Consider the following 115343-nt stretch of genomic DNA (forward strand, 5'->3'; position numbering starts at 1 on the left):
ACGGGGAACTGCCGAAGGCCTTCACCGCGGTCGTCGTCGCGAATGCCGCACTGACGGCAAATCAGGCTGCTGCCGTGGCCGCAGCCCAAGCCGCGGCCGAAGCCGCCGCCGCTGAAGCCGCGCGGGTCGCGGCAGCGACCAGCGCCCGGAATTCCGGTACTTCCCGGAGTTCCGGGTCGAGCGGAACCGGCAGTACCGGCGGCACGACGTCCGGCTCCCCTGGCATTCAGTTCCTGCCCCACCCCACCTTCCTGGACCCGCCCGTTGTCCACAACAACGCCAACTACCAATCCATGTGCCAGGGCGAGGCTTTCGACGACATCATGGTCGAGGGTGGCAGCTCGTACACCTTCGATTACGACTTCGCGTACTCATACATCGTCCAGATTGCCTTTGAGACGAGACAGTGGGACCTGACCGTCTTCGCCTGCCTCTGACACTGGCCGAAACGAGCCCGGAGTTACGCGGCCGCGAGTTCGCAACCGAAGAATTTGCAGGTGCCATGCCCACGCGTCAGGGGTGCAGCAGTGCGGCGAACTCGTGCTCGAGGAGCGCGCGGAGGGCGTCCAGGTCTGGGCAGGTGTCCGGGTCTGCCGCGAGGGTGACCTCGAGGCTGCCGGCGTAGGAGAGCACGGCGAACGACACCGTCACGTTTCCGGTGGGGCCGGTCAGGGGCACGAGGCCGGTGACCGGGCACCCGAAGATCGAGAGGGGCTCCGCCGGCCCGCGCAGGTTGGTCACGAAGGTGTGGATGGTCCGCTGCCGGCTGATGAACCGCTGGAACAGTCCGAGCCGCGCGAGCAGCCGGAAGAACGGCCCGAGCAACGCCGTCGACGCGCCCGCGGGCGCGAGTTTCGCCGCCCTCGTGGCAGTGGCGACAGCATCCAGCCGAGTGAACGGATGCCCGACCCCGGGCACACGAATCGGAATCACCCCGCTCTGGTTCCCCAGTTCGCCCGCGACAGCCTGGCGCCGACCCGAGAACGGCACCGACAACACGAAGGTCTCCTGCCGCTCGCCGCGCTGCTCGAGCAGCCGGTGCAGCGCGCCGCCGATCGCCGTGAGCACGAGGTCGTTGACCGTGGCGTGGTGCGCGTGGCCGACCGCGAGCACACGCCCCAGGTCGAGCCGGATCGACACGAAGCGCCGCCGCGGCCCGGTCGGCACGTTGAGCGAGGTGCGGGCCAGGCGCGGGGCGCCGATCGATCCGCGCAAGGCGAGGAGGCCGCCGACCGCACGCGCCAGGGAGGCCGGCAGCTGCGGCACCGCGCGAACCCTGCCCGCCCACGCGTCACGCGCGAGCGCCGAGACAGAGGGCATCCCCCCAGAACCCTTTCGCGAAAGCGGGTGAATCGTCGTTATGGGCACCCCAGACCGACGATTCACCCGGTTTCGCGGCAGGGGATCCGCGGGGCGGTCGACGAGGCTCGCCATCACGGCGAGGCCGCCCATCCCGTCGGCGAGCACGTGGTGGAACACGATGATGAGCGCGGCTCGGTCGTCCGGTGAGGCCGGCGCACCCGCACCGACCCCGGTCACGAGCACCGCGACCCAGAGCGGCCGGGAACGCGACAGCCGGGTGCCGAGCAGCCCCGCGGCGATGTCGAGGACCGCCGCCTCTCCCCCGGGCGCCGGGCACACTCGCGAGGACAGATGCCGCGACACGTCGAAGTCGGGGTCGTCGACCCAGGCCGGCCGGCCGCATCCGATGGGCACGTCGATCAGACTTTGCCGCAGCCGCGGCACCCGGCGGATGCGGTCGGCGAGCACGCCGAGGGCCACCTCTGTGTCGAGGCCCGCACGAGTATCGAGAAACAGCACCGCTCCGACCTGCATGGGCGAGGATCCTCGTTCGGTGGCGAGCGACATCAGATCGTCCGCACTGACCCGATCGATGGGTGGCAGGGTGGGCATAGCGCCACGCTATACCCGCGGGGTCCGCAGCCCGAGCCGGATCAACGCGATTCCCGTCCAGACGGACCAGGCCCACATCAGCACGCCGAGGATGTCGGGCACTATCCAGTGGAGCGATGGCGGCCCTGACAATACGGGCGCGGGCGAGGCGTTCCCGAACCGCCCGTAGGCTGGCGGGATGGCCGACTCCAGCTCCAGCCCAGCGCACAACGCAGGCCCACCGGCGCCGGCGGCACCACAGGCATCCGGTTTCGTCGCCGTATTCGGCCGGCGCCTGGAACGCCTCGATCGTTGGGCGGATGCGATCGGCATCGGTCGCAAGCGGCTGATCCTCCGCGCGGTGTGCCTGCTCATCACCCTGGCCGGGCTGGCCATGCTGCTCGGCAAGGACCTCACCCCGCCCGACACCCTCGACGAGTACCTGCACCCGGCCAAGACCTCCGCAGACGAGTTCCTGATCCGCAACCTCTCCGTCGACTACACGCTCGACGCAGACGCGCAGGGCCACTCGCGGGCGAGCGTGCTTGAGACCGTCGACGGAATCTTCGGCTCCGACTCCACGGCTACCGGCATCACCCGCTACCTGGTCGCCGAGAGCCGCGGCCATACCGTACACACCACGGTGACCTCGGTGACGGATGCCGGGGGCACCGCCGTTCCGTTCACGGTCACCCGCAGCGGCGACACCTGGAAGATCTCCACCGACACCGGCGCACGACTCGTCGGCGACCACCGATTCCTGATCCGTTACGTGCAGACCGAGCTGACCGATCATGTCCAGGACGCCCAGAACACCGCGTTCGAAGACAGCCTGAACTGGAGCGTGACGGGCGAACGCTGGTTGCAGGGAATAGGCGGCGTCGACGTGACCGTGCGCATGGACACAGCGCTCGCGGCGCACTTGGCCGGAGAACCGAGCTGGGGCGTCGCCTGGGCCATCCTGGGCAGCACCGCCTCATTCGACCGGGTCGCCGACGACGATCCCCTCGCCCAGCCCGGGCAGGCGGTCTTCCACAACCGGGTGTTGTCCACGCTGCCGCCGTTCGGCACGGTCTGGGTGGAATTCCACTTCGCCGACGGCACTTTCATGCCCTCCGACCGCTCGCTACTCGAGTGGATGCGCCTGCTCGCGCCGTTCCTGCCGATCCTGGTGGGCGTCGGGCTGCTCCTGCTCGGGCTCCTCGCCCGGGCCACGGTGTGGCGGAATGCCTCCGGTCGCGGCATCGTCATCGCCGAGAGCACGCCCCAGGCGGGCGTCGACCTCATGCTCGCCTCTCACATCCTGGGCCGGAGCCGCCGGTCGATCGTGGCTTCCCTGCTCGACCTCGCCGTGCGCGGCAACGTGCGACTGCTCCGGGTGAGCCCCGTGACCGACGGCAGGGTCGACGGCGGCAACGACGGCGCAAACTCCCCCGCCGGCCGGCACTGGTACGAGTTCGAATACGTGAATGAGGCGACCCTGACCGACGCCGACAAGGACCTGCTCAACGCCGTCTTCGGCGACGCCCGCATCATCAGCACGAAGAGACGTCCCGCCAAACGCTCGATGCGACCCGTTCGCCTCGACGTGCGCGGCGGCCTGCTGCGACCGGCATTCCGGCAACTGAGCCTGCGCGGCTGGCGCCGGTCCCTCGCGGAGGGCTACCGGCGGGTGCCGAACGGTTTCGTCAGGGACCTGCTGACCTGGGGCGTCATCGCGACGACCGCCCTGCAATGGGGTCTCTCCCGCCAGCTCGCCTACGACGGCATCGAATCGCAGGCCTGGTTGCTGTTCTGGGTGAGCGCGGCGAGCGCCGCCGTCACCTTCAGCGCCTTCACGCTCGCCGTGACCCGCTACCCTCTGACCCGGAAGGGCGCCCTCGCCCGGGAGCACCTGCTCGGCCTGCGGGAGTACATCCGGGTCGCCGAGCAGCTCCGGATCAACTTCCTGCAGAGCCCGTCCGGCGCGCTGTACACGCAACGCAAGGCCACGGTCGAGGTCGCCGAGCTCAACGATCCGCTGCTCGCCTACGCCGTGCTGTTCGGCCTGGAGCGTGGCTGGCGACGCGAGCTCGACCTCGCGTCGGCCGGAGCGCTGCCCCGTGGCTGGTGGCTCCCGCGGGACCTTGACCGCACCCCCTGAACAGAGAGGCTCAGGGAATTCTGGCCGATCGGCGTGACAATTCCGCCGAAGAACCGTCTTACAGGTGACGGATGTCGCACGACGGTGACCGCCGAGCCTGCGGGGCGCTAGGCTTCCCGCACAGAACCCGGAGGACACCCCATGACAAACACAGAGCTGACGGATCCCGACGCGACCGGAAACGGAACCGCCCCGGACGCCCGGACCCGCCTGGCCGCGGTCGTCTACAACCCGATCAAGGTCGACCTCCCCGCGCTCAAGGCCTCCGTCGCGACCGAAGAGTCCGCCGCGGGCTGGCCGGAGACGCTCTGGTTCGAGACCTCGGAAGACGACCCGGGACAGGGCGCGGCCCGGCAGGCGATCGAGGCGGGCGCATCCGTCATCATCGTGGCGGGCGGCGACGGCACCGTGCGCGCGGTCGCCGAGGTCGTGCACGGCACCGATCGCGCGCTCGTCCTGGTGCCCTCTGGCACCGGGAACCTGCTCGCCCGCAACCTCAAACTCGCCCTCGACGATGCCGCAGGGTCGATCCGCTCGGCGTTCACCGGGACCGACCGCCCCATCGACGTGGGCATGATCGACATCCGGCGCGCCGACGGCACGGTCGACCGGCACGCCTACCTGGTCATGGCCGGTCTCGGCCTCGATGCCAAGATGCTCGCCAACACCGACGACGACCTCAAGGCGAAGGTCGGCTGGCTGGCCTACGTGAAGGCCCTCGTCGCCGTGGGGCAGGACCGGAACGACCTGCACTTCCGGTACAGCCTTGACAAACAGCCCGCGCAGTCCATGCGGGCCCACACGATCATGGTCGGCAATTGCGGCTTGCTTCCTGCCGAGATCGTGTTGCTGCCCGACGCGGTCGTCGACGACGGGCACTTCGACATCGTCGTGCTCAAGCCGAAGGGAGTGCTCGGCTGGGTGCAGATCGTCTCCAAGGTGATCTGGGAGAACGGGGTGCTCAGCCGCACCCCACTCGGGCGCCGGTTGAGGACGAAGGACGTCGACGCCCTCAACTACGCGACCGGAACCGAGCTCGTCCTGCGCCTGCACCGGCCGGAAGAGATCGAGCTCGACGGCGACGAATTCGGGTCGGCCATCGCGTTCAAGACCTGGATCTCCCCGGGCGGCCTCACCGTGCGCGTGCCCGCCCCGGCTGCGTAGCCATTACGGCCGGGATCCGGCCTGCACCGGGTTCGCGGCCGCTGCGACGGAGACCGGAGCGCCGGTGAAGCGCACCCGCACGGCGTCGCCGGGAGCGGGGTGCACGCGCACGCCGTGCTGCACCGAGACCTCGGCGCCGTCGGCGAACCGCACCCGGGTGCGGCGAAGCGACCCGTGGAAGCTGGAAGCGGTGACGACGCCCTCCACCCCGTCCGCGGCGAGCTCGAGGTCTTCCGGCCGCACCGCGACGAGTACGGTCCCGTCCGCCTGTGACGGGTCGAGAAGGGGCAACCGGGTTCCGTACAGCTCCGCGAATCCGTTGCGCACCATTCCCGTCAGCTGGTTGCTCAGGCCGACGAAATCGGCGATGAACGGCGAGACCGGCCGGGAGTAGAGGTCTTCGGGGGTACCGACCTGCTCGATCCGGCCGTCGCGCATGACTGCGACCCGGTCGGCGATCGCGAGCGCCTCATCCTGATCGTGCGTCACGAACAGGGTCGTGATGCCCAGCTCGGTCTGGATCCGCCGGATCTCCTCGCGCAGGGTCACCCGCACCTTGGCGTCGAGAGCGGAGAGCGGCTCGTCGAGCAGGAGCACCCGTGGTTCGGTGACCAGGGCGCGGGCCAGTGCGACCCGCTGCTGCTGACCGCCGGACAGCTGGTGGGCGAACCTGTCGTAGTGGTCCGCAAGGCCGACGAGGGCGAGGGCGTCCCCGGCTCGACGCCGGCGAGCCGCGGCGGCGACCCCGCGCATCCGCAGCCCGAATTCGACGTTCTCGCCCGCGCTCAGATGCGGGAACAGGGAGTAGGCCTGAAAGACCATGCCCATGTCGCGCCGGCTCGTCGGGAGGGTGGACACGTCGACTCCGTCGACCAGGATGATGCCGGCATCCGTCGATTCGAGACCGGCGAGCGCCCGGAGTGCCGTGGTCTTGCCGCTTCCGCTCGGGCCGAGAAGCGCCACGAACTCGCCGGCGTGCAGGGTGAGGTCGAATCCGGCGAGGGCTCGGTGTCCCCCGAAATCCTTGGTGACGCCCGAGAATTCGACGACGGCTCCGTGGCGGTGCGTGGCTGCGCTCGACGACACCTCCGTCTGAGCAGCCTGACCGGAGGGAGCCGGCGCGGTGCTCCCGGTCGGCGTGTCCAGCGGGGTGTTGCTCGTGTTGCGGGTCATTGCCTGCCTCCGATGGGGCGGTGTCGTGGCGAGCGGGTGCGTTCGGCGCCCAGGCGGCCGATGAGAAGGAGCAGCAGGAACGCGAGGATCAGCGAAAGCAGGGACAGGATCACGGCCGTGTACGGGTCGGCCTTGCTGACCACGACGAGCGCGGTCTGCAGGTTCACCCGGCTCAGCAGCGACGCGATGGTGAATTCGCCGAGGACCACGGCGACCGCGATGAATGCGCCGGCCAGCAGGCCACGGCGCAGGTTGGGCAGAAGCACGCGGAACAGCACGCTCCCCCAGCCTGCTCCCAGGGTGCGGGCCGCCTCGCTCAGCGTGCGCACGTCAACGGCATCGAGGTTGGCCTGGATCGCCCGGTAGGCGTACGGCAGCACGATGATGCCGTATGCCAGGGACAGCGTCCAGACTCCGCTGCCGGCGAGCCGGGAGAGCACCGAGTAGACCGGCGCCAGTCCGACGACGAGGACGATCGCCGGGATGCTGATCGGCAGGATGCAGACGAATTCCAGCAGGCGTCGCAGCCGGGGAAAACGGATGTGCACCAGCAGCATCGTAGGCACGAGCAGCAGGAGCACGATCAGCACCGTTCCGACGGCCAGGCCGACCGAATTGCCGACGGCAACGAGCACCTGGCGGTACGGCCCGGTGAGACCGCCCTGGAACAGCGCGCTCCAGCGGGAGAAATCGTGGCCACCGGCCAGTCCCTTGCGGAGGGTGAACTCGACCATGGCCACGAACGGAATGACGAAGAGGAAACCGATCACACCCAGGATCAGGGCGCGCACGGCGCGCGAAGGAGCGTGCGCTACGCCCTCCCGCACGATCGGGCCGGTCACCGCTGCCACCGTGCGGCCCTCGATTGCAGGGCCGAATAGCCGGCCATGACGACCACCATCACCACGACCATCCCGAGGGCGAGCGCACCGGCCAGGTTCTCCCGGCCGAGCACCGTCTCGCTGGTCAGCGCCGACCGGATCTGCAGCGGCACGATCTGGGAGCCCTGGCTCGTGAGCGCCGCAGCGGTCGCATACGACGAGAACGCGTTCGCGAACAGCAAGAGGAGGCTGCCGAGGAAGGAGGGCGCGAGAACCGGGCCGGCGATCCTCAGCCAGTAGGAGGCGGTGCTCCCGCCCAGGGTGGCGTTGGCCTCGGCCCAGGTCGGTTTGAGGGCCTGGAGAGCGGGCATGAACGTGATGATCATCAGCGGCACCTGGAAGTAGAGGTAGGGCAGCACCAGCCCGGGCAATTCATAGAGCCAGACACCGCCCGCGAAGATGTCCAGGCCGAAGGTGTCGCGCAGGATGAGCGTGACCATGCCCTGGATGCCGATGGTGGCGACGAACGCGAAGGCCAGCATCACGCCGCCGAATTGGGCGAGGACTCCGCTGAGCGAATCGACCACCGTGCGGAGGGCCCCGTCCGGACGTGCGCCGAGCAGCCCGTAACACGCGATCGCGCCGACCAACGCGCCAAGCACCGCGGTGAGGGCGGACAACCACAGGGAATTGGCGAACGCGTTGAGCACCACGGGGTTACCGAGTGCCGCGACCGTCGCCAGGGTGAACGAGCCGGACTTGTCGAAGAATCCGGTACCGACGGCGATCAGCGTCGGCAGGGCGAGAAAGAGGAGCACGTAGACCGCGAACGGCAGCAGCCCGAAGGCTGCTGCCGTTGTGCGGGTGCTACTGGACAGCGGCGGCCCAGGTCGCGCCGAGCAGGGTAGCCGCGGCTGCGCTCTGCTCTTTGGTCGGGACCACGGTCTCCGTGGGGGCCGTCGGAAGGGCGCCCAACAGTGCCGCGTCGATGGTGCCCGCGGCCGTCATCGCTTCGGCACGCGCAGGGCGTGCACCACCGGCGAGCCAGAGGTTCTGGCCTTCGTCGCTGTAGAGGAACTCCTGCCACAGCCGGGCTGCGGCGGGGTGCGGGGCGTCCTTGCTCACGGCCTGGTTGTAGTACCCGGCGTAGCCGGTGCCCGGGAACACGACGACCTTCCAGTTGCGCTGACCGGCGAGCTTGGTGCCGTAGCCGACATTGAGGTAGTCCCAGTCGAAGACGACAGGGGTCTCGCCGGAAGCGATCGTGGCCGGGGTCGGGTCGATCTTGACGAAGTTGCCCGCGGCGTTGAGCTTGGCGAAGAAGTCGATTCCGGGCTGGAAGTTGTCGACGGTGCCACCGTTCTGCACGGTCGCCATCCCGACGGCGGCGAACGCGGCCCCGGCCTGGGTCGGGTCGCCGTTGATGGCGACCTTGCCCTTGTAGGCTGCGCCGAGCAGGTCGCTCAGCTGCGTCGGCGCCGGGACGGCGTCGGGGTCATAGCCGACGGCCAGGTATCCGCCGTAGTCGCCGGTGTAGAGCCCGGTGGCTTCCTTGAGGGCGTCGGGGATATCGGCCCAGGTGGCCACCTTGTACGGGGCGAACCGGTCGGTACTGGACAGGGCTACGGCCAGGCCCAGGTCGAAGACGTCTGGCGCGGTGTCCTGCCCCTTCAGAGTGTCCGCCGCCTGGATTTCCTCGGCGCTCGAGCCGTCCGGGGAGGCTTCGTTGATCGTGATCTCGGGGTACTTCTTCGAGAACGCGTCGAGCACGGCGCCGTAGTTCGCCCAGTCACGAGGGAGGGCGATGACGTTGAGATTGCCTTCCGCCTTGGCTGCGTTCTCGAGGGCCGGCAGGTCGCCGAATGCGCTCAGGCTGGTGGCTGTTGCGGCATCGGTGGTGGCGGTTCCGCTCGCGGCCGTGCCGGAGCATCCGGTGAGGCCGATCGCAAGCACGGCCGTGGCAGCCAGGGATGTGATCAGGGTGCGTGGGGTGATCAATTTTCCTCCGTCTGACCAGCAGCGAGAGGCCGCACACGCATCGGCGAGCGCAGTTCGTTGCCGCGGTGCTGGTCACCGAGAGACTAAAAGTCGTTCTTGACGGGACGGCGAAACGTTCCTGAACAGCTCATGAATGCTCGGCGCCACGTTTCCCTCCGCACGGAACGACTCCCGCGCTCACCGCCGCGAGCGCGCGAACACGGTACGCAGCGAGACCCGCTTGGTGTATTCGACCGAGCCGTAGCGGAACAGCTGCACCGCGAGCCGGAGCACGATTCCGCCGAGCAGGAAGAGTTCCGCGATGACGATGCCGGACTCCAGGGGGCTCAGCGAGCCCAGTCCGTTCCGGAGCATCGCCGTCACCGGCGCGGAATACGGGAAGAACGTGAAGAGCTGCACGATCAGCGCGTGCGGATCGGACACCACGAGCGACACCGCGTAGAGGGGCACGAAAACGAGCGCCATCACGATGCCGAAGACCTGGCTGGCCTCCTTGGCGGTGGGCATGATCGCCCCGGCTGCGACGAGGGTGCCCATGAACAGGGTGAACCCACCGATCAGGAGCAGGGCGCCGACGACCATCTGGCCGGGGTTGACGATGAGCTGGGAGAGGTCGACGTCGGGCAGGCTCAGCGAGGTGCGGAAGAACAGGTAGCCGACCAGCACCGGCAGGATGAACACGAGCATCTGCACGATCCCGATGATGAACAGGGAGATGATCTTGCCCATGATCAGGGTCGTCGGGTTGAGGGTGGTCAGGATCATCTCGGTGACCCGGTTCTCCTTCTCCTCGAGGGTGCTCGTGAGCATCTGGTTGCCCAGCATCACGATCACGACGTAGAAGATCAGCAGGAAGAGCAGGGGGGCGACGGCACCGAGGATTCCGCCGGAGACCGCGCCGTCCTTATAGGTGATCGCATCGACCTGGAAGGAGCCCCGCGCCAGCCCGGTCAACGTCTGGTCGCCGATCTTCGCCTGGGCGCTGGCGACCATCAACTGGGTCGCCACCGAGGAGTACTTGCCGTTGTCGAAGATGCCGACGTCGGCGCCGTAGACCGTGGTGGCCTCCTTCGTCGGTTCGGCCGGGTAGGAGAAGTAGGCCGCCGATGCGCCCGACTTCACGTCCGCGATCGCCTGGTCGGGGTCGGCGGCGAGGGTGCCCCCGAACGCGGTGGCGATGGCCGGGTCGATGTAACCGGATGCGTCGCTGTAGGTGAACCGGAGGGTCGCGTCCTTCTGCGAGTCGACCTTGCTCTCCGTGGAGGTGTTGGACAGCACGATGAGCGCGATCACGATGCCGATCACCACTGGCACGAGCAGGGTCGTGAGCCAGAACTGCTTCTTCTTGAGCGTGCGGGTCACTTCGAAGGAGACGACGGTGCCGAGATTGTGCCGAGCCATGGTCTACTCCCCCGCCGTTCCGTTACGTTCACCGGCAGTAGCGCCGGCGTTCTGGTCGCCGGGGTTCTGATCACCGGTGTTCTGGTCACCATAGACGGCGACGAAAATGTCGTCGAGGGAAGGACGACCGGCGGTGAACTCGCGAACGGTCACCCCCGCATCCATCAGTTCGCGCAGGATGACGGCCTCGTCGATCGGGCCGGTCACGGTCAGTTCGGCGTAGCTGCTCTCGCGCCGGGTGACCGTGTAGTGCGGAGAGTCGGGGATCTCGCCGGAGTAGCGGACCCGGACCACGGTTCCGCCGTACTGGTCCTGCACGTCTTCGACGGTGCCGTATGCCTCGGCCTCACCGTTCTTCAGGAGCACGATCCGGTCGCAGAGGCGCTCGACCTCTTCCATCTGGTGGGTGACCATCAGCACGGTGGCGCCGGCGCGTTTCTGGTCTTCGATGATGTCCATCAGAAGTTTGCGGTTGACCGGGTCGAAGCCCTTGGTCGGCTCGTCGAGGATGAGCAGCTCCGGGTCGTTCATGATCGTGACGCCGAGCTGCACCTTCTGCTGCTGGCCGCCCGACAGTTTGTCGAGCCGCACCTTCGCCTTATCGGCCAGCGCGACCCGTTCGAGATACTGCAGCGACCAGGAGTGCGCGTTCGATCGGCTGAGTCCCTTGAGGCGCCCGAAATAGGTCATCACGTCGATGACGGATTCCTTCTTGTACAGGCCGCGTTCCTCGGGCAGGTAGCCGAGGGTGGCGCCGTCCTCGGGGCTGAACGGCTTCCCGTTGATGTGCAGCAGACCGGCGGTGGGCTGGTAGATCCCGAGCAGCGCGCGGATGGTGGTGGTCTTGCCGGATCCGTTGGACCCGAGGAACCCGAAGGTCTCGCCCCGGTTGATGTCGAAGGACAGGTCGCGGATCACGGTGGTGCGGCCGAAGTCCATCCGGAAGTTGCTGATGTGCACGAGCGGCTCAGTTTCCGACCGCGAGTCCTTCCGCGGAACAGCCTGCTGATCGGGCTTATCAAGTGAAGAAAGAAGTGAAGACGCCATGCCGAAGATCCCCCCAGTTTCGTTACCACGACGTTACACCGGAGGGGCCTGCGCGCGTCAGTGGCCGTGCGCTCCGGCCGGTGCGTCGGCATCCGCGCCCTCGACCGCCGGCGTGCGGCGGATGAAGAACGCCGCCGGGATCGCGAACAGCGAGATCACGGCGCCGCAGAGGAAGGCCGCGTGGATCCCTGCGCTCGTTGCGGTCACTGCGGTCACACCGGTGGCCAGCTGCGACGCGGCGACGGAGGCCATCACCGTCACGAACAGGGCGGTGCCGAACGCGCCGGCGAGTTGCTGAATTGTGCCAACCATGGCGCTGCCGTGCGAGTAGAGCTCGGGGCGCACAGCCGCCAGCCCCGCGGTGAACAGCGGAGTGAAGAGCAGGGCGAGGCCGAGACTCAGGGTCACGTGCGCAGCGACGACCATCCAGGGCGCGCTGTGCTCGTTCAGCAGGGTCATCCCCCAGAACACCGCGCTCACGATCACCGAGCCAGTGACGAGGAGCCGGGTGGGGCCCGACCGGTCGTAGAGCCGTCCCACGAGCGGCGCGAGCAGGCCCATCACGAGCCCCCCGGGCAGCAGCACCAGCCCGGTGGTGAGCGTGTCGAGGCCGAGCACGGTCTGAATGTAGATCGGCAGCAGGATGATGGTGCCGAACAGGGCCATCATGCTGATCGCCATCATCACGATCGCGAACGTGAAGGTGCGCGAGCGGAAGGTGCGCAGGTCGAGCAGGGCGCGGTTGCGCTTCTGCAGGGACAGCTGACGCAGGATGAACGCCGTGAGGCCGAGCGCGCCGACCGCGAGCGGCAACCAGCCGGACACCGAACCGATGCCGCCGCCCGCAGCGCCCAGGTTGCTCAGCCCGTAGACGAGCCCACCGAAGCCGAGCGCGGAGAGGATCACCGAGAGCACGTCGATCGGGGTCTTGGTCGGCGTCGTGACGTTCTTCATCAGGATGCCGCCGACGACGAGCGCGGTCAGCGCGATGGGCAGCACGAGGATGAACATCCAGCGCCAGTCGAGCACGCTCAGGATCGCCCCGGAAATCGTCGGGCCGATCGCCGGTGCGACCGAGATCACGATGGAGATGTTGCCCATCATCCGGCCGAGGTGCGCCGCCGGAACGAGCGTCATCACGGTCGTGAGCAGCAGCGGGAACATGATCGCCGTTCCGGTCGCCTGCACCACCCGGGCGACGAGCAGCACGGTGAACCCGGGTGCGAGCGCTGCGATGAGCGTTCCGGTGCTGAACAGGGTCATCGCCGCGATGAACACCGGCCGCGTGTTGTAGCGCTGCAGCAGGAACCCCGTGATCGGGATGACCACGGCCATCGTGAGCATGAACGCGCTCGTGAGCCACTGGGCTGCGCTCGCAGAGATGCTGAGGTCTTCCATCAGTCGCGGCAGCGCCACGCCCATGATCGTCTCGTTCAGGATCACGACGAAGGTGGAGATGAGGAGCAGGGTGATGACGAGGCGGTTGCGCACGCCGAGGGCAGCCTCGGCCGCGGATGCCGCGGCATCCGCCCCCGGTGAACCGTGGTTCGTGTTCTCGTGTGTGGTGGTGGCGGTGGCGATTTCAGCCATGTGAAGGTCCCGTCGAGAAGTGCGGTCAAGATGGTGGGGCGGTGCAGCTATTCAAACTCAAACCACTGACACCGCCCGATTGTTCCGGTGAAGCGAAACTCCGTGGGACGGAATTCCGCTTCACCGGTCACCGATAGGGCGTGGTCATCCGGTAGCGCAGCAGGTCCGCATGCTGGCGCTCGAGAGCCCGCTCGCGTTCCTCGCGGACGAGGCGGACGGCCTCCCAGTCGACGGCGGCGACCGGGCGCTGCACGCGCGGCCGACGTCCCCACCGGATCAGGGCGACGCCGAGGTGCAGCGCCAGGCGATCGATGCGGCCGAGGGGACGCAGGTTGCGGTCAGCGGATGCGCGTTCGGATCCGGAGTGCGGGTCCGGTTCGGGCTGCGGGTGCAGCGGGTGGTCGTGGCGACCGGCAGTGGTCGACAGCGTTGTGGTCATGAGAGTGAGCCTCACTGTGGCGGTGCCCAGAACGGATGCGGAGGCATCCGTCGAGTGCACCGGCGGGGCCGCCGAGGCGGCGCAAAAAGGGACGTCGCCAGGAGTGCGACGTCAGGGAACGGGAGTGATCCCGGGGCGCGGAAAACGCTGGCTGCGTGCGGACATCGAGGGCGTCGCCACCGCAGAACCGGTGACGGAAACTCGCGCCGGTCAGGCGGTGAAGACGCCGACGAGGCCGACGGCGAGGCAGTTCACTGCGGAAATCTTGGACTGAATCATGGGACGGCTCCTCTCGTCGGGTGGCGTAGCTGCCACGGTACCCGTCGCCCCCACGATCGCGCAAGGGAATCGAGCAAGGTGCCCTGAAACAGCGGCTCCGACCTCGGCGGATTCGCCCGTTGGCCCCTCCCTCACAGGGGCACCGCCTCGGCGACGGCACGATCACGGATGCTGCCCTCGGCCCGGTCGCTCATGACGTCCACCCGCACGCCGAGAAGGTGTTCAAGATCGAGGACCAGGCCCGCCGCATCGAGGATTGAGGCCTCGGGCGCGAATGCGACGAGGAGGTCGATGTCGCTGCCGACGGCATCCGTGCCCCGGGCAATGCTCCCGAAGACCCGCACATTGCCGGCGCGGCGGCGTGCGGCCAGCTCGATCACGCGCTCGCGCCCCCGCTGCAGCACGACCGATGGTCGCTCGGCGGTCGCGGCCATGATGCGGGCGAGGGTTTCGGGGCGCGGCTGCACCCGACCGGACTCATAGGCGGAGAGATTCGGCTGCGGCACGTCGGCGCGCACGGCGAGCTGGCTCTGCGAGAGCCCTTCGCGCGTGCGTGCCTCGAGGATGCTCTCCGCTGTGTTCATGCACGGAGTATAGCTCGCAGCTATAGGACCTCCGCGGGCCCGCTCCCGTCACCGTCACTCACGCCCGCGCCCCTTTCGGCAGCCCGCGCCCCCTTGCCCTCACGCCCGCGCCGGTTTCGGCACACCGCGCCCGCCGTTTCGGGCGCGGCCTGCGCAAACCAGCGCGGGCGCCACCACGATGGCCGGACTAGTCGAGCTTCAGGTCTGCGAGTAGGTCCTCGAGGACCGACTCCTCTTCGACGCGCAAGCGCAACTCCTCCATCGCGCCGGAGAGAGCACTGTCCCAGGGAGTGTCGCCGACGCTTCCGGTGAACGCCGAGGTCGCGAGGCTCGACTCGCACGCGGCGCGGTAGTCGGCTTCGCCGTATCGCCACGGAGTCCACGGCACGCTGCGAGCGACCGTGCGCGCGATCGTGACGCCGCCCGCATCGAAGTCACCGTGGTACCGGAGCCGCGAACCGCCTTCGACGAGTTGCGTGAGTAACCGCAGCACCGCAGCCCCCGGTTGCCCGTTCACACACACGATCGGTACGAAACCGCCACCAGCACCAGCACCAGCACCAGCACCAGCACCGTACCGGTCGGCCGCGGCCGCGATCACCGCAGGGTTCTCGCACACCGAGACCAGCGCCGGGGCCCGGCCGATGTCATCCACGGCAAGCTGCCGGTACGTCAATACGACGGGCTGGCCGGACTCGGCGAGCGCCGCTAGGGCGCGGGCCGTCGGAGATATCACGCCGCCGGGAAGCCCGAGCGCGAGCACGGTCGAGGACAGCTCGTCCACGACAACACCCGACTGCTGCCACGCGTCCCGCCGCCACCGTGATCCGTTCCCGGCGGGTTGCCCGGACGCGGCCGCCGCGAGCCCGACCGCGATCGGCCCGAGTGGACTCTTCGGGTCGAGCGCATGCGCGTCCCCGAACAGGCGCGCCGCGAGCACGCCGAGAGCCTCCCCCTCCGCAGGCAGGGCGCGGGCGAGCACACCGAGCTGGAGGGTCATCATGTGGGCGGCCGAAGCGGATGCCGTCACTCGCCGCAGCGCGCCCGATCGGTTCACGCCGTCCACCCAGCCCGCGAGTTCGGGCCGTTCGACGGCGATCACGCGCAGGGTGTCGGCGACCTGTTGCCAGCTCGCCCGTTCCGCGCGCCGGACCTCGGGGCCAACGATCGGCCCGACGAGTTCGGTGACCGCCGAGGCCAGCCCCGCGGGCCACGCGTCCCTCCGCAGCAGGGTGTCGAGCTGGTCGAGCGACACCGAAGCCGACGACCCCGAGCGCACGGGCCGACCGACGAGCCGGGCCGCCGCCATCCGCTCGGTCGCGCTCGCGTTCTGCTTCGTGACGACGCCCACGAGCGTGCCGGTCTGCTCGAGTCGGGAGCGCATGCGCGTCAGCAGCCACGCCGTCTCTGGAGTGCCGAGCAGACGATGGATGCGTGCAACGGCCTCCGCGCTGACCTCGCCTCCGGAGTCGACCCCGGTCCCGCCGCCATCCACATATTCGCTCACCAGAGCCCTCCCGCCTCAGCCTCAGCGGCGGCGACACCGACGTCGACGACGACGGTGCGCCGTTTCCCGTCCCACTGCCAGCGCTGCACGTGCACGGCGTCGGTGCCTTCGAAACGGGTCAGCTGCGAGATGCCGAGCCCGGGAACTTCCGCGTAGCAGCCCCACTCGCGTTCGCTCGTCATCACGACGTCGAGGTCGAACTCGGCGAGCAGACCGAGGCAGCTCGCGCGCGAGTTGTCGTCGACGCCGGCGAAGGCCTCGTCGAGCATGATCATCCGCGGGGCGTGTGGGTTGGTCGCGGTGCGATAGTGCGAGGACGCCGCCGCGAACAGCGGGATGCTCGCGGCGAGCACCCGCTCGCCGCCCGACGCCGGGCCGGTCGCCGACTTCCAGGCGCCGCCCTGCTGCCGCTCGACCGTGAAGCGGTGCCAGCGGCGGTAGTCGAGCGCCTCGCCGAGGTGGTCGTACCAGTTGCCGGCCTCGTCGGCGTCACGCACTTCCGCGATCCGGGCCTGCAGGAAGCCTCCGAGCGCGGCCCGATCGGATTCGTCCCAGACATCCGCCGTCGTCGCGAGCAGGCGCCGGGCCTCGGTCAGCCCGGCCGGCCCGTCCGGGCGCGGTTTCCAGAGCACCCGCAGGATCATGCCCGTCGTGGTGGGCCTGGCACGAAGTTCCTCGTTGAGCTGAACGATCTGCCGGTCGGCGTCTCCGATCAGCTCGGACAGTTGCGCGCCGACCTCGGTCACGAGGTGTGACTGGATGATCTCGCGCTCCTTCGCGCTCAACAGCCGCAGGTGCTGCTCGATCTGCTCTCCGAGCTGCTCGCCGAGTTCCACGAGCAGCATCTCCCGTCCGCGGAAGGTCACGACCACGCGCACCCCGTCGTCGTTCGGATAGTAGGCTGCCTCGTGCCCGTGCCGGCCGAGCGAGCGTTGCAGGTCGGCGAACTCGGTGAACACCTGCGACTGCAGCCGGCTGTACTTCTCGTCGGAGGCGTCGACCTCGGGCAGCGCAGCCTCGATCGCGCGGGCGAGCTGCACCCCGCGGGTCACGGTCCAGTCGGTGTCTCCCCCGGCATCCGGTTCGACGACGGCCAGCGCGGCGAGGTCGGCCACTTGCACAAGGCCGAGCGCGGTCGTGCGCTGCAGTGCGGCGACGGCGGCGACCCGGTTCGCGGCCACGCGGTCCTGGTCCGCACGGATGCCGCGGAGCCGCTCCCCGAGACCGGCCTTCTTCTCGCCGTCCCGGCGAGCGCTCTCGCCCAGGCGGCGCAGCTCGGCACTGATCGACTTCAGCTCGGCGACCACGGCGGCGACCCGGTCCCGGTAACCCTGCACGTCGGCGCCGAGCTGCCCGCGCAGGGTCTCAAGGTAGCTGCGGCTGCGGGTACGTTCGCCGGCGGCGGACTCGACCTCGGCCAGGGTCCGGTCGTGGTCGTCGCTGGCGGCGGCGAGCAGGTCTTCGGCTCGCCCGATCCGACGCCCGGCGGATGCCCAGCGCTCGGCCGCGTGCCAGAGGCTCACGACCCTTCCTTCATAGTTCGACAGGGCGGAGCCGAGACCGCGGATCGCCTCCGGCTGGGTGGGGAGGTGCAGCGTGGCGGCATCCGCGGCGAGGTCAGCCTCCGCCTCGGCGAGCTCGCGGCGGGCCACGGCCGAGCGAAAGCGGGCCTCCTCGCGTTCGCTCGTGCGCTGGGCGACGTGGTCGGCGGCACGCTCCGAGGCCCGATCGGCTGTCTCGAGCGCGGTCGGATGCGGCACCGCCGCCTGCTCGTGTTCGATGACGGTGGACCGGGCGGCGATCCCGTCGAGGGCGGCGGCCAGGCCCTGGTGCTCCGCGGAGATCGTGTCGAGTTCGACTCGCGCCTCGCGCAGCCGGTGGGCGCGGGCCGCTTCGCGTGCACTCTCTCCGATGAACCGGGCCGTGTCGACGGACCAGGCGCCGAACGCCGAACCCAGGCGGTACCGGCCGGTGAGGCTCACCCATACCGCGGGCGAGTCGTCGCCGAAGCCGATCGCCGAGGAAGAAGTGCCGTCGGAGTGGGAGTCAGAATCGGCTCCGTTGTCGAAGTCGGGATCAGCGCCGCCGTCGGTTGTGTCCCCGCCGAGGCTGATGCCTCGCAACACCGCCTCGATCGTCTCCGCGGTCACGGCCGACCCCGCGGGCGGCTCAGCGACGAGTACCGACGCAAGCGTTCCGACGGATGCCGTTGCACGCGCCCCGCGCAACAGTAACTGCCCATTGCCGGGCAGGCGCAGGTCCCCGTCAGGCAGCACGAGCGAAGTGAGCAGCCCGCTGCCCTCAAGAGCGGCCTCGAGCCCGGCCCGCTGCTCCGCGCTGACCTCGTCTGTGAAGCTCACCGCGCGCCAGAGCGGAAGGGACCCCTCGGGCGCGGCGGTGCGGGTGTGCGGCAGGGTCGGCTCGACCGAGTCGCCCTGCTCGAGCCCGGAAATCTCGGTGCGGAGAGCCTCGCGCCTGATCGCGAGGTCGCCGAGCCGGTGCCGGAGGTCAGCGCGCTGCCGTTCCAGCTCGGCCTGCAGCCGCTGGGCGTCCCTGCGCAGCGCAGTGCTCGCGGGGTTCTCGCCCGTGCGCAGTCGCACCCAATCGGCGAAGGCGCCGAACGCGTCATCTGGAACGGCGAGCTCAGTGAGTCCGGCCAGCACGATCTCGACCTCGGAGACGTAAGCATCGACGGCGGCCTCGACCGCGGCATCCGCCACGGTGCGTTCGTCGGTCGCCTCCGCCAGCCGGGTCTCGGTCTCGGCTTCGCGCAGGTCCGCCGCGCCGAGGTGCCCTTCGGCCTGCTCCAGCACTGTGATCAGCGCAGAGACCCGGTCTAGGGATTCACGTAGTCGGGACACGCGGGCAGCGGTCGCGGTACGCTCGCGCTGGAGGGCCGCCTCGAAGCCGTCGAAGCCGCCGGATGCGTCGGCACGCCGTCCACCGCGCGCGACCGGCCAGCCGGACTCGTCCGGTACGAGCCCGAGCCCCGCCGAGTCGTGCTCGATCCCGGCACCCACGGCCGCAGCGACCGCCAAAACGCTGGCCTCACGGAAGCCGGTCGCGCCCGCCACGAATTCGGACCGGGCGTCCGTCGCCTCCGCATCGGCGCGAGTGAAGGCGGCATCCGCGCGCTGGAGGCCAGCCTCCGCAAGTGCCGCACGTTCCCCGGCTGCGGTCGCCGCGGCATCCGCCAGCTTGAGCAGTCGCTCGCTCTTGGCATGCACGCTGTCGCGCAGCGCTTCCTGCTCGGCCTCGCGAGTCCCCTGCTTGGTGCGCCGCTCCGTGGTGGCCGCGGCGTTGGCGTCGAGGGACTCCCGGAGCCGGTCGAGCTCCGCGGTCACCTCGAGGACCGCCCGCCCGTACTTGTCGAAGTCGGACTGCTCGCGGCGGGGGCCGACAGCCTGCCGCTTGAGCATCACCTGCGCATAGGCTCGGTAGTGCTGCAGGAACCCGTGCACCGCCTTCTGGGCGGCGGCAAGTTGCTGCACCTCGTCGCGTTCCTCGTCGAGTGAGCGCATTCCGTCGGCGACGGACTTGATCACGTCGTCGCTGACCGGGGTCAGCGCGCGGGTCAGCGCCTCGGACAGGGCGGCCTCGCTCGGTTTCTTGGAGAGCTGCGGCGCGCGAATCTGCAGCAGCAGCTCGATCAGTTCGGCGTAGCGCCGCTCGCCGAGGCCGAAGAGCTTCGCGTCGACAGCCTGCCGGTACTCGCCCTTGGTGTCGTAAACCCGCCCGCGGTCGCCGAGGGCCTCGGCGAGGCGGTCACGCCCGAGCGCGAGCCGGCTCGCGTCGATGAGGTCGAGGGTTTCCCCCACGCGTTGCTCGGTCACGAAGAACCAATGCCGGGTGATACCGCGGCCGCGCGCCGCCTTGAGTCCCGCGCCGATCGTCACGTACTGCGCCCGGCCCGCCTCGTCGATGCGGCCGAACTCGAGCCAGCTGTAACCGAGGCGTTCACCGTTCGGGTGCTCGTCGCCGAGCAGCAGATTCCACTCCATGCGCTTCTGCCGGTCGCCGTCGGGTTCGACCCTCTGGGGCGAGAGGTCGCCGTCGAGAAGGAACGGCAGGGTCAGTGCGAGCACCTTGGACTTGCCCGCGCCGTTGTTGCCGCGCAGCAGCAGCCGGCCGTCGACGAACGGGAACTCCTCGTTGTCGTAGTAGAAGAGGTCGACGAGACCCAGTCGCTGCGGCTGCCAGCGCACGCTCGTCGGCACTGGCCGCGGGTCGGAACGGAATGGTGCAACTGTGTCCAGGGTCACGACTGTCGAGCTCCCATGATTGTCGGTGCAGCGAGGGCGTATCGGGCCAGGGCGGGCAGTACACGGATGCTTTCCCCGTCCCGGGCGACGAGCCGAAGGGCCAGGAGGCGGCCGAGAGCGGTCTCGACGAGGTCGGCCGCGTCGTCCGCCGCGCCCTTCCGCCAGAACTTGGCATAGTCGGGGGCGAGGGCGCGCACGTGCACGACGAGGTCGTCGACCAGGAGATCGGATTCCCCGCAGCGAGCCAGGAACTCGGCCAGGAGCAGGGTGACGTGTCCTTCGGTGCCCTTTTCGGGCATCCGCACGTCGCTGAGGTCGTCGTCAAAGTCGACCATGGCGATGCCCTCGAGTCGGATCTCGGCGACGAGCCCCGTGAACTCGGTGATGCGCCGGCAGATCGCGGCGCGCTGGCCGCGCAAGTAGGCGGTCTCGTCGTCGTCGAGCTCGTCGAGGTAGAGCACGGGGTCGTCGAGCAGGCGACGGGTGAGGCTGTGCCGCAGGCGTAGGTTGCGGAGGTCGGCGGTCGGAGCAGTGCCGCGGTCGCGCATGGCCGAGGTCCGCTCGGCGAGCGTGGTGGCGCCGATCGTCGACGGGCCGCGCCGGGTGACGAGGAGCTGGGAGAGCACCCGGCGGGATACGTCGTAGAGCGCGTCGCCGGTGTTCTGGACGAAGTCCGCCTCGTCGCCGGCGACCCGGGCGAGTACGCCCCATTCGAGCAGCAGCTGCACGGCCGCGACGAGGTCGCTCCGTTCCTCGCGGCTGCCGAGTTCGAAGACGAAGCCGGCCGCGACGAGTTCGGGCGCCGTCGCAACCACGAGAACCTGCTCGGCGAGGCGGCCGAGTGCGATCTGGCTGTCGCTGCGCTCGAGCACCGACAGGCTGAGCATCAGTAGCACGTAGCGGCGGCGCGAGAACGGCACCCCGCCGCGGCGGGCGGCGAACGGATGCGTCGCATCCGTCACCGACGCCGGTTCCCGGTCGAGCCGCACCACCTCGCTGTCGACGTGTAGCGTCCAGCCGGCATGGACGTCGAACCACTCCGCGAGGTCACCCGCGTGCCGCCGCACGAGCCGGTAGCGCTCCTCTTCAGTCGAGCGGATCAGGGGCGTGCGCAGCAGCATTCGGGCCGCCCGCTGCCGGTCGTCGACCGCCGAGACGCTCATGACACCTCCACAAACACGTCGACGTCTGCATCAGCATCCGAGTCGGCATCGGCGCGCGAGTGCGACGCGTGCGCCGGAGACCCAGCCTGAACGTCGCCGGCTTCCTCCGCGTCGGCGCGCCCGTGAGTTGAGCTTTCGGCCTCGGCATCGGCGGCATCAGCGGCGTGTGCGCCGGCCGGCCGGTCCTCGTCTTCCTCCATCAGGTCGGTGATACGCACGAGGTGGTCGGGACCCCAGAGCGTGCCGCGCTCGGTCTCGAGGGCGACGAAACCGGCATCCGGCAGCTCGGTCAGCTCGATGCTCATGGTGCCGTCGGTCGAGGCGGTGCGGATCGGCCCGCCCTCGGGCGGACGCGCGACGAGCGCGTCGCCGAGCAGGGTGAGGAAGAGGCCGAAGGCGGTGCTGTCGAGCCCGGCGAGCGCGCTCAGTTCGACCGTGCCATCGGTCGCGAGACGCTTTCGCGCCGCGGCGATCTGCTCGGCTTGTTCGCGCACCTGCAGCGCGATCAGCGCCCGGGACGCCGAGCGGTCGATGACCTGGTTCGGCCGACCCTTGCGCTCGTAACTGCCCGTCCGGCGCAATTGCGGAGAGATTTCGATCGCGGGGGCATCCGCCCAGGGCGCTCCGACGAGCGCGGCGTTGTCGCTCCAGTGCGCCCAGGTCGCGGAGTCGACCGTGAGGTGCCGGGCCGAGTAGAGGCCGAAGGCGGCCCGGGCGAGCCGGTGACGGTCGTCGTCGTCGGGCGCCTCCTGGAACCACTGGGCGAGGCGCAGGTAGTCGGTGGACCGGTCGGAGCGGCCCGAGCGCCTCGCGTTGACGGCGCGCACGGCGTCGAGCAGGGCCGGGATCGCGGCGAGCGCGGCCATCCGCAGCAGTTTCGCCTGGCTGTCCCTGCCGTGGCTCGAGAGGAACCAAGACCGCAGCCCTTCCCAGCGGTTCGCCCAGACAGCGTAGTGACGCGCCGACTCGGCGAGGGCATCGGGCCCGACGGGATGCTCGGCATCTCCGGGATCGGGGACCTGCACGAGGGCGTCGCTTGCCTCTCGTTCGGCGAGCGCGCGGAGGGCGCGGTCGACCGCCGCGCTGTCGGCGCGGGCGAGCAGGGTCGCGATCTGCGGGCCGCGAACGGTGAGGTCCTGGATGAAGCGTTCGAGATAGTCGACGAGTCGCGACTTGTAGGCGACGAAGGCCGCCTCGTCGGTGTCGGTGAGGTCGATCGTGCGCTGGAGCGAGGCCATGAACGCGCTCGCGTTGTCGGCGAGTTCGGTGAAGCGCAGGGTGAGCGCGGCGAGGGTCTGGTGCAGCTTGCCGAGGTCCGGGGTTTCGGCGCCGATCAGCGTCACGAATTCGTGCAGGGTGACCGCGATGTCCTCGAGGGCAACGCTCTGCAGGGCGCCGCGGCGGCCGAGGGTCTCTTCGAACCGTTCGAGGGCGCGTTCGGCGGCCTCGCCCGCCTGGCTCAGCTGGAACAGATGGCGCTTGCGGTAGAAGTCCTCGACCTGCACGACGCGGCCGGTGTCGGGCGACGCGAGGAGGTTGCCCCAGCCGACGAGTGAGTCGAGGGCCGCGGTGACGGCCTCGATCGACAGGTCTTCTGGCACAGGGACGGTCGCACTGGTCGCACCCGCGGCCGGATTGGCGGCTGCGCCCGGGGTCGGTTCCGCGGCATCCACTGCAGCATCGCGACGCAGCTGGCCGAGCACGTCGTCGGGGCGCAGATGCACCTGGAACCGCTCCTTGGCCGTCACGAAGGTGCCGAGCACGCGGCGGTAGATCTCGCTGTTCTGCGCGTTGAGGTGGCTGAACACGCTGAACGACTCGGAAAACTGGACCTCGGCAGAAACGATGCTCACCTCCCCTGGACTCGACACGGTTCAGAACGACTCGACACGCCGCGCGGTGCGCACGACGGACCCCCATTCATCATGCAGCATTCCACCGACTTCAACAGTCGCGCCGCCGCCCCGGGCGAGACAAGTCGGCGATTTCACCTCACGAGAGTCGGTTGACAGAGATGACACCGAAGCTAGGCTTGGTTGACAGAGATGACAGCCGACGACTCACCGGGAGGGCTCACGATGACACCCGACGCCGAAGCGCAGACACCCCCCGGGGAGCGCCACTCCCGCACGCTGATGCTCACCGACTACCAGGCCGAGCTTCTGACCGAGATTGCGAAACGTCTTCCCGACCGTCTCGAAGCATCCGTCGCCGGTAACGCTCGCACCGTGGCGGAACGCATGGTCGCCACGATCCCCGGGACAAGCATCTGGCAGGAGAAGATCGGTCCCTTCTATGAGGCCTCGGCGATCGCTAAGTGGAAGGGCGTCAGCCGCCAGCACGTCCACAAGCTGAGGAACCAGGGCGTGCTGCTCGCAGTACAGACGGCGGATGCGAAGTCGCTCCTGTTCCCGGCATGGCAGTTCGGCCCCGGCGGTGAACCCCTTCCCCACCTGAGGCCAGTGATCGACGCATTGCTCCCCGCCGCACGTGACGAATGGTCGCAGGCGCTCTGGCTCAACGTGAAGACACCCCGATTCGGCGGTCGCTCTGCGGCGGACCTGTTGAAGTCGAACGAGCTGGGACCGGTTCTCGACGCCGCGCGAAACGATGCCGCTCGGCTTGCGCCGTGAGCCGGGAGGCGACTTTTCAGGCCAATCCCCTTCCGGGCCGCGACTTCACCGGCTTCCCGGCAGTACATACTCGGGGAGCCGAACGGAAATACCGCTCCCACCCGATCGGGCGTGGAGCCTGGTTCTTCGCGTCGGCGCCCGGCGGCCCGGGCGGGGGTCGCTTCGATCTGGCCCCACCACTCGGCACCTGTTATCTCGCCGACACCGTGGCCGTTGCTGTCCGCGAGCGTTTGGGACCCAGCTACGCTGCATCCGGCATGGTGCCCCGCTGGGCCGCCGAGGAATTCCAGGTCACTGAGCTCGACCTCAGCGCGGGCAAGAAGTGTGCCGACGTGGCCGCGGCGGACGCCGCCACGTTCGGTGTCACCCGTGAGTTGAGCACGATGGACAGCTACGGCGTTCCGCAACAGTGGGCGGCCCTGTTCGAGTCGCTCGGCTTCGACGGCATACGGTACCCCGCACGATTCAGCACCGGCTACTCGCCTGATGCCTGGGCCGTGTTCGGAGCTGCCGGGCCACGATCGTGGCCAACTTATGCAGTCGTCGACGGGGTCGCCGCCTCTGAATCGAGCGGCTTCTCCGTCTACTCGCCGCCCGCATCCGCCGCAGGTTTGAGCGTGAGCCTTCCGCCCGGCGTGACCTAGAGTGCCGCGGCGCACCGTCGGAGATTCTCGCGACACGCCGCGTATCCGGGCAGCGGATGCCGCGAGTCGCGAAAATCTCCGACATAACGTTCCGCGAGACCCGGTTCAGTCCTGCGGGTCCGCGCCCTTCCGCTTTCGGAACGCGATCATGTTCATCCGGCTGCCGCAGCGCGCACTGCAGAAACGCTTGGACCCGTTACGCGAGAGGTCGAGGATCAGGCCGGCGCAGTCATCCGCTTCGCAGATGCGCAGCCGCCGCATCTCGTCCATCCGGATCACGTCCATCAGGGCGAGCGAAGCCTCCACGCGCAGGCGTTCGCCGAGCGGCGCATCGGGCGTGGTCGCGTGCAGGTGCCAGTCGGATGCGTCGTGCCGGGCGAGGTACGGCAGGGCCCTGGCCTCGGCGAGCATGGCATTGACCTGGAGCGCCGCGGTGTCGCGGTCGCGGGTCCAGACGAGCCGCACCTCGTCACGGGCGCGCAGCACGTCGAGCCGCTCGCCCTCGTCGCCGTCGATACGGCCGGAGAAGGGATACCCGGCGAGGAAGTCCGCGAGCTGTTCGAGGGTGGCGAGCTCATCCGTGCCGCTGCGGGAGGCCGCGGGATCGGTGTTGCCGAGGTCAACCGCGAACTCGAGCGACTCCACGGTGTCATGGGCAAACTGCATGTTGACTCCTAACCCGACCATCGCCTAACGTTATGGTCATACCGAATAGTAGACCGTAACGCTGCGCGCGCAGCAGAGCGCGCGACAGAAGCCGGAAGCAGAGCCGGCAGCAGAAGGAGCCCCATGAAGATCTCGTCGCCCTCCGCGGGTCTCGTCGTGGCGGTCATCGGCTCGCTCTCCTTCGGCACCTCCGGCGCGTTCATCAAGCCCTTGCTCGAGGCCGGCTGGTCCCCGGGCGCCGCCGTCACCGCACGCGTGCTCGTCGGCGGGCTCGTGCTGCTGCCACTCGCCCTGGTCTCCCTGCGCGGATCCTGGCCCGCCCTGTGGCGGGCACGGTGGCGCGTGCTCGCGATGGCCCTCGCCGGCGTCTCGGCCACCCAGTTCTTCTACTTCGCCGCGATCCAGACCATTCCGGTCGCCACGGCCGCGCTCATCGAACTCCTCGCGCCGCTGCTCCTGGTCGGCGTCGTGTGGGTGATGACCCGGCGCATCCCGCACGCCCTGGTTCTGGTCGGGTCGCTGTTCGCCGTCGGCGGGCTTGTGCTCGTGGTCGGCCCCGGCGCGATTCGCGCGGTCGACCCGCTCGGCCTCGCCTTCGCCGCCTGTGCCATGGTCGGCTGCGCGATCTACTTCGTGATCGCCGCCCGCCCGAGCGACGGGTTGCCTCCGGTGGGGTTCGCGGCCGCGGGGCTCGTGCTCGGCGGCCTCGTGCTCGGCGGGTTGGGCGTCACCGGCGTTCTCCCCCTCTCCGCGACGTTCGGCCCGGTGCCGCTCGCGGGCACCGCCCTGCCGTGGTGGGTGCCGCTCGTCATCGTCGCGGTCGTCAGCACCGCGCTCGCCTACGTCGCCGGCATCACCTCGGCCGAAGCCCTCGGGTCGCGGCTCGCCTCCTTCGTCTCACTGCTCGAGGTCGTCTTCGCGGCCCTGTTCGCTTGGTTGCTGCTCGGCGAACAGCTCACGCCCCTCCAGCTCCTCGGCGGCGCGCTCATCCTCGGCGGCATCGCGGCCGTGCGTGCGGCCGGCTCCGAAACCGCCGTTCCCGCCACGCTCGAACCGCTCATCCCGGTACCCCTCATGGCCGACGCCGGGGTCGTGGAGCCGGCGACGGCCCGCGAATACCAAGGCTGACGAGCACCTGCCAGCGGATGCCGCCCGTCGCCGCACGTATCCGGCTCACCTGCCGCGCCGCATCCGTTCACCCCACGCCCGCACCCCGTTCACCCCACACCCGCGCCGGTTTCGGCAGCCCGCGCCCGCCTGACCCCGCACCCGCGCCGGTTTCGGCAAACCGCGCCCGCCGTTTCGGGCGCGCCGTGCCGAAACGGGCGCGGCGCGATCGGATGCCGCCCGTCGCCGCACGTATCCGGCTCACCGGTCGCGCCGCATCCGTTCACCCCACGCCCGCGCCGGTTTCGGCAGCCCGCGCCCGCCGTTTCGGGCGCGGGCTGCCGAAAGGGGCGCAGGCACCGCCCGGCAGGCCTAGAGTTCCTGCCGCCGGAAGGCGGCGACCGCGAGCGCGACCAGGGCGGCGGCCAGCAGCAGCGCCGTGCACACCGGCCAGAACGTTTCGACCGACTTGCCGAGCGCGAGCGACGTCGGCACGCCCGTCAGCGCCGCCGGTGAATAGGTGCCGAGGGGCGTCCACAGTGCGGCGATCGACACGAGCGCATACGCGCCCAGCCCGGCACCGGCGGCCCCGGCCGTGGGGCTGATCACCACGGAGAGCAGCGTCATCAGGGCGACGAACAGGATGCCGAACACCAGCCAGGCGAGCGACGCCGACCAGAGCGCCCCGCCGGGCGCCTCCCCGAACACGATCGCCGTCCCGCCCCAGGTGACGAGCGTGCCCGCGACTACGAGCATCGCGAGGAACGCCGAATGCACGGTCGCCTTGGCGAGGATGAACGCGCCGCGCGACACCGGTTTGGTGAGCACGAGCACCGCGGTGCCGCTGCGTCGCTCCGAGGAGACGATGCCGCCGTAGACGATGATCAGCGCGAACAGCACGATCTGGGACAGGTTCTTGATCCAGCCCGTGTAGGCGTCGGCATACGTCGGGTCCGGGAGCGTGAACTGCCCGAGCTGGTCGCCCGCGACCGCTCGCAGGATCTCCGGCGTGAACCGGGCCATCACCGGGCCGGTCAGCGCGAAGAACAGCACGATGCCCGGGAGCACCCAGAGTCGCCAGGTCCGCACGATCTCGAGGACCTCCTTGCGCGCGAACGCTGCGAATCCCCTCATCGGGTCCCCCCTCCGACCAGGCTGACGAAGACGTCCTCGAGGCCGAGCTCACCGGCATCCATGCGGCACAAGCCGACGTGCCGGCCGGCGACGAGCACCGGGATGGCCCGGCGGGCGGCGTCCATGTCGGTGACGGTGATTTCGAGGGCGCCGGTGGGCCCCACGGCAACGGATGTCGCCCACGGCTCGCGGGAGATGTCTTCCGCGAGGCCGCCCGCGGCATCCGTGACCTCGAGGATCACCTTGCGTTCGGCGTACCGGGAGGTGAGCTCCTGGATCGGCCCGTGCGCGACCACGCGACCGTGGTCGAGAATGGCGACGGTGTCGCAGACCCGCTCGACGTCGGCGAGGATATGCGTCGAGAAGAATACGGTGGTCCGCCCGCGCAGCGAGCTGAGCATCTCGAGCACGTCGCGGCGTCCCATCGGGTCGAGGGCGCTCGTCGGCTCGTCGAGGAGGAGCAGCTGGGGCGCGTTGATCAGCGCCTGGGCGACCCCGAGCCGTTGCTTCATGCCGCGGGAGTACCCGCCGATCGCGGTGGTCACGTCGGTCAGTCCGGCGAGTCCGAGAAGCATGCCGACACGTTCATCCAGGGTGCGCCGGTCGATCGCGAAGAGCCGGCCGACGAACCGGAGGAATTCCTCGGCGGTCATCCAGTCGTAGAAGCCGGGCACGTCGGGCAGGAAGCCGATCCGAGCGCGGATCGAGTCGTCGACCGCCGTGACGTCGCGGCCGAGGATCTGCACGCCGCCGCTCGTCGGCCGGGCGAGGCCGGTCAGCATCCGGAGCAGCGTCGTCTTGCCGGCTCCGTTCGGGCCGAGGAACCCGAAGATCGAGCCTTCCTCGACCTCGAGGTCGACGTTGTCGAGCGCGCGGTGCTCGCCGTAGGTCTTGGTCAGGCCGCTGGTGCGGATCGCGAGACTCATCGCGGGCCGGCTTCACTCCGTGGCTCGGTGCCCGGCTGCCCGGCGGCGTCGTTGCGTGACCCGTACAAGGAGTCGGCAACCGCGTCGGGGCTGATCGAGGGCGGCCGGGGCGCCGACGCTGCCGCGTCCAGCACGGCGGGCTTCCGGCCCACGACCAGGTAGAGGATGGCGCCGAGCAGGTTGGCGAGCAGGATCACGGCCAGCCACACCCACTTGTTGCCGGTGAGAACCCGCTCGGCAGGCCGCCGGTACAGGTCGACGAGCGCGATGACGTCGAGGGTGACCTGCACGACCCCCATCACCGCGATGACGATCCACACCCACCCGGGGAGTGACGACAAAGGCATATTCATGACACGGAACCCTTCTTCGAGGCCGACGCGAAGTCGCGGCGCTGTTCGGCGGCGCGACCACTCCGGGAAACACCCACGAGCAACCCCAACGGCAGCACGAGCACGAGGAACAGCCCGACCCAGGTCGGCCACATTCCGGCGCCGCCCTGCACCGCGAAGATGGTCTGCACGAGGCAGACGAGCGCGACGAGCGCAAGCGCAAGACTCCCGGCGGATGCGGCGACCCGACTCCACGCCCCACGCCGGGCCAGGTGCACCCAGGCCGCGGCGAGCAGCGGCAGCAGCACGAACCCGCTCAGGAGCAGAAGGTTGGCGGTGCGGCTCGAGTAGCCGTCCGGCTCGCCGGTGAGTCCCCAGTGCGAGGGGACGGTTTCGGGCAGACCGGCCCAGGTCGCGGCCGCGAGGGCGGCGAACGCGACCCCGGCGAGGATCGGTGCAGCGAGCGTCGCCGTGACCACCCACGCGGGCGCCTCGGCGAACGGCTCGTCCTCGTCGTCCGGCCGGATCAGGTGCGCCCGCACGGCGAGCGCGGCGAAGTTGACCGTCCAGCCGATGCCGAGCGCCTTCGGCACGAGGATGTTCGGGTCAGTCGGGTCCCACGACCGGCTCGCGAAGCGCTCCGACGTGGGCTGCCGGGTGTCGTAGGGGACGCCGAGGAACCGGCCCGCCCGGTGGGTGCGCGGCAGTCCCCCGGTGGTGAGGTCCCGGGGGTCGCGAGCGGCGGCATCCGTGCCCCCGTCGTGGTCGATGCCGGAGTCGACACCATGGTCGGTGTCGAAGTTTGAATCGGAGTCGGAGTCGGGATCGTCGGCCGCATAGGCGCCCGCGAGCTCCTCGGGCTCGCCCAGCTCGGCGAGCACCCGGCGCACCGCGTCGTCGCTGCGATCGGTCCCGTCGAGGCGATGCTCGACGTGGGCTAGCAGCTCGGCGAGGGAGTCCGCGTCGATGTCGATGCGCAGTCGCGCCGCGGCGGCGCCCAGGTGGTCGAAGTAGGCGTCGACCAGCGCGGTTGCCCCGGCGGGCGGGAGCCCGTCGCCGGGCAGCGCTTCGGAGTGGTCACGCATGGGTCGCGTCCTTTCCCAGGAGGTCGGTCATGTCGGCGCTCATCGCGGTCCAGACCTTCGTCATCGCGACGAAGGCCCGCTCGCCCGCGGGCGACAGCCGGTAGTACTTGCGCGGCGGGCCGACGGGCGATTCCTGCCACTCCGAGGTGATCAGGCCGGTCTTCTTCAGCCGATTCAGCAGCGGGTACGCGGTGCCGGCGCTGATGGCGAGGCCCGGGTACTGGACGAGCCGGTCGACGATCTCGGCGCCGTAGGCCTCGCCCCGGTGCAGCAGGGCGAGCACGGCGAGCTCGACCACGCCCTTGCGCAGTTGAGACGGAATCGCCTCGCCCTCGATCGCCATGGTCCCGCCTCGCGTCCTGTACCGTGTCACACCCGGTTGCTTGTTATGCCAACTACAAGGTAACACACGTTACCGCCGCGAGCGGATGCCGGCCGACAGCTGGGTCTCGACGCCCGGCGGATGCGACCACTCCCGCCGGCCTCGCCCTGCGCCCCTAGCTCTCCGGGTCGTACCCGAACGCGCGGAGCTCCTGCGCGCACCGGCAGGCCACCGCGATCCTCCGCGCCCACTCGACCGCGTCCTCCCGGGTCGGCAGCTCCAGCACGGTGAACCCGCCCGTGAGGTCGGAGCCCGGATAGAGCTCAGCGCTCACCGACCCATCGGCGGCAACGAGCACCGGAGCGACGCCCTCGTCGATCCCCCCGCCGAAGACCCAGACGCCGGCCGCCTTCGCCTCAGCGACCACGGCATGGGAGTCGACGACAGCGACCGGGAACTCCTCGTCGGTGACCACCATCGCGCTGCTCGGGAACGAGATGAGGTACTTGGTCATGAATCGGCCACCTCATCGGCGTCGTCCAGCCGGAAGCCGACCTTGAGCGTCACCTGGAAGTGGTGGATCACGCCGTCCTCCACATGCCCGCGGGTGCCCACCACCTCGAACCAGTCCACGTTGCGCAGCGTACGGGTCGCGCGCTCGAGTCCGCTGCGGATGGCCGCATCCGTTCCGTCCGGCGACGTCCCGACAATCTCCGTGACGCGGTACGTGTGATTCGTCATCGCTTGTTCCCTCCACCTTCGTGCCGAACCCGCGGCGTCCTCGCCTCGGGTTCTCCGACCATAGCCCGCGAGCAACGAGCCTTCAACGGCGTGGCCACGGGCATCCCCCGACGCCACCGCGAACGCACCCGACCCACACCACGCACGCCCGGCAAGTCCACGAGCGCCGCGTCGTGCGGAGCATCGGCCCGGGTGTTCAGATACTCGACACTCTCCGCGACCGGCTGTTCGTGCGCTCTAGCATCGGTCTCGATAGTTCGGACCGAGGCGTGACGGGTTGTTCTGGCGCCCAGACCGCAGCGGATCCACCGAGTGAGGCATCGAGAGAGGCAACGACCATGCGCGAAGAAATCTACTGGCTAGTGACCTGCGACGTGAAGCCGGGCAAGTTCCAGGACTTCACCGAAGCAATCGAGCCGCTCGTGGCAGCGACGAAGGCCGAAGAGGGCTCGCTCATCTACGACTACAGCGTCAACGACGACGAGACCCTGGTGCACATTCTTGAAATGTATCGAGACTCAGCGGCTGTCGTCAGCCACGTCACGACGGTCTTCCCCCAGTTCGCCGAGCGCTTCCTCGACGGCGTCGACATCACGGGCTTCGTCGTGTTCGGCACACCGGATGCCGCGGCGAAGGAAATCCTCGACGGCTTCGGCTCGACCTACATGCGACCCTTCTCGGGTTTCACGCGCAAGGAGTCGCTCGTCAGCTAGCCACGGGTCATGGCCTTCGCCAGTGACTCCCGGCACAATGGAGGTGAGATGAGCGGCTCCCACGCCGACTCTTACCGCGTCCTCACCTCCGGCGCCTACGGGCACCGCGCCAGCGAGTCCACCGGAGAGAGCCCGGCCTAGGCGCGGGCCAGGGTCTTCACGAATCCGAGAATGGCCGCCGCGGTGATGTCCGGCTGCTGGGCCTGAGGGTAGTGGCCGGCCTCGGCGACCATCACGACCGAGCCGTGGAGGGCATCCGCTACGAAACGGGCCTCAGTGGCGGGGTCCTTGAAGTCGGGGTCCTTGTCGCCCATGATGACGAGCGTGGGGGCGGTCACCGCGCTGAGCTTCGCCTCGGCGGGGTCGTGGGTGGTCTGCTGGGTGGTGAGTGAGAAGGCCTTGCCGTACGGCTTGCGCGTCAGGCTGGCGATGACCGCCGTGCGATACTCCACGAAATCGTCGGGCTTCCGGCCGGCGTAGAGGGTGGGCATATAGCTCTTCCACATGGGCGCGATCCAGAGCGGGGCCATCATCACGCGGAACAGCCCGCGAGTGAACACGTTCGTCGGCGGGTTCCGCACGAAGGGGCCGACCAGGACCAGACCGTCGACCTGGGCGGGATGCTCCGCGGCGACGATCACGGCGGCCCCGGCGGCCAGGGAGTTACCGACGATCACCGCCGGCCGGCCGAGCTGTGCGATCAGGGCCTGGATGTCGCTCGCGGTTTCGATGTCTCCGTAGCCGGAGAAGGTGGTGTCGCTGTCGCCGTGCCCACGGAGGTCGGTGGTGACCACCGTGTAGCCGGCGCCGACGAGCGCCGGGGTCAGGAAGCGATAGGAGGACCGCAACTCACCCATGCCGGGCACGAGTACGAGAAGTGGTCCGGCGCCCTGGAGGTCATAGGCGATGCGCCCCTCGGGGCGGGCGAGGTACTGAGTCGACGAGGCAGAAGCTGCAGTGGAGGAGGTCATGCAGCTACTATGCATCCCCTTTTGGCTAGTGTCAATAGCCAGATTAGAAAAGTGGATGCTTCACCCAGGCCGATCAGGACCACGTCGCCAGCACGCGGGGTTGGCTATTGACACTAGCCAGAAAGAAAGTCATCCTTAGCCCCATGGAAACAGCATCCGCTTTCGCTCGACGACGCCTCAGCGCCAGGACTGGAGCACGTACCCGTGCCTAGGGTCGGGCTCACCCGCGACCGGGTTGCGGAAGAGGCGGCCGTGATGGCCGATGAAGTCGGTCTCAACTCGCTCACCCTCGCCGCACTGGCCACCCGTCTCGGCGTTCGGCAGCCGTCGCTCTACAAGCACATCGATTCGATGGCCGGCCTCCACCGCGACATCGCCGTGCACGCCAAACGCGACATGGGCGAGGTGCTCGCGCGGGCATCCGTCGGTCGCTCCGGTCCCGACGCCATTTCCGCCATGTCCCGGGCGTATCGCCAGTGGGCGCTGCAGCACCCCGCCCGGTATGAGGCCGCCAACCGGATGCCCGCCCCGGGCGACCTCGATGACGAAGCCGTGTCGCTCGCGGTCATTCAGCTGATCACCGATGTACTCACCGCGTACCACCTCGAGGGCGACGACGCCATCGACGCGATCCGCGCCTTCCGCTCCACCCTGCACGGGTTCATCTCCTTCGAAACCGCGGGGTCCTTCGCCATGAGCGCAGACATCAACCGGAGCTTCGAACGCCTGATCCACGGCTTCATCGTCGCCCTCACCCAGTGGACCGACACCACCACTCCGCAGCCCGACCGGTAAACCGTTCATATAACCGCCGCTCACTCCCTGCAAACGCACTGATTCGGCGTCATTCGACCACGCAGACAGCATCCTTAAAGCGTTCCAATTGAACGTAAAACTGCACGGCATTCCGTTTCCCTGCAAGCTCCTCCGCGGCAGCTTCGTTTAGCCCCTTCACCTGCAGCAGACCGCCAACTTCTGGCGAGAGTGAAGCAATGTTGTTGAGAAGGGTAACGAGGGATTCGTCGTCGGGCGGCTTCCCTGCGGTGGACAGGTCAATCGCCGTCTGGCACGACACGGCAAGGGCGTTGTCTCGAGCGTTACTCGGTTCCTTCACCCACTCAGCCCAACTCCGCAACAGATCATCGCTGGATACCGCAGCGGTCGAACGCGCCTTGGCGAGTTGCTCTACCTCTGGCGCAGAGCGTCCCAGGCCGCTTGCGACGTACTCGAGTAATTGGCTACCCGTTCGCGCAGTGCCACCGCTACATCCAGTGAGGGACGCCAAAAGGATGAGGGCAGTTCCTCCCCCAATTGTTCCCCGGACGATTCGGCGTCGTCCCCGCCCCGCTATGTCAAGACTCGAGTGTGTCTTCATCGAGATTGCCTTCCATCCAGTGGTGAAGAACTTCCTTGCTCTGGCGCCGCCTGGCGCGATCATCGCGTTCCCCAACTAGACGTTGGACTCCCTCGCAAGCGGTGTCAAGGCACCTGAGGCCCCCCCCGCCCAGACAAGCGCCGAAACGATCACCTGACTGGCGACCAGGTCGGGCACTGACGCACGAATGTCTGCCACACCCACGACAGTCGGCTCAGGTTCATTCTCGCCAGCTTTCAGCACGCACAGCCGGCCGTTGCCCCGCACTCAAGCCGCTGAACCTAAGAGGCCGGAACTCATCATCGAGTCTCTCCTCAACGTAATCTGGCCCGTGAAGCCGCACGTCGGGTCCCATCCTGCCCAGCGGCACGCCAGCACGCTGCAAGCCCGAATCAACCGAGCTCGCCGGCACACCGTGCGCGCGACCTGAGAGACTGAATACCATCATGAGGACTCTCCTGAACATCATCTGGTTCGTGCTCTCGGGCTTCTGGCTGTTCCTCGGCTACATGCTGGCCGCGCTCATCATGTTCGTGCTCATCATCACCATCCCCTGGGGAATCGCCGCCGCCCGCATCGGCGTCTACGCGCTCTGGCCGTTCGGCAAGACCGTCGTCTCCACGCCGAACGCGGGTCTCGGGTCATTCCTCGGCAACGTGCTCTGGGTGGTGCTGGTCGGCTGGTGGATCGCCCTGACCCACCTCACCACCGGCATCGCGCTCTGCATCACGATCATCGGCATCCCGATGGGAATCGCCAACTTCAAACTCATCCCGGTCGCTCTCCTGCCGCTCGGCAAGGAGATCGTCGACCTGCCGTAGGCGATCGTCGGGACTCGGGGCCGACACACCACCGGCGCCGAGCCACAAGTCACTCCACGAGAGGTTGATTAGCACCTTCTCGACGACTCCGCTCTCGACCAGAGCATCGGCGGCCGCCGTGTGCGCGTGGTCAGTTTGCGGTGCAGCGGCCGCCCCTTCTCCTCCCCACCGCGAGGGTGCGCCCCGATCACGAACATGCCGATAAGCTCAGCCTGTATCTAGGCTTGGGGGAGCGGATGTCGGCAGGCGGATCGGCATGGAGCGAAGCGACGCGGCAACTGGCGCTCTCAGAAGCGCACGCGCTCGCCGCTGAATCCTCACGGGCCAAGGCCGCCAACTACTTCGCCGCCGCCGACAGCGAAAAACGCATCGCCCACGTTCTCGCCCCCCTCGCCGCGGCTGGCTACCACTTCCTGCCCGATCGTCAGTGGCCTGGCAGCCGTCGTGCTCAGGTCGACATGGTCGTCGTCGGGCCGGGCGGCCTGTTCATCGTGGACACCAAGGCATGGAAGGACCCGATCATCGCCGCGGGCCGGGTATTTCGAGGTCAAGCCGATGTCACCGACGAGTTCGACGGTCTGGCCGATCTCGCCTGGAAGACGGAAGCGGCTCTGGCTGAGATCGGCCTCGCCCCGGGCGAGGTGCGACCTGTGGTCGTTTTCGCCGGGCACAAAGGCGTCAGCGCGTCGGTCGGCGGAGTCGAGATTGTCGGTGAAGGTGACATCGTGCGCCACATCGCACGCCGAGGGCAGCGACTGACCGCGTCCGCCGTCGAGCAGGTGTTGGCCGCCGCGATCACGTGCTTTCCCTTGATCGGCGCGCCGGCACCGGTCGATGTGACCCTGCCCGAACCGATCATCGGCCCGGAACCAGTTCTCGATCTGGACCATCTCCCGAGCGAAAGCGACATCGAGGCCGCGATCCTCGAGGGACTCCTTGCCCCTCCGATGGAGGAGTGGATGACGTTCCTGCATCCCGACCAGGCCAAGTTGGTGCGCCGTAGTTTCAACGGGCCCTCTCGCATCCGCGGGGCCGCCGGCACCGGCAAGACTGTCGTGGGGCTGCACCGTGCCGCGTACCTGGCACGCTCCAAGGCGGACGCCCGCGTGCTCGTGACCACATACGTGCGCACTCTGCCCGATGTTCTGAGCAACCTGCTCGGCCGCATGGCCCCGGATGTCGCGGGTCGCGTGGAGTTCAGCGGCGTGCACCAATTCGCCCGCAAGGTGCTCGACGAGCGCGGCATCGACGTGCGCGTCAACCGCAAGCTGGCCGGTCAGTCATTCGAGGAGGCCTACAAGCAGACCTGTGGCCCGCTGACGAAAATCGACACGAACTCCCGTTACTGGCGGGAGGAGCTCGACAATGTGATCAAGGGCCGCGGTCTCACCACCTTCGACGAGTACGCCGACTGTGCCCGCATCGGCCGGCGCCGCCGCCTCACGCTCGACCAGCGCCGCTCGGTCTGGGAGCTCTACCAGTGCTACGAATCGCTGCTGCGCACTCGCGAAGTGCACGACGACGCTGACCTGATCCTGCTCGCCGAAGCGGCTCTGCGCGCCAAGCCGATGGTCGGGTACACCGCCGTCATTGTCGATGAGGCGCAGGACCTGTCGTGCGCCATGATCCGCATGCTCGCTTCCGTGGCCGGTGACGGTGCGGACGCCTTCACCCTGATCGGCGACGGCCAACAGACCATCTACCCCGGCGGCTACACCCTCGCCGAGGCCGGCCTCTCTGTCGCCGGCCGCGGAGTCGTCATGGACGTGAACTACCGCAACACTGCCGAGGTCCTCGCCCTGGCGGTCCGCGTCGTCGACGGTGCCAGCTACGTCGACATCGAAGGCACCGCAGCCAGCGCCGCCGCGATCACATCGCCGCGACACGGCGAACGTCCCCTCTTCGACCGGGCGCGCACCCGAACCGAGCACGACGGCAAACTGGTGCAGCATGTCCGCCGGGCCACGCAGAGCGTGAGTGTGGGCTGGGGTGACGTGGGGGTGCTCTGCTTCACCACTCGACAGGTGAGTGACACTTTGATGCTTCTGCGCACCGCGGGAATTCCCGTTGTCGAACTCACGAAATATGACGGTAGCCAGACGGATGCCGTGAAGGTCGGCACGATCAAGCGCGCCAAGGGGCTCGAGTTCAAGCAGGTGCTGCTGCCTTGGATTGCCGAACGCCTGATGTTCCCCGGCGTCATCGGAGCTGGATGGACCGATTCGCAGATCGAACGCGACGAGCGCGACCGCCGCGAACTGTTCGTGGGTATCACCCGAGCTCGCGACGGCGTGTGGGTCGGCTGCATCGCGGCGCAGGGCTCGTCTGCGTGAACATCCCGGCGAACCTGACAGGATTGCTGCAGAACAATGCGCCCGAATCACGTCGATACCCTCCGTGCAGAGCAACACCAACAGGTAGCGCACAAGGATATTGAAGTACTGGGGCACGTCGATCGACCCGTCTAGGCCGTTCAAGACCGTGACCGGTGCTGCTAGACATAGATCATGTACTCTCCCGAGGAACAGCTGATCATCCGCGAAGACGTGTTTCGTTGGCTAGATGAAAAAGTGGGACAGGGCGCATACGAGCTCACCCGGGACGAGTTGACCGGGTACCACTTCGGCGTTACCCCAATTCCACTTCTGGACCGCGGCCGGGGCATCCGAAATCCGCGTGACTTTGACGCCACCCTGACGATCATGACGGGCGTCAAAGGCGTCTATGACGACGTCACCAGCCCGGACGGTTTCGTGCACTACGCCTACCAATCGCGAGAGGGAGGTGACAACGTGAAACTTAGACGAGCGCTCGATCAGCGAGTACCACTGGTGTATTTCGAGGGAGTACGCCCCGGCGTATTCGTCGCACACTACCCCGCATATGTCGTCGCTGACGATGAGGTCAATCGCACATTCCTGATTGCGCTTGAAGAGTCGATGCGCTTCTTCGGCGACCCTTTGCACATGACAGGGGACGAGCGACGGTATGCCGAACGAGCGGTGCGCCAGAGACTTCATCAACCCGCGTTTCGTGCCCGTATCATGCACGCCTATGCCAGTACGTGCGCGGTGTGTCAGCTCAAGCATGCAGAGCTACTTGACGCTGCTCACATTGTTGAAGATTCCGATATCGCGGGCCTCGCCGTGGTGACCAACGGGATGGCGCTCTGCAAGATCCACCATGCCTCCTACGATCGCAATCTGATGGGCATCACCCCCGACTATGAGGTGAGGATCAATGGTGCACTGCTTGATGAGGTAGACGGTCCGATGCTCCGATACGGGCTACAGAACATGCATGGGAGGTCACTGGTGCTGCCGGGCCGCGCCAAAGATCGGCCGTCGCGGGACGGATTGGCACTCCGCTGGGAGAAGTTCGTTGCCTGAGATCATTCTGCGAGCGAAACCGGCAGGTCCAACGACTCGAGGGCGTTCTGGAGCCTAGTGGTGACATCGATACAATCGCTCAGGGCCGCGAGACCCGTAAGTGAAAGCGTGACTATCTCGCCGTTAACCCATGAGGCCTTGCCCGCCCTCGCGCTCACGACCTCAGACGGCACTTCGAAAGCCCCGAGAACCCCATAGGATTCCGCCGCAATCGCAACGAACACTGCTGCGTCGAAGTCCCAGGAGCGGAAGACGGAGAACTGTATAGGTTTGGACCGCGCACTCGCGGCAATCACGCGGGACTTCACCTGGAGAAGACGGCCATCAGCAGCCCGCACATCCCAGCTCTTTTCACTATTCGGCGCCAATTCACCCCGGTAGGCGCGGGCAGTAAGAGTCTCCGCCAAATCGCCTGCGGGCGCATTGAGAGTGCGAATGACACCTCGGGCGCGCAGCTCACCGAGAATGCCCGCATACTGCTGGAGAAGCTCCTGTGAGGTGAGATTTGACGCGTGAAACTCGTCCCGATTCATGGTTTCCAATTTAGGTCTTTGAGAGTCCTTCGACGACGAGCAATGAGCGGTGTCACCTCTCGCTGGGGTCCCAGGCCGGACAGTGCGCGATGCAGATGAGGAGGAGGAATCCCGAATGCCACTGGCGCCTGAGACCCTGAACTACTTCCGACCGGGAGCGCCACGGCCTGGAGGCACACGATGACCATCCACAGTGAGACCGCACTGTTCCGCGTGACCGATAACTCGGCGACGTCACCGGTGATCCTGCACTCACCCCACGGCGGTCGGGCCATCCCTGCGGAATACCTGTACTCCTACGTCATCTCCCCTGCCGAGTTGGAGGCGGAGAAAGACATCATGACCGACCACTTCACGGACGTTCTGGTCGAGTCGGTCACCGGTGCGAGCGCGGTCATCAACGGGCTGTCCCGCTTCGCCGTCGACGTGGAGAGGTTCCCAGGCGACAGCGAAGAGATGAACGCGGTGGGCATGGGCGTGCTCTACACGCACGGATCTCGCCGCCAGTTAATTCGCCGCGTGACCGCTGGCGACCGAGAACCACTGCTCGCTTACTTCGCCGAGTACTCGGCCCGCTTCACCGCGCTCGTCGACGTCACTCTGGCGCTCCACGGGCGGGCTGTGATCATCGACGTGCATTCCTACCCCGAGCATGAACTGCCCTATGAGCTGCACGGCGGCGGGTTTCGCGCACCGCTCTGCGTAGGATCGGACCCATTCCACGCATCCGCCGCCCTGCTCGGCGCGGTTGCCGAAAGCTTCTCCGGCCTCGAGACTCGGGCGAACACGCCCTTCGCCGGCGCCTACGTGCCGCTCACGCACTACCAAACGGATGCGCGGGTCAGCTCGGTCATGCTCGAGATCCGTCGAGACGTGTACCTGAACGAGGCCACGCTGGAGCTGAAGCCTACGGGCTTCGCCTCCCTCCAGGAGTCGCTGCAGGCTCTGGTGGACCGGCTGCATTTCTAGTCAGGTAAGGCCTTGGGGCGCCATGCGCGCTTCGTGTGCGGCAGCCCTCGACCCCACTGCGGGGGGAAATTTCGCCAGGCAAGCCAGCCACATGCCACTGGTCTTCGTTGACCTGATAGGCATGAATCGTGTACCAAACCTCAAACGCTGAGCGGATCGAGGACGGTACACCTATTCGCAAGGAGACCCCGTGACCGCGCCCGAAGCCGGATGGTACAACGACCCGAACGACACTCAGCAATTGAGATGGTGGAACGGTGTCAGCTGGTCAGAGCAACAACGCGACCGGATGCCGGCCCCCGTTCCCCCGCCCACTCCAGCGGAGGCACCAGCCCCGCCCATCGTGTACGCACCGGCGCCATACGTGCCGATGGCCAACCGCGGCCAGGGCGGCGGCACCCAGTTTCAATCACAGCCGAATCGGACGGAGAGGGATCGCATCGTCCGGCGGACCAATTCGTTCGCCTACACGGGCGCCGTCCTGTCCCTTGTCGGCATGCTCATCAACCCGTTCGGCATCCTCAGCGTTCTTGGAATCGTGTTTTCCTCGATCGGCCTGGCGCGAGCGAACGAATTGAGCGGTTCCAATCGGATCACGGGCCGGGGTACCGCGATCCTCGGCCTTGTCGTGGGCATTGTCGGGATCACCTTCATCGCCTACCGATTGATCAGTTAGACACCGGCTTCCACGAAGACCCAGGCGCCGTGAGGTGTCGCAGATCGACCTTCGCGGCACCTGCGAACATCGATGTGCGACACCTCACGAGCGTGGAGCAGCGAGCGAATGAGTTGCCGGGGTGCAAGGCGGCCGACAGTCCAGCGGCATCGGCGACGGTGTCAGACCCACCCCCTACAATCGGGTCAGCGCTTCGACGTGATCCGGCGACTGTCAGTGTCGCCGTGACGCCTCGCTGCACGAAGGGGAATCCGTGGACCAGATTGACTCTGAGACCGAAGGTGCTGAAGCCACTACGGCCGTGACCGCAGGTGCCCCGGCTGCCGCAGCCGCGGCAGCCGCCCGCATCGGGATCAGCTCGGTGCCGTTCCTCTCCTATGCAATGGCGCACTGCCGGGTTCCGGTCGTCGACGAGATCGTGATCGAGAACCTCGCAGGGGAGCAGCGCGCGGCAACCCTTGAGGTCGAGGTGACGAGCGCTTCCGGGTCGCTCGGCGCCCCACGGGTCGTCATCGTGGACCTCGGCGCGGGGCAGAGCACGACCCTGCGCACCGTCGAGCTCGTGCTCGACCCGGCGCTCATGCTCGCGGTGGAGGAGCAGCGGCCGGGGTCGATCCGCGCCACCCTGCGCGACGCCGCAGGCACCCTGCTCGCCGAGACGAGTGCGGAGGTGCAGATCCTCGCGTCCAGCCAGTGGATCGCCACTCCCCTGCACCTCGGCCTCGAACTCCTCGCCGCGCACGTGCAGCCCAATGCCGCCGCGATCGCCCCGCTGCTCGTCGAGGCGAGCGACCTGCTGCAGCAGCGCACCGGGGACTCCGCGCTCAGCGGGTACCAGTCCGAGAGCCCCGAGCGGGTCGACGCCGTGGTCGAGGCGATCTACGACGCGATGGCCGCCCGGGACATCCGCTACGCGATGCCGCCGGCGAGCTGGGGCACAACCGGGCAGAAGGTGCGCACGCCCGCCGAGGTGCTCGAGGGCCGGCTCGGCACCTGCCTCGACACCACCGTCACCCTCGCCGCCGCCCTCGAACAGGCCGGCCTCAACTCCACGCTCTGGCTGCTCGAGGGGCACATCTTCCTCGGCTACTGGCGGGTCGACTCGGCGCTCGGCGCCGTCGCCCACACGGATGTCGCCGACATCGTCAACCTCGTCGACCTCGGTTCGATCGGGCTCGTTGAAACGACGGGTGTCACGGGCGGGTCTGCGTCGATGCCGTTCGCGGAGGCGCGGCGGAGCCCGCACACGCAATACCTCGCCGCGGGACTGGAGAAGTTCCTGGGCGTGACCGACGTGCGCACCGCGCGGCAGTCGCGGATCTGGCCGCTGCCGAGCCGCTCCGTCGGGCCCGACGGCGCGGTCACCGTGACGGTGTACCAGGCGGGGGCCGGTCCGGTCATCGCTCCGTATTATGCGCGGGATGGGTCGGCGGTTGCTTCGAACGCTCCCGAAGCGACCCCGGTGCCGCCGCGGGTCACCCAGTGGAAGAACGCGCTGCTCGACCTGAGCCTGCGCAACAAGCTGATCAACTACACCGACCGGTCCGGCTACCCGCTCTTCGTGCCGGGGCCGGCCGTCGCCCGCCTCGAGGACGCCATCAACGCCGGCACGCCGATCACCCTCGTGCCGGCCGACGCGGTGCCGAACGTGGATCGGGCCAGGGGCATCCGCTTCGGGAAGGACCTGCCCGAGCAGACCCGCGAACTGATGCTCGCCGACAAGAAGGGCGCGTTCGTGGATATCACGGAGGCGTCGTACACGAGCAAGCTGCGCTACCTCGCCAACAAGGCCCGCACGATCGTGGAGGAGACCGGCGCGAACAACCTCTACCTCACGTTCGGGATGCTGCACTGGCGGTTCAACGACCGGGAGTTGCGGTCGCCGCTCGTGCTGATCCCGGTGAACATGACAAGCGCGAGCCGCGGCTCCTCGTACCGGCTGACGATCGACGAGGCCGGGGCGTCCACGCCGAACTACTGCCTGCTCGAGAAGCTGCGGGCGAGCTTCGGGCTCGAGATCGCCGGGCTCTCGGCCCCCGGGGAGGACGCCTCGGGCATCGACCTCGGCGCCGCGTTCACTGCGGTGCGGGAGGCGATCGCGGAGGCCGGGCTGCCGTTCCGGGTCGAGGAGACCGTGGAGCTCTCCATTCTGCAGTTCGCGAAGTTCCGGCTCTGGAAGGACCTCGACGAGAACTGGGAGGCGCTGTCGCAGAACAGTCTCGTCGCGCATCTGATCAACACGCCGCTGGATGCCTATGCCGACCCGGTCGCCGCGGCGGGCGCCGGCGGGGGCGGGGCGTGGAGCCTGGCGCAGCCGACGGCGTCTCCGACGGGTTCCGCCTCGGGCGGTACGGGTGTCTCAGTCGGCACGCCCGGCTCGCCCGTCGACCTCGACGCGCTCGGCGGCTCCGTGCCGGTGCCGGCGGACTCCTCTCAGCTCGAGGCGGTCGCCGAGGCCACGGCCGGCCGCACCTTCGTGCTCGAAGGCCCGCCCGGAACCGGCAAGTCGCAGACCATCACCAACCTGCTCGCCCGCGCCCTCGCCGACGGCAAGCGCGTGCTCTTCGTCGCCGAGAAACGCGCCGCCCTCGACGTCGTGAAGAAACGCCTCGAAAGCGTGGGACTCGGCGACTTCTCCCTCGACCTCCACGACAAGGGCGCCCGCCCCGCCGCCGTGCGCGCCCAGATCAAGGCGGCCCTCGAGCTGCACATCGACCCCGACCTCGCCGCCCTCGCCGCGAACCGCGAGGCCGCCGCCGCCAGCCGCGGCACCCTCGCCCGCTACGCCGACCGGCTGCACGAGTCCAACGCGGCCGGCCTCTCCCTCTACTCCGCCCGCACCCACGCCCTCGCAGCGGATGCCTCGGTCGAGCCGCTCGTCATCCCCGGCCCGCTCGTGGGCGGGTCCCCCGCTCCCGTGTTCGACGAGCTGCGGCACGTGCTGCGGCAGCTGCCCGAGGTGTCCGACCTCGCCCGGCCGAGCGCCGCGCACCCCTGGGGCTTCGTCGACGAGCGGCTCGGGCGCGGAGCCGGCGCCGGGTCCGGCACGGCCGAGTCCGCCGCCGAGGCGGTGCGGGCGGCCCGCGCCGTCGGCACGGTCTCCACCGGTCCGTCCTCCGGCGGCGTCTCGACCGCTGGTGCCGCCGGTGCCGAGTCCCTGGCCGCCGGCTCGTCGCCGTCGACCGGCATCGCCATCGCGCTGCGCACCGCCGCGATCCACGCGGCCGGGCGCGCCTTCGACGACGCCCTCCTCGCGGGGCAAGCCGCCGGCTTCGACCTCGACACCCTGAACCGGATGCCCTCGGCCGCCCTCGCCGGGGAATGGCGCGACCTCGCCGCCGCGCCCCGGCACCCCGTCAGCGCGGTCGACACCCTGCACACCCCCGAGTGGCGGGCCTTCATCGCCGGCCTCGAGAAGCACCTCACGGCGCTGCGGGCGTCGCGTCCGGACTGGCTGACCCGGGTCGCGCCGACCGTGCTCTCCCGTGACGTGCCCGGGATCCACGCGGCGGCCCTCGCCGCGGATGCCGCCGGGTTCTTCGGCCGCAAGGCCAAGCGCCGCGCGGTGCTCGCGCAGGTCGCCGATGCGCTCACCGGCGACGCGGCATCCGCCCCGGAGAAGGCCGTGCCCCTCAAGACGCTCTCGACGCTCACCGCGGCCCTCGCCGCCGCGCACGCCGAAGCGCAGGGCCTGCGCGACGCCGCACTCACCCTGCCGGTGCCGCTCGTGGACGCGCGGTGGAACCCGTTCGTGCCGGCCGACGCCGAGGACCTCGCGACCGGCCTGGCCTGGCTCGGCTGGCTCGGCGACGCGCTCAACCGGCGCGCGCCCGCGGCCGCAGCAGAGGTACCCACCCACACCGCCGACCTGCGCGCCTACTACTCCTCGACCCCGCTCGGCGCCGGCCAGGAGCCGCTCACCGCCCTCGCCGCGGCCTGGCAGACCCTCGACACCGCCGCCGACGTGCAGCCCGCCGACCGCGCCCGCTGGGCCGGCGACCTCGGCTTCATCGCCCGCTGGTGGGCGACCCGGGCCGCGCGCACGGTCGAGTCCTCCCAGCCCGTCGTGCTCGAACGCTGGCTCGCCCTCGTGCGTCACCTCGAGCCGCTGCGGCGCCACGGGCTCACCGACGCCCGCGCCGCGCTGCTGGCCGGCAGCATCCCGGCCGAAGATGCCGCGCTCGCGTTCGACAAGGGCCTCGCCATCGCCTCGATCACCGAACGCGAGGACGCGACCGCCCTCGGCGACTTCAACCTCGTGGCGCACAGCAAAACGATCACGCGGTTCACCGCGAGCACGCACGCGGTGCGCGGCGAACTCCCCCGGGCCATCCCGGCCGAGGTGCTCGGCCTCCGCCGCTTCGACACGAACCTGGCCTCTGGGCAGGTCGGCGGCCTGCGCCGCCAGCTCGACCGGCAGCGCGGCGGCATGAGCGTGCGCGCGCTACTCGAGAACTACGGCGACCTGATCACCCAGGTGATGCCGTGCACCCTGATGAGCCCGGAATCCGTCGCCCGGTTCTTCCCCGCTCACGCGGCCCTGTTCGACATCGTCGTGTTCGACGAGGCCTCGCAGATCCGGGTGGCGGATGCGATCGGGGCGATGGGACGGGCGGCGTCCGTGGTCGTGGTGGGCGACAGCAAGCAGATGCCGCCGACGAGCTTCGCCGAGACGAGCGCGAACATCGACGACGAGGGTGACGCCGGTTTCGACGGCGACGACGGCCTGCTCGGTGCGGTCGCGGACGAGGAGTCGATCCTCACCGAGTGCGTGCAGGCGCGGGTGCCGAGCAAGTGGTTGTCGTGGCACTACCGCAGCCAGGACGAGTCACTCATCGCGTTCAGCAACCACTACTACTACGAGAGCCGGCTGTCGTCGTTCCCGGCGCCCGCGTCGAGCGCCATCGCCGACCACGGCGTCTCCCTCGTGCGCGTCGACGGCCAGTTCGAGCGGTCGGGGCGCGGCACGGCGCTTCGCACCAACCCGGTCGAGGCCCGCGCGATCGTCGACGACATCGAGCGCCGCTTCCAGGCCTCGCCCGGGGTCTCCCCCTCGGTCGGCGTGATCACCTTCAACGCCCAGCAGCGCAACCTCATCGAGAACCTGCTCCGCGACAGCGAGGACGAGCGCATCGCCCTCGCCCTGGACGAGATCGATGGCCTCTTCGTCAAGAACCTCGAGAATGTGCAGGGCGACGAGCGCGACAGCATCCTCTTCTCGATCGCGTTCAGCGCGAACGAGAAGGGTGTCGTCCCGCTCAACTTCGGGCCGCTCTCCCGGGCGGGCGGCGAGCGCCGCCTCAACGTGGCGATCACCCGTGCGCGGCGACAGGTGGTGCTCTATGCGAGCTTCGACCCGGCAGTGCTGCGCGCCCAGGACACCAGCTCGGTCGGCATCAAACACCTCAAGGCCTACCTCGAGATGGCGGGCGCCGAGGCGTTGAGCACGGATGTCCGCCGCACGTCCACCGTGGACCGGCACCGCGACGACATCGCGGCCGCACTCCGCGCCGCGGGGCACGTCGTGCAGACCGACGTCGGGCTCTCCGACTTCCGGGTAGACCTCAGCCTCGCCTCGGCAACGGACCCGGGTCGGCCGCTCGTCGCGGTGCTGCTCGACGGGCCGAACTGGCGTGCGCGGCGCACGGTCTCCGACCGCGACGGCCTGCCCGTGGACGTGCTGCAGGGCATCATGCGCTGGCCGGGCGTCGAGCGGGTCTGGCTGCCCGAGTGGCTGCACCACCGCGACGAGACGGTCGCCCGGCTCGCGGGGGCGGTCGAGGCCGCGACTGAAGCTGCAGCCGCGGCCGACGTGGCCAGGGAGCTGGACCTCCCCGCGGGCGTCGAGCCCGCAGCAACCATCACCGAAACGCCACGGGATGCACCCGAGGTACTCGTCGCATCCCGCGCGGTGTCCGCCCCGACTGTACCGTTGGCCAACACGAGTGCGACCACGAGTTACCTCGCGCTCGACTACGCCGAGTGGTCCCCCGGGCGTCTCGGCACGGTCGACGTGCTCGACGCCTTGCCGCGGACCGCGGCCGCGGCGAACGTGCAGTCCGCGATTCGTGCGGCGGTCACGGCCGAGGGGCCGATCCACAGCGCCCGGCTGACCAAGCTCGTGGCAGGGGCGTTCGGGCTCGACCGGGTGAACCAGGCGCGGGCGGCATCCATCGTGCGGTGCGTGCCCGCGGACTTGACGCTCGGCGCCGACGAGCCGTTCTACTGGCCCGAGTCGATCGACCCGACCGGTTGGCAGGGCGCCCGACGCACCCCGCCCGGCGTCACCCGATCCCTCGAGCACGTGCCGCTCGTGGAGATCGCGAACGCGATGCGCCTCGCGGCCGAGGCCGCCGCCGGCATCGACGACACTGAGCTCAAGCGGGAGGCCCTCGCCTTCTTCGGCGGGCGGAGCACCCGCGGAACCGTCGGCATCCGTCTCGACGCGGCCCTGGGACTCGCCCTGGATTCCGGTCGCCTCACCCTCACCCCCGCCGGCCTCCTCCGCCCCGGCTCCCACTAGCCGCCACGCTGGCATCCGCTCGCCCACTCGCCCACTCGACCACCCCGTGAGGTGTCGCAAATCGACCTTCCTAGTGCCCTCAAACGTCGATGTGCGACACCTCACGGCTACTGCGGGGCGGACTCGACGCGGTTGCGGCCGGCGCGCTTGGCCTCGTAGAGGGCCTTGTCGGCGCGGGCGAGCCAGTGGGCGGTGCGTTCGCCGGTGTTCCGCACGGCCAGGCCGATGCTCACGGTGCAGCGCAGGCCCGGGGCGACGTCGTCCCAGCGGAAGCCACTCACCGCATCGAGCAGGCGCTCGCAGGCCTTCGCGGCGTCGGCCGGGGTCGCGTCGCCGAACACCAGCAGGAATTCCTCGCCGCCGAGCCGTACCGCGAGGTCGCTGTCGCGGATGGCAGCCGTCAGGATCGTGCCCATCGCGGCCAGCACCCGGTCGCCCGTGGCGTGCCCGTGCGCGTCGTTCACCCGTTTGAAGTGGTCGAGGTCCACCATCGCCGCGCAGAGCGGCTGCGCGCGGTCGTGCGCCCGGCGCATCAGCGCGGGCAACTGCCGGTCGAGCGCTCGCCGGTTCGGCAACAGGGTGAGCGGGTCGGTGTGGGCCTGCTGGTCGAGCTTCTCCGCACGGATGCGCAGCACCTGTGCTTCGAGCTGCGACCGCTCCGTCTCGTGGCGGGCCTGTTCGATCTCGAGAGTGTTGATCAGCATCCGGGATTGCAGCCCCGCCGTCTGCCGAGTGAGGCGCAGGGTCAGCTCGTGCAGCTTTTCGGCGTGGTCGAGGGCGAACTTGAAGTGGCCGCGCTCCTTGTACATCTCCCCGAGCGCACGATGCAGCCGGGTGAGCCGCGCGGGATCGTCCTCGATGAAGGGATCGGCCAGCTGGGCGACCATCATCGCGGTCGCCTCGTCAATGCGTCCCTCTGCACGCAGGAGCTCGGCGAGCTGGGCGTCATTGTCGAGTTCGAGATTCCGGTAGCCGTTCGCCGCCGCGAGGCGCTTGGACAGCCCGACCTGTTCGCGCGCTTCGCCGTACCGGCGGAGCTCGATCAGGATGCTCACGAGGTTGGTGCGCGCGATCGTCTCCCAGAAGACGTGTCCCTGGCCCTGGGCGAGCGCCGCGCCCTGCTGCACATTGTCGAGTGCCTCTCGGAGGGCATCCGCCGGGTCGAGGCCCTGGGCGCTCTGGGTCTTGGCGAGCTCGAGGCAGGTGTCGCCGAGGTTGTTGAGTCCGGCGAATCTGGCCTCGGCGTCCTCGAGCAGCCGCGACAGGTCGAGCGCCTGGCGGCCCAGTTCGAGGGCGCGCTGCGCGTCGGCCATACCCACGTGCACCATCGAGGACCGGCTGAGCGCCCAGAATTCGGCGAGCTTGCTGCCGCTCGCCCGCGCCGCGGAGAGCGCGCCGAGCACGTGGCGCAGCGCGGGTTCGTGCAGGCCGGACTCATGGAACGCGAGCGCCAGGGTGCAGTGCACCTGCGACTGCCGCAGCAGTTCGCCCGTGTCGACCAGGTATTCGAGGGCGAGCAGCCCGTGACGAACGGATGCCTCGACCTCGCCCAGCCGCAACCGGTGCAGTGCGAGCAGCTCGCGGGCCTGCGCGCACTCGGCCGGGGTGATCCCGAAGGTCGCGAGCACCTGTTCGGCCTGCGCCGCGCCGTCCAGGTGCCGGCCGTCGGCGCGCGAGAGTTCGCACGCGGCGAGGAGTGCCGCCGTCGAATACGGTGCGGGTGTCGGTGCGGGCGTCGGTGCGGTACTGCGAACGGGCGCTGCCGAAGATGCCCGCACCTCCGGTGCTGCCGCCTTCGAGTCCACCTTCAGCCCCCCGACTGTCTGTCGCTCTTTCGAACATAACAGGGCACCCGGCCCGATTCGGCCGGAAAAAAGCCCCAAAAAGGGGCTCTCCTGACTCTTCCGTGGGTTAGTCCCGGCCGGGAAGCACGGGTTTGTGCCCGCCGAGGCTGAGCATTGCGAGGGCGATGAGGGCCTCGGGTGATTTGAAGCCGAACGCGATGCGGGTCATGAGGCGGATCTTGGTGTTCATGGATTCGACGCGGCCGTTGGAGAGGCTGTGCTCGATGGAGGCCAGGATCGCGGTGCGGTGTTTCACGATGCTCTTCTGCAGTTTCACGAAGGACGGGATGCGGCAGCGGCGAGCCCAACCAACCCATTTGTCGAGAGCTTCGGTCGCTTCCTCGAGAGGCAGTTTGAAGATCACACGGAGGCCTTCCTTCAGGTAGTACGCCCGAGCCAGCCGGGGGTCGGTCTGCACGATCCAGGCGAGCTTCGTTTGTTGCTTCTCGGTCAGGTTTTCCGGGTTCTTCCAAAGCGCGTATCGGCAGTTCTTGATGCCCGTCGCCCGGGCGCTGTCTGGGCGTGCCGGGGCGTCGGCTGGGGGCCGGCCGCGAGTGCGTCGGGCATCGTTGTGCCGGGCGGCTTTGCGGGCCTCGTTCCACGCGCCCCGGCGGACTTCATCGAGGGCCTCGGTGGCCCATTTCACGACGTGGAACGGATCAGCGCAGCGAACAGCGTTCGGCGCTCGTTCCGCGACAACACTGGCGATCCAGGCCGCACCGTCCGCGGAAACATGCGTGATCAGTGCCGAACGCTCCGGCCCCAACGCATCAAAAAACGTCTCGAGGGTGGCCTTGTCCTGGCCTGGTGCCGCCCAGACGAGACGGCCAGAATCGTGGTCCACGACGCAGGTCAAGTACTTGTGGCCGCGCTTGTAACTGATCTCGTCAATCCCGATCCGGGTGAGGCCCGCGAACTGGTCGAACTGCTTCTCCGTATCTGCCCAAACCCGGGTGATGATCGCGCCCACGGTGCGCCACGCGATGCGCATCAGCACGGTGATGGCGGACTTGGATGTTTGCGTGGCCAGCCACGCGACCTGGTCATCGAAGAACAAAGTGTGCCCGCTCTGATGCCGGGCCCACGGCACGGCGGCGACCGTCACGCCATGCACCCGGCAGCTCACCCGCGGCGCCGCAGCTTCTAAGTGGATTTGCACCGAGCCGGCGTCCAGGGATCGCCAGCGGCGCCGCCCGTCACCGGCGTCGTAGCGCGGGCAGCGCTTCCGGCAGGCCCCGCACCGGTTCCGCATCGATGCCGTTGGGCGCACCGACGCGACCAGCATGCCCGTATCCGCGTCGAGATCGACCGCTTCGACGATGGTTTTGTCGACTCCGAGCAGAGTCCGCCATAGTGTTGAGTTTTGCACGCCGTTTTCTCGTCCCTGTGTTTCTTGCCTTTGTCAGTTAGAAACCTAGACGGAGAGCGGCGTGCACTCGTTAAGGCGCTCGGAAACCACCCACGGTAACGTCAGGAGAGCCCAAAAAGGGCGAACCTATGATCCGCCCCTGTCCGTCCCTGCAGACGGATACCCAGCGCGGCCACGTAAGATCGGCGGATGACCGCAGCGACAGCATCCGTGCCCCTCGACCCCCGCATCACCCTGTTCGGCGCGGAGTGGTGCGGCGACTGCCGCCGCTCGAAGAAGGTGCTCGACGGACTCGAACTCGACTACGACTACGTCGACCTCGAGGCCGTCGCGGACGGCGCCGACCGCGCCCACGCGATCAGTGGACGCACCCGGATCCCCGTGATCGTGTTCCCCGACGCGAGCCACCTCGTCGAGCCGAGCGACGCCGACCTGCGCGCGAAACTCGCCCAGTTCTCCGTGGAGGCCTGAGCCATGCGCAGCCTCAAGGACTGGACATTTTCGATGTGCGGGATCGCCGGTTTCGTCTGCTGTGCGATCGCCCTCGGGGTTCTCTACTTCAACGCCGTGAACCACAACGCCTTCGTAAGCGTGGCGGTTCCGGTGGCGATCGTCGCCCTCGCCGCCGGCGGAATCGCCACCGCCAGGGCCCGCTGGCTCTGGACCAGCGGCCGAGGCAACCAGCGCCGCTGACGCCCGCTGGACCGGCGACAGCCACACCACCCACTCCACACTGACGCCCGGCGCCACCCGACCCGGCGTCACCCGCTCGGGGCCGTTTCCCCATCGCCGCTGCCGCGCTACGATGCCACGGAGACGGGGAGGCATCATGAGTGACACTGGCCAGGACAAGCGCATCGAACGCTTCGGGAGTGACGAGGACATTGCGAACGCCGAGGCGGCGAAGCGGCAGGACGCGAAGGATGCGCGGGTGCGACTGCTGCGCAGCAAGGCGGCCGTCGCCCGGTCGGAGGCCGATGCGATCGAGGCCATGCACCTCGACCCGGACACCCTCGAGGACCTCCTTGAGAGCTCCAGCCCGCTCGAGGCGCGCCGGTTGGAGAAGTCGGAGCACGCGATCAGCCAGCGGGTGACCAAGGCGAAGGCCGCGGCCGAGGCAGCCGAGTACGAATACGAGCAGGCCGTGCTCGAGCAGTACGACGACAGCAAGGGCTGACGCCGCACCGCAGGAGCCGGCCGTCATACGGTGTCGAGCAGCCCCTCGGCCTCGGCGACTATGCCCGCCGTCTTCAGGAAGCTGTCCGGATTGAGCGAGATCGAATCGATGCCCTCGCGCACCAGGAAGGCCGCGAAGTCCGGGTAGTTGCTCGGCGCCTGCCCGCAGATGCCGATCTTGATCCCGGCGGCGTGAGCCTTGCGAATGGCCTCGCTGATCATCCGCTTGACCGCTTCGTCACGTTCGTCGAAGAGGCCGGCGAGTTCACCGGCGTCCCTGTCGACGCCGAGCACGAGCTGGGTGAGGTCGTTCGACCCGATCGAGAAGCCGTCGAACCGGGTCGCGAACTCCTCGGCGAGGATCACGTTCGCGGGGATCTCGCACATCATGTACACCTGCAGGCCGTTCTCGCCGCGGGTCAGCCCGTTCGCGGCCATCACCGCGAGCACCTTGTCGGCTTCGGCCACGGTGCGGCAGAACGGCACCATCACGATCACGTCGGTGAAGCCGATCTCCTCGCGCACCCGCTTGATCGCCCGGCATTCGAGCGCGAACCCCTCACGGTAGCGGTCGTCGTAGTAGCGGGAGGCGCCGCGGAAGCCGATCATCGGGTTCTCCTCGGTGTGCTCGAACGCTCCGCCACCGAGCAGGTGCGCGTACTCATTGGTCTTGAAGTCGCTCATCCGCACGATCACCGGGTCGGGGTAGTACGGCGCGGTGAGCTTCGCGATGCCGAGCGCGAGGGTCTGCACGAAGTACTCCTGCGGGTCGGCGAAGCCGCGGGTGCGTTCGTGGATGCGCCGGAGCGCGGCCCGGTCGGTGACCCGCTCCGGGTGCACGAGCGCCATCGGGTGGATGGTGATCAGGTTGTTGATGATGAACTCCATCCGGGCCAGGCCGACGCCCGCGGCCGGCAACCGCCACCACTCGAACGCGGCGGCGGGGCTCGCGATGTTCACCATCAGCTTCGTGCGCGTCATCGGCACCGTGCCGAGGTCCACCTCCTCGGTCTCGAAGTCGAGGGTGCCTGCGTAGACGAAGCCCTCGTCGCCCTCTGCACAGGAGAGCGTGATCTCGGCGCCGTTGTGGATCAGGTCGGTTCCGGTGCCGGTGCCGACGACCGCTGGCACGCCGAGCTCCCTGCTGACGATCGCGGCGTGACTGGTCGGCCCGCCGTGGTCGGTCACGATGCCCGATGCCCGGGTCATGATCGGCACCCAGTCGGGGTCGGTCATCTCGGTGACGAGGATCGCGCCGTCGATGAAGTTGTCGATGTCGGCCGGGTCGCGGATCACGCACGCGGTTCCGGTCGCGATGCTGTCACCGATCGCGACGCCGGAGACGATGAGGGGCCCGCTCTCGAGCAGCCTGCTCACGGTGAAGACGGTGCCGCTCGCCTGCGATTGCACCGTCTCCGGCCGCGCCTGCACCATGTACAGCTCCTGGGTGACGCCGTCCCTGGCCCACTCCATGTCCATCGGCCGGCCATAGTGGTCTTCCACGATCACGGCCCAGCGGGCAAGCTGCACGATCTCAGTGTCGCTCAGCACGAACGCGTTCCGCTCCCGCAGCGGAGTGTCGATCACCCGGGTACGGGCGCTGCCGCCGGCGGCGTAGACCATCTTGGTCGCCTTGGCGCCGAGGGTCTTCTCGATGATCGGGGTCAGCCCGGGGTCGGCGAGCAGCGCCTTGAACACGAGGTACTTGTCGGGGTCGACGGCGCCCTGCACCACGGTCTCGCCGAGTCCCCAGGCCGCGCTGATCACGGCGGCACCCGGGAACCCGGTGTCGGTGTCGATCGAGAACATCACCCCGGACCCGCCCAGGTCGGAGCGGATCATCCGCTGCACCCCGATCGAGAGTGCCACGTCGAGGTGGTCGAAGCCCTTGACTTCGCGGTAGCTGATCGCCCGGTCGGTGAACAGGCTCGCATAACAGCGGCGGCAGGCGGCGAGCAGGTCCCGCTCCCCCGTCACGTTCAGGAAGGTCTCCTGCTGCCCGGCGAAGCTCGCGTCCGGCAGGTCTTCCGCGGTCGCGCTGCTCCGCACCGCCACGGCGAGGTTCTGCTGCCCGGAGCGGGCAGACAGTTCCCGGTAGGCCGAGCGGATGCCCGCGGCCGTGTCCTCGGGGAATTCCCCGTTCAGGAACAACTCGCGCAGGCTCTCGCCCGTGACCCGCAGAGTCGCCTCTCCGGAGTGGTAGCTGTCGAGGGCCTGGCGCAGGGCCGACTCGATCCCGTTCTCCGTGATGAACGCGCGGTAGGCATCCGCCGTCGTCGCGAAACCGTCGGGCACCCGCACCCCCTGGCCGGAGAGCGAGCCGACCATTTCGCCGAGGGAAGCGTTCTTCCCGCCGACCTGGGGGATGTCGGCGAGGCCGATCTCTTCGAACCAGACCACATGACGCTCTGACATGACGACTCCTGACGCGACCTCGAAAGCCGCGACCCGGCGTCTCGTGGCGCCGACGGCATCCGCTCTCGGCAACCTACTGCTAGGTCAGGGCAGCGGCTAGTGCCCCAGGTGTCGAGGGCGCAGGGGTGCGCCGGCGCCGGGTGTTCCTCGCGAATTCACCCGGACAGCACTCCCCGGTCCAGGGCCGACGGATTCTGGCCCTAGTCTGGGGGTTAGACAGATTCGATTCGTTGGATTCCAGCTACTGAGGGCACCTGTTCCAGGTGCGGTACCCGTCTGCCCCGGTGGCTGGAGAGGTGCATTCCCGGCACACTTCCGCCAGCGAGCGTAACCCGGATGGAGCTCCGGGGACCGCCGCGTGCGACGGCCCTGCCCCGGCTCCGCAGTCGCGGACCCGGGCTGACGGGAACAAAGGGAATCACCATGACTGCATTCGACCAGACACCCACCGAAACCAGTACCACCACGCCGGCCAGGAAGTGGCTGCCCGTCCTCCTGGTCGCGATCGCCCTCGCGGCGGTCGGCACGGTCGGCGCCACCACCACCGGGGCCAGCTCCGCCTCCGCCGCCGTCCCGGTCGGCTCCGTGCGCGCGCCCGTCTCGCTCGGCCTCGCCGGCACCTTCGCAATCCTCTCCAAGACGGGCGTGACGGATGTCTACGCCTCGGCCATCACGGGAAACGTCGGGGCGAGCCCCATCACCGGTGCCGCCATCCACCTGAGCTGCCCCGAGGTGACGGGCCTGATCTACTCCGTGGATGCCGCGGGCCCCGCCTGCGAGATCACCGCCCCGAGCCTGCTCACGACCGCCGTCGGCGACATGGGCACCGCGTACACCGATGCCGCCGGTCGCACCCTGCCGGATGCGATCGACCTCGGCGCCGGCGAGATCGGCGGCCTCACCCTCGCTCCCGGGCTCTACAAGTGGAACACCGGCGTGACGATCACGAGTGACGTCACCCTCAACGGCGGCCCGACCGACGTGTTCATCTTCCAGATCTCGGGGAACATCACCCAGGCATCCGCCACCCGGGTCACCCTCACCGGCGGCGCGCTCGCGAAGAACGTCTTCTGGCAGGCTGCCGGGTCCGTCGCGGTCGGCACGACCGCGCACTTCGAGGGCACCGTCCTCGGCAAGTCCCTCGTCGCCCTGAAGACCGGCGCGACGGTCGACGGTCGCCTGCTGTCGCAGACCGCGGTCACCCTGCAGAAGAACACGGTCACCGAGCCCGCCCTGTAGACGGACGCCGCGGCATCCGCTGCGGTGAGCCTACGGGTCTGCACACCAAGAAAGGCCCGCACAACAGGAAAGGCCCGGAGCGGCGATTTCGCCGTTCCGGGCCTTTCTGGCGTGCCGGCGTGCGGTGCCGGCGCTTGTTCATGCAGTTGTTACATGCGCTTGAAGATCGCCACCGGGATCGACTGGTGCACGATCTGGGTGACGGTCGCGCCGCCGCCGGCCGTGGCCTCACCGGCGATCGTCATCGCGAAGTCGAGGGTCAGGCCGTAGGTGTCCGGCGTCAGCACGCCGATCGAGTTGGACTCGAGCTGGAAGCCGCCCTTCGGCGAGGTGACGAGCAGCCCGCCGGGGCCCGTGAGCGCCTCGGGGTCGAGCGTTGCGGCGATCGGGTTCACGTTGAGCACGAACGGCGTCGTGCTCGCGCCGCTCGCCGTGGTCGTCGTTGCGGTGACCGTGACGTTGGACATGTAGACGTGGCGCTTGGTACCGAAAGCCGCCTCAGGCGCCTGCGAGCGATCGAAGACGCTGATCACGAACGAGAAACGCTTGTCGCTGTCCGTGTACCACTCGTGGGTCTTCTGCTCCGTCCACATGTCGAGCTGGAGCTCGAGCTGGGGCGCGAGCTGGATCGTCGGGTGGATCGAGCCCATGTCGGTGAAGACGGAGTTGAAGACGAGCGGAGTAGCGGTGGCCGTCGGTGCGGCGGAGGCCGAGACCTGGCTGGCCTGGTCGATCGGCGCGAAGCCAACGAGGGCGGCGACGCTTGTGCATGAGGTGAGGGTAAGGGACAGAACGGCGACACCGGTGACGGCAGCAATTCGGGTAAACCAGTGGGACATGGTGGAACTTTCGGGTCGGGTAGCCGTCTGCATTAATATGCTGAACACATAGTGGCATACGCGGGGGGCCCGTGTCCCCTTTTTAGGGGACTTATTCTCGGCGGGTATCGGACCATGCCCCCCGGGATGCCACCCATTCAGGGGACCGAAGCCGGCGTCGATGCCACTAATCTGGGTCTATGGCCGACGCCCCCACGCTTCCCGACCCGTTGCCGCTGGAGTTCCAGCGCCCGCCGCGGTGGCCGACGCCGACCCTCGACTGGGTTGCGGGCAACCAGGGCTGGGAGCCCCCTGCCGGATGGACGCCGGTTCCGGAATGCTCCCCCGCGCCTCCCGGCTGGGTGTTCTGGACCCGCTCGGAGGAAGGCTGGACGCGCTTCGCGGAGGAGAACCTCGCCCCGGCGAAACGGTCCCTCTGGATCGGCGTCGGAGTCTTCGTCGCCGGCCTGCTCCTGACCGTGCTCGGTCTTGCGGTCACCCACAACCCCCTCTTCCTCGTGTTCGTCGCGGCGATCGTCGCCGGCCCGATCCTGACGATCCGCGCGGGCTCCCGGCTGAAGGAGATCGACGACGGCCTGCTGGACCGGGTTCGCGCCCTCGCTCCGCAGTACAAGTACACCCTGCAGCGCCTGGCCTACAACAAGTACCTCCGTTCGTTCGGCCCGCTGTCATGACCCCGGAGATCGCCGCCGAGATCCTCAACGTGCCTGCGGGTGCGAGCCGCGCCGAAATCGACAAGCAGTTCCGCAAGCAGGCGCGGACGCACCACCCCGACCTCCTCGCCGGTGCCTCCGCGGAGACGATCGCGGCCGCGACCACCGAATTCGTGCGGATGTCCGCCGCACGCGACGTGCTCTACGGCGAGCTCGACCGGGTGGCGAGCAAGCGCACGGATGCCGCACCGCCGACACGCGCACCCGCTGCGGCCCGGCGGGCCGCGGCACCGGATCCCGCGAGCACCGCGGCTCCGTCCGGCCCGGCCACCGCGTCCGCGGGCCCGGCCGCCGCCGGAACTCCGGCAGCTGGCCCCTCGGCCGCAGACCCGCGCGGCGCCGAAGCGCGCGAGGCGCAGCAGCAGTACCCCCAGCAGCGACCGGCGGAGAACCCGCAGGCCCAGTTCGGTCCGCGTGCCGGCTGGACCACCCGCGGACCGGACGACCAGTACATCCGCCGCGGACCCGTTCCGCCGCCGCCCTCGCCGGTCCGGCGGACGCCGATGGATCCGCGCGACAGCAGGCTCCCGCGCCAGGCCCCGGGAACACCGTCGAACCCGCTCGATCCGGAGAGCTTCCAGTACCCGCCGGTGCGGCAGCATCCGCCGGCGCAGGAACCGCAGAACCCGGCGACCCGCCCGAACCCGCAGTACGGCGCGCCGTTGCCGATGCCGATCGAGCGGCGCCGGGCATTCGTCGATCGCCGCGACCCGGGCAAGGCCGGCCTGCCGTACCCGAACGACCGCCGTCGCCCGCCCGCCGACCGGCGCGACCCCCGGAATGCCGACACCTTCCCGGACGATCGTTACAGCCAGCACCCCGACACGTTCTACCGCGCCAGCCCGCAGCAGGATCCCGCGGGCCAGGACACGGGCCTCCCGTCTGCCCGGCCGCGGCACAGCACCGGCCCGGCGCCGGACGGTGACGCTCGGGTAGCGGACCGGCGGGCACCGCAGCAGCGACCTCCGGCCCAGCAGCACCAGCAGCCCCGGCCTCCGGCGCACGAGGAGCGCCGCCGGCGACCGGCATCCTTCGTTCCGCCGGGCTTCGTGCCCATGGCCGACACTCCGACGGGGTCGATGCCGGCTGCACCCGCGGCCGGCGCCACCGGAATCCCGGGCGTCGACCCCCAGGCCAGTCCGATGTCGTTCGCCGATTTCGTGCTCGCCCGCGACGCGCAATCCTGGATCCCCTACGTGGAGAACACGCTCCCGCCGACCCACCCGCGCCGCGCCGGCTGACCCGGCCGGGCGGTCAGGGGTGACTGCCTAGGCTTCCATATCGTCGTGGGTGACGATGCGGATCAGCTCGACGCTGCCGTCCGGCTTCTGCCAGAAGTGCATCCGGCGCGCGGCCGGGGTGTTCTGCTCGATCGACACCCGCATGCAGCGGGCGCCGTCCCAGCGCAGCAGGTGCGGGTCTGCGGGACCTGCGCCCTGGCGCAGCGCGTGCAGGTGGCGGCCCTGCAGGGTCTTGACCCGTCCGGTCAGCACATCGACGGATGCCTTGAACGCCTTCGCGAGCTGCCCGTCGTCGAGCCCGCTCAGGGAATCCGCGAACCGGTCTGACAGGCCGTAGCTGTGCGGCAGCGGCCATTCCTCGCGGTCGGATTCCGGGACCCGGTCGACCCAGGCGAGGGCGATCTCGTGGCGGACCCAGCTGGTGGCATCTTCCCAGAGGGCGCGGCGGGACTCGTATTCGCTGCTGGGGGTGGGGGCGACGACGGTCCGGCGGGACTCGCGCAGCATCCGCTTCTGGGTGCGCTGCTCGTCGCGGAGTTCGGCGACGGTGTGGCGCAGGGTGCCGAGTTCGACGAGCGCGTCGCGGAGCTGCAGCTGCGCGGAGCGGGCCTGCTCGCGCAGGCGGGCGAGGTCGGACTCCGTGCTTCCCGCCTCGACGAGCTGCGCCTCGAGCCGGGTGATCTTCGCCTTCGCCTCGGCCAGGGAGAGCTGGGTGGACTGCAGGGCAGACACCGACGTCGGCGCGCACGGCGCCGGGGTCGGGCCGACGCGGAACGGAATCGCGCCGGGCGACCCCGCGGTCGCGGGTGTCGGCCGGCGCACGGCGTGCACGCGGCCGGGCCCGGGGAACGGGCGCGGCACGATCGGCCGGGGAGCGGCGAGGTCGGCGGGCGATGGCCGCACGGCGCCAGCACCGGCGAGCGCGTCGGGGAAACCGGCCTCGCCGTGCAGGTCGTCCTGGGCGAGAGCGGCGCCGGCCGCGCGAACGAACCCGGCAAGCCCCTTCGCGGACATGGCCGGGTCGAAGACGAGGTCGTCGCCGCTTCCGGTGTCGTCGTCCTCGACGAGCGGGAGCAGCGGGCGGTTCTCGCGCAGCCAGGGCGGCCCGTTGAGCACGGCGGCGAGCGGCGGCAACACCGGCTCGTCGTCGTCGACGTCGCTGAGCACGAGGTGCAGGGCGCCACTCGGCAGGTGCATGACCCGCGCGGCCACGACGTCGCCCTCGGAGAGCAGGGTATCGACGAGGTCGCGCGGGTTGGCCGAGATGTCGGCGCGGGTGATCGTGAACGTGAGGTGCGGGTGCAGGGCGAGCACGGCCTTTTGCGCGCTGACCTTCTGCACCAGGGCGAGGGTGACGCTACCGTGCGGGTAGCGCTCGGCGATCACCTCCGTTGTCGGCGGTTTGAGCTCGACATTGAGCCGGTGGGTCGGGGCATCGAGGGCACCCTGGATGCGCTGGCCGGGCGAGAGGGTCCAGTCCAGCGGCACGGGCGGGTAAGTGAGTTCCTGCCAGATGGTCGCCATGCCGCCGTCATCGAGCTCGACGAGGGCGCGGGAACCGTGCAGCATGAAGCCCTTGACGGTTCCGGTGACGGTGATGACGGATGCCGGGGCGAGCGCGAAGAGACCGGCGTGGTGGGCGTGAGCGAGGGCATCCGTGACGAGTTGGTCGGTCGCGTGCTGGGGGTCGCCGTGCGTGAAGCGCAGGCGGGACCTGGCCAGGTCGGCGAAGGGGTTCGGCCCGGTGGGGTATGACCGGCCGGCGCTGCCGTAGACCTGGAATTGGGCGGGGAGCAGGTCGCCGAGCTGCCGGGTGAGTTCTCCGGTCTGCACGAGGAAGACGCGCGCGACGTCGCCGATCTGGGTGGCGAGCTGATCGATGCCGATCTCGGGGATGGCTGTTCCGAACGGTGAGGAGACGACGACCCAGGGTCGATCACGGGCGGGGTCGTGAAGGCCGATCGCAAGCTGCTGCACCGCGGAGCTGGTCTCAACGCGGGTGTACACGGCTCACTCCTCCCCAGGCCCGTGGATAGGCCGTGGGAACAAGGCTACGCCAGTATCCTAGACGGATTGCTCCATTCGTTAAGTTATGGGGTGTATATGAAGCATTGTGTGCGGGTTGCCCACCCGGGACACGCGGTGTGACGCAGGATGCACCTCGTACTGGGGCGGCGCCCAGCCGATCACTGGTGAGTGCGAAGCCGCGGAGTCAGCGACCCGAGCCGGAGAAAGCGCCGACCAGGACGATGCCGAGGTTCGCGGCCAGGTAGGCGGAGACGCCGAGCCCGACGACGACCTCAAGGGGGGCGAGCACGAGGCGCTGCAACCGCGCCGACCGCATCTGGTTGTCGAGCACTGTGAAGCGCTCCATCAGGCCGTCGCCCGTGCCGACCGGCACGGTTTCGGCCCAGCTCGCGGGATCGTCGAGCAGCGCGATCACCTGGAACCGTTCGAGCGGCGTGAGCACGCGCGGCAGGGCCGTCAGCCACGAGACGAGGTCTGCGGCGTCGAGCACGGTGACCGCGTTCTCGGGGCCCATGCGGACGACACCCTTCGGACCGACGAACGCGAGCACGGGGTGGATCGGGACGGTGAAGTCGAGGTAGGCATGCAGGAGCGTGTCGATGCGTTCGCCCTCGAAGGCCGCGTGTTCGAGGTAGGGCACCGCTCGATCCCCGACGATGACGTCCTCGCCGATGACCCGCACCGCAGCACGGCGGTGCTGCTTGGTGTTGATGGTGACGACTCCGCAGGGGCCGACGACGACGTGGTCGATGTCCCAGCCGTTCACCCCGACGGGGAGCCCGTGGAAGACCGCCCACTCCGGAGGCAGCTGGGCGAGCAGTGCGCCGACGGCGAGTTCTCCCTGCGCGCCGCGGTACCAGCCCAGGGCATTGCCGCCGAGCGGGGACCGACCGAGGAAGCGGGCGAGACGGGTGCGACGCGGGTGGGCACCCTGCTGGCGCAGCAATTTGTCGATGATGGCCTGCGCGGCGAACCGGCGGCGCATGCCCTCGTTTTCGACGCGGCCGTCGTCGATACTGCCCGGATCGATTGTGCTTTTGTCGACCATATGATTGCTCCCCCGGATCGATACTAGCGAGCCGCGGCATCTGCCGCCCCACCCCGTTTGAGCCGCCGCCCCTGTTGAGCCGCTGCCCCCGCTCGCGCGCCCGCCTGCTCTAGTCGTGCTTCTTGACGAAGTCGATGGCGAGGTCGGCGACCTCCTCCCAGCCGTGGTCGATCGTGAGCGAGTGGCCCCGGTTCGGCACCTCGACGATCTCGGTCAGACCCGGGTTCTTCTTCTGCTGCTTGTAGATCGCGTGCGAGATCGCGAGCGGCACGGTGTTGTCGTTGTCCCCCGCGATGATGAGCAACGGCCCGCGCTCGGGATTCTTCGTGTCGACCCGCGCCTCAGTGAACGGGTTCAGGTTCGCGGTCGCGGCCTGGAACAACGGCACGCCCGATGCGGCCACGTGATAGGTGTCGTACAGGGCGCGCGCCTCGTCGGTGTCGAGGGCGTTGGCCCAGCCGAAGCTGAACTGCTCGAAGGTGAGCGAGACGGCCCGCCCGGCATTCGCCGGGTTGAGCAGCACCGGTGACGCCGATTTCAGGGCGGATACCGGCAGCGGCAACACGCCACGGAACGGTGCGGAGTCGATCGCGACCGTTGCAGCGGAGACTCCCTCACCGGCCAGGCGCTGGGCGATCAGCCCGCCGAAGGAGTGCCCGACGATGGCGGGTCTGATCGCGAGGTCGTTGATGGCGTCGAGATAGTGGTCGGTGACCTGGGCGATCATCTTGTGGGCGAAGACGTCGGGGTCGCGCTTGGCTTCCTCGATGCTCTCGGGGTCGTCGGGCCAGCCGGGGGCGATGCTTGTGTAGCCGGCGGCCTCGAAGCGGCCGCGCCAGCGGTCCCAGCTGCTCGAGAGCAGCCAGAGCCCGTGCACGAACACGACCGGGCGCAGGCCCGACTCGTTCGCTCGCTCGACCTCGGCTCGTTCCGGTGCGGTCAATGCGTCCATCTCAGCTCCGTTTCGGTTTCTGGCAGGTTCACGCGGCGGGTGCCGGGTGATCTGGGCACGATAACCGCACCGGTCCCCGTCGTCTAGGGCGTCGGCATCCGCGGGCGTGCCGCTGAGTCGATGCGGTCAGCCGCGGTCGCAGGCGGAGGTCAGCGGCGGCGGTCAGCGGCGGCGGTCGATCAGGGTGCGGAGCACCAGGACGAGAACGGCCAGGGGCGCGAACACGATCAGGAGCCGTACGGCGAGCCCGCCGAGACTCGCGGCCGTGCCGGACGCGGGCGGGGCGCCGGTGAGGCCGAATTGCAGGAGCAGCACGCCGATGACGCCGAGTGCCACCGCGACGAGGACGGTGAGCAGGAGCGCCCGCAGGTCGGGCTCTGCGCGCTCACGGCGCCGAACCGCCCAGAGCTGGAGGACCTCGTAGAGCACGAGGGACACCGCGAACGGCAGGGCGACGCTCAGGAGCACGACGGCGAAATAGGCCGCGAACACGAAGAGCGGGTGATCGGGCAGTGCGGGCGTGATCAGTGCGGTAGTCCAGCTCACGTGACTCCCCAGCCTGGCCTCGGTCGGCTCAGCGCTCCCACGGTAGCAAGAGCACTGTATTCCGGCGTCCCCCCGATCGGGACAGGGAACCGGATCGGGGGCACAATGGGGGGATGGTTCGCAAACAGGCGGTGGTGCGCGGGATGGTCCAGGCCGTGGGGTTCCGGTACTACGCGCAGGCAGAGGCCCGGCGACTCGGGCTCGCGGGATTCGTGCGCAACCACAGGGATGGCTCGGTCGAGGTACAGGTCGAAGGGCCGGCAGCATCGGTCGACCGGATGCTCGACTGGCTGCGGCACGGGCCGCCCTCTGCCCAGGTCGACACCGTGCACGTCGAGGACATGCCGGACCGCGGGGACGACGGCTTTCGGATCGAGTGACCTGCCCGCTGGCGTAGCGTTGAAGCATGTGCGCGCGTGCAGATCGTCCCGCCCGCACCGACGACCCGGCCGGGTCGCTCGCCGCGGTTCTCTTGGCGCGCCCGGGCTCGGCGAGGCGTTCCCTGATGCGCTTGGGGCGGCGCTCCCCGGATCGCTCTCCGCTTCACTCCCCGCTTCACTCCCCGCGACGGCGGATCGTCGGGATCGTCCGGCTCGTCCTGGCCGGCGCCGAGGTGCTCGCACTGCTCGGGTACTTCGGCTACATCCTCGGCTTCAAGAGTTTTATTGTGTACAACTACTTCAGCTATTTCACCGTGCAGAGCGCCATCGCCGCGGTCGGTGTCTTCATCGCCGCGGGGATCGTCGCCCTGCGCCGGGAGGTCGACCCACCCTGGCTCGACTGGATCCGGCTGCTCGTCACGACCTACATGATCGTCTCGGGCATCGTGTTCCTCGCGATCGTGATCCAGTCCTCGTCGCGGGCGTACACGATGGAGGTACCGTGGTCGACGCAGCTGCTGCACTTCTGGATCCCCGGGATCGCGCTCGTCGACTGGCTCACCGACACCGGCAAGGCCCGGCTGCCATGGACGACGCTCGCCTGGGTCATGGTCGTCCCGAGCATCTGGGGCGCGTTCACCCTGATCCGGGGCGCCCTGGTGCGCTGGTATCCCTACTTCTTCCTCGACCCGAAGCAGGTCAGCGGCCCGCTCGAGACGGTGCTGTACTGCGTGGTCGCCGTCGCGCTCTTCACCGGGATCGCAGCCATGCTGACCTGGTCGTCCCGCGGCTGGCGGGGCCTCAAGCCCCAGGGCTGAAGGGTAATGGCCGGGGGCTAGGGGCGGAGGTGCGCCCAGGCGTCGGGGGTGGCGCGCAGGTACTCCGGCAGGTCCTGGGGCGGATGCCCGGTGAGGCGTTCGACGTCGTCCGTCACGACATCCATCACGCCGGACGCGATCGCGAGATAGCTTGAGATCCAGCCCGCAACCTCCCAGTCCGGCGCACCGTAGTGAGCGCGGGACGCCCACGCCTCGGGCTCGGTCTCGCGCTCGTAGCGGATCGGCCGCCCGGTCACCCGGGCGAGCTCCGCGGCGCCGTCGCGCAGGCTCCAGCCGCGCGGCCCCGTGAGGGTGAAGGTCTCCCCGTCGTGACGAGAGCCGCCGCCGAGGACGGCCGCGACGGCATCCGCCACGTCGGTGTGCGCGACCGAGCCGATGCGGCCCTCGCCGCCGGGCCCGCGGATGACGCCGTCGGCGCCGCACATCTGCGCGATCAGCCGGTGGTAGAAGTTGTCGCGCAGGAAAGTGAACGCGAGGCCGCTCGCCCGCAGGTGCGTCTCGGTTGCGGCATGGTCCCGGGCGAGGGTGAATTCGGCGTGCGGATCGGCGCCGAGGAACGAGAGATAGACGATCCGCTCGACTCCGGCGGCGACGGCGCTGTCGATCAGGGTGCGGTGCTCGGTCACCCGCTCGGCGCTCTCGGACGCCGACACCATGAACAGGGTGTCGACCCCGGCGAGGGCGGGGGCGAGGGCCTGGGCATCGCCGTAGCCGGCGGTCCAGACATCCGGATGCTGCCGCGCGAGCCGCGCGGTCGAGCGCACGATGAGCCTGGTGGGCGTTCCTGCCGCGTCAAGGCGGTCGCGAACGAGACCGCCGACGAGCCCCGTCGCTCCGGTGAGTGCGATCATGGCTGGTTCCCCTCGGCATCCGGTTGCGCGGTCGAACTGCGCCCTCGCATGGTACAGCGGAAGGGAGTGGGCGGAACGGCCTACAGCGGGATGAAGGTGTATTCCACGGTGAGGTGTTCGCTGCGGCAGGCGCCGCAGTAGAGCACGCCGGAGTGCTGCATGGCGATCACCCGCGGGGAGCACTGCACGACCTTCGGGCCGCAGCACGGCGAAATGACCATGTAGGCGCCGGGCGCGGTCGGATGGTGGCCGCTCAGGCCGCGGCCATGGTGGGAACCCTCGCAGGCGAGGTCGGAATCGAAGTCGAGCAGGCTGTCCAGCTCTTGGTCCAGCAGGGTTTCCATGAGGCACGATCAATCACGCGGTCAAACAGGGGAACTGCAGTCGCGACTGTGGCGGGGCACCGAAGCCGCGACCGCGCTCGGGTGGCCGACGGCACGACATGTGTACATTGCTGGGTCTTACGACCGTTGCACGCAACCCACCCAATTGGCAGCCATCGGCAACACCAACCCGGGAACGACTAAACCTTGGGGAGCTGCACAACGGCGGACCGCACCTGCATGAAGTCCCGGCTCGCCCCGGGAATCTTCAGCGACTAGACATTGGGCATAGCTTACACCGTTTGGTGAGAAATGCTCGGGATTGACTTTATGGGGTTCGTCAGGGCGCGGGCGTCGGCGTGGGGCTCGGCGTCGGGGGCACGTAGAACGGGGTCAGCCCGCGCAGCGCGGCGGCAAGCACCGTGGCGTCGTCGGCCCCGGCGAGCCGGAGCGCCGTGTCCCCGGCGACGAGTCCGACCAGGACGGGCTCCCCGGTGAGCGGCATCATGTTGATCCAGACCCGGAAGTCCTCGTCCCCGCCGACCGTGGTCCACAGCGGGGCGGTCGTGCTCCAGAACGGCTCGTCGAACTGCAGCCAGACCTTGTCGAGCGTGCCCATGCCGAGGTCGGCGATCGCGCCGCGGTGCGCGAAGGGCAGCGCGGGGTCGAATTCGAGCACCCCGGATTTCAGCACCCCGAGCGGAACGGTGACGAGCACCCGGTCGGCGGAGAGCGACTCCCCCGTGCCCAGACGCAGGCTCACGCCGGTGTCGGTGTATGCAAGTTTGGTGACGACGCTCGAGTCGAGCAGGTCGATGCCCTCTGCCGCCTTGGTGAGCAGGTGGGCATATCCACCGAGCACGATCCGGTCCTCGTTCGCGCCGGCGTCCGCGCTCGTGTACCAGCCCGACTGCTGGTCGACGGATGCGCCCGCGTCGATATCGAGAACGGTCGCGACCCGGAATGCGAGCCAGTCAGCCGCCGAAACACCGTCACCGGCATCCGCTGTGGACAGCGTGCTCGCGCCGGAGCCGTCGAGCGCGCCGTGTACGGACATGTCACTGGCCTGTTTCGTGGCCCAGGCGAGCGCGGTCGCAACGGCTTTTTCGCCGGTGTCGGGCACCGCGACGACGATTCCGGCATGGGTGCGGGTCTCGCTCGCGCTCGGAAAGGGGGTGGTCGCGATGCCGAGGCGGGTGAATTCCTCGTCGAGGGACGTTGTGTCGCTGTGGCTCACGAAGGACGGGCCGAGCTCGACAGGGAAGGGCCATTTCTTGTCGCTGACGGTGTCGATGCGGCCGCCGATGCGGTCGCGAGCCTCAACGAGGACGACGTCGAAACCGGCGTCCTTGAGGATGCGCGCGGCGCTGAGCCCGGCGATGCCCGCGCCGATCACGGCGATGCGTTCGCCGGGCGCTGCGGCGGCGATGATCTCGCGCGCCGCGCGAAAGCCGGAGTCGCGGCCGCCCTGCACCGTTCCCGGAGCGTCGGTCGAGGTGGCCTCGCCGGCGAAGAAGACCCGGTCGAGCACGGGTTGGGCGAGCGCAGTGCGCTGCTCGGGCGTGGAGTCGACGGCGGCGAAACTGTACGAACCGCGGGCGAACGGGTCGGCCGACCAGGAGGTGCGGCGCATCTGCGCGGGTTTCGGCACGGGCGAGACGGTGGGCGTCGGTGCGGGGGTCGACGTAGCGGTGGCGGATGCGCTCGGCCGCGGGGCCGGGGACACGCACGCGGTGAGAACGAGGGTCGAGAGACCCGTGACTCCGATGAGGAAGGTGCGACGTTTCATGGCGTTCCGCGCGTCGGGTGTCACTCACGTCCTCCTCTCCGAACGAATCCGGTTGGTTCCAAACTACCGCAGGGGCCGGTTCGGGCGGTCGCCCGCCGCCGGCGGGTACGTCGGGACCGGGTCAGGCGAGCAGTTCTGGCGGGAGGAGGAAACCGTCATCGAGGAGTTCGCGCACGCGCGGGAGGAGCTCGGCGGTGAGATCGCGTTCGGAGACCTCGAGCAGCTCGGCGAGCGCACCGGCGATCGCGCCGACCGCGAGTTCGCCGTCGCAGGCCCCGACGAGCGCGGCGAGCGCGGTGTCGAGCGACACCGACCGGCCGAATCCACTGCCCTGGTGCAGGGTGAGCAGGGTCGGGTCCTCCTGGCCGGGCCAGAAGTGGCGTTCCTCGGTGACGTCGGAAGCAACGGTCAGGGTCGCGTAGACGAGGTCGTCATCCGGGAGGGCCGCGTGCCAGTCGTGGGCGGCGAGGCAGGCCGCGAGGTGGCTGCCGATGCCGTCCGGGTTGTGACCGAGGCCGCCGTGCAGGCGTTCGAGGCGCCGCAACCGCGGAACCTCCGCTGGCCGGGCGGTGTCCGGGCGGCGGAGCAGCAGGTAGCCGAAGCCGACCTGCGTCACTCCGCGCGCCGCGAAGTCGTCGAGCCAGGCGTCGTAGAGGCGGTCGAAGTCGGCCGTGCCCGGCCGGGTGCCGCCGTCTCGGATCCAGGTCTCGGCGTAGAGCTCGGGCGACTGCACCTCGCGCTCGATGATCCAGGCGTCGAGCGCCGGCGCGGGCCCTGACGAATTCGACGGAGATTCGCCCTCCGCAGGGGCCGAAGACGGCTTCCCCGGTGTCTTTTCGGCAAAATCTCCGTCGAATTGGTTCGCGTCGACGGAGGCAGCGGCTGGGGTGAGCCAGTCGGCGAGGCGGTCGAAGGCGTCCTGGCCTGCGCGGTACTCCCAGTTGCCGAGGAGCTGGGCGACGCCGGTCGGGGTGAGGTGCGCGGCAGCCCCGCGCACGACGGACTCGACGAGGGCGTCGCCGACGAGGCCGCCGTCGCGGTACTCGTAGCTCGGCACGCCCTCTGCCCGCGGCGTGATCACGAACGGCGGGTTGGAGATGATGTGGTCGAAGCGCTCGCCCGCGACCGGCTCGAACAGGCTGCCGAGCCGGAATTCGATGTTGGTCACGCCGTTGAGCGCGGCGTTGAGGGCGGCGAGCTCGAGCGCACGCTCGGAGATGTCGGTCGCGACGACGCGTCTGGCGTGGCGGGAGGCGTGCAGGGCCTGGATCCCGCAGCCGGTCCCGAGGTCGAGGGCGGTGTCGACCGGGTTCGGCAGCAGCAGGCCGCTCAGGGTGAGGGATGCCCCGCCGACGCCGAGCACATGGCTCTCGCCGAGCGCGTGCCCGAGTACGAGCTCGCCGAGGTCGGAGGCGATCCACCAGCTGCCGGCCCCGTGGGCGTCCACGAAGCTGTACGGGCGGAGCTCGACGAGCGGGCGGAGCAGGGTGTTCTCGTCGGCGCCGGGTTCTGCGCCGGGTTCTGCGCCGGGTCCGTCATCCTCACCGACGCGGGCGACGAGCCCGAGCGCGACGGCACCTGCCGCCCCGAGGCTCGGGAGCGCCGCCGACAGCGCGCCGCGCGTCACCGGGAGTCCGAGAACGAAGAGCTGCGCGAGGGTCGCCGACGGCTCCTCGCGACCGAGCCTGGCGCGAAGGGCCGCGAGGGCCCGCAGGGCGGGGACCCGCTGGTTGCGGCGGAGCGCGGCATCCGCTTCGGGGCCCCAGAGTCCACTCAGGGTCGCGACGGAATAGTGCGCCGCCTCGAGGTCTGCTCGCAGGAGCGGGATGAGGACGAGGCTCTTCGCCGGGAGGGCGGCGGGATTCGGTGCAGGGATCACTCCCCCATTCAACTGCACGGCGCGGCAGGCAGGACGGTGCTTTGTCCGCGACTCAGCGCGAGACCTCGCTGACGAGGGCGTTCACGGGCACCGAATCCCGGGGAATGGCCGCGAACTGCCGGGTGATGAGCCGCGGGGTGACCATCCGGAAGGGCGGCGGGGCCGGATCGGATGGCGCGCCGGACTTCCCCTCGAACTCGCCGGCGAGGAGCTCGAGGGCCGCGGCGGCGACTTCGTCGACGGGCTGGTCCACGCTCGAGAGCCCGATCGCCGCCGCGATGGGCGTGTTGTCATACCCCGTGACCGGCACCCGGGCCGGGTTGGCGATCATCGCCCCGAGGGCGAGCGCGTCGCTCGCACACAGCACCGCGTCGATGCCGCCGGCCGTGCGGGCGAGCTGCTGCATGGCCGCCGCGCCCTGGTCGACTCCGTCGGCCGTGACCACCTCGAGGCGGGCGAGGTCCTCCGCGGAGACGTCGCCCCGCTCGAGCATGGCGTCGTGCCAGCCGCGCCGACGGTCGTCGCCTGTGCCGGACGGGCTCGGCCAGCCGATGTAGGCGATGCGGGTCGCACCGGCGTCCTGCTGCGCGCGGGTCGCCGCGTGCAGGCCAGAGTAACCATCCACGTCGACCCAGGGGTGGCGCGGCGCGGTGAAGTCGTCGCTCCGCCAGGGCCGGCCGAAGGTGACGAAGGCGATGCCCTGCTCGAGCAGCCACTCGGTGCGCGGGTCATCGGCGGTCGTCGAGGTCAGGACGAAACCGTCGACATCCGCCCCGTCGTTCAGGCGCCGGAACTGACTGATCTCGTCCTCGGGGCTCGTGGCGGTGAACAGGAGCACACGCAGGCCCCTGGCATCGGCCTGCTCGGTCAGGGCATGCAGGAACCGGTCGAGTACCGAGCCGGAGATGCCGTCGATCATCGGGTCGAGGCGGATGCCGATCGTCGAGCTGCGCCGGGTGCGCAGCCGTCTCGCCGAGGCGTGCGGACGGTAGCCGAGGGCGCTGATGGCCGCCTCGACCCTGGCGCGGGTATCGGCCTTCACGATTCCGGGCGTGTTCATCACGTTGGAGACCGTCTGGCGGGACACCCCGGCTACGCGCGCCACGTCCGTGACGGTGGGGAATTCTCCCATGATCTCTCCCTGCCGGTGCTCCTCGCGCCCCGGGCACGAGGCCCCGTGGCTGGAACGATAAAACCAGACTAGCGCGTCGGATCGATCCCAGAATTAGATCGATCAAAGAAAAAGTTTGATCGATCAAATAAAACCGGCTATCGTCGTTCTCACACAAGCAAACGCGCACTGCGGCGCGACTTTAGGAGAAGAAAATGCAACGACGCACCTCCCGCTGGATGATCGGGGCCGGCCTGACCATGGCCGGGGCGCTCGCCCTCACGGGCTGCAGCTCAAGCTTCGGCGGCACCACGTCCGGCTCGACCGGCTCGGCCGCCGCCCTCACGAGCGACGCGAGCAAGAGCCTCACCGTCCTGATCGGTTCAAGCGGCGACGCCGAGACGAAGGCCGTCAACGCGGCCGTCGCATCCTGGTCCTCCTCGAGCGGCACGAAGGCCACCGTCTCCGTCGCGAGCGACCTCAACCAGCAGCTCGCCCAGGGCTTCGCGGCCAAGAAGCCGGCCGACGTGTTCTACCTGTCGACGGATGCCCTCGCCGGCTACGCCTCGAACGGTTCCCTGCTCGCCTACGGCGACAGCCTCGCCAACAAGGACGACTTCTACCCGAGCCTCGTCAAGTCCTTCACCTACGACGGCCAGTTCTACTGCGCGCCGAAGGACTTCTCCACGCTCGGCCTCGTGATCAACACGGATGCCTGGGCGAAGGCCGGACTCACCGACGCCGACATCCCCACGACCTGGGACCAGCTCGAAACCGTGGCCAAGAAGCTGACCACGCCCGACCAGGTCGGCCTCGCCATCGGCGGCGAATACGCACGCGCCGGCGCCTTCATGGCGCAGGCCGGCGGCAACCTCATGAACGAGGACAGCTCCAAGGCCACCGCGAACAGCGCAGAGGCCGTCGCCGGTCTCACCGAGGTCAAGAAGCTCCTGAACGACGGCGTGATGAAGTACGCGAAGGACGTCGGAGCCGGCTGGGGCGGCGAGGCTTTCGGTAAGCAGCTCGCAGCCATGACGATTGAGGGCAACTGGATCACCGGTGCCATGTCCAGCGACTACCCGAGCGTGAAGTACACGGTCGCCGAACTTCCGGCCGGCCCCGCCGGCAAGGGCACCATGCAGTTCACCAACTGCTGGGGCATCGCAACGGACAGCCCCAACCAGGCCGCCGCGCTCAAGCTCGTCGAGCAGCTGACCAGCAAGGACTCCCAGCTGGCCTTCTCAACGGCCTTCGGCCCGATGCCGTCGATCAAGTCCGCCGCGTCCGACTGGAAGGCCGCCAACCCGGTGCTCGTCCCGTTCCTGAACGGTGCTGACTACGCCGTCGGCACGCCCACCGCGAAGGGCTCAGCGGATGTCGTGACCGAGCTGAACTCCAAGCTCGAGTCCCTCAAGACGGGCGATCCCCAGCAGATCCTCGACGCCGCCCAGAAGAACCTCGAAGCGCTGCTGAAGTAGTTCGACATGTCGAAGCCCGCACGCACGTCTCGCCGCTCCGGAATCCGGGGCGGCGAGGCCGCCTCGGGGTGGCTCTTCACCGCCCCGATGATCATCCTGCTCGGGATGTTCCTCGTCGTCCCTGTGCTCATGGCACTCTGGGTCAGCTTCTCCGACTGGGGAGGCCGCGGCAGCCCCTTCGGCGGCAACGTGAAGTTCGTCGGCTTTGACAACTACTCCACCCTGCTGAATGGGGGCGGCCTGGCCGAACAGGACTTCGGCACGGCACTGCGCAACAACGCGTGGTACGTCGTGCTCGTCGTCCCGATCCAGACCGCCCTCTCCCTCCTGCTCGCCGTGCTCGTCAACCGGCAGATCCTCCGCGGCCGCGGCTTCTTCCGCACCTCGTTCTACTTTCCGTCGGTGACGAGCTCGGTGGCGATCACCGTGCTCTGGCTGTTCCTGTTCAGCTCGACGGGCGCCATCAACAAGCTGCTCTCGTTCATCGGCATCAACGGACCGAACTGGTTCAACGACCCGAGCGGCATCCTGCACAACTTCCTGCAGCTCTTCGGGGTGACCCAGGGCCCCGCCGCGCTCACGGACGGATCCTTCCTCGGCGTCTCCTGGTGGGACTGGCTCGCCGGCCCCTCTGTCGCCATGACGGCCTTCATCCTGATGGCCGTGTTCACCACGAGCGGCACGTTCATGCTGCTCTTCATCGCGGCACTGCAGAACCTCAGCGGCGAGGTCACCGAGGCCGCGATGATGGACGGCGCCAACGGCTGGCAGCGGTTCTGGAAGGTCACCCTCCCCCAGCTGCGCCCGACCCTGTTCACCGTGCTCACCCTCGGCCTGATCGGCAGCTGGCAGGTCTTCGACCAGATCTACACCGGCACCAAGGGCGCACCCGGCAAGACCACGCTCACGCCCGCCTACCTGTCCTACCAGTCGGCGTTCAACAACCAGGAATGGGGCCAGGGCGCCGCGATCGCGTTCATCCTCTTCGTGATCATCGTGTTCTTCACGCTCTTCCAGCGCTGGGTGCTGCGCGAACGGCCGGTGTCGAAGCGCAGGATGCGGCCCTACCTCACGAATCCCGCCTCAGCGGTCGCCCTGGCGGCCACGGCCACACCCGCATCGACGACGAAGTCCGGAGAGTCACGATGAGCGCGCCCACGGTCAGCCCAACCCGCAAACTCCGTGCCCTCAGCCGCGAGAAGCTCCCCACCCGCGCCGTCGCCGGCCGGTCGCTGATGTACGCGATCCTCACCGTGCTCGCGATCATCTACATCGCCCCGTTCCTCGTGCAGGTCGCGACCTCGTTCAAGACGGATGTCGAGGCGGCGAGCAATCCCATCTCGCTGCTCCCGCAGACCTGGTCGACCGCGGCGTACCAGAAACTGTTCCTCAACTCGGACTTCCCGGTCTGGTTCAAGAACTCCGCCATCGTCACGATCTTCGTCACGCTCGGACGGGTGTTCTTCAACTCGCTCGCCGGCTACGCCCTCGCCCGGTTGCAGTTCCGCGGCCGGACGGTCATCTTCGCCGGCCTGATCGCCGTGATGAGCGTGCCCGGCGTCGTGCTCCTGATCCCGAAGTTCCTCGTGATCAACCAGATCGGCATCTACGACACCTACGTCGGCATGATCGTTCCGCTCCTCACCGACGCCGCCGGGGTCTTCATCATGAAGAACTTCTTCGAATCGATCCCCGCGAGCGTCGAGGAACAGGCCCGCATCGACGGGGCAGGCACCTTCCGGGTGTTCTGGTCGATCGTGCTGCCGATGGCGAGGCCCGCCCTGATCACGATCATCATCCTGTCCTTCCAGGGATCGTGGAACGAGCTCTCGCACTTCATCGTGGCCACCCAGTCCCCTGAACTGACCACGCTCACCAAGGGCGTCGCTTCGCTCGCCTCCGGGGAGCTCAGCCAGGGCACCCAGTATCCGCTCAAACTCGCCGCCGCGGCGATCATGACCATCCCGGTCGCGGTGATGTTCTTCATCTTCCAGAAACGGATCATGAACACCACCGACGGCGCCGTCAAGGAGTAAGTCCCGGCCGGCCGGCCCACCTTCTCCGTCCCCCTGTGGACATCCGCTTCAACCCAGGAGTCGTTCCTTCCTCATGCTTTCCCAGTCCCTCATCTCGACGCCCGTGCCCATTCAGCCCGCCGGCGACCACCCGGTCCAGCCGCTGCTCCACGATTCGACCATCGTCCTCGCCGCACCCACCCAGGCGTGGTCACGTCCCGACGGGCGCACCGAACTGCCGATCCACGGCCTGTACCACGCGGACACCCGCGTGCTCTCTGGCTGGGACGTCTCGGTCGGCGGGGCACACGGCGAGGCGATCGCCCAGGCCGGGCGCGGTTCGGGCGAAGTGACCTTCACCTCGCTGCTTCGGCACCTCGACGACGCCACCGCCGACCCGCGGCTGCGGCTCGAGGTGACGCGGACCGTGAGCGCCGGGCGGATGCGGGAACGCATCACGATCCGTTCGGGCCTGGGCCACACGGTCTCGACCACGATCGCCCTGCGGGTCCACCCCGACTTCTCGGACATGCAGACCGTCAAGGCCGGGCTCGCCGACCCCGAGAGCCGGCGCGCGTTCCCGACTGAGGACCTGCCGGAGACGCCCGTCGTCGACCTCGAGACGCTGGCCGACGGCATCCGCCTGTCGACGCCGAGCGTGACGGCCGTGCTTCGGTTCGGAAGCGACGCGACGCTCGCCCAGACACCCGCGTCGGCCGCCGGCGGGGCGCACCGAGCCGGGACGGATGCCGCCGCACCGGTCGTCGCGGCGAGCTGGGCGGTCGAAGTGCCCGCGCACGGCACCGCGACCGTGGAATGGACCGTCGACGTCGAGCACAGGGCAACCGTGGTGCAGGCGGCCGAGGGCCTGCCCGAGTGGGATGGCGTGACCGTGCATTCCGGCGATGCCCGGCTCGGCCGCTGGGTGCAGCGCGCCCTCGACGACCTCAGCGGGCTGAGGATGGCGACGACGGCTCGGCCCGATGATCCGTTCCTCGCCGCAGGGGCGCCGTGGTTCTTCACCCTGTTCGGGCGCGACTCGCTGTGGGCGGCGCGGTTCCTGCTGCCGCTCGGCACCGACATCGCCGGCTCGACACTCCGCTTGCTCGCAAGCCTGCAGGGCACCGTCTCCGACCCCGAAACGGCCGAGCAGCCGGGCAAGATCATGCACGAGCTGAGGCCGGGCGCGTTCTCGATGCCCGGCGAGAGCCTGAACCTGCCGCCGCTCTACTACGGGACGGTCGACGCCACGCCGCTGTGGATCTGCCTGCTGAACGACGCCTGGCACTGGGGCCTGCCCGACGCCGAGGTCGTGGCCCTGCTGCCCCACCTCGAGGCGGCACTCGGCTGGATGCGCGACTCCGGCGACAGCCACGACGACGGGTTCCTCTCCTATGTCGACGAGACCGGGCACGGCCTGGCCAACCAGGGCTGGAAGGACTCCGGCGACTCGATCCAGTGGCGGGACGGCTCCCTCGCCGAGGGGCCGATCGCGCTCTGCGAGGTGCAGGCGTACGCCTACCAGGCGGCGATCGGCGGCGCCGAGCTGCTCGAGGCCTTCGGTCGCCCCGGCGCGGCCGAGTGGCGCACCTGGGCGGCGAACCTGCGGGCCCGGTTCCGGGCATCCTTCTGGATCGACTCTCCCGAGGGACGCTACCCGGCGGTCGCGCTCGACGCGCACAAGCGCCCGGTCGACACGGTCACGAGCAACATCGGCCACCTGCTGGGCACCGGCCTGCTCAACGACGAGGAATCGGCGCTCGTCGCAGCCCGGCTCGTCTCCACCGAGCTCAACTCCGGTTTCGGGCTGCGCACGATGTCGACCGACTCGACCGGATACTGGCCGCTGAGCTACCACGGCGGCTCGGTCTGGACCCACGACACCGCGATCGCGATCAACGGGCTGGGCCGCGCCGGGTTCGGCGCCGAGGCCGGCATCCTGATCGACGGGTTGCTCGCGGCCGCCGAGTCCTTCGGGTACCGGATGCCGGAGCTCCACTCCGGGGACTCCGCGGCAGAATTCCCGGTCGCGGTTCCCTACCCAGCGGCCTGCCGCCCGCAGGCCTGGTCCGCGGCGGCGGCGATCTCCGTGCTCGGGACCGTTCTCGGCCTCGCCCCCGACCGCGAGGCCGGCACGGTCGCCTCGACCCCGATCACCCCGGCCCTCCTGGGCTCGGTCACGATCCTCCCCCGCCAGCCCCGGGCATAACTCGGGAGCGCGGTCGGTGGCGCGGGCCGGGTGGTGCGGGCTACAGCCAGCGCATCGTAAAGGCGCTCGCGAGCACGGCGCTCGCCGGCGGAACGGCGAGGGTGCGCACGAGTCCGTTGCGGAGCCGCAGCCGCAGCCCCGTGGCCGGCCGGCCCATCATCATGTTGAAGCCGGCCTGCCGGGCAGCCATCCGGGCGCTTCGGCGGCGGCGACGGTCATAGTCGGAGAGCACGGATGCCGCGGTGCCCGGTTCCCTGATGGCGAGCGCGAGCGCCGGGGCGAGCAGGAGTCCGTCGAGCCAGCCGAGGTTCATGCCCTGGCCGCCGATCGGGCTGATCTGGTGCCCCGCGTCGCCGACGAGCACGATGCGTCCGCTGACGAGACGTTCGGCCAGCCGCTGCTGCACCGAGAACGCGCTCACCGACGCCCCGGACGAGGGCAGGACCACGCCCGTGCGGGACTGGACGATCGCGGCGAGGTCGTGGCTCGAGGCATCCGGTTGCAGGGACGATGTCATCGCGACCCAGCGCCGCCGCCCGCCGGGGAGCGGGAATGACTCGACGACGCCGCCGCGCTCGAAGTACAGCACCGCCTGCTCGGCGGCCTGCTCTCCGGCGGGGTAGTCGCTCATGAGATAGGTGTCTCCACCGCCGCGCTCGATGCCGCGGATGCCGGCGAGTGCGCGGATGATACTGCGGGCGCCGTCCGCGGCGACGACGTAGCGGGCCTCGAGTGCGGTCGCCGTTCCGGCCTCCTCGACCTCGAGCTCGACGCGGTCGCCGCGGTCCCGCACACCCGTGACGGTGACACCAGACCGGTACCGGCCGGGGCTGAGCTCGTCGAAGCGGGCGCGCAGCAGCGCTTCGGTCTCGTACTGCGGCAGCGAGACGACGAACGGATGCCGCCCGGCCGCTTCGCGGAACGTCAAGCGGCCCAGGGCGCGCCCGTCGCACCGAACCTCGCCGCCACGGATCCGCACCGCGCGTTCGACGACGGCGTCGGCGAGGCCGAGCTCCTCGAGGGCGCGCATCGACGGCGGGTGGATGCCGATGGCTCGCGACCGCCGCGACGGTTCCGCGCGCCGCTCGAGCACCTCGACGTCGAGGCCGCGCACCGCGAGGAGCCCCGCGAGCAGGATCCCGACCGGACCGCCGCCGACCACGATGACGTCGCGCATCCGCTGCCCATCGCTCGCCTCAGCGCCCAACCTCGCCGAGCGCGGGCGTTGCGCCGTTGCGCGGGTGGCAGACCACCCGCGCAACGGCGGAAGTCCCGCGCCCGGGCCGTCCCAGCGCAGCAGCAGGCGAGACGGATGCTCCCGAACCACGTCCCAGCCCGGCGGCACGACCGCGCGCAGTTCCGGCGCGGTGAAGCTGCGGCGGATGGAGGTGAGGCCGTCCGCGCGGATGTACGAGTCGCGGAAGAGCGGCCAGGTGCCGAGGCCGAAGCCGACGTAGGCGAAGGTGCTGCGTTCGATGTCGCCGAGCAGCACCCGGCCGCCGGGCGCCGCGAGCCGTTGACAGTCGGCGAGCAGGCCGCCGAGCTGCGCGCCCGTGAGGTGATGCAGCACGTGGTTGGACACCACGACATCGAAGCGAGCTCCCTCGTCGGCGAGGTCGGAGCTGAGCGCCTGCCGGAAGGTCAGCCGGGGCAGCGGCGGCCGGGCGGTCGCGAAGCGGTGGGCGCGGGCATCCGGGTCGATCGCGGTCACCGTGAGGAGCAGGCCGTCCCGGGCCGCCCAGCGGGCGAGCGCCCTGGCGACGTCGCCGCCGCCCGAGCCGATATCGAGCAGCGTGCTCTCCCGGCTCGTCGAGAGGAGCGGCCGGATCTCGCGCCGGTACACCCCGCGCCAGCCGGAGACGGCGGCGTTCACGTATCGGAAATAGTCGTACGTGCGGCTCAGGACCTCGGGGTCGCAGCCCGGATCGTCCATGAGCTCGACCGCGTCGCTCGCCCGCCGGCGGAGGAACGGCAACATGGGAAACAACGGCGATCGCGCCAACCGCGTCAGCCGCGCACCACAGTCATCAGGCCGGACTCGACCGTGAGCCCCGGTCCGAACGCCATGGCGCAGAGCCGCTCTCCGTCCGCGGTGTCCGGGGCGTCCAGGATCGCCTTCAGCACGAAGAGGATCGTCGCGCTGCTCATGTTGCCGTAGGAGCGCAGGGTCTCCCGCGACGGCACGAGCTGCGCCTCGCTCAGCCCGAGCTTGGCCTCGGTCTTGTCGAGAATGCTGCGCCCGCCGGGGTGGATCGCCCAGTGCGCGATCGCCGTGCTGAGGTTCAGGGCCCGCCCGGTCGCGGGCTCCGTCGTGGTCTCCGTCGTGAGCGCGGGCCCAGCGGATGCCTCCGGCGCGTGCACCGGGACCGCGAGCGTCGCAACCGACCCGGCCGCAGAACCCGCCTCGCCGAGCACACCCGGCTCCGCAGGCGACCCCTGCACCGCGAGCAGGCCCGCGAGTTCCGCCAACTCGGTCGCTTCGGCCAATTCCGTGGAGGTGGCGAGTTCCGCGAGCTCGGTCGCAGTGGCCACTTCGGCCAGGACTTCGACCTCGTCAGTGAATTCCTCGATCGGCATGGTCTCACCGAGAGCGGCGACGGCAGCGGCGAGCCCCGGGTCCTTCGCGAAGAGCGGAGCGAGAGCGCCCTCGATGTGCTGGTCGATGATGTGCGGGACGTAGCTGCTGAGCACCATCTCGAAGCCCTCGTCGCCGATCTTCCAGGCCATGTCGCCCTCGCCGACGGGGGTGATCACGGTCTCGAAGAGGTCCAGGCTGAGGGCGTTCTCACCCGGCGCCGGGGCGCGTGAACTCACGATTCCGGCGGCCGCACCATCCGAGAACAGGGAGGAGGCAACGATCGTGTCGGGGTCGTCCGAGGTGCGGAGATGCAGCGAGCAGAGCTCGGCGCTCACCACGAGCACGACGGCGTTCGGGTCGGCTTCGACGAACTGCTTCGCCGTGCGGAGCGCGGGCATCGACGCGTAGCAACCCATGAACCCCAAGTGATACCTCTGCGTTGTCGGCTTCAGGCCCAATTCCCGCACGAGCATATAGTCGGGGCCGGGCGCGTAGAAGCCCGTGCAGGACACAGTCACGACGTGGGTCACGTCTGCGGCCTCGATGCCGGGGCAGGCGGCGAGCGCGCGGCGGCCGGCCTCGACGAAGAGCTTCGTCGCCTCGGTGATGTACAGCTCGTTGCGCACGCGGGTGCTCGGCACGAGAAGGGTCTGCGTCGCCGCGTCGAAGAACTGGGGATTGGCGACGTCCGAGTCGAGGGTCAGCTCCTCGATCACGGTGTGGCGTCGTTCGATTCCCGAGAGATTGAACGATGCCGTCACGAGCCGTTTCCCCAGCCTGCTCAATCCCGGCTGGGAGGCGAACACATCGCGCACCTGTTCCTGGACGAGGACGGTGGATGGAACAACGGTCTGTAACGCTCGAAGAGTGACGGACATAGCCCCAGTGTTACACGCGGCCCTGCGAGGCACACCCCCCATTTTCGCGGGCGGCGGCAACAGCCGACGGATGCCCGCATCCCGAAACTGGGCGCCGGCAGTGAATCCGCTGGGCGCGGTTCCGTGGCGCGGAGTGATGCCTAGGCTGGAATGTGGCGTGGGGCAACGGGGACGCGCGTCGCCAACCGCGGGCCGGTGCCCGCCTATCCGAGGGAGTCCCGTGGCTACGACCGTCGCCGACCAGATCATCGCCCAGCTCATCGACTCCGGCGTGCGCCGCATCTACGGCATCGTCGGCGACAGCCTCAACCCGATCGTCGACGCCGTTCGGCGCAGCGGCGGCTCCGCGAAGGGCGGCATCGACTGGGTGCACGTGCGCAACGAGGAGGCCGCGGCCTTCGCGGCCAGCGCCGAGGCGCAACTCACGGGTGAGCTCGCGGTCTGCGCAGGGAGCTGCGGACCGGGCAACCTGCACCTCATCAACGGCCTCTACGACGCCCACCGCTCAGGGGCACCCGTGCTCGCGATCGCGAGCCACATCCCGAGCGCCCAGATCGGCAGCTCCTTCTTCCAGGAGACCCACCCCGACCGCCTCTTCGTCGAGTGTTCCAACTACTGCGAACTCGTCAGCTCCGCCGCCCAGGCCCCGCGCGTCGTGAGCATGGCCATGCGCCACGCCATCGGCCTCGGCGGCGTCGCCGTCGTCACGCTCCCGGGCGACATCGCCGAGCTGCCCTCCGTCGGCACCGCGCCGACCATCACCCTGACCAAGCCGGGCACGCTCGTGCCCTCGACGGCCGACGTGCAGCGCCTCGCCGACGCCATCAACAACGCCCGCCAGATCGCCATCTTCGCCGGGATCGGCGTCGCCGGAGCCCACGATGAGGTCGTCGCCTTCGCCGACCTGCTCGCCGCCCCGATGGGGCATTCCCTGCGCGGCAAGGAGTGGATCCAGTACGACAACCCCTTCGACGTGGGCATGACCGGGCTGATCGGCTACGGCGCCGCCCACGACGGCATGCACGACGCCGACCTGCTCATCCTGCTCGGCACCGACTTTCCGTACTCGCAATTCCTGCCCGACGGCACGGATGTCGTCATCGCGCAGGTGGACATCCGTGCCGAACACATCGGCCGGCGCACGAACGTCACGGTGCCGGTGCACGGGGATGTCGCGGCGACGCTCAACGCGGTCACCCCGCTGATCACCCGCACCGCCGACCGGCGCTTCCTCGAGAAGACCCTCAAGCACCACGAGCAACTCATGCACAAGGTCGACGGCAACCCGCGCAACGTCGAGAAGCGCACGCCGATCCACCCCGAGTACGCGGCCTCGATCCTCGACGAGGTCGCCGCAGACGACGCCGTCTTCATCGCAGACACCGGCATGTGCAACGTCTGGGCGGCCCGGTACATCAACCCGAACGGGCGCAGGCGGATGCTCGCCTCGCTCCTGCACGGATCGATGGCCAACGCGCTCCCCCAGGCGATCGGCGCCCAGGCGAGCCACCCGGGGCGCCAGGTCGTGACCCTGTCCGGAGACGGCGGCCTCTCGATGCTCCTCGGCGAGCTCGTCACCGTCGCCGCGCAGAACCTGCCGGTGAAGATCGTCGTGTTCAACAACTCGACCCTCGGCATGGTCAAGCTCGAGATGCTCGTCGACGGCTACCCCGACTTCGGCGTCGACGTTCCGGCCGTCGACTACGCCGCCGTCGCCAACGCCCTCGGCATCTACGGCCAGCGGGTCGAGGATCCCGCCGACATCCGAGGCGCCCTGGAGCGCGCCTTCGAGCACAACGGGCCCGCGCTCGTCGACCTCGTCACCGACCCGCTCGCCCTGAGCATGCCGCCGACGATCACGGGGGCGCAGGTGCGCGGTTTCGCGCTCGCCCTCTCCCGGGTCGTGCTGAACGGCGGCGTCGGCGAGGCCGTGCAGCTCGCCCGCACGAACATCCACAAGCTCTAGTCGCGCCCACATCGGCAGGCCGCGCCCGAAACGGCGGGCGCGGCCCGCCGAAACCGGCGCGGCCGCCCCGTGTCGCGCTGGCTGCACTCGGGCTACCCTGAGGCCCAGAGGACAGTCGCCGGGCGTGCGGAATCGGAGGAGCTGATGGCCATGGACGGACGTGGACGGGTGATCGTGCGGGACGGACCGTGGGGCTTCGTCCTCTTCCTGGCCTACATCGGAGCGGCGATCTACTTCGTCTCGGTCTCGAGCGGAACGTTCTGGGGTGTGATCCTCGGGCTGCTCCAGGCGATCGTCTGGCCGGTCTACGTCGTGTGTCACGTACTCGTCCTGATCGGCGCCTGAACGCCGGACGATTCGCGCCGGACCGCGTGACCGGTCGGGTGCCCCGCAGCTCAGGGCAGGCGGTCGAAGAGGTGGGTTGCGACGAACGCGACGAGGGATCCGGCGGCGCAGATCGCCGCGACCCCGCCGACGTAGGCGATGACGGCCTCGCTGTTCGGGCCGGAGGCGCCGAAGAACGTCACGAGGAACGCCGCGGCCGCGACCAGACAGAACGGCACGACGAACCAGAGCTGGATGCGGTATCCGATCGCGGGCGTTCCGCGGGTCGGGGCCAGGGGACCGGTCCCCGCGTCCGGGTCGGTGTTCCCTGCCGCGAACCGGCGTGCCGACCCGCGCGCTCGCAGGCGGCGGGGCGATGCGCCCCATACCCAGAGCGCGATGCCGCCCGCGCAGCCCCAGACCGCGACGACCAGGAGCCCGGCGATGACGTCGCTCGGGCGGTGCCAGCCGTTCGCGAGCGTGGAGACGCCCGCGACGGCCGCGAACGCCGAGCCGAGCAGTGCGGCGAGCCAGCGGGTCCGCGGGCTCGAGACGAGGAACACGGCAAGAGCGGATGCCGCAGCGACCGTCGTATGCCCGGACGGGAACGAGTTGCCGGCGTAACCGTCGACCCCGAGATCGGGACGGGTGAGCAGGATGTCCTTGAGGACCTGGGTCGTGACGACGGCCCCCAGGGCGACGACGACGGCGACGACGAGCGTGCGGAGATCGCGGCGCACGGCCGTGATGATCCCGGTGATGACGGCGCCGGCCACGACCGAGACGGTCGGAACCTGGTCGAGCACCTGCTGGGTGACGACCGTGACGCTGCGACGGCCGAAGATCGAGCCGTCGTAGGCGAGCTGGTCCATCGTCTGGCCGTGCAGGGTCCGCACAAAAAAGAGGTACAGCGCGACGAAGACGGCCGACGCGACGATCGCGCCGCCGAGATATCGCAGGAATCCTGTTGTCGAGAGGGAGCGCACAGTCCAGCTTCGCACGACTCGCTGGACAGACCGTGGGTGAGGCCGCAGAAACGCCGGATCGGACACCGAACAGGACGTCGCAGTCAACGACACCGGGCGACACCGGGCCAAAGCAAAGGACCCCGGGGCCGAACGCCGCCGAGGTCCTTCTCAGCAGAATTCAACTGCTGTGATGTTGAAGGTACACCGTGCGGGGACGCCCGCGAACCACCGCTGCACAGGTGCCCGCCGCACGCTAGCCCTTGACTCGGCGGGGACGCGGCGTACCGTGACTGGCATGTTTGCTGCACACCACGGTCGGCACGTCGCCGACAAGGACCATCCCGCACGCGGGACCACGTCGCGGGACGCCCACCCGGCCGGTGCCGAGGGCTTCAGCGGACTCGAGGGCGACTTCGAAGAGGAGCGCCGCCGGGCAGCGAGCGCCCAGGCCGAACCCTACGAGCAGGAAACCGTGACCCGGCCCACCCTTCCGGGAACCACCGAGGGACTGACTCACCCCTGACCCACCCCTGCTCCGCCCCGCTCAGACCAGGTCGGGCTCAGACCAGGGCGAGCACGACCAGGGCGAGCACGACCTTGCCGCGCACGTGCCCGCCCATCAGGTAGCGGTAGGCGTCCGCGACCTCCTCGAGCGGAAATACCCGGTCGACCGGCAGCACCACGTCCCCGCTCGCGATCCGGTTGGCGAGGGCGGCCAGGTCGCCAGGGCGGGCCGCCTGACCTCCGACGCCGGTGATGCCGGCATCCGCCCGGTGGCCGCGCGCGGCGATCGTATTGATGCGGCCGCCCGGCACACCGAGTTCGAGGGCGGCGTCGATCGTGGCGGGACCGCTGTTGTCGAGCGCAGCCGTCACCCGGGGCACGAGCGCGCGCACCCGGTCGGCGAGACCGGGGCCGTATACGACGGGGATGACGCCGAGACTCCGGAGGAAATCGTGGTTGGCCGGGCTCGCGGTTCCGACAACGGTCGCGCCGGTGCGTACGGCGAGCTGCGCGGCGAGGACGCCGACTCCCCCGGCGGCCGCACTCACGAGCACCGTGTCGTCTCGGGTCAGCGCCAGCGAGCGCACCGACGCCGTCGCGGTGCGGCCCGCGATATCGAGGGCCCCGGCAGGGACGAAACCGAGCGCATCCGGTTTACGGATGACGGCGGATGCTTCGACGACGAGCCAGTCGGCCTGGGCGAACATCCGCGAGCCGCCGAGCACGGCGTCGCCGACGGCCCAGCTCGTCACGCCGGCACCGAGTTCGTCGATGACGCCGGAGAAATCATTCCCGTTGCCGCTCGGCAGGACGACACTGTACGCGCCGGCGGCCGGACCGCCGCGGAGGATCTTCCAGTCCACGGGATTGAGCCCCGCGGCGTGCACCCGCACCCGCACCTGGCCGCGGCCGGGGGCAGGCGGATCGCCGGTGATCACCCGCAGGACTTCCGGGCCGCCGAATTCGGAGAAACGCACGAAACGAGCCATGCGCCCAGCCTATTCAGGGCGCGCAAGACCCGGCACCCCTCGGATGCGGCGGCGCTCGCGGCCGGGCTTCCGCTGCCCGCGAACGGCCGGGCCCCGCCGGCTCTTCTCCGGTCCCGTCGGCATGTTCGTCTGGAATACACCGGCCGTTCAAGGTCGGCTGGTCGAATATTCGGAGTAGAGTCAGTCGACTCAACGATGAGTGCAAACAGTCCCGACGAATGGAAAGTTCATTTGAACCTGCGAACGGCCGAATACCCTAGGCCGGACTATTTCCTGCTCCACCTCAGCGATACCCATGTTCTGGCCGATGGCGGCAGGCTCTACGACCAGGTCGACAGCGCCCGGCACCTCGCCGAACTCTTCGCCGAGGTCGAGGCATCCTCTGGCCGTCCCGACGCCATCATTATCACCGGCGACCTGGCCGACAAGGGCGAACCGGATGCCTACGCCCTCGTCCGCAGCATCGTCGAGCCGGCCGCCGCCCGCCTCGGCGCCCGGGTGATCTGGGTGATGGGCAACCACGACGACCGCTCGGCCTTCCGCGCGGAACTCCTCGGCCAGCCCTCGTCGACAGCACCGATCGACCGCGTCGACTACATCGGCGGCCTCCGCATCATCACGCTCGACACCTCGGTGCCCCACCAGCACTTCGGCACGGTCACCGACGCCCAGCTCGCCTGGCTCACCGAGGAACTCCGCGTTCCCGCTCCCGACGGCACCATTCTCGCAATGCACCACCCGCCCGTTCCGAGCGTGCTCGACCTCGCCGTCTCCGTCGAGCTCCGCGGCCAGGCCCGCCTCGCCAAGGTGCTCCGCGGCACGGATGTCCGCAGCATCATCGCCGGACACCTGCACTACTCCTCGACCGCGATGTTCGCCGGCATCCCGGTGTCGGTGGCCTCGGCCACCTGCTACACGCAGGACCTCAACGTGCCCGTCGGCGGCACCCGCGGCCGCGACGGCGCCCGCGCGTTCAACCTCGTGCACGTCTACCCGGACACCGTGCTGCACTCGGTCGTACCGCTCGGCAGTTACGCCCCCCTCGACTACATCGACCCGGAGGAGAGCGCCCGCCGCCTCGCCGCGTCGGGCATCACGATCATGGGCGCGGGTACTCTCCCGGCGCTCCGCGAGCCGCCGATGACCACGCCGATCCCGGTTCTGAGCTAAGCGGGCCGCGGCGCCTGACCGAGCGCGATCGCGACCGCCGCGCCGGCGAGTTCGCCGGATTCCGCCGAGATGCGCCGGTGCGACTGCCCCTCTCGGCCGAACCGGGCGAACTCGGCCCCCGGGGAGACGCTGTCCGCGGCGGCAGGCGTGCCGCTCGCGGTGGCCTGCGCCTCGCGCTCCCACGGCGCGACGATCGGGAAGTACTGTTCGAGGAACTCGGTCACGGCCGCGCGGCGCACCTCGTCCGAGATCTCGGGGAAGCTGCCGTCGTTGAGGCAGAACATGTCCTGGTCGCGGCGCTTGCGGAGCTTGTTCATCTGGCGCAGCGCGAGCTTGAGCGTCGTCTCGATGTAGAGCGACCTGGCCTGGGTCTGCTCGACCGCGCGCCCGGTGGTCAGCGCGTAGTAGTGGTAGAGCGAGTTCGTCACGGAGATGTCGGTCGCCGAACGGAACTGGCTCGCCGCGGTGCGGGCGAAGTCCTCGGGGAACTCCGCCTCGAGCTCCAACAGGACGCTCTTCCGCATCGGCACCGCCGTGTGCTCGAGGTGCCGGGTCGTGACCTTGCCGAAGCGCTCGCGGAGCAGCGCCCGGTTGACCCGGGCGGCGTTCTCGAACCCGCTGCGGCTCGGGTCGTTCTCGCCGAGGCCGATCCGGGTGGATGCCTCGATGAACTTCGTGACGCCGCCCGGCGAGAAGAACAACTCCGGTCCGACCGGGCGGCCGAAGAACATGTCGTCGTTGGAATACAGGAAGTGTTCGGCGAGCCCGGGGATGTGGTGCAGCTGGCTCTCCACGGCGTGCGAGTTGTGGGTCGGCAGCACGCTCGGGTCGGGGAAGAAGTCCTCGCTGTTCATGATCGTGACGCGCGGGTGCTCGGCGAGCCACTCGGGCGCCGGCGAGTCCGTCGCGATGAAGATGCGGCGCACCCAGGGCGCGAACATGTAGACGCTGCGGAGGGCGTACTTGAGCTCGTCGATCTGCCGGAAGCGGGCGTCGGACTCGTCGCCGCTGCCGACGACGTATGCCTTCATCCGCTTGGCGCGTTCGCGCTGGAAGTCGCTCGAGGAGCCGTCGACCCAGGAGAAGACCATGTCGATGTCGAAGCTCACGTCGCTCGCGAGATCGTCGAACATGTGCTGCAGGGTGCGCCAGGTGCGCCCGTACAGGGTGATGGTGGTCTCGCGGGCCTCGCCACGCGGCATCCGCTTGCGCATCAGGGAGTTCTCGACCGGGGCGACGATCTCGTCTTCGCCGAAGAACCAGAGTTCGAACTGGAACGCGGTCTCGGCGCCGTACCGGAGGCGGCCGATCGGTTCGATGCGCGGGCGGTACACCCGGAACACGGATGACTTGCGCAGGGTGGTGAGGGCGCCGTCGGCGAGCAGGAGGGGCTGGGTGAGGTGCCCGTCGAGGGGCTTGGCGTAGAAGGGGTCGTTGGAGAACGCCTCGGCGAGCGCGCGGGTGATGTGCTTGCGGCGCTTGCGATCGACGGCGAGGACCGGGCGGTCGTGGTCGCCGCGGACGAGCAGGAAGTCGATGCCGGCGGCGTCGAGGGCGTGGGCGATCGCGAGGAGGTCCCTGACCATGGACTCGTGCGGGGTGAAGTGGCCGTTGATGAGGGCGATTTCGCCCTTGCGCACGACGACGTCGTCGCGGTCGAAGCGGCGGGTGCGGGCGTCCGGGGAGAGCAGCACCAGTTCGGGTTCCGTGCTCAGTGAGAGCACGGGGACGGCGGAGTTGGCGGTGCCCGCGGTGCTGCCGGTGCCGGCCGGGCTCACCGGGACGACCGACGGCTCTGCGGCTGAACGATCGACGGTAACCATGGTCCTCCTCGGGAAATGGGAACACTCATCAACGGGGCAACCGTGTGTTGCCGGGGAGAGTGCGTCCGGTACGTGCCGGCGGCCGCGACCCGGTCTGAGCCGGGAACCGGCAGCCGACAGCAAGCGGTAGCGTTCCTCCCAGTCTACGTTGCCCGGCGACCCGCCCCGATGACGGCGCCGGGACCTCCGGCGTAGGTCAGAGGGAGTTGATGCCGATCAGGCCGATGATCAGGGCCATCACCTCGAGGGTGACAAGCTCGTGGGCGAGGTTGAGCACGGTGAGCCCGGCGGGGCGCCGGTCGAAGACGTCGTGGGTCACCATCCGGGCGGCGGTGAAGCCTGCCCAGAGGATCAGCGCGGTCAGCAGCGCGTTGGCGAGGAAGCTGCCGCCGTAGAAGTTCTGCGTGATCGCGACGGCGCCCGCGAGCACCCACGCGGTGACGAAGCTCACGAGGACGGTGATCACGATGGGAGCGACCGCGTTGCCGCGCATGCTCTCCTCGTCATGGCCGACCGTACGCATCCAGTACCCGCCGAAGACCCGGCGCGAATACCAGACCGACCCGACGGCCATGCTCGACGCGGTGGCGAGCAGTACCGCCCAGATGTTGATCTCGGGAACCATGAGGGATCCTCTCGCTGCTTCCGCCGGTGGCGGAGGGGATGCCTCGATGTTAGGGCGACGCGGGCCCGTCGGGAGAGATCTCCCCGGATGTCTCCCGGATCGTTAGCTCCGCAGGGTCGGTCACCGGCACGCGGCAGACGAAGTCGCGGCAGAGGTACGCCGTCGGCCGGTCGCGGAGCGGGACACGTCCGGCGAAGAGGCCGAATCCGGCGGCGGCGAGTGTCCGGGACTGGGCCGCTGTGACGGATGCGATGACGCCGGTCGCCCGCTGCCTCGCGCTGTCGACGAGTGCCGTCACGCTCACGGCAGCGGGCACATCGAAGAAGGAGGGTGCGGCCGAGAAGTCGGGCTCCCCTGGCTCGTCGAGGTCGGCGTCACCGCTGGGTTCCGCCGCAGCGGCCCGGTCGTCTGGCGCGACGAGCACGAGCTGTTCCACGGGGGCGATCAGTGCGGAGCAGAGCTGCAGGACGGCACCGAAGGCGAGCGGGCGTTCCGCGGCACGGGCGAGGAACGGGACGACCGCCGTGACCGCTGCATCCCGGTACCTCTCCGACTCGGTCATCAGGTACAGCAGCTGGGCGGCGCCCGCGGCGGCCGAGCGTCCGGACGGGTATGCGCCCTCGGAGGGGTCGACCTCGAGGGCGAGTCCCTGGCCGACCAGCACGGGATCGGAGCCGCCCGGGACCCGGAACCGTGCGGCGGCCGTGTCTGTGGTCGCGGCAGTGTCGGTGGTCGCCGCTAGCGTGCTGTCCACCAGGAGGCGCGCCGCGGACGCGTAGCGTCCCTCACCCGTCACGAGTGCCAGTTCGAGGAGTCCCCGTGCGAACATCCCGAAGTCCTCCAGGGTAGCCCGCGCCGTCGAGGTACGGCCGGAGATGGAGGCTCGCACGAGCACCGGCCCGTCACCTGCGGAGTCGGCTGCGGCTTCGGCTTCGGCTTCGGCTTCGGCTTCCACGGTGAGATGCCGGGACAGCAGGTAGTCGGCGGCGCGGGCCGCGGCATCCGTGTAGCGGGAATCACCGAACGCGAAACCGGCGCGGGCGAGCGCGCCGATCGCGAGGCCGTTCCAGCCGGTGAGCACCTTCTCGTCGAGGGCGGGGCGGGGCTGCGTTCGCCGGGCGTCGATGTCGAGGGCGTAGTAGCCGCCCTCGACGCGGCGTCCGGCGACGGTGCTCTCGGAATCCTGGGCACTCGCGAAACCGCCGTCGGGCAGCTGCAGCACAGAAAGGAGGAACTCGGCGACGCCCTCTGCGACCGTGCGGGCCCACTGTTCCCCGGTCAGTTTCCAGGCCTGGGTGTAGAGGTCCAGGAGCTGGGCGTTGTCGTAGAGCATCCGCTCGAAGTGGGGCTCGCTCCAGTCCCGGTTGACGGCGTAGCGGAAGAATCCGCCCTCCACGGGGTCCCGCAGCGGGGAGGCGCCCATCCGTTTGAGGGTGCGCAGGGCGAGGCTGCGGCCGGATGAGCGGTCGAGCAGGAACGCGAGGACGGGGGCGACGGGGAATTTCGGCGCTCCGCCGAACCCGCCGTACCGGGTGTCCTCCGTCACGGCGAGGCCCTCGACGATGCCGTCAAGCACGCTGCCCTGCGGCAGCAGGTTCCGCGGGCCGGCTCCCCCGACATCGTTGCCGTCGACACCATCGAAAGCAGCGACGGCAGCATCGGCGACGGCGGCATCGGCGAGCTCCTGCTGTCTGGCGGCTGCGGCGAGCGCGTCTGCGACGAGAGCGCCGGTCTCGGTGACCTCGGCGCGGCGGTCGGTCCAGGCGTCCGTGACGGCTTCGAGCACCTGCCGGAACGCCGGTCGGCCGGGAACGGCGGTCGGCGGGAAGTACGTTCCCGCGTAGAAAGCACGTCCTTCAGGGGTCACGAAGACGTTGAGCGGCCAGCCGAGGCCGTCGACGAACGCGCTTGCTGCGGCGAGATAGGTCGCGTCGACCTCAGGATGCTCCTCCCGGTCGACCTTGATGCTCACGAAGTGCGCGTTGAGGTAGGCGGCGAGGTCGGGATCGCTGAAACTCTCCCGCGCCATCACGTGGCACCAGTGGCACGTCGAGTATCCGATCGACACGAGCAGCGGAAGGTCGCGCGCCCGGGCCTCGGCGAAGGCCTCGCTGCCCCAGCCGTGCCAGTCGACCGGGTTGTCGGCGTGGGAGCGCAGGTACGGGCTGATCGCATCGGCAAGACGATTCGGCATGGTCCCATTGTGCCCCGACCCCGCAACGGGCAATCGAACCGGTGACGCCGCGCCCGACTGGTTACAGTGGACACACCTCGACCGATGGGAGCCGCGGGATGACAACGGAGTCTGTCGCGCTGCGGCTGCACGCCGCGGCCTCAGCGGATGCCGCCCTCGCCTCCGACCTCCGCGCCGCCTACCGGGGCCGGCACGACGTGCTCGACGCACTCTGGTGGCGGGCGCACCCGCTCACCGGCACCCCGGGCGGGCGACCGGATCCCGCCGCCGAACTGCCCCGGTTGCAGGCCGCGGTGTACGCGCGCCCGGGCCCGGACGGCTCCCTCGAGGCGAGTGAGCGGCGGCTCCACGACCTCACCGCCCAGCTGCGGCAGGACGCGACCGACCTCGAGGCACTGCTGGTGCTGTTCCCCGACGCCGCGGCCTCCCCCGACGCCGTCCACTCCCGGGGCACTCGCCCCCTCGATGCTGCGGGCACATCCGACGCCGACGCGACCGCACGACCCGCCCCCGCGTTCCGCGGCCCGACCCGCCGGCGCAGCGTGCTCCTCGTCGCGGCCGGGTTCCTCCTCGGCGGGATCGCCGTCGCCACGACCTCTGCCCTGTTGTCCCTCGGCGGCCCGGTGAGCGGCCCGGGCACCGAGCCGGCGGCATCCGCTTCGCCAGGGCTTCTCGCGCTCTTCGACCAGCCGCCGATCCCCGACCAGACCACGATCGATCTCGGTCCCGAGTTCCGGCGGGATTCGATCCACGCGATGTTCGTCGAGCGCGAGACCAGCTCCTTCGTGTACGTCGCGCGGCGGGGCGACGACCTCTACTGCGTCATCCTGCGCACCCAGGGCCAGCAGGGCGCGAGCGCCTGCGTCGGCCTCGCCGAACTCGCCCGCCGCGGCCTGACCCTCACGGCGACGGTGCCGGTCAATCCCTTCACCCTCGGCAAGGACTCCCTCGAACCGGCGGGCGCCCTCGCTGACGTCACGATCCGGGTCAGCACCGACGGCGTCGTGTCGAGCGAGACCGCCCCGCATCCCACTTCCTGACCGGCAGCACCTGTTCCCGGCGGCGCACTCGCTAGGGTGAGTGTCACAACCGTCGGGGGGCCGGAATGGTATTCGAGATCAGCGCAGAGTACGAGCAGCACCGGCGGGCCGGGCGGCTGCGCGAGGCCGCCCAGGCGGATGCCGCGCTCCACGAAGTCCTGCGCCGCGGCTACCCGGGTCGCCACGACGTGCTCGACGCCCTCTGGTGGCGGGCGCATCCGCTCACGGAGACGCCGGCCGGCCGGCCGGACCCCGCTGCCGAACTCCCGGAGTTGCAGGCGGCGGTGTACTCCCGTGCCCGCTCGCCCGAGTCTGCTTCCGAGGACGAGCAGCGTCTCGCGGCCCTGCAGCTGGCGCTCGGCCGCGACACCGCCGACCTCGACGCACTCCTCGGCCAGTACCCCACCCTCGAGGCCGGCGCGCTCGCCAAAACCGGACCATTCCTTCCCGCGAGAGTACGAAAAGTGCCCCTATCGGACCCCGATACGGGCACTTTTCGTACTCTCGCGGAGGGAGGAGCGGATGCAGCGGCGGGAACCGCAGCGGGCCAGGGGCCGGAAGCCGCGGCGCCGCGGCGCCTGCGCGTGCTGCGCGTGCTGCGCGCAGCAGCGCTGGTGGTGTCGGGCGCGACGGTCGGGGTGATCGCGCTGCTCGTGCTGCAGGCGAGCGGGCTGGCCGGCGCAACGGATGCCTCTGGCGGCGCTACCCCGACGGGCGGAGCCTCCGAGACGGCCGGGCCCGCCGCATCCGCCGGAAACCTGCTCGGGGTCTTCGACCAACCCGAATTCGTGCCCGACGACACCACGCCCGCCCTCGGCGGCGAGTACACGTCGGTGCACAGCCTTTTCGGACCGGTCCTCGAAACGGGACTGCCGTACAGCGTCTTCGCGGCACGGCTCCGTGACGACCAATACTGCCTGATCCTCCGCAACGCCGACCTCACCGGCACGAGCGCGTGCACCACGCTCGACGAACTCGCCGGGAGCGGGCTACACCTCAACGCCACGGTCATGGGCTCGCTCGGGACGGCAGGCCCCCTCACCGTTTCGGACGCCTACGACCAGCTGATCGACGTCAGCGTCGATTGGACCGCAGACGGAATGAGCTCATCGAGCGGCCCGCACCCTAGCGCGGACGGGTAGCCCGGGCGCCGAGTGTCGCCACACCCGCCGAGGATCGCCCGTACACCGGGTCGTCTGGGCGGAACCGGCGACACTCGACCGTGGTCGGCCGCGGCGAGGCTCGTCAAGCGGGCGGGTCACACCGTGCCGGTGAGCTCGTGCTCGACGAAGTCCCTGCGGCGGCGTTGCACCCGCATCCAGATGAAGAAGCCCGTGATCGTGAACGCCCCGTAGAACACGTACAGGATCGCCGAGGCGTAGTACCCGGCGCTGACCAGGAGCGGTACCCCGACGATGTCGACCGCGACCCAGATCAGCCAGAACTCGGTCCAGCCCTTGGCCATGCCGTAGGTCGCGAGCAGGGAGCCCGTGAAGATCCAGGCATCAGCCCAGACCGGTTCGAAGGAGCCGAGGGCACGGAAGATCGGGGTGAGCACGAGGGTGCCGGCGACCATGCCGAGGCCGAGCAGGATGCGGGTGCGGTTGCCCGCCCAGTGCGGCACGACCGCGGCGCGAACGGTGGAGTGGCGGCTCCGCGACCACTGGATCCACCCGTAGATCGACACGATGATGAACATCACCTGTCGGCCGGCCTGGCCGAGCAGGTTCACCGGGTTGGGGGTACCGAAGACGGCGCCGAGGAACACCGTGAACAACAGCGCATTGCCCGCCATGCCGACCGGCCACGCCCAGACCTTGCGGCGCATTCCACCGACTGCGCTCAGTATCCCGAACGCGTTGCCGATCACCTCGCGCCAGAGGATGGTCTGCGTGCCGATCTGAAGTTGCGCGTCGAACAGCCACTCAATCGGATTCACAGGTCAACTTCCTCGCCGGGGCTGGTCCCTCCGCCTTCTCCCAACTTACCGCGAACGCTTTCGGGCGGCTTCGGCTCAAGCTCGTCGGCCAGGCGCAGCCCACGCTCTGCCCACCCGATTTCCTGCTCGGCCCGGGCGATGAGCCCCTCGTAGGCGAAGAGCTTGTACGCCGCGATGCGCGGCCGCTCGGACTCCGGGCTGATCAACAGTCTCTGGACGAAGATCGGATGCGTACCGTCCCGGATCGCGGCGAACTGGCCCTGCCACTGCTCGCGCAACCCGGCCCAGTGCCGCACGTGCGCCCGGAGCTGCTCCCGGACCGAGTCCGGGTCGGCCCACTCGAAGTACGCCGCACGCAGGTGCGCCGGGTCTCGCTCCCGCGAGTACTCGACCGGTTCGGCCATCCACGCACGGAACGCCTGCTCACCCAGCGAGGTGATGTGGTAGACCCGCTTCGTCGCCTGGGTCGCCTGGGTACTCCGGGCAACTGCCGTCGCCTCGATCAGTCCCCCGGTTTCCATCCGGCGCAGTTCCGGGTAGATCTGCGAGTCCGGGGCGCTCCAGACGTGCCCGACCGAGCTGTGGAAGGACTTGGCGAGGTCGTAGCCCGTCATGGGCTGCGCCGTCAGGAGCGCGAGGAGGGCGTAGCGCAGGCTCATGGTTTGATTCTGGTCCCTGAAAGGGTCTTGTGGTTTCACTATCGACATAGGTATTGTTGCCCTCCATTGACCTATCGATGTGATGCCAGGTGCATGATGTCCGGACGAAGGAGTCCCGATGAAGGAAACGACCGTCGACAAGATCCTCGGCCACCCGCTCAACGCCTGGTACGTCGCGGCCTGGGACCACGAGGTCAATCGCAAGCCGCTCGCGCGAACCGTCGCTAACCGTCCGCTCGCGCTGTACCGCACCGAGGACGGTGACGCCGTCGCCCTCGCCGACGCGTGCTGGCACCGGCTGGCGCCGCTCTCGATGGGAAAGCTGGAGGGCCGGGACGGCATCCGCTGCCCGTACCACGGCATCCTCTACAATTCGGCGGGCCGCTGCGTCTCGATGCCGGCACAGGAGACCATCAACCCGAGCGCAACGGTCGCGTCCTTCCCCGTCGTGGAACGGTACCGCTACGTCTGGGTGTGGCTCGGCGATGCAGCCCTGGCCGACCCGGAGCTCGTGCCCGACATGCACCAGATGGATGACCCGGAGTGGGCAGGAGACGGCCTGACGATCTCGGTGGACTGCAACTACCAGCTGGTGCTCGACAACCTGATGGACCTGACCCACGAGGAATTCGTGCACAGTTCCTCGATCGGCCAGGAGGCGCTGAGTGAATCCGAGTTCACGGTGCACCATGACGAACGGACCGTCACCGTGGAACGCTGGATGCTCGGCATCGACGCTCCCCCGTTCTGGCTGAAGAACATGCGCGACAAGTTTCCCGGCTTCGAGGGGAAGGTCGACCGCTGGCAGATCATCCACTTCGAATCGCCGACCACGATCAACATCGACGTCGGTGTCGCGCGGGCCGGCACCGGGGCGCCGCAGGGCGATCGAAGCCAGGGCGTCAACGGCTATGTGATGAACACGATCTCGCCCGTCACCGACCGTTCCTCCCGCTACTTTTGGGCGTTCATGCGCAATTACCGGCTCGAAAGCCAGGTGATCACCACCCAGCTGCGCGACGGGGTCTCCGGCGTCTTCAGGGAGGACGAGGACATGCTCGTCGCCCAGCAGGCCGCGATCGACGCAAACCCCGACTACGAGTTCTACAGCCTGAACATCGACGCGGGCGGGATGTGGGTGCGGCGGCTGATCGAACGTCAGCTCGCTGCGGAGGGACGCCTGCCCGCGCCCGTCGCTGCCGGCTGAGTGGCGGCGACGACGATGGCAACGTCCCACGCGGCGGTCTGGCAGCGCGCCACGGTCGTCGACTCGACCGCCCTCACCGACAACATCCGCCGGATCGTGCTCGCGCCCGACCACCCGGCCAAGGTCGACGCCGGCGCACACATCGACGTGCGCGTGCCGATCGGCGGGGTTCTGGACCGCCGGTCGTACTCCGTCGTCGACGCCGGCCCCGACGGCCGGACCCTGGCGATCAGCGTGCTCGACTCTCCGCGGTCCCGCGGCGGCGCGCGGGCGATGCACGCCCTCCGGCCCGGCGACACCGTCGAGATCACCCAGCCGATCGTCGACTTCCCCCTCCGCGTCGGAGCCGCGCACTACGTGCTGCTGGCCGGCGGCATCGGCATCACTGCGGTCATGGGCATGGCGAGGGTGCTCCGGTCGGTCGGCGCCGACTACACGCTCGTCTACGCCGGGCGCAGCCGGCCGGCGCTGGCCTACGTCGAACACGTGCAGAACGCGCACGGCGACCGGCTGAGACTCCACATCACCGACGAAGGCAACCCGCTCGACGTCACCGAGCTCGTCGGCGGGGTCGAACCGGGCACCGAACTCTACCTGTGCGGTCCGATCAGGCTGATGGACGCCGTTCGCCGGGCCTGGATCGAACGCGAGCTCCCCTACCCCGACCTCCGGTTCGAGACCTTCGGCAACAGCGGCTGGTTCGCCCCCGAGGACTTCGTCGTGCGCATACCGCGGATCGGCGCCGAGGTCACCGTCCGGGCGACCGAGACCATGCTCGAGGCGCTCGAGGCCGCTGAGGTCGACCTGATGTTCGACTGCCGCAAGGGTGAGTGCGGACTCTGCGAGGTGCGCGTGCTCGACCTCGACGGAGACATCGACCACCGTGACGTCTTCTACAGCGAGCGCCAGAAGGACTCCCGCGGCACGATGTGCTGCTGCGTCTCCCGAGCCGTCGCCCCGCCCGGCGGCACCGCCGTCGTGACAATCGACATTTCCTGATCCTCCGCACCCCTACCCAACCGCAATCACCCTGAAGGAGAACCGCCCATGACACTCACCGTGAACGAGACCGCGACAACCCTGTTCCTCGACCCCGCGGCGTGGTCGGGGAAGATCTACATCAACGGGGAGTGGGTCGCCGGGTCAGGCGGCGACCTCCCGGTCATCGAGCCGGCGACCGGCGACGAGATCGGCCGGATCGGGATCGCCACCCCCGTCGACGTGGCCAGGGCCGCCGCGGGCGCGGCCGCGGCGCAGAAGGCCTGGGCCGCGACCGCGCACCCGGTGCGCGCCGCCGTGCTGCGCCGGGCCGCCGCGCTCCTGGAGGAACACGCCGACGAGATCATGGACTGGAACGTGCGGGAAGTCGGCGCGGTTCCCGGGCTTGCCGGCTTCGCCCTCCACGTCGGCGCTCAGGAATGCTACGAGGCGGCGGCGTTGCCGTCGCATCCGCTCGGCCAGGTACTCTCGAGCGAGGAGCCGAGGATCTCCATCGCCCAGCGGGTGCCCGTCGGCGTCGTCGGAGTCGTGTCGCCGTTCAACGTGCCGATCATCCTCGGCATCCGCGCGGTGGCGCCGGCGCTCGCGCTGGGCAATGCGGTCGTGCTCAAGCCGGACCCGCGCACCGCTGTGACCGGCGGCGTGATGATGGTGCGCATCTTCGAGGAGGCCGGCCTGCCCGCCGGGCTCCTGCAGCTGGTGACCGGCGGCGCCGATGTCGGCGAGGCCATCGTCACCGACCCGAACGTGCGGGTGATCGCGTTCACCGGCTCGACCAGGGCCGGTCGCGCCGTCGGCGAGCTCGCGGGAAAGCATCTCAAGCGTGCCCACCTCGAGCTGGGCGGTAATTCCGCCTTCGTCGTACTCGCCGACGCCGACGTCGACAAGGCCGTCAACCTCGCGGCCTGGGGATCGTTCCTGCACCAGGGCCAGATCTGCATGACGGTCGGGCGGCACATCGTGCACGAGAGCATCTTCGACGAGTACGTCGAGAAGCTCGCCGCGAAGGCGGACTCCCTTGCCGTTGGCAACCCCGCCACCGAGCACGTGCACCTCGGCCCGATCATCGACGAGAACCAGCGCGACCGCATCCACCGCCTGGTCACGGGCTCGATCGATTCCGGCGCGAAGCTGAGGGCCGGCGGCAGCTACGACGGGCTGTTCTACCGGCCCACCGTGCTCGCGGACTCGCCGCTGGATGCCCCCGCCTTCTGCGAGGAGGTGTTCGGCCCTGTCGCATCCGTGGTGCGGTTCAGCACCGAGGACGAGGCCGTGGGCATCGCTTCGGCGACCGAATACGGGCTCTCGCTCGGCATCGTGACCGCCGACGCAATGCGCGGCCTCGAACTGGCCCAGCGGATCCCGTCCGGCATCGTGCACATCAACGACCAGACGGTCAACGACGAGGCGAACACACCGTTCGGCGGCGTCGGCTCGTCCGGCACGGGTTCGCGGCAGGGCGGTGCGGAGGCCAACATCGACGCCTTCACGGAGACGCGCTGGATCACCCTGCGCCGCACGCCGGGCAGCTACCCGTTCTGAGCGGAGCCTAGTTCACGTCGTTGGGGTGGGAGCCCACGCGGCCGGCGCGCTCGAGCGCGGAGATCGTGGCGAGTTCGGTGTGGCTGAGCTCGAAGTCGAAGACGTCGAGGTTCTCGATCATGCGCGCGCGCCGGTTCGACTTCGGGAACAGGATGTTGCCGGTCTGCAGGTGCCAGCGGATGACCACCTGAGCGGGGCTCTTGCCGTGCGCCTCGGCCGCGACGACGACGACGGGCTCCTCGAGGAGTGGGTACTTGCCCTGGCCCAGGGGTCCCCACGCCTCGATCTGAATCCCGTGGGCGCGCGCGAACGCGGTGACCTCAGGCTGCTGGTGCGCGGGGTGCAGCTCGATCTGGTTGACCGCCGGGACGACATCCGTCTCGGCGAGAAGGCGTTCGAGGTGCGGCACGAGGAAGTTCGAGACACCGATCGAGCGTGCACGTCCGGAGGCGCGGATCTTCTCGAGCGCCTTCCAGCTCTGGATGTAGCTGTCCTTCGCCGGCGTCGGCCAGTGGATGAGGTACAGATCGACGTAGTCGAGCCCGAGCTTCTCGAGGCTCAGGTCGAAAGCGTCGAATGCGCTCTGGGTTCCCTGTTCACTGTTCCACAGCTTCGTCGTGACGAAGAGCTCGGAGCGAGGCACGGCGGATGCCGCGATCGCGGCCCCGACTCCGGCTTCGTTCCCGTAGATCGCGGCCGTGTCGAGGTGGCGGTAGCCCACCTCGAGGGCGTCGGAGACGATGCGGGTCGTTTCGTCCGGATCGACCTTGAACACGCCGAAGCCGAGCTGAGGAATGGTGTGGCCGTCGTTGAGGGTCAGGGTGGGCACAGAAGTCGTCATGGGCCCACCCTAAACGCTGGAACCGGACGGAACCTGACCTGCGGCGCTTCAGCGGGTGAGCTGGAGCTTCCACGCCTCGGGCTCGCGGGAAAGATAGCTCACCGTGAACCGGCCCGGGTGGCGCTGTTCGAGCTGGGCGAGGAGGGGCAGCGGGTCGTGGGGAGCGACGAGGACCAGGCCGCCGCCGGGGAGGACAGCGTCCAGCGCGCCGAAAATCGCGGCGTGCCGGATCGCGTGCGGCAGCTGCCGGGCGTCCAGTTCTGGGTATCCTGCGGCCTCGGCCTCGCCGCAGGTGCAGGTGTGGCCGGCGGGCTCGTCGTGGGCCGCGGGCCGGGGTACGGATGCGGGAAGAAGGGGGATCATGTCAACCATGATTTAAACCTAATATATTCCGCTTTAATTAGCGAGCGGGTCGACGGGCACCCAGTCGCCGCGGAGGCGCACCTCGCACAGCTCGGGGAGGACGAAGGGGCGCAGCTCGACGTCGTCAGGGTCGTGCCCGCCGGAGCGGGCGATGCCCCGGATCAGGCCGAGGTGCAGCGAGCACACCACCGCGGGCGTGTGCCTGGCTTCGTCGCGGAAGGGACAGGCCCGGAGCTCGACGACCATACCGTCGCGGGCATCCGTCTCGCTCGGCGACGCCGGCTGGCCGGGCGACGCCTCAAGCGATTGGGCGATCGGGTCGAAGCCGAGGCCGTCGAGGATGTGCACGAGCGGCCCGACGTCGCTCGCTCCCCCGGCCGCCCCCGTGCCCGGTTCGCTCTCGCGCGCCTCGAGGTCGAAGGCGGCCGACCAGCGCTCGCCGGCGCGGATCGCCCGTGCCCGGCCGCCGTCGTCGTCCTCGGCGAGGGCGCCGACGAGGGCATGGCTGAGCAGCCGCTGCACACCGTCTTCGCGCACCGCGGGATTCACGGTGAAGAGGATGCGCGGACGCCCGCGGATCCCGGTCCGGTCGACGGCACGGCGGATCAGCCCGGCACCCTCGAGCTGGTCGAGATGGAAGCGCGCGGTCGTCACGTGCAGGCCGATGCTCGCGGCGACGGCGGCGGCGTCGACGGGCTCGCGGGCACCCGCGATCAACTCCAGCACCCGGCGGCGCGCATCCGAGGCGAGGGCCGCGTGCCGGTCGCCGATTCCCTGTCCGTCTACCATAGTTTGAGCGTAACAGTCTCCGGTTAAAGCGCCAGGCCGGGAGGACCCGCCCGCGCGCACCGGGCACCCGGAAGTCTTACGATGGAATGCTCATGATTCCCCTTGTCATCACCTTCCCGCCCGAACTCCCCGTCAGCCAACGCCGCGAGGATATCGCGCGCGCCATCCGCGACAACCAGGTCGTCATCATCGCGGGCGCGACGGGCTCGGGCAAGACCACCCAGATCCCGAAGATCTGCCTCGAACTCGGGCGCACGAGCATCGGGCACACCCAGCCGCGGCGGCTCGCCGCTCGCACGATCGCCGAGCGCATCGCCGAGGAACTCGGCCAGGAGGTCGGCCAGGTCGTCGGCTACCAGGTGCGGTTCACCGACCAGGTCGGTCCGGACACCAGGATCAAGCTCATGACCGACGGCATCCTGCTGAACGAGATGCACCGCGACCGGATGCTGCGCAAATACGACACGATCATCATCGACGAGGCCCACGAGCGCAGCCTCAACATCGACTTCCTGCTCGGCTACCTGCGCCAGCTGCTGCCGCAGCGCCCCGACCTCAAGGTCATCATCACCTCGGCGACGATCGACCCGCAGAGTTTCGCCGAGCACTTCGCGGCCGCCGACGGCACCCCGGCCCCGATCATCGAGGTCTCCGGCCGTACCTACCCGGTCGAGATCCGCTACCGCCCGCTCGTGGCCGAAGCGATGGCGGACGATGACGACGAGGACCAGGCCTCCGCGACGCCGCCGGTGGACCGCGACTACATCGAGGGCATCTCCGCGGCGCTCGACGAACTGGAGCGCGAGTCGAACGGCGACGTGCTCGTCTTCCTGAGCGGAGAGACCGAGATCCGCGACGCAGCGGATGCCCTGCAGGGCAAGTTCGCGAGTGGCGACCGCACGAGCCCGACCGAGGTGCTGCCGCTCTACGGCCGGCTCTCCTCCGCCGACCAGCACAAGGTCTTCCAGCCCTCGACCGTCGCCGGGGTGCGGCGCCGGATCGTGCTCGCGACGAACGTGGCCGAGACCAGCCTGACCGTCCCGGGCATCCGCTACGTCATCGACGCCGGAACCGCCAGGATCAGCCGGTACAGCGTGCGCTCGAAGGTGCAGCGGCTGCCGATCGAGGCGATCAGCCAGGCCTCCGCGAACCAGCGCTCCGGGCGCAGTGGGCGCACGAGCGACGGCATCGCCATCCGGCTGTATTCGGAGGAGGACTTCGGTCGCCGCCCGGAGTTCACCGAGCCCGAGGTGCTGCGTACCAACCTCGCCGCCGTGATCCTGCAGATGATCTCGCTCGGCCTCGGCGACATCGCCGCGTTCCCGTTCCTCACCCCGCCGGATTCCCGCGGTATCAAGGACGGCCTCGACCTGCTCGCCGAGCTCGGCGCCGTTGCGCCGGGCAGTGGGGTGAGCAACGCGAGCGGCGGGGTGTCCAAGCTCACCCGGATCGGGCAGCAGCTCGCGAAGCTGCCGATCGACCCCCGCTTCGGGCGGATGGTCATCGAGTCCAAGACCCAGGGCGCCAGCCGCGAGGTGATGGCGATCGTCGCCGGCCTCACCATCCAGGACCCGCGGGAACGGCCGCTCGAGCGGCGCGCGCAGGCCGACCAGCAGCACGCGCGGTTCGCGGACCCGACGAGCGACTTCCTCGGCCTGCTGAACCTCTGGAATTACCTCGAGCTCAAGCAGAAGGAACTCGGCTCGAGCGCCTTCCGCAGGCTCTGCAAGAACGAGTTCCTGAACTACCTGCGGGTGCGCGAGTGGCAGGACGTCTACAAGCAGCTCCGCCAGCTCGCCAAGCCGCTCGGCCTCCACATCGGCGACCCGGCGGTCAACCCCGACGGCATCCACCGCTCCCTCCTCGCCGGGCTGCTCTCGCACATCGGCCTCAAGGATGTCGCGAAGAAGGACTACATCGGCGCCCGCCAGCAGCGCTTCGTGATCTTCCCCGGCTCGTCGCTCGCGAAGAAGCAGCCCAACGCCGTGATGAGCGCGGAACTCGTGGAGACCAGCCGGCTCTTCGCCCGGATGAACGCCGTCGTCGACCCCGCCTGGGCCGAACCGCTCGCCGGGGACCTCTGCAAGCGCAGTTACTCCGAACCGCACTGGGAGAAGAAGCAGGGCTCCGTCGTCGCCTACGAGCGGGTCACCCTCTACGGGGTTCCGATCGTGCCGCGCCGCCGCATCCAGTTCTCCCCGGTCGACCCGGCCTACGCCCGCGAGCTCTTCATCCGGCACGCCCTCGTCGACGGCGAATGGGACCTCGACCGCGTCGACCAACGCGTCACCGCGTTCGACCGGGCCAACACGAAGCTGCGCAAGGAACTCGCCGAGCTCGAGGAACGCACCCGGCGCCGCGACATCCTCTTCGACGACGAGGCCGTCTTCGAGTTCTACCAGCGCCGCATCCCCGCGGAGGTCTGCTCGACGCGCACCTTCGAGACGTGGTGGCGCAAGGCGCGCGCCGAGACCCCCGACCTGCTCACGATGACCGCGGAGGCGCTCGTTCCCGACGAGGCCACCCCGGAGATCGACGAGGCCGTCTTCCCGCCGACCTGGCACCAGGGCGACCAGCGTTTCCACCTGAGCTACCGGTTCGAGCCGGGGGCGGATGACGATGGCGTCGCCGCCCTGATCCCGCTCGCCCTCCTGGCCCGGCTCTCCCCCGCCGGCTTCGACTGGCAGGTGCCGGGCCTCCGCGCCGACCTCGTGACCGCGCTGATCAAGTCGCTCCCGAAGAGCATCCGTCGCAACGTCGTGCCCGCCGCCGACTGGGCGGCCCGGCTGCTCACCGAGCTGCCGCCTGCGCCCGGCGAGGCCCGCACGGCGAAGGACACGAGCAGCATGGGCGGCACGAGCATCGGCGCCCGGCTCGGCGCGGGCACGGGGGCGGGTTTCGAGACAGAGGCTGCGCCGTTCACCGAGATCCTCGCGGGCCTGATCCAGCGGCTCACCTACGTCCCGGTGAACGCAAACGACTTCGAACTCGGGCGCGTACCCGCGCACCTCCGGATGACGTTCCGCGTCGTCGACGACCGCGGGCAGGCGATGGCCTCCGGAAAGGACCTCGGCGAGCTGCAGCGCAGGCTCGGTTCCCGGGCACGCGAGAGCGTCGCGGCGGCATCCGCTGCCACGCCCGTGAACGCGATCGAGCGCGGCGGCCTCACGACCTGGGATTTCGCGGAACTCCCCCGGTTCATCGACACCAAGCAGGGCGACAACACCATTCGCGGCTACCCGACTCTCGTCGACGAGGGTACGAGCGTCGCGATCCGGATGATGAGCACCGCCGCCGAGCAGGCGAGCACGCTGCCGGGCGGGGTGCGCCGGCTGCTGCTGCTCGCGACGCCGTCTCCGGTCGCCTACGTGCAGCAGCACCTGACCGGGGCGGAAAAGCTCAGCCTCGCCACGAGCCCGTACCGCACCACGCAGGCGCTCTTCGACGACTGCCTCGCGGCGTGCGTCGATGAGGTGCTGTTCCGGGTGAACCCGAGCGGCCAGGTCTTCATGAAGGCCGAGTTCGACTCGATCCGGGACCGCGTGTCCGGGGTGCTGATGGACTCGATGTTCGAGGCCGTTGGGCTCGTTGCGCGCATCCTCACCGCCTCCCGGGCCGCAGATAAGGCGCTCAAGGCCTCGACGAGCATGGCCTTGCTGCCCGCGCTGACGGACGCCCGTGCCCAGCTGGCCGGACTGATCTACCCCGGCTTCGTGAGCGCGACGGGCCTCGCCCAGCTGCGCCACCTGCCGCGCTACCTCGGCGGCATCAGTTCACGGATCGTGAAACTCGGCGACAATCCCAGCCGCGACCGGGTCTGGATGAATGAAAGCCAGTCGGCCACGGCCCGCTACGAAGCTGCCGGCGGCCGGATTCCGCTGGCCCCCGGCATGGCGGCGAACCTCGTGCGCGCACGCTGGATGATCGAGGAGCTGCGGATCAGCCTGTTCGCGCAGGAGCTCAAGGCCGCAGAGTCGGTGTCGCTGCAGCGGATCCACAAGGTCCTGACCAGCTGACCCCGACATCCGCCGGGGTCAGCTGGTGGCTAGAGCACCTTCGAGAGGAACGCCTGCGTGCGGCGGTGTTGCGGGTTGCTCAGTACGAGCTCGGGGTCACCGGACTCGACGACGACGCCGCCGTCCATGAACACGAGCGAGTCACCGACCTCGCGGGCGAAGCCCATCTCGTGGGTGACGACGATCATCGTCATGCCCTCCTTGGCGAGGCCCTTCATCACGTCGAGCACCTCGCCGACGAGTTCGGGGTCGAGCGCGCTCGTCGGCTCGTCGAAGAGCATCAGCTTGGGCTCCATCGCGAGCGCGCGGGCGATCGCGACACGCTGCTGCTGGCCGCCGGAGAGGTGCGCGGGGTAGTAGTCCGCGCGTTCGGCGAGTCCCACCCGGGCGAGCAGGTCGCGGGCGGTGCGCTCGGCTTGCGCCTTGGGCAGCCCCTTGACCCGCAGCGGCGCCTCCATCACGTTCTGGAGTGCGGTCATGTGCGGGAACAGGTTGAAGCGCTGGAACACCATGCCGATGTCCCTGCGCTGCTTCGCCGCTTCCTTGGGCGCCATCTCGTAGAGCTTGCCGTTGGTCTCGCGGTAGCCGATCAGCTCGCCGTCGACGCTCAGCCGCCCGGCGGAGAGCACCTCGAGGTGGTTGATGCAGCGCAGGAACGTGGACTTGCCCGACCCGCTCGGCCCGACGAGGCACATCACCTCGCCGCGTTTGACCTCGAGGGAGATGCTCTTGAGCACCTCGTGCGAGCCGAAGCTCTTCGAGACCTGCTCTGCGAGCACCATCGGCACGTAACCGCGGGCAGCGGATGCCGCGTTCTGCGTGGTCAGGTCGCTCATGACGGGCCTCCCTGGCCGGTTTCGGGTTCTCGGCCGGTGCGGGTCGCCGGCGCCTGCTCGGAGCCGGGCACGATCGTGACGCCCGTGATCGGGTCGGGGTTGGAGCCGCCGCCCTTCTTGTCCGGCTGACGGTCGCCGATGCCGCGCGCGAAACGCTTCTCGAGGAAATACTGGCCCACCATCAGGATCGAGGTGAAGAACAGGTACCAGATCGACGCGACGATGAGCAGCGGGATCGGGTTGAACGTTTCGGCGGAGATGTCACGGGAGCGGGCGAACAGGTCGAAGCTGAACGGCACCGCCGTGACGAGCGAGGTCGTCTTGAGCATCGAGATGACCTCGTTGCCGGTCGGCGGGATGATCACCCGCATCGACTGCGGCAGGATGACCCGGGTCATCGTCTGCGACCAGCTCATCCCGAGCGCGGTCGCGGCCTCTTCCTGGCCACGATCCACGGCGAGGAGTCCGGCACGGACGATCTCGGCCATGTATGCGGCCTCGTTGAGCGAGAGGCCGATCACCGCGAGAGCGAACGTGCTGAGCGCGGCGTTGGTCTCGAACGACACCCACGGGTGCATGAACGGGATGCCGATGTCGATGCTCGAGTAGATCAGCGAGATCAGGCCCCAGATGGTCAGCTGGACGTAGACCGGTGTGCCGCGGAAGACCCAGAGATAGAACCACGCGAGGCTCTTCACGACCGGGTTGGGCGACAGCCGCATCACCGCGAGGATCACGCCGAGGACGATCGCGATCACCATCGAGTAGACGGTGAGTTCGAGGGTCACGAGCGCCGCCTGGGAGATGCGCCGGTCGAACAGGTACTTCGCGACCGTCGGCCAGTCGTACGCGGGGCGGAAGGCCGCGTCGACGATGGCCAGGGCGAACACCACGATCAGGATGATCGCGAAGACCATCCGCCAGGGGTGACGCAGCCGGATGGCTTTGATGGGAACCGACGCGGCCGGGGCGGCCGGATCGGCCGGGGACGAGGCGGGCCCCGCCCCCCGGCCGTTCAGATTCGGCGTGCTCACCGGTTAGCCGTTCGCGGCTGCGTTGATCGTGATCTTGTCGATGCCGCCGTCGGCGACACCCCACGTGTCGAGGATGGCCTTGTAGCTGCCGTCGTCGACCATGGACTGCAGTGCGGCCTGGACGGCCTTGCCGAGGTCAGAGCCCTTGGCGACGACCATGCCGTATGGTGCGACGTCGAAGGTCTTGCCCGCGAGCTGCAGCTTGCCCTTGGTCTGGGCGATGGCGTAGAGGGTGACGGGAGAGTCGGCGCTGAGCGCGTCGGCCTGTCCGAGTACGACCGCGTTCGTCGCGGCATCCTGGGTGTCGAACTTGAGCTTGTCGATCGCGGGCTTGCCGGCCGCGACGCAGGCGTCGCTCTTGGCGGGGACCTCGTCGGTGTCTTCGTAGGTGGTCGCCTGCACGGCGACCTTCATGCCGCAGGCGTTGTCCGGGTCGACGGTCTTGTCCTTGGCCGATGCCCACTGGATACCGGCGGTGTAGTAGTTGACGAAGTCGACCTGCTGCTCGCGCTCGGCGGTGTCCGTGAACGAGGACTCGCCCATGTCGGCCTTGCCACCGGCGACGGAGGGGATGATGTTGTCGAACTTGGCGACCTGGAATTCGGCCGTGAGCCCGAGCTTGGTCGCGATCGCGCTCGCGATCTCGATGCCCCAGCCGATGGGCTTGCCTGCTTCGTCCTTGAACTCGTTCGGGGCGTAGGTCGGGTCGCTGCCGACGATGAGCTTGCCGGAGGACGCGATCTTGGCGGGAACGAGTGCGGCGGCCGCGTCGTCCTTGGTGATCGCTGCTGCCGAGGCGCTGGTGGTCGAGCCGGTCGAGGGCGTCGAGTTGTCGACGCAGCCGGAGAGCATCAGTGCGGCCGCGGCGGCGACGGCGGGGAGTAGGTATCGAGCGCGCATATGCGGAACCTTCTTTGTTTGTCGGTGTCAGGGGTTCGTCATTGAGTCCGTAAACGGTAAGCGACAGAGGTGAGCATATAACAGGATGCTCACGCGGATTCTGTGCGCAGGTCACGTTTTGGACTAGCTAAAGCGAGCGTGAGGGGGACGTGTCTCGATCAAGTATGGCCGTTGGCGTGTTTCGGGCAGATTTCGCCGGGTGCGACGACAGCGCCCACGCCGCCGCCCCGCCCAGTTGCGCACAAAGCACCCTCATCGCGACGACGACGGTGCTTTGACCGCAATCCAACCCCGGCGACGTGCGTTATTCGGCGGCCTTGGCCGCGGTCGAGAGCATCGTCACGTAGTCATCGAGGCCCCAGGTCAGCGAGAGACCCGTCGGCGGGGAGACGGACGAGATGAATGCCGCGCCGACCGGGGAGGCGACGGAACCACGCTGCACCTGCGGCATGGCCTGGGCGTACCCGGCGGAGAGGAACGCATCCGATTCCTCCTGCGTCGTCCCGAAGTTCACGAGCACGTCACTCGTGAGCTTGTCGAGCTGTTCGTGGCTGAGCGTGTAGTAGAAGCTCGCCTCGTCGGTCGCGAGGGCATCGACGGCGGGTGCGTTCACGAAGCCGAGGTCGAGGGTGAATGCGACGCGGGGGTCTTCCTTCTTGTAGACGTAGAACGTTCCTCCGCTGTCGCTCGTGAGGGCGATGGACTTGCCCGCGAACTCGGGGTGGGCTGCCGCGGCCGCGGCGATCTTCGCGTCGATGCCCGCGAGAAGCGTGGTCGCTTCAGCGGACTTGCCGAGAGCCGTTCCGGTGATCGTGATGAGGTCGCGCCAATTCGTCGCCCAGGGCTGGTCCGGGTAGCCGACCACGGGGGCGATCTTGCTGAGCAGCGCGTACTGCTCGGCGGTGATGCCCGAGTATGCGGCAAGGATGACGTCGGGTGCGGCCTTGGCGATGTCCTCGTACGGCGGCTCCGTGGAGTCGGGCAGCACGGTCGGCGTCGGCGTTCCGCTCGTCGCGAGCGCCTCGGAGATCCAGGGCAGCACGCCCTGGGCGTCACCGGCGTATGCCTGGAACGGCATCGCGACGGGAATGACGCCGAGGGCGATCGCGTCGTCCGCGCTCCCCCAGCCCCAGGTCACGACCCGGGTCGGCTGCTTCGGGATCACGGTCGACCCGAAGGCGTTCTCGATAGTGACGGGGAACGACGCGGCTGCGGAGTCGCCCACCGCAGCATCCGTTGGCTGGGGCGCCGGCGCGGAACAGCCGGTCAGCGTCAGGGCGACGAGGGCGGCGACGGCGACAAGCGCGCGAATGGGGGGACGGTGCACGGGAAACTCCGGTTTCTCAGTTGTCTCGGGGAGGGACATGGTTCGACTAGATTAGGTTAGCCTTACCTAATATAGCGGATGTCGCGGTCGGAGCGGGATGGAACCTCCCGATCGGCACGACGAGCGGTGAGCCGCAGACCGGGTCGGGGATGACGAGGGCGTCGAGCCCGAAGGCGGAGCGGACGACGTCGACGGTCAGGGTGTCCGCGGGCGGCCCTGCGGCGATGATCCCGCCTGAGCGCATCACGAGCATTTCGTCGGCGTACCGGGCCGCGAGGTTGAGGTCGTGCAGGACCATCACGATCGTGGTCCCGCGGGTGCGGTTGAGCTCGAGGAGGAGGTCGAGGACCTCGATCTGGTGGGCGACGTCGAGGAAACTCGTCGGCTCGTCGAGCAGCAGGATGTCGGTGTCCTGGGCGAGGGCCATCGCGATCCAGACCCGCTGGCGCTGGCCGCCGGAGAGCTCCTCGAGCCGGCGCGCGGCGAGGTCGAGGGTTCCGGTGCGCACGAGGGCGTCGGCGACGATGGCGTCGTCGGCGGCCGTGGTGCCGCGGAACCAGCCCTGATGCGGATGCCGGCCGCGACCGACGAGTTCGCCGACGGTGATTCCCTCCGGCGCGAGCGGCTGTTGCGGCAGGAGGCCGAGCACGGTCGCGACCCGCTTGCCCGGAATCGTCGCGATGTCGGTGCCGTCGAGGAGGACCACTCCGGTCTGAGGGGTGAGCAGGCGGGCAAGTCCGCGGAGGAGGGTCGATTTGCCAGAGGCGTTCGCGCCGACGATGACCGTGATCCGGCCGACGGCGATCTCGAGGTCGAGGTCTGTGACGATCGGGACGCCGTCGTAGCCGAGGCCGAGGGCGACGGTGCGCAGCTCGTGGTGCGTGCGGTCGGCCGGTCCGGCGGCTGCTGGACCCGCGAAAGCCGGGACCGCTGTCTGCGGGTCGGGAGCGTGCGGTTCGGGCTGGGTCATCGGGTTCCTTCTGTGCTGTCGCGCGGGATGCCGCGGGTGCTGCCGGCGCCGCTGCCGCCCGCCGCTCCGGTCGCGAGCAGCCAGAGCAGGTAGGGCGCTCCGATGGCGCCGGTGACGACCCCGGCGGGCAGCTGGAGTCCGCCCGGGAGCAGGTGCTGGGACGCGAAGTCGGCGGCGCTGACGATCAGGGCACCGACGAGGGCCGAGGGAACGAGGCTCAGTCCGCCGGTGCCGACGAGGCGGCGGGCGATCGGCGCGGACACGAACGCGACGAACGCGAGCGGGCCGACCATGGCCGTCCCGAGCGCGGCGAGGGCGACGGCGACGATGAGGAGTCCGAGCCGGTTGCGCTCGGCACCGACCCCGAGGCTCGTGGCCAGGTCGTCGCCCAGTTGCAGCGCGCGAAGACGCGGAGCGAGCATCCACACGATCGGCAGGAGCACCGCGAGTCCGACAGCGACGACCGCGATCTCGGGCCAAGCGGCACCGCTCACGCTGCCGACGAGCCAGGTCAGGGCGTCCTGGGCGTCGCGGAGCTCGGCGCGGCTGAGCAGGTAGCCGAGCAGGCCCTGCACCATGAATGCGATGCCGACGCCGATGAGCACGAAGCGGTAGCCGGCGACGCCGCCGGCGCCTCCGCCGCGACCGCGCCAGGCCAGCAGGTAGATGACGGTCGCGACGAGGATCGCGCCGCCGAAGGCCGCGAAGGCGGTCGCGAGGCTGCCGAAGCCGAGCACGAGCATCCCGAGGACCGCTGCGGCGCTCGCCCCGCCGGTGACGCCGACGATGTCGGGGCTCGCGAGCGGATTGCGCAGCACGGTCTGGAACAGGGCGCCCGAGAGCGCGAAGGCGACGCCGGTCAGGAGCGCGAGCACGAGCCGGGGCAGGCGCAGGGTCAGCACGATGAAGTTCTCGGCCCCGGTGCCCTGGCCGGCGAGGGTGCGGAGCAGGTCGGGCACCGCGACGGAATAGGAGCCGACGGAGAGGCTCAGCGCGGCGACGACGAGCACCGCCGCGGAGAGGACGATCACTGTCCGGCGCTCCCGGCGGCGCCGTGCACCCCGCGCCGCGCCGAGCACAGCCGGGGGCGCGAGGACCGGAGTGCTTGTGCTCACAGCCCGACCGCCTTGGTGCCGCGCACGAGAGCAATCAGCACGGGGGCGCCGAGGAACGCGACGACGAGGCCGGCCTCGATCTCGCCGGGGCGGGCGATCACGCGCCCGATCACGTCGGCGAGCAGGAGCAGGGCGGGGCCGAGCAGCGCGGAGAGGGCGAGGGTCCAGCGGTAGTCCGGGCCGGCGAACCAGCGGGCGAGGTGCGGAACCGCGAGGCCGACGAAGACGATCGGCCCGGCCAGGGCGGTCGCCGAGCCGCACAGCAGCACGACGGCCACGAAGCAGACGATCCGTGCGGCCACGACGTTCTGGCCGAGGCCGCGGGCGAGGTCGTCTCCGAGGGCGAGCGCGTTGAGCATCCGCCCGGCCGTCGCCGCCAGGATCGCGCCGACGAGGATGAACGGCGCGAGCTGCAGCGCGGTGTCGAGGCCGCGGGCGGAGAGGGAGCCCGCAGACCAGAACCGGTAGCGGTCGAAGGTCGACGGGTCGCTGAGCAGCACGATGGTGATCAGCGAGGTGAGCGCCGCGGTGAGCGCCGTGCCGGCGAGGGTGAGCTTGACGGGGGTCGCTCCCCCGCGTCCGAGCGACCCGATGATGTACACGACGGATGCCGCGACCGCGGCCCCGACGAAGGCGAACCAGACGTAGCCGAGCGCGCTCGTGACTCCGAAGACGGCGATGCCGGCTACAACGAAGAGGGAGGCGCCCGCGTTGACGCCGAGCAGGCCGGGGTCGGCAAGGGGGTTGCGGGTGACGCCCTGCATGAGCGCACCGGCGAGGCCGAGGGCGAGGCCCGCGAGCAGGCCGACGACCGTGCGCGGGATACGCAGGTCGAGCACGACCAGCTGGTCGGTCACGGCGGGGTCGGGCCGGAACAGGGCGTCGAGGACGGTGCCGAAGGGCACGTCCCGCGCGCCGACGACGAGGGAGGCGATGATCACGAGGACGAGGAGCACGGCCGCGGCGAGGAGCCCGACCGCCGGGCGTCGACCCGAACCGATTCGACGGAGTTTTTCGGGTTTCGGGCCCGAAAGAGCGCTCTCCGGTGTTCTTTGGGCAGAAAATCCGTCGGATTCGTTCGGGGCCGGACGGTTCGGGGCCGGACGGTTCGGGGCCGGGCGGTTCCGGGCGCGGAGGTTCGCGGCCGGATGCTCGGACGGGTGTGCCAGGCGGCTCACTGGGGCTCGGCCTTGCCGAGGCGCCAGTAGCCCATGAAGGAGACGCGCCGGCGGTCGACACCGGTCTCGCTCACGAGGAACCGGCGGAGGCGCTTGATCGCGCCGGCCTCTCCGGCGAGCCAGGCGTAGAAGCCTGCGCCCGGGGGTGTGTCCGGGGTGTCCCACAGGGTTTCGCGGTCGATGTCGATCTCGAGCTCGGCCACGTTGACGCCGACGCCGGTCGGGACCTCGGGTCCCTGGTGGCCGGCGACCCAGGTGCGCACGGCGGCGTCGAGGCGTTCGCCGTGCGGGGCGCCGCCGCGCGGAAGCCAGGTGACGGAGCAGCCGTCCGGGACCCGCACGTCGAGCTGGTCCGCGGCATCCGGCACCTCGAGGAAGGCGTGCGCCGTGCGCCCGGGCTGCAGGGTATCGAGGATGCCGCAGATCGCGGGGACCGCGGTCTCGTCGCCCGCGAGGAGCAGGTAGGTCGCGTCGCCGGGGCGCCAGTCGAGGCCGAGGCCGGCGTCGCGGCTGCGCGAGTCCGGCCCGACGATGACGACGTGCTCGCCGACCTGGGCCGCGGCGAGCCAGCGGGATGCGGGGCCGGGGCCGGATCCGGCGGCATCCGCTGCGTCGTGGGAGACGAAGTCGACGTCGAGTTCGCGGAGGTGCGGGCGCACCCTGCGGACGGTGTAACTGCGGAACGGGTTTCGCTCAGCTTCGGGAAGGGCCCGCCAGCGGTCGTACCAGCCGGTGCCGGTCGACGCAGGGTCGCGCTGCTCGTCCACTCCGAAATCGGCGAGGCCGACGCCGGGGATCGGCAGGACGAGCTTGATCCGCTGGTCGAGTCCCGCCGTGCCGAAGTGCTCGAATTCCGGACCGGTGAAGGTCACCCGCACAAAATGCGGGCTCAGGCGCCGGATGCCAGCGACCGTCGCCCGGTACGGCCGGTAGCCGGGGCGTGCATCAGGGAGCAGGTCCTCGCCGGTCACCTCGGTGCTGGGTAAGGTAAGCATTACCTAAGTATTGCATCCCCGGGCTCTGCGTGCCGTGTGAATTCGGTGTGAGCGCACCGGGCCGCCGCGAGCCGGCCTCGCCACCTACAGCCGGACGCTGGCCCCGGTGAAACCGCCGAACCCGCCGCGCCCGCCGTCCCCGGTTTCCACGGGGCGGTCCGGGAGGTTGGACCACTGCGACCAGGATCCGGGGTAGAGGTAGGGGACGAACCCGGCGATCGTGAGCGCGGCGATCTCGTGGGCGGCCGTGACCCCCGATCCGCAGTAGACCCCGATCGGGCGCATCGGTTTCACGCCGAGGGACTCGAAGTGTGTACGCAGCTGGTCGGCGGGCAGGAAGCGGCCGTCGTCGGCGAGGGTGTCCGTCGTCGGGGCGCTCACCGCGCCCGGGATATGGCCGGCGCGCGGGTCGACCGGCTCCGTCTCGCCCCGGTACCGGGCGCCGGCGCGCGCGTCGAGGAGGATGCCGGTGTGCGCGATGGCGGCGGCGGTGTCGGCGTCGATCGTGGCGAGCGAGCCGTAGCTGAGGTGTGCGGTGCCGATCGGCGGGTCGGGCTGCTCCCCGGTGACGAGCGGCAGCCCCGCCCTGCGCCAGGCGGCGAGCGCACCGTCGAGCAGGAGCACGTTCCGGTGACCGGCGTGCCGCAACAGCCACCACGCCCGCGCCGCCGACATCAGGCTCAGGTCGTCGTAGACCACGACGGTGTCGTCGTCGTGGATTCCCCAGCGCCGCGCCGCCGCCTGCAGGTCGTCGATCGCGGGCAGCGGGTGCCGCCCGTCTTCAGGCGCCCCCGGACGGGCGAGCTCGGTCTCGAGGTCGACGTAGACCGCGCCCGGAAGGTGTCCGGCTGCGTATTCGTCGCGTCCGCTCGGCCCGAGGAGCGCCCACCGGACGTCGAGCACACGGATGTCGTCACGCGTCTCGAGCAGGCGGGCCAGATCCTCGGCGGAGATCAAAGTGTTCACGAAACCACGGTACCGGGTGTGCGCGGCGCGGGGACCCGCATCCGCCCGTGCCCCGCCCCTTCGATACGGCCCCAGGCACGGCCGTCGACACGATCCTCGGCACGGAATTGCGTTCGGTACACGTTCGTTGCGAAAACGGGCGCGCACGCGACGCAATTCGGCGCGGGGCGGCGACGGATTGCGTGCCGGGGGCCCGACTCGACCCGTACCGGGCCTCGCCCGTAGACTCGAACGAGTGAGCAGCTACTGGACCCTACTGAAGACGCCCGGGGTTGCCCGTCTTATCGCCGCGCAGCTGACCGCCCGCTTTCCGTTCGGGATGCTCTCGCTCGCGTTCCTGATCCACATCGAGCACGTCTACGACTCCTACGGGTCCGCCGGCCTCGTACTCGGTGCGATGAGCATCGGCCAGGCCATCGCCGGCCCGCTCACGAGCCGCCTGATGGGCCGCTGGGGCATGCGCCCGGTCATCATCGCCACGATCGCGATCTGCGCGAGCGCCATCGTCGTGATGGCGTTGTTGATCCTGCCGATCTGGGGCCTGATGGTGATCGGCCTCGTCGCGGGGCTGACGACACCGCCGATCCAGCCGGCCGTGCGCACGATCTACCCGAAGATCGTCAACTCCCGTCAGCTCACCCCGCTGTTCTCGCTCGACGCATCCGCCCAGGAGATCATCTGGGTGCTCGGACCGGTCATCGCCACATTCGTCGCGATCCAGATCAGCTCGGTCGCGGGTATCCTCCTCGCCGCTGCATTCCTGGTCGGCGGCGGCATCTGGTTCGTCGTGCTGCCCGAGGTCGGCCGGGTACGGATCCCGCGCAGCCGCCGCAAGCTCGGCGCCGTGCTCAAGCGCCCTGCCGTGCTCCTCAGCACCGTTGTCGGCTTCATGCTCGTCGCGGCCTGCTCGGCCGTCGAGGCCGGCGTCGTCGCGGCATTCGGTCACGGCAGCTCGGACTCCGGCTGGGTGCTCGGCATCTTCGCGATCGGCTCGCTCGTCGGCGGCCTCGCGCTCGGTCACGCGCCGATCGGCCCGTGGGCCCTCGCCGGGCGGATGCTGATCGTCACGATCGGCCTCTCCCTCGCGACTCTCGGCCTCAGCTTCTGGTGGCTCGCCGCAACCCTGCTCCTTGCGGGCATCGGCATCGCGCCGGCCTTCGCTGTGCTGTTCGGGATCGTCTCCGCGAGCGTCAAGTTCAGCGACACCGCCGAGGCGTACGGCTGGGTCGGCACCGGCCAGCTGATGGGCGCGGCGCTCGGGTCCGCGACGGCCGGCTTCATGATCGACCACAACGGCGCCGGGTCCGCGATCCTCGTCGCCGCCGGTTTCGCCGCGCTCGGGACCCTGATCCCCGCGCTGGGTCGCCGCTGGCACCCGGACCTGCGCGGCCGCGACGCCGGCCCGATCCCCGACACCGCTCCCATCCAGATCCAGGTCTCGTAACCCCACCGCCCCGACAGCGCCTCGGCCGCGCCTCGCCCGCGCCTCGCCCGCTTACAGACCGCGAGAGTACACTTTTGGCCCTCAAACCAGTGGTTTAGGGGCCAAAAGTGTACTCTCGCGGGCGTCGCGAAGCCGCGGGTCGGGGCGAGCGGATGCCTCAGCATCCGCTCACCGGAGACCTGCGGCTAGTGCGTGTCGACCTGGTGGGCCACGTACTGCACGGGAGCGGGCAGGTGCGCCTCGCTCCGCACGGTGCCGGAGAACCGCTCGATCGACTTAAGCGCGCTGACCAGCTCGTCGGGGGTGATCGGGAACGGCATGTTGTGGATGGTCTCCCCCTGCACCGTCGCCGCCTCGGCGACGCGGCGCAGGTCGTCCTCGTCGTCGACGCTGAGGCCGACCTCCGTCAGCGTGTTCGGCAGCCCGACCCGGGTTGTGAACTCGATGAAGTCGCGGATCTCCTGGGTCGGGGCGCCCTCGAGCACGAGCTGCGTGACCGAGCCGATGTTGACCTTCTGCCCGTGCGCGAGCCCGTGGGTCTGGTGCGCCGCGGTCAGGCCGTTGTGGATCGCGTGCGCCGCGGCGAGCCCGCCGGACTCGAATCCGAGCCCCGACAGCAGCGTGTTCGCCTCGACGAGCTTCTCGACGGCCGGGGTGACCTGGTGGTCGCGCACGGCGTCGAGGGCGGGGAGCGCGTTGTCCCAGATCACGCCCCAGGACAGTTCGGCGAGCGCGGTGCCCGCGAGGGTCGGCAGGCCGCCGGCCATCGTGTTCGCGTGCGCCTGCCTCGTCGCCCGGGCTTCGAGCCACGTCGCGAGCGCATCACCGACGCCGGCGGCCAGGAACGCGGCAGGGGCATCCGCAACGAGCTGGGTGTCCATCAGCACGAGGTCCGGGTTCTTCGGGAAGAAGCGGTACTCCTCGAACGCGCCGTCTGCGGTGTAGATCACGGAAAGGGCCGAGGTGGGGGCATCCGTTGATGCGACGGAGGGCACCGTGACCCAGCGGATCCCGGCGAGGAACCCGGCCGCCTTCACGGCGTCCATGGTGCTGCCGCCGCCGAGGGCGACGATGACGTCGGCGCCGGTCCTGTCGATCACGCCGACGAGGCGGATGACCTCCGCGGCCGTGGGGATGCCGCCGAAACGTTCCCGGGTGACGGGCAGCTGGGCGGCGCGCAGCGAGTCCGTGGCGCGCTGCCCGAGGATCCCCCAGACCACGTCGTCGGAGACGAGGAGCGGGGTCTTCCCGAGCGGCGCGAGGAATTCGCCGAGCCGGGAGAGCGCCCCCTTCCCCTGGACGTAGCGGCCGGGGCTGATGATGGTGCGAATGGCGCTGGAGGCGGCCATGACGATCTCCTTCTTCAAGCGATGCGGATGCCGCCAGCCTAAATTCGCCGGTGCCGGCCCGGTCAGGGGCCCTGTCACCATGTGAGAAGCTGCCTCACGCGCCGAACCCGGGATCTTCTCAGGCGCCGGACGATTGTGCCGGGGCCGGGCCCGACCGACAATGGCCGCATGAAGACCACGGATGCTCTTCCCCTGTCCCAGCCGCCGTCGCCCCGGACGCTCGCCCAGCCGCCACTGACGTCCAACGTCACGGCACTGCCGGCACCGCCCGCCCCGAGCGGGGTCGCCTCGATCCTGAAGACGCTCGCGATCCTCGAGATCGTCGCCGAACGTGGCGGGGCCACGGCGAAGGAGGTCTCCGCGAGCCTCGGCTATCCGCTGCCGACCGTGTACCGGCTCATGCAGACGCTCGTACAGAGCGATTACCTCGTGCACATCCGCCGGGAGCGCAAGTTCGAACTCGGCTACAAGCTGCATCAGCTCGGCGTCTCGCTGCATCGCCAGATC

At 69.6% G+C, this 115343-nt stretch carries 98 protein-coding genes (2 of these 98 only partly in view); 38 read left to right on the forward strand and 60 right to left on the reverse strand.

What is annotated here, in order from left to right; translation table 11 throughout:
- Nucleotides 1-437: the final stretch of a hypothetical protein gene (locus tag RHM57_RS12240; protein WP_322135342.1), read on the forward strand. It extends 556 nt beyond the left edge of the window; only the last 437 of its 993 coding nucleotides appear in the window; its start codon lies off the left edge, out of view; it ends in the stop codon at nucleotides 435-437.
- Between the two features lie 76 nt (nucleotides 438-513).
- Here the strand turns inward: RHM57_RS12240 and RHM57_RS12245 are convergent, their stop codons facing one another.
- Nucleotides 514-1914, reverse strand: coding sequence for a wax ester/triacylglycerol synthase domain-containing protein (locus RHM57_RS12245; protein ID WP_322140925.1), 1401 nt, complete (start codon nucleotides 1912-1914; stop codon nucleotides 514-516).
- 178 nt (nucleotides 1915-2092) lie between these two features.
- Between RHM57_RS12245 and RHM57_RS12250 the strand changes: the two genes are divergently transcribed.
- Nucleotides 2093-4036 (forward strand): DUF2207 family protein, encoded by a 1944-nt coding sequence (locus tag RHM57_RS12250; RefSeq protein ID WP_322135339.1) that lies wholly within the window; start codon nucleotides 2093-2095, stop codon nucleotides 4034-4036.
- Nucleotides 4037-4177: 141 nt separating this feature from the next.
- A complete protein-coding gene (locus RHM57_RS12255) occupies nucleotides 4178-5200 on the forward strand; it encodes a diacylglycerol/lipid kinase family protein (protein ID WP_322188238.1) in 1023 nt (340 codons plus the stop codon).
- Between the two features lie 3 nt (nucleotides 5201-5203).
- Here RHM57_RS12255 and RHM57_RS12260 read toward each other — a convergent pair whose 3' ends face one another.
- The 13 genes from RHM57_RS12260 to RHM57_RS12320 form a co-directional block, all read right to left on the reverse strand.
- On the reverse strand, nucleotides 5204-6373 hold the full coding sequence (locus RHM57_RS12260) for an ABC transporter ATP-binding protein (protein ID WP_322135337.1): 1170 nt from the start codon (nucleotides 6371-6373) through the stop codon (nucleotides 5204-5206).
- Entirely contained in the window at nucleotides 6370-7224 is an 855-nt protein-coding gene (locus RHM57_RS12265) for an ABC transporter permease (protein WP_322188240.1), read from the reverse strand. The genes RHM57_RS12260 and RHM57_RS12265 overlap by 4 nt, the downstream gene beginning before the upstream one ends.
- Nucleotides 7212-8012, reverse strand: a complete 801-nt coding sequence (locus tag RHM57_RS12270; protein WP_370294624.1) for an ABC transporter permease — start codon at nucleotides 8010-8012, stop codon at nucleotides 7212-7214. Before RHM57_RS12270 ends, RHM57_RS12265 begins: the two co-directional genes overlap by 13 nt.
- A 49-nt stretch (nucleotides 8013-8061) precedes the next feature.
- Nucleotides 8062-9192, reverse strand: coding sequence for an ABC transporter substrate-binding protein (locus tag RHM57_RS12275; protein WP_322135336.1), 1131 nt, complete (start codon nucleotides 9190-9192; stop codon nucleotides 8062-8064).
- A 177-nt stretch (nucleotides 9193-9369) separates the two neighbouring features.
- Nucleotides 9370-10593: an ABC transporter permease gene (locus RHM57_RS12280; RefSeq protein WP_134561471.1), complete on the reverse strand. Its 1224-nt coding sequence runs from the start codon at nucleotides 10591-10593 to the stop codon at nucleotides 9370-9372.
- 3 nt (nucleotides 10594-10596) lie between these two features.
- Complete coding sequence (locus RHM57_RS12285) at nucleotides 10597-11532, reverse strand: ABC transporter ATP-binding protein (protein WP_134446017.1); 936 nt, start codon at nucleotides 11530-11532, stop codon at nucleotides 10597-10599.
- Between the two features lie 165 nt (nucleotides 11533-11697).
- Entirely contained in the window at nucleotides 11698-13230 is a 1533-nt protein-coding gene (locus RHM57_RS12290) for an MDR family MFS transporter (protein ID WP_322188242.1), read from the reverse strand.
- Between the two features lie 127 nt (nucleotides 13231-13357).
- Nucleotides 13358-13669 (reverse strand): hypothetical protein, encoded by a 312-nt coding sequence (locus tag RHM57_RS12295; protein WP_134445961.1) that lies wholly within the window; start codon nucleotides 13667-13669, stop codon nucleotides 13358-13360.
- Nucleotides 13670-14079: 410 nt separating this feature from the next.
- The gene (locus tag RHM57_RS12300) at nucleotides 14080-14532 is read right to left on the reverse strand and encodes a helix-turn-helix domain-containing protein (RefSeq protein WP_322135333.1); all 453 of its coding nucleotides are present in this window, start codon (nucleotides 14530-14532) and stop codon (nucleotides 14080-14082) included.
- Nucleotides 14533-14719: 187 nt separating this feature from the next.
- Nucleotides 14720-16039 (reverse strand): TIGR02679 family protein, encoded by a 1320-nt coding sequence (locus RHM57_RS12305; protein ID WP_322140927.1) that lies wholly within the window; start codon nucleotides 16037-16039, stop codon nucleotides 14720-14722.
- Nucleotides 16036-20301: a TIGR02680 family protein gene (locus tag RHM57_RS12310; RefSeq protein WP_322140928.1), complete on the reverse strand. Its 4266-nt coding sequence runs from the start codon at nucleotides 20299-20301 to the stop codon at nucleotides 16036-16038. Before RHM57_RS12310 ends, RHM57_RS12305 begins: the two co-directional genes overlap by 4 nt.
- Nucleotides 20298-21464 carry a TIGR02678 family protein gene (locus RHM57_RS12315; RefSeq protein WP_281535586.1) on the reverse strand — a complete coding sequence of 389 codons (1167 nt, stop codon included), beginning with the start codon at nucleotides 21462-21464 and terminating at the stop codon, nucleotides 20298-20300. The genes RHM57_RS12310 and RHM57_RS12315 overlap by 4 nt, the downstream gene beginning before the upstream one ends.
- On the reverse strand, nucleotides 21461-23317 hold the full coding sequence (locus tag RHM57_RS12320; protein WP_322140929.1) for a TIGR02677 family protein: 1857 nt from the start codon (nucleotides 23315-23317) through the stop codon (nucleotides 21461-21463). The genes RHM57_RS12315 and RHM57_RS12320 overlap by 4 nt, the downstream gene beginning before the upstream one ends.
- Before the next feature lie 192 nt (nucleotides 23318-23509).
- Here RHM57_RS12320 and RHM57_RS12325 point away from each other — a divergent pair, with 192 nt between their 5' ends.
- Nucleotides 23510-24097, forward strand: a complete 588-nt coding sequence (locus RHM57_RS12325; protein WP_322135328.1) for a hypothetical protein — start codon at nucleotides 23510-23512, stop codon at nucleotides 24095-24097.
- Nucleotides 24094-24741 (forward strand): RES domain-containing protein, encoded by a 648-nt coding sequence (locus RHM57_RS12330; protein WP_281535589.1) that lies wholly within the window; start codon nucleotides 24094-24096, stop codon nucleotides 24739-24741. Before RHM57_RS12325 ends, RHM57_RS12330 begins: the two co-directional genes overlap by 4 nt.
- A gap of 105 nt (nucleotides 24742-24846) precedes the next feature.
- On the opposite strand, the gene RHM57_RS12335 is transcribed toward RHM57_RS12330, so the two are convergent.
- Nucleotides 24847-25407: a CGNR zinc finger domain-containing protein gene (locus tag RHM57_RS12335; protein WP_322135327.1), complete on the reverse strand. Its 561-nt coding sequence runs from the start codon at nucleotides 25405-25407 to the stop codon at nucleotides 24847-24849.
- A gap of 123 nt (nucleotides 25408-25530) precedes the next feature.
- On the opposite strand from RHM57_RS12335, the gene RHM57_RS12340 reads away from it, so the two are divergent.
- The gene (locus RHM57_RS12340) at nucleotides 25531-26535 is read left to right on the forward strand and encodes a DMT family transporter (RefSeq protein WP_322188245.1); all 1005 of its coding nucleotides are present in this window, start codon (nucleotides 25531-25533) and stop codon (nucleotides 26533-26535) included.
- A 351-nt stretch (nucleotides 26536-26886) separates the two neighbouring features.
- On the opposite strand, the gene RHM57_RS12345 is transcribed toward RHM57_RS12340, so the two are convergent.
- The 7 genes from RHM57_RS12345 to RHM57_RS12375 all read right to left on the reverse strand — a co-directional run bounded on the left by RHM57_RS12345 (nucleotide 26887) and on the right by RHM57_RS12375 (nucleotide 31054).
- Nucleotides 26887-27648, reverse strand: a complete 762-nt coding sequence (locus RHM57_RS12345; protein ID WP_322135326.1) for an ABC transporter permease — start codon at nucleotides 27646-27648, stop codon at nucleotides 26887-26889.
- Nucleotides 27645-28574 carry an ABC transporter ATP-binding protein gene (locus RHM57_RS12350; RefSeq protein ID WP_134445967.1) on the reverse strand — a complete coding sequence of 310 codons (930 nt, stop codon included), beginning with the start codon at nucleotides 28572-28574 and terminating at the stop codon, nucleotides 27645-27647. The genes RHM57_RS12345 and RHM57_RS12350 overlap by 4 nt, the downstream gene beginning before the upstream one ends.
- Entirely contained in the window at nucleotides 28571-28927 is a 357-nt protein-coding gene (locus RHM57_RS12355) for a PLD nuclease N-terminal domain-containing protein (RefSeq protein WP_322140931.1), read from the reverse strand. The genes RHM57_RS12350 and RHM57_RS12355 overlap by 4 nt, the downstream gene beginning before the upstream one ends.
- Nucleotides 28924-29991, reverse strand: a complete 1068-nt coding sequence (locus tag RHM57_RS12360) for a DUF1648 domain-containing protein (protein WP_322135324.1) — start codon at nucleotides 29989-29991, stop codon at nucleotides 28924-28926. Before RHM57_RS12360 ends, RHM57_RS12355 begins: the two co-directional genes overlap by 4 nt.
- Entirely contained in the window at nucleotides 29984-30334 is a 351-nt protein-coding gene (locus RHM57_RS12365; RefSeq protein ID WP_134445969.1) for a PadR family transcriptional regulator, read from the reverse strand. Before RHM57_RS12365 ends, RHM57_RS12360 begins: the two co-directional genes overlap by 8 nt.
- 154 nt (nucleotides 30335-30488) lie before the next feature.
- Nucleotides 30489-30827, reverse strand: a complete 339-nt coding sequence (locus RHM57_RS12370) for a transcription initiation protein (RefSeq protein ID WP_322135323.1) — start codon at nucleotides 30825-30827, stop codon at nucleotides 30489-30491.
- Nucleotides 30824-31054, reverse strand: coding sequence for a dodecin (locus RHM57_RS12375; RefSeq protein ID WP_134445971.1), 231 nt, complete (start codon nucleotides 31052-31054; stop codon nucleotides 30824-30826). The genes RHM57_RS12370 and RHM57_RS12375 overlap by 4 nt, the downstream gene beginning before the upstream one ends.
- Nucleotides 31055-31392: 338 nt before the next feature.
- Between RHM57_RS12375 and RHM57_RS12380 the strand changes: the two genes are divergently transcribed.
- Nucleotides 31393-31767 (forward strand): putative quinol monooxygenase, encoded by a 375-nt coding sequence (locus RHM57_RS12380; RefSeq protein WP_322188247.1) that lies wholly within the window; start codon nucleotides 31393-31395, stop codon nucleotides 31765-31767.
- Between the two features lie 137 nt (nucleotides 31768-31904).
- Here RHM57_RS12380 and RHM57_RS12385 read toward each other — a convergent pair whose 3' ends face one another.
- Nucleotides 31905-32738, reverse strand: coding sequence for an alpha/beta hydrolase (locus RHM57_RS12385; protein WP_322135321.1), 834 nt, complete (start codon nucleotides 32736-32738; stop codon nucleotides 31905-31907).
- Nucleotides 32739-32942: 204 nt separating this feature from the next.
- On the opposite strand from RHM57_RS12385, the gene RHM57_RS12390 reads away from it, so the two are divergent.
- On the forward strand, nucleotides 32943-33533 hold the full coding sequence (locus tag RHM57_RS12390; RefSeq protein ID WP_322135320.1) for a TetR/AcrR family transcriptional regulator: 591 nt from the start codon (nucleotides 32943-32945) through the stop codon (nucleotides 33531-33533).
- 49 nt (nucleotides 33534-33582) lie between these two features.
- On the opposite strand, the gene RHM57_RS12395 is transcribed toward RHM57_RS12390, so the two are convergent.
- The gene (locus tag RHM57_RS12395; protein ID WP_322135319.1) at nucleotides 33583-33852 is read right to left on the reverse strand and encodes a hypothetical protein; all 270 of its coding nucleotides are present in this window, start codon (nucleotides 33850-33852) and stop codon (nucleotides 33583-33585) included.
- Nucleotides 33853-34559: 707 nt separating this feature from the next.
- On the opposite strand from RHM57_RS12395, the gene RHM57_RS12400 reads away from it, so the two are divergent.
- The 3 genes from RHM57_RS12400 (at nucleotide 34560) to RHM57_RS12410 (ending at nucleotide 38323) form a co-directional block, all read left to right on the forward strand.
- Nucleotides 34560-34934 carry a YccF domain-containing protein gene (locus tag RHM57_RS12400; protein WP_134535734.1) on the forward strand — a complete coding sequence of 125 codons (375 nt, stop codon included), beginning with the start codon at nucleotides 34560-34562 and terminating at the stop codon, nucleotides 34932-34934.
- Nucleotides 34935-35110: 176 nt separating this feature from the next.
- Entirely contained in the window at nucleotides 35111-37267 is a 2157-nt protein-coding gene (locus RHM57_RS12405; protein ID WP_322140932.1) for a nuclease-related domain-containing DEAD/DEAH box helicase, read from the forward strand.
- Between the two features lie 174 nt (nucleotides 37268-37441).
- Complete coding sequence (locus tag RHM57_RS12410) at nucleotides 37442-38323, forward strand: HNH endonuclease (RefSeq protein WP_322135316.1); 882 nt, start codon at nucleotides 37442-37444, stop codon at nucleotides 38321-38323.
- 2 nt (nucleotides 38324-38325) lie between these two features.
- On the opposite strand, the gene RHM57_RS12415 is transcribed toward RHM57_RS12410, so the two are convergent.
- Nucleotides 38326-38856, reverse strand: coding sequence for a DUF6998 domain-containing protein (locus tag RHM57_RS12415; protein ID WP_322135315.1), 531 nt, complete (start codon nucleotides 38854-38856; stop codon nucleotides 38326-38328).
- Nucleotides 38857-39036: 180 nt separating this feature from the next.
- Here RHM57_RS12415 and RHM57_RS12420 point away from each other — a divergent pair, with 180 nt between their 5' ends.
- The 3 genes from RHM57_RS12420 (at nucleotide 39037) to RHM57_RS12430 (ending at nucleotide 47024) form a co-directional block, all read left to right on the forward strand.
- Nucleotides 39037-39825, forward strand: a complete 789-nt coding sequence (locus RHM57_RS12420; RefSeq protein ID WP_322135314.1) for an N-formylglutamate amidohydrolase — start codon at nucleotides 39037-39039, stop codon at nucleotides 39823-39825.
- Between the two features lie 190 nt (nucleotides 39826-40015).
- On the forward strand, nucleotides 40016-40501 hold the full coding sequence (locus RHM57_RS12425) for a DUF2510 domain-containing protein (protein WP_322140933.1): 486 nt from the start codon (nucleotides 40016-40018) through the stop codon (nucleotides 40499-40501).
- Nucleotides 40502-40754: 253 nt separating this feature from the next.
- Nucleotides 40755-47024, forward strand: coding sequence for a DUF3320 domain-containing protein (locus tag RHM57_RS12430; RefSeq protein WP_322140934.1), 6270 nt, complete (start codon nucleotides 40755-40757; stop codon nucleotides 47022-47024).
- Between the two features lie 107 nt (nucleotides 47025-47131).
- On the opposite strand, the gene RHM57_RS12435 is transcribed toward RHM57_RS12430, so the two are convergent.
- Together RHM57_RS12435 and RHM57_RS12440 are read right to left on the reverse strand one after the other, a co-directional pair.
- Nucleotides 47132-48829, reverse strand: a complete 1698-nt coding sequence (locus RHM57_RS12435) for a GGDEF domain-containing protein (RefSeq protein WP_322140935.1) — start codon at nucleotides 48827-48829, stop codon at nucleotides 47132-47134.
- 106 nt (nucleotides 48830-48935) lie between these two features.
- Nucleotides 48936-50237: an ISL3 family transposase gene (locus RHM57_RS12440; protein ID WP_322135197.1), complete on the reverse strand. Its 1302-nt coding sequence runs from the start codon at nucleotides 50235-50237 to the stop codon at nucleotides 48936-48938.
- Between the two features lie 189 nt (nucleotides 50238-50426).
- Here RHM57_RS12440 and RHM57_RS12445 point away from each other — a divergent pair, with 189 nt between their 5' ends.
- The 3 genes from RHM57_RS12445 (at nucleotide 50427) to RHM57_RS12455 (ending at nucleotide 51414) form a co-directional block, all read left to right on the forward strand.
- Complete coding sequence (locus RHM57_RS12445) at nucleotides 50427-50708, forward strand: glutaredoxin family protein (RefSeq protein ID WP_134449644.1); 282 nt, start codon at nucleotides 50427-50429, stop codon at nucleotides 50706-50708.
- Between the two features lie 3 nt (nucleotides 50709-50711).
- Nucleotides 50712-50930 (forward strand): hypothetical protein, encoded by a 219-nt coding sequence (locus RHM57_RS12450; protein ID WP_134449645.1) that lies wholly within the window; start codon nucleotides 50712-50714, stop codon nucleotides 50928-50930.
- Nucleotides 50931-51066: 136 nt separating this feature from the next.
- Complete coding sequence (locus tag RHM57_RS12455; protein ID WP_134449646.1) at nucleotides 51067-51414, forward strand: hypothetical protein; 348 nt, start codon at nucleotides 51067-51069, stop codon at nucleotides 51412-51414.
- 23 nt (nucleotides 51415-51437) lie between these two features.
- Here RHM57_RS12455 and ppsA read toward each other — a convergent pair whose 3' ends face one another.
- Complete coding sequence (ppsA, locus tag RHM57_RS12460; protein WP_322135307.1) at nucleotides 51438-53828, reverse strand: phosphoenolpyruvate synthase; 2391 nt, start codon at nucleotides 53826-53828, stop codon at nucleotides 51438-51440.
- Between the two features lie 423 nt (nucleotides 53829-54251).
- Between ppsA and RHM57_RS12465 the strand changes: the two genes are divergently transcribed.
- Nucleotides 54252-55067 (forward strand): ice-binding family protein, encoded by an 816-nt coding sequence (locus RHM57_RS12465; protein WP_322135306.1) that lies wholly within the window; start codon nucleotides 54252-54254, stop codon nucleotides 55065-55067.
- 149 nt (nucleotides 55068-55216) lie between these two features.
- Here the strand turns inward: RHM57_RS12465 and RHM57_RS12470 are convergent, their stop codons facing one another.
- The gene (locus tag RHM57_RS12470) at nucleotides 55217-55906 is read right to left on the reverse strand and encodes a hypothetical protein (protein WP_134449649.1); all 690 of its coding nucleotides are present in this window, start codon (nucleotides 55904-55906) and stop codon (nucleotides 55217-55219) included.
- 179 nt (nucleotides 55907-56085) lie between these two features.
- Here RHM57_RS12470 and RHM57_RS12475 point away from each other — a divergent pair, with 179 nt between their 5' ends.
- Together RHM57_RS12475 and RHM57_RS12480 are read left to right on the forward strand one after the other, a co-directional pair.
- Nucleotides 56086-56580 carry a hypothetical protein gene (locus tag RHM57_RS12475; RefSeq protein ID WP_166791042.1) on the forward strand — a complete coding sequence of 165 codons (495 nt, stop codon included), beginning with the start codon at nucleotides 56086-56088 and terminating at the stop codon, nucleotides 56578-56580.
- Nucleotides 56577-57860: a J domain-containing protein gene (locus tag RHM57_RS12480; RefSeq protein ID WP_322135305.1), complete on the forward strand. Its 1284-nt coding sequence runs from the start codon at nucleotides 56577-56579 to the stop codon at nucleotides 57858-57860. Before RHM57_RS12475 ends, RHM57_RS12480 begins: the two co-directional genes overlap by 4 nt.
- 27 nt (nucleotides 57861-57887) lie before the next feature.
- On the opposite strand, the gene RHM57_RS12485 is transcribed toward RHM57_RS12480, so the two are convergent.
- From RHM57_RS12485 to RHM57_RS12500, 4 genes are all read right to left on the reverse strand, one after another.
- Nucleotides 57888-59867: a hypothetical protein gene (locus RHM57_RS12485; protein WP_322135304.1), complete on the reverse strand. Its 1980-nt coding sequence runs from the start codon at nucleotides 59865-59867 to the stop codon at nucleotides 57888-57890.
- Between the two features lie 205 nt (nucleotides 59868-60072).
- A complete protein-coding gene (locus tag RHM57_RS12490) occupies nucleotides 60073-60936 on the reverse strand; it encodes a nuclease-related domain-containing protein (RefSeq protein ID WP_322140936.1) in 864 nt (287 codons plus the stop codon).
- A gap of 109 nt (nucleotides 60937-61045) precedes the next feature.
- On the reverse strand, nucleotides 61046-61888 hold the full coding sequence (locus RHM57_RS12495) for an alpha/beta hydrolase (RefSeq protein WP_322135302.1): 843 nt from the start codon (nucleotides 61886-61888) through the stop codon (nucleotides 61046-61048).
- 162 nt (nucleotides 61889-62050) lie between these two features.
- Complete coding sequence (locus RHM57_RS12500) at nucleotides 62051-62434, reverse strand: hypothetical protein (protein ID WP_322135301.1); 384 nt, start codon at nucleotides 62432-62434, stop codon at nucleotides 62051-62053.
- A 113-nt stretch (nucleotides 62435-62547) separates the two neighbouring features.
- Here RHM57_RS12500 and RHM57_RS12505 point away from each other — a divergent pair, with 113 nt between their 5' ends.
- Both RHM57_RS12505 and RHM57_RS12510 read left to right on the forward strand, forming a co-directional pair.
- Nucleotides 62548-62814 carry an acylphosphatase gene (locus RHM57_RS12505; RefSeq protein WP_134449383.1) on the forward strand — a complete coding sequence of 89 codons (267 nt, stop codon included), beginning with the start codon at nucleotides 62548-62550 and terminating at the stop codon, nucleotides 62812-62814.
- Between the two features lie 26 nt (nucleotides 62815-62840).
- Nucleotides 62841-63632, forward strand: a complete 792-nt coding sequence (locus RHM57_RS12510; protein ID WP_322135300.1) for a Pr6Pr family membrane protein — start codon at nucleotides 62841-62843, stop codon at nucleotides 63630-63632.
- Nucleotides 63633-63649: 17 nt separating this feature from the next.
- Here RHM57_RS12510 and RHM57_RS12515 read toward each other — a convergent pair whose 3' ends face one another.
- The 5 genes from RHM57_RS12515 to RHM57_RS12535 all read right to left on the reverse strand — a co-directional run bounded on the left by RHM57_RS12515 (nucleotide 63650) and on the right by RHM57_RS12535 (nucleotide 69627).
- Complete coding sequence (locus tag RHM57_RS12515) at nucleotides 63650-64504, reverse strand: SDR family oxidoreductase (RefSeq protein ID WP_322188250.1); 855 nt, start codon at nucleotides 64502-64504, stop codon at nucleotides 63650-63652.
- An 80-nt stretch (nucleotides 64505-64584) separates the two neighbouring features.
- Nucleotides 64585-64848: a hypothetical protein gene (locus RHM57_RS12520; protein WP_134449380.1), complete on the reverse strand. Its 264-nt coding sequence runs from the start codon at nucleotides 64846-64848 to the stop codon at nucleotides 64585-64587.
- Nucleotides 64849-65167: 319 nt separating this feature from the next.
- Nucleotides 65168-66640: a flavin monoamine oxidase family protein gene (locus tag RHM57_RS12525; RefSeq protein WP_322188252.1), complete on the reverse strand. Its 1473-nt coding sequence runs from the start codon at nucleotides 66638-66640 to the stop codon at nucleotides 65168-65170.
- A 97-nt stretch (nucleotides 66641-66737) separates the two neighbouring features.
- Nucleotides 66738-68495 (reverse strand): methyltransferase, encoded by a 1758-nt coding sequence (locus RHM57_RS12530; RefSeq protein WP_322135297.1) that lies wholly within the window; start codon nucleotides 68493-68495, stop codon nucleotides 66738-66740.
- A 52-nt stretch (nucleotides 68496-68547) separates the two neighbouring features.
- A complete protein-coding gene (locus RHM57_RS12535) occupies nucleotides 68548-69627 on the reverse strand; it encodes a LacI family DNA-binding transcriptional regulator (protein WP_134449379.1) in 1080 nt (359 codons plus the stop codon).
- 194 nt (nucleotides 69628-69821) lie between these two features.
- On the opposite strand from RHM57_RS12535, the gene RHM57_RS12540 reads away from it, so the two are divergent.
- The 4 genes from RHM57_RS12540 to RHM57_RS12555 all read left to right on the forward strand — a co-directional run bounded on the left by RHM57_RS12540 (nucleotide 69822) and on the right by RHM57_RS12555 (nucleotide 75308).
- Entirely contained in the window at nucleotides 69822-71084 is a 1263-nt protein-coding gene (locus tag RHM57_RS12540; protein WP_134449378.1) for a sugar ABC transporter substrate-binding protein, read from the forward strand.
- Nucleotides 71085-71090: 6 nt separating this feature from the next.
- Nucleotides 71091-72233, forward strand: a complete 1143-nt coding sequence (locus RHM57_RS12545) for a carbohydrate ABC transporter permease (protein WP_134559904.1) — start codon at nucleotides 71091-71093, stop codon at nucleotides 72231-72233.
- A gap of 86 nt (nucleotides 72234-72319) precedes the next feature.
- Nucleotides 72320-73120 (forward strand): carbohydrate ABC transporter permease, encoded by an 801-nt coding sequence (locus RHM57_RS12550; protein ID WP_322137276.1) that lies wholly within the window; start codon nucleotides 72320-72322, stop codon nucleotides 73118-73120.
- A 73-nt stretch (nucleotides 73121-73193) separates the two neighbouring features.
- On the forward strand, nucleotides 73194-75308 hold the full coding sequence (locus RHM57_RS12555) for a glycogen debranching N-terminal domain-containing protein (protein ID WP_322188255.1): 2115 nt from the start codon (nucleotides 73194-73196) through the stop codon (nucleotides 75306-75308).
- Between the two features lie 40 nt (nucleotides 75309-75348).
- On the opposite strand, the gene RHM57_RS12560 is transcribed toward RHM57_RS12555, so the two are convergent.
- Nucleotides 75349-77286, reverse strand: coding sequence for an FAD-dependent monooxygenase (locus RHM57_RS12560; protein ID WP_322135295.1), 1938 nt, complete (start codon nucleotides 77284-77286; stop codon nucleotides 75349-75351).
- 29 nt (nucleotides 77287-77315) lie between these two features.
- Nucleotides 77316-79046, reverse strand: a complete 1731-nt coding sequence (locus tag RHM57_RS12565; RefSeq protein WP_416172950.1) for a type III polyketide synthase — start codon at nucleotides 79044-79046, stop codon at nucleotides 77316-77318.
- Between RHM57_RS12565 and RHM57_RS12570 the strand changes: the two genes are divergently transcribed.
- Both RHM57_RS12570 and RHM57_RS12575 read left to right on the forward strand, forming a co-directional pair.
- Nucleotides 78985-80730 carry a pyruvate dehydrogenase gene (locus RHM57_RS12570; protein ID WP_322135293.1) on the forward strand — a complete coding sequence of 582 codons (1746 nt, stop codon included), beginning with the start codon at nucleotides 78985-78987 and terminating at the stop codon, nucleotides 80728-80730. The two genes, RHM57_RS12565 and RHM57_RS12570, sit on opposite strands and share 62 nt — an antisense overlap.
- A 150-nt stretch (nucleotides 80731-80880) precedes the next feature.
- Nucleotides 80881-81075 (forward strand): hypothetical protein, encoded by a 195-nt coding sequence (locus RHM57_RS12575; RefSeq protein WP_322188258.1) that lies wholly within the window; start codon nucleotides 80881-80883, stop codon nucleotides 81073-81075.
- Nucleotides 81076-81125: 50 nt separating this feature from the next.
- On the opposite strand, the gene RHM57_RS12580 is transcribed toward RHM57_RS12575, so the two are convergent.
- Nucleotides 81126-82055: a phosphatase PAP2 family protein gene (locus RHM57_RS12580; protein ID WP_322140937.1), complete on the reverse strand. Its 930-nt coding sequence runs from the start codon at nucleotides 82053-82055 to the stop codon at nucleotides 81126-81128.
- Nucleotides 82056-82317: 262 nt separating this feature from the next.
- Between RHM57_RS12580 and RHM57_RS12585 the strand changes: the two genes are divergently transcribed.
- On the forward strand, nucleotides 82318-82545 hold the full coding sequence (locus RHM57_RS12585) for a hypothetical protein (RefSeq protein ID WP_322135291.1): 228 nt from the start codon (nucleotides 82318-82320) through the stop codon (nucleotides 82543-82545).
- A gap of 37 nt (nucleotides 82546-82582) precedes the next feature.
- Here RHM57_RS12585 and RHM57_RS12590 read toward each other — a convergent pair whose 3' ends face one another.
- Nucleotides 82583-83515: an NADP-dependent oxidoreductase gene (locus tag RHM57_RS12590; protein WP_322135290.1), complete on the reverse strand. Its 933-nt coding sequence runs from the start codon at nucleotides 83513-83515 to the stop codon at nucleotides 82583-82585.
- A gap of 231 nt (nucleotides 83516-83746) precedes the next feature.
- Between RHM57_RS12590 and RHM57_RS12595 the strand changes: the two genes are divergently transcribed.
- Complete coding sequence (locus RHM57_RS12595; protein ID WP_322140938.1) at nucleotides 83747-84685, forward strand: phosphodiesterase; 939 nt, start codon at nucleotides 83747-83749, stop codon at nucleotides 84683-84685.
- Here the strand turns inward: RHM57_RS12595 and RHM57_RS12600 are convergent.
- The 3 genes from RHM57_RS12600 to RHM57_RS12610 all read right to left on the reverse strand — a co-directional run bounded on the left by RHM57_RS12600 (nucleotide 84682) and on the right by RHM57_RS12610 (nucleotide 89327).
- A complete protein-coding gene (locus RHM57_RS12600) occupies nucleotides 84682-86508 on the reverse strand; it encodes a stealth family protein (protein ID WP_322140939.1) in 1827 nt (608 codons plus the stop codon). The genes RHM57_RS12595 and RHM57_RS12600 overlap by 4 nt on opposite strands.
- A gap of 196 nt (nucleotides 86509-86704) precedes the next feature.
- Nucleotides 86705-87133, reverse strand: coding sequence for a DUF1761 domain-containing protein (locus RHM57_RS12605; RefSeq protein ID WP_322135288.1), 429 nt, complete (start codon nucleotides 87131-87133; stop codon nucleotides 86705-86707).
- A 49-nt stretch (nucleotides 87134-87182) separates the two neighbouring features.
- The gene (locus tag RHM57_RS12610) at nucleotides 87183-89327 is read right to left on the reverse strand and encodes a thioredoxin domain-containing protein (RefSeq protein WP_322135287.1); all 2145 of its coding nucleotides are present in this window, start codon (nucleotides 89325-89327) and stop codon (nucleotides 87183-87185) included.
- Between the two features lie 98 nt (nucleotides 89328-89425).
- On the opposite strand from RHM57_RS12610, the gene RHM57_RS12615 reads away from it, so the two are divergent.
- Together RHM57_RS12615 and RHM57_RS12620 are read left to right on the forward strand one after the other, a co-directional pair.
- The gene (locus RHM57_RS12615) at nucleotides 89426-90367 is read left to right on the forward strand and encodes a hypothetical protein (protein ID WP_322188261.1); all 942 of its coding nucleotides are present in this window, start codon (nucleotides 89426-89428) and stop codon (nucleotides 90365-90367) included.
- 65 nt (nucleotides 90368-90432) lie between these two features.
- Nucleotides 90433-91509: a hypothetical protein gene (locus RHM57_RS12620; protein WP_322140940.1), complete on the forward strand. Its 1077-nt coding sequence runs from the start codon at nucleotides 90433-90435 to the stop codon at nucleotides 91507-91509.
- A 116-nt stretch (nucleotides 91510-91625) separates the two neighbouring features.
- Here the strand turns inward: RHM57_RS12620 and pnuC are convergent, their stop codons facing one another.
- Nucleotides 91626-92306, reverse strand: a complete 681-nt coding sequence (gene pnuC / locus RHM57_RS12625) for a nicotinamide riboside transporter PnuC (RefSeq protein WP_134449363.1) — start codon at nucleotides 92304-92306, stop codon at nucleotides 91626-91628.
- Complete coding sequence (locus RHM57_RS12630) at nucleotides 92303-92965, reverse strand: PadR family transcriptional regulator (protein WP_322135283.1); 663 nt, start codon at nucleotides 92963-92965, stop codon at nucleotides 92303-92305. The genes pnuC and RHM57_RS12630 overlap by 4 nt, the downstream gene beginning before the upstream one ends.
- Before the next feature lie 118 nt (nucleotides 92966-93083).
- Between RHM57_RS12630 and RHM57_RS12635 the strand changes: the two genes are divergently transcribed.
- Genes RHM57_RS12635 through RHM57_RS12645 form a run of 3 tightly spaced genes read left to right on the forward strand, consistent with a single transcriptional unit; the run spans nucleotide 93084 to nucleotide 96713 of the window.
- Nucleotides 93084-94172, forward strand: coding sequence for an aromatic ring-hydroxylating oxygenase subunit alpha (locus tag RHM57_RS12635; RefSeq protein ID WP_134449361.1), 1089 nt, complete (start codon nucleotides 93084-93086; stop codon nucleotides 94170-94172).
- Nucleotides 94173-94187: 15 nt separating this feature from the next.
- Nucleotides 94188-95171 (forward strand): PDR/VanB family oxidoreductase, encoded by a 984-nt coding sequence (locus RHM57_RS12640; RefSeq protein WP_322140941.1) that lies wholly within the window; start codon nucleotides 94188-94190, stop codon nucleotides 95169-95171.
- A 48-nt stretch (nucleotides 95172-95219) separates the two neighbouring features.
- Complete coding sequence (locus RHM57_RS12645) at nucleotides 95220-96713, forward strand: aldehyde dehydrogenase family protein (RefSeq protein WP_322135281.1); 1494 nt, start codon at nucleotides 95220-95222, stop codon at nucleotides 96711-96713.
- A 7-nt stretch (nucleotides 96714-96720) separates the two neighbouring features.
- Here RHM57_RS12645 and RHM57_RS12650 read toward each other — a convergent pair whose 3' ends face one another.
- The 3 genes from RHM57_RS12650 to RHM57_RS12660 are packed head-to-tail and all read right to left on the reverse strand — an operon-like array spanning nucleotide 96721 to nucleotide 98706.
- Nucleotides 96721-97554 (reverse strand): aldo/keto reductase, encoded by an 834-nt coding sequence (locus RHM57_RS12650; RefSeq protein ID WP_322188263.1) that lies wholly within the window; start codon nucleotides 97552-97554, stop codon nucleotides 96721-96723.
- A gap of 48 nt (nucleotides 97555-97602) precedes the next feature.
- Nucleotides 97603-97926: a DUF2249 domain-containing protein gene (locus tag RHM57_RS12655; protein WP_322188265.1), complete on the reverse strand. Its 324-nt coding sequence runs from the start codon at nucleotides 97924-97926 to the stop codon at nucleotides 97603-97605.
- Nucleotides 97927-97950: 24 nt separating this feature from the next.
- Nucleotides 97951-98706, reverse strand: a complete 756-nt coding sequence (locus RHM57_RS12660; RefSeq protein WP_322135279.1) for a helix-turn-helix transcriptional regulator — start codon at nucleotides 98704-98706, stop codon at nucleotides 97951-97953.
- A gap of 86 nt (nucleotides 98707-98792) precedes the next feature.
- On the opposite strand from RHM57_RS12660, the gene hrpA reads away from it, so the two are divergent.
- Nucleotides 98793-102722 carry an ATP-dependent RNA helicase HrpA gene (gene hrpA, locus RHM57_RS12665; protein WP_416172951.1) on the forward strand — a complete coding sequence of 1310 codons (3930 nt, stop codon included), beginning with the start codon at nucleotides 98793-98795 and terminating at the stop codon, nucleotides 102720-102722.
- 29 nt (nucleotides 102723-102751) lie between these two features.
- Here the strand turns inward: hrpA and RHM57_RS12670 are convergent, their stop codons facing one another.
- The 9 genes from RHM57_RS12670 to RHM57_RS12710 form a co-directional block, all read right to left on the reverse strand.
- Nucleotides 102752-103504: an amino acid ABC transporter ATP-binding protein gene (locus tag RHM57_RS12670; RefSeq protein ID WP_134449397.1), complete on the reverse strand. Its 753-nt coding sequence runs from the start codon at nucleotides 103502-103504 to the stop codon at nucleotides 102752-102754.
- A gap of 50 nt (nucleotides 103505-103554) precedes the next feature.
- Nucleotides 103555-104592 (reverse strand): amino acid ABC transporter permease, encoded by a 1038-nt coding sequence (locus RHM57_RS12675; RefSeq protein WP_370294755.1) that lies wholly within the window; start codon nucleotides 104590-104592, stop codon nucleotides 103555-103557.
- Nucleotides 104593-104595: 3 nt separating this feature from the next.
- On the reverse strand, nucleotides 104596-105492 hold the full coding sequence (locus RHM57_RS12680; RefSeq protein ID WP_322135275.1) for an ABC transporter substrate-binding protein: 897 nt from the start codon (nucleotides 105490-105492) through the stop codon (nucleotides 104596-104598).
- Between the two features lie 304 nt (nucleotides 105493-105796).
- On the reverse strand, nucleotides 105797-106819 hold the full coding sequence (locus RHM57_RS12685) for an ABC transporter substrate-binding protein (protein ID WP_322135274.1): 1023 nt from the start codon (nucleotides 106817-106819) through the stop codon (nucleotides 105797-105799).
- A 46-nt stretch (nucleotides 106820-106865) separates the two neighbouring features.
- Nucleotides 106866-107789: an ABC transporter ATP-binding protein gene (locus RHM57_RS12690; protein WP_322135273.1), complete on the reverse strand. Its 924-nt coding sequence runs from the start codon at nucleotides 107787-107789 to the stop codon at nucleotides 106866-106868.
- The gene (locus RHM57_RS12695; RefSeq protein WP_322135272.1) at nucleotides 107786-108904 is read right to left on the reverse strand and encodes a FecCD family ABC transporter permease; all 1119 of its coding nucleotides are present in this window, start codon (nucleotides 108902-108904) and stop codon (nucleotides 107786-107788) included. The genes RHM57_RS12690 and RHM57_RS12695 overlap by 4 nt, the downstream gene beginning before the upstream one ends.
- Nucleotides 108901-109905, reverse strand: a complete 1005-nt coding sequence (locus RHM57_RS12700) for a FecCD family ABC transporter permease (RefSeq protein WP_416172977.1) — start codon at nucleotides 109903-109905, stop codon at nucleotides 108901-108903. The genes RHM57_RS12695 and RHM57_RS12700 overlap by 4 nt, the downstream gene beginning before the upstream one ends.
- A gap of 173 nt (nucleotides 109906-110078) precedes the next feature.
- Nucleotides 110079-111077, reverse strand: a complete 999-nt coding sequence (locus tag RHM57_RS12705) for a siderophore-interacting protein (protein ID WP_322135271.1) — start codon at nucleotides 111075-111077, stop codon at nucleotides 110079-110081.
- 84 nt (nucleotides 111078-111161) lie between these two features.
- Nucleotides 111162-112043 carry a sulfurtransferase gene (locus tag RHM57_RS12710; protein ID WP_416172952.1) on the reverse strand — a complete coding sequence of 294 codons (882 nt, stop codon included), beginning with the start codon at nucleotides 112041-112043 and terminating at the stop codon, nucleotides 111162-111164.
- 235 nt (nucleotides 112044-112278) lie between these two features.
- On the opposite strand from RHM57_RS12710, the gene RHM57_RS12715 reads away from it, so the two are divergent.
- Nucleotides 112279-113487 carry an MFS transporter gene (locus RHM57_RS12715; protein WP_134560536.1) on the forward strand — a complete coding sequence of 403 codons (1209 nt, stop codon included), beginning with the start codon at nucleotides 112279-112281 and terminating at the stop codon, nucleotides 113485-113487.
- Nucleotides 113488-113672: 185 nt separating this feature from the next.
- Here the strand turns inward: RHM57_RS12715 and RHM57_RS12720 are convergent, their stop codons facing one another.
- Nucleotides 113673-114836, reverse strand: coding sequence for a glycerol dehydrogenase (locus tag RHM57_RS12720; protein ID WP_322140944.1), 1164 nt, complete (start codon nucleotides 114834-114836; stop codon nucleotides 113673-113675).
- Nucleotides 114837-115004: 168 nt separating this feature from the next.
- Between RHM57_RS12720 and RHM57_RS12725 the strand changes: the two genes are divergently transcribed.
- Nucleotides 115005-115343, forward strand: partial view of an IclR family transcriptional regulator gene (locus RHM57_RS12725; protein WP_134560538.1) — the beginning only. Its footprint extends 531 nt past the window's final position; only the first 339 of its 870 coding nucleotides appear in the window; the start codon lies at nucleotides 115005-115007; its stop codon lies off the right edge, out of view.

The organism is Cryobacterium sp. 10S3 (assembly GCF_034344045.1).
Taxonomy (GTDB): domain Bacteria; phylum Actinomycetota; class Actinomycetes; order Actinomycetales; family Microbacteriaceae; genus Cryobacterium; species Cryobacterium glucosi.

Excerpts from the sequence above, each read along its gene's own strand:
- RHM57_RS12245 (WP_322140925.1), bottom strand. The coding sequence starts at position 1,914 with ATGCCCACCCTGCCACCCATCGATCGGGTCAGTGCGGACGATCTGATG.
- RHM57_RS12250 (WP_322135339.1), top strand. The coding sequence starts at position 2,093 with ATGGCCGACTCCAGCTCCAGCCCAGCGCACAACGCAGGCCCACCGGCG.
- RHM57_RS12255 (WP_322188238.1), top strand. The coding sequence starts at position 4,178 with ATGACAAACACAGAGCTGACGGATCCCGACGCGACCGGAAACGGAACC.
- RHM57_RS12260 (WP_322135337.1), bottom strand. The coding sequence starts at position 6,373 with ATGACCCGCAACACGAGCAACACCCCGCTGGACACGCCGACCGGGAGC.
- RHM57_RS12280 (WP_134561471.1), bottom strand. The coding sequence starts at position 10,593 with ATGGCTCGGCACAATCTCGGCACCGTCGTCTCCTTCGAAGTGACCCGC.
- RHM57_RS12285 (WP_134446017.1), bottom strand. The coding sequence starts at position 11,532 with ATGGACTTCGGCCGCACCACCGTGATCCGCGACCTGTCCTTCGACATC.
- RHM57_RS12290 (WP_322188242.1), bottom strand. The coding sequence starts at position 13,230 with ATGGCTGAAATCGCCACCGCCACCACCACACACGAGAACACGAACCAC.
- RHM57_RS12295 (WP_134445961.1), bottom strand. The coding sequence starts at position 13,669 with ATGACCACAACGCTGTCGACCACTGCCGGTCGCCACGACCACCCGCTG.
- RHM57_RS12300 (WP_322135333.1), bottom strand. The coding sequence starts at position 14,532 with ATGAACACAGCGGAGAGCATCCTCGAGGCACGCACGCGCGAAGGGCTC.
- RHM57_RS12315 (WP_281535586.1), bottom strand. The coding sequence starts at position 21,464 with ATGAGCGTCTCGGCGGTCGACGACCGGCAGCGGGCGGCCCGAATGCTG.
- RHM57_RS12325 (WP_322135328.1), top strand. The coding sequence starts at position 23,510 with ATGACAGCCGACGACTCACCGGGAGGGCTCACGATGACACCCGACGCC.
- RHM57_RS12335 (WP_322135327.1), bottom strand. The coding sequence starts at position 25,407 with ATGCAGTTTGCCCATGACACCGTGGAGTCGCTCGAGTTCGCGGTTGAC.
- RHM57_RS12340 (WP_322188245.1), top strand. The coding sequence starts at position 25,531 with ATGAAGATCTCGTCGCCCTCCGCGGGTCTCGTCGTGGCGGTCATCGGC.
- RHM57_RS12345 (WP_322135326.1), bottom strand. The coding sequence starts at position 27,648 with ATGAGGGGATTCGCAGCGTTCGCGCGCAAGGAGGTCCTCGAGATCGTG.
- RHM57_RS12350 (WP_134445967.1), bottom strand. The coding sequence starts at position 28,574 with ATGAGTCTCGCGATCCGCACCAGCGGCCTGACCAAGACCTACGGCGAG.
- RHM57_RS12355 (WP_322140931.1), bottom strand. The coding sequence starts at position 28,927 with ATGAATATGCCTTTGTCGTCACTCCCCGGGTGGGTGTGGATCGTCATC.
- RHM57_RS12360 (WP_322135324.1), bottom strand. The coding sequence starts at position 29,991 with ATGCGTGACCACTCCGAAGCGCTGCCCGGCGACGGGCTCCCGCCCGCC.
- RHM57_RS12365 (WP_134445969.1), bottom strand. The coding sequence starts at position 30,334 with ATGGCGATCGAGGGCGAGGCGATTCCGTCTCAACTGCGCAAGGGCGTG.
- RHM57_RS12370 (WP_322135323.1), bottom strand. The coding sequence starts at position 30,827 with ATGACCAAGTACCTCATCTCGTTCCCGAGCAGCGCGATGGTGGTCACC.
- RHM57_RS12375 (WP_134445971.1), bottom strand. The coding sequence starts at position 31,054 with ATGACGAATCACACGTACCGCGTCACGGAGATTGTCGGGACGTCGCCG.
- RHM57_RS12380 (WP_322188247.1), top strand. The coding sequence starts at position 31,393 with ATGCGCGAAGAAATCTACTGGCTAGTGACCTGCGACGTGAAGCCGGGC.
- RHM57_RS12385 (WP_322135321.1), bottom strand. The coding sequence starts at position 32,738 with ATGACCTCCTCCACTGCAGCTTCTGCCTCGTCGACTCAGTACCTCGCC.
- RHM57_RS12400 (WP_134535734.1), top strand. The coding sequence starts at position 34,560 with ATGAGGACTCTCCTGAACATCATCTGGTTCGTGCTCTCGGGCTTCTGG.
- RHM57_RS12410 (WP_322135316.1), top strand. The coding sequence starts at position 37,442 with ATGTACTCTCCCGAGGAACAGCTGATCATCCGCGAAGACGTGTTTCGT.
- RHM57_RS12415 (WP_322135315.1), bottom strand. The coding sequence starts at position 38,856 with ATGAATCGGGACGAGTTTCACGCGTCAAATCTCACCTCACAGGAGCTT.
- RHM57_RS12420 (WP_322135314.1), top strand. The coding sequence starts at position 39,037 with ATGACCATCCACAGTGAGACCGCACTGTTCCGCGTGACCGATAACTCG.
- RHM57_RS12445 (WP_134449644.1), top strand. The coding sequence starts at position 50,427 with ATGACCGCAGCGACAGCATCCGTGCCCCTCGACCCCCGCATCACCCTG.
- RHM57_RS12450 (WP_134449645.1), top strand. The coding sequence starts at position 50,712 with ATGCGCAGCCTCAAGGACTGGACATTTTCGATGTGCGGGATCGCCGGT.
- RHM57_RS12455 (WP_134449646.1), top strand. The coding sequence starts at position 51,067 with ATGAGTGACACTGGCCAGGACAAGCGCATCGAACGCTTCGGGAGTGAC.
- ppsA (WP_322135307.1), bottom strand. The coding sequence starts at position 53,828 with ATGTCAGAGCGTCATGTGGTCTGGTTCGAAGAGATCGGCCTCGCCGAC.
- RHM57_RS12465 (WP_322135306.1), top strand. The coding sequence starts at position 54,252 with ATGACTGCATTCGACCAGACACCCACCGAAACCAGTACCACCACGCCG.
- RHM57_RS12470 (WP_134449649.1), bottom strand. The coding sequence starts at position 55,906 with ATGTCCCACTGGTTTACCCGAATTGCTGCCGTCACCGGTGTCGCCGTT.
- RHM57_RS12475 (WP_166791042.1), top strand. The coding sequence starts at position 56,086 with ATGGCCGACGCCCCCACGCTTCCCGACCCGTTGCCGCTGGAGTTCCAG.
- RHM57_RS12480 (WP_322135305.1), top strand. The coding sequence starts at position 56,577 with ATGACCCCGGAGATCGCCGCCGAGATCCTCAACGTGCCTGCGGGTGCG.
- RHM57_RS12490 (WP_322140936.1), bottom strand. The coding sequence starts at position 60,936 with ATGGTCGACAAAAGCACAATCGATCCGGGCAGTATCGACGACGGCCGC.
- RHM57_RS12495 (WP_322135302.1), bottom strand. The coding sequence starts at position 61,888 with ATGGACGCATTGACCGCACCGGAACGAGCCGAGGTCGAGCGAGCGAAC.
- RHM57_RS12505 (WP_134449383.1), top strand. The coding sequence starts at position 62,548 with ATGGTTCGCAAACAGGCGGTGGTGCGCGGGATGGTCCAGGCCGTGGGG.
- RHM57_RS12510 (WP_322135300.1), top strand. The coding sequence starts at position 62,841 with ATGTGCGCGCGTGCAGATCGTCCCGCCCGCACCGACGACCCGGCCGGG.
- RHM57_RS12515 (WP_322188250.1), bottom strand. The coding sequence starts at position 64,504 with ATGATCGCACTCACCGGAGCGACGGGGCTCGTCGGCGGTCTCGTTCGC.
- RHM57_RS12520 (WP_134449380.1), bottom strand. The coding sequence starts at position 64,848 with ATGGAAACCCTGCTGGACCAAGAGCTGGACAGCCTGCTCGACTTCGAT.
- RHM57_RS12535 (WP_134449379.1), bottom strand. The coding sequence starts at position 69,627 with ATGGGAGAATTCCCCACCGTCACGGACGTGGCGCGCGTAGCCGGGGTG.
- RHM57_RS12540 (WP_134449378.1), top strand. The coding sequence starts at position 69,822 with ATGCAACGACGCACCTCCCGCTGGATGATCGGGGCCGGCCTGACCATG.
- RHM57_RS12545 (WP_134559904.1), top strand. The coding sequence starts at position 71,091 with ATGTCGAAGCCCGCACGCACGTCTCGCCGCTCCGGAATCCGGGGCGGC.
- RHM57_RS12550 (WP_322137276.1), top strand. The coding sequence starts at position 72,320 with ATGTACGCGATCCTCACCGTGCTCGCGATCATCTACATCGCCCCGTTC.
- RHM57_RS12555 (WP_322188255.1), top strand. The coding sequence starts at position 73,194 with ATGCTTTCCCAGTCCCTCATCTCGACGCCCGTGCCCATTCAGCCCGCC.
- RHM57_RS12560 (WP_322135295.1), bottom strand. The coding sequence starts at position 77,286 with ATGTTGCCGTTCCTCCGCCGGCGGGCGAGCGACGCGGTCGAGCTCATG.
- RHM57_RS12565 (WP_416172950.1), bottom strand. The coding sequence starts at position 79,046 with ATGCGGCGCACGCCGGAGTCGATGAGCTGGGCGATGATCTGGTCGGCG.
- RHM57_RS12575 (WP_322188258.1), top strand. The coding sequence starts at position 80,881 with ATGGACGGACGTGGACGGGTGATCGTGCGGGACGGACCGTGGGGCTTC.
- RHM57_RS12585 (WP_322135291.1), top strand. The coding sequence starts at position 82,318 with ATGTTTGCTGCACACCACGGTCGGCACGTCGCCGACAAGGACCATCCC.
- RHM57_RS12590 (WP_322135290.1), bottom strand. The coding sequence starts at position 83,515 with ATGGCTCGTTTCGTGCGTTTCTCCGAATTCGGCGGCCCGGAAGTCCTG.
- RHM57_RS12600 (WP_322140939.1), bottom strand. The coding sequence starts at position 86,508 with ATGGTTACCGTCGATCGTTCAGCCGCAGAGCCGTCGGTCGTCCCGGTG.
- RHM57_RS12605 (WP_322135288.1), bottom strand. The coding sequence starts at position 87,133 with ATGGTTCCCGAGATCAACATCTGGGCGGTACTGCTCGCCACCGCGTCG.
- RHM57_RS12610 (WP_322135287.1), bottom strand. The coding sequence starts at position 89,327 with ATGCCGAATCGTCTTGCCGATGCGATCAGCCCGTACCTGCGCTCCCAC.
- RHM57_RS12615 (WP_322188261.1), top strand. The coding sequence starts at position 89,426 with ATGACAACGGAGTCTGTCGCGCTGCGGCTGCACGCCGCGGCCTCAGCG.
- RHM57_RS12620 (WP_322140940.1), top strand. The coding sequence starts at position 90,433 with ATGGTATTCGAGATCAGCGCAGAGTACGAGCAGCACCGGCGGGCCGGG.
- RHM57_RS12630 (WP_322135283.1), bottom strand. The coding sequence starts at position 92,965 with ATGAGCCTGCGCTACGCCCTCCTCGCGCTCCTGACGGCGCAGCCCATG.
- RHM57_RS12635 (WP_134449361.1), top strand. The coding sequence starts at position 93,084 with ATGAAGGAAACGACCGTCGACAAGATCCTCGGCCACCCGCTCAACGCC.
- RHM57_RS12640 (WP_322140941.1), top strand. The coding sequence starts at position 94,188 with ATGGCAACGTCCCACGCGGCGGTCTGGCAGCGCGCCACGGTCGTCGAC.
- RHM57_RS12645 (WP_322135281.1), top strand. The coding sequence starts at position 95,220 with ATGACACTCACCGTGAACGAGACCGCGACAACCCTGTTCCTCGACCCC.
- RHM57_RS12650 (WP_322188263.1), bottom strand. The coding sequence starts at position 97,554 with ATGACGACTTCTGTGCCCACCCTGACCCTCAACGACGGCCACACCATT.
- RHM57_RS12655 (WP_322188265.1), bottom strand. The coding sequence starts at position 97,926 with ATGGTTGACATGATCCCCCTTCTTCCCGCATCCGTACCCCGGCCCGCG.
- RHM57_RS12660 (WP_322135279.1), bottom strand. The coding sequence starts at position 98,706 with ATGGTAGACGGACAGGGAATCGGCGACCGGCACGCGGCCCTCGCCTCG.
- hrpA (WP_416172951.1), top strand. The coding sequence starts at position 98,793 with ATGCTCATGATTCCCCTTGTCATCACCTTCCCGCCCGAACTCCCCGTC.
- RHM57_RS12670 (WP_134449397.1), bottom strand. The coding sequence starts at position 103,504 with ATGGTGCTCGCAGAGCAGGTCTCGAAGAGCTTCGGCTCGCACGAGGTG.
- RHM57_RS12680 (WP_322135275.1), bottom strand. The coding sequence starts at position 105,492 with ATGCGCGCTCGATACCTACTCCCCGCCGTCGCCGCCGCGGCCGCACTG.
- RHM57_RS12690 (WP_322135273.1), bottom strand. The coding sequence starts at position 107,789 with ATGACCCAGCCCGAACCGCACGCTCCCGACCCGCAGACAGCGGTCCCG.
- RHM57_RS12705 (WP_322135271.1), bottom strand. The coding sequence starts at position 111,077 with ATGCTTACCTTACCCAGCACCGAGGTGACCGGCGAGGACCTGCTCCCT.
- RHM57_RS12720 (WP_322140944.1), bottom strand. The coding sequence starts at position 114,836 with ATGGCCGCCTCCAGCGCCATTCGCACCATCATCAGCCCCGGCCGCTAC.